This window comes from Winogradskyella sp., from assembly GCF_028282165.1.
In the GTDB taxonomy this organism is placed as follows: Bacteria; Bacteroidota; Bacteroidia; order Flavobacteriales; family Flavobacteriaceae; genus Winogradskyella.
In genome coordinates, this window is the sequence record NZ_JANQIM010000033.1 from 115,343 (window position 1) to 230,685 (window position 115,343).

Genomic DNA, 115,343 nt, shown 5'->3' on the forward strand with positions numbered 1-115,343 from the left:
CTTTGCAATACCAAAATGTTAGTCTATCTATTTTTAAGACTTTGAATGATAGTACTGGTTTAGCAAGGACCAATGAGAGTATTGGTAGTATATACGAGGACTTAGAGCAATATGATTTGGCTTATAGTTATTTCCTAATGGCATCTCAATATGCGGTAAACAGTGATAGTGATTTGCAAATAAACATTATAAATAATCTTGGTGATATCTACCGAAAAACAAAAGCCTATGACCAAGCCATTGAGAAGACTCAAAAAGCACTTCAATTGGCAAAAGATAATAACAATCAAACGCAACAGGTCAGTGCTTTAAAAGACTTATCAAAAATCTATGCTGAACTAGGTGATTTTGAGAAAGCATTTCATTATTTGAATAATCAAAGTATTGTCAATGAGAATGAACTTGTGAAGAATAATACGCAATTAATTAGTGCTATGGAGGTATTATATGACGTAAAAGAAAAAGAGGCTGAGGTTGAGCTGCTTAATAAGCAAAATCAAATAAACAAAGTACAGCAACAAGTCACTTTGGTATTAGCAAGTGCTGCCTTTTTGGCTTTTGTAATTGGTCTATTATACTGGAACAAGAGAAGAAAGCACGAAAAACATATTTTCGAATACAAACAACAACTTTTACAAGCCGATCTAGATAAAAAAATAGTAGAGGAAGAGGCATTAAATCGCGAAATTGATATCAAAATATCATCCCTTACCAATTATAGTCTTCATCTTGCACATAAGAACAAGATGTTATCGGATATTTCTAAAACACTGACAAAACTAAGAGGAAGAAACAACGAGTTAATAGATAAAAAACTCAAGGACTTGGTAAAGGACATTGAGAGCGATCTCGACAATAAGAGTGAATGGACAGAACTAATGGGATATTTTGGTCAAATTCATCCTGGATATTTTGAAACGCTCAAAAAAGCGGCTTCCCAGAAATTGTCCTCATCAGAAATGCGCTTGTGCATGTTACTTAGATTAAATTTATCATCTAAAGAAATTGCCGAGATACTTCATATAACTTCCGATAGCGTTAGAATAGCGCGATATAGACTCAGAAAGAAACTCCCGCTAGATTCAAAAGAAGACCTACAGGAATACTTGCTCAACCTGCAATAGATGTTTTCTAAACATTAATTTAAAGTTACACAAACGTAAATGTTGCTATGTTTTATATGGGTTTATTAAAGCTTTTTGCTTTTTGTTAACACATACAAAAAGTGTTAATGAAGGCTTCAAATTAGATTTGTATCAAACTAAAATCAACAAAAAAATGAGACATTATTTTTATCTTTTTTTACTGCTTTTTCCGGTCTTAGGATTTTCCCAAACCGGTAATTTAAAAGGTGTTATTGCAGATGAGCAAGGTATTCTTGTACCTTATGCTACAATTTCTATTACGGATTCAAAGAAAGGAACAGTATCTGATATTGATGGTGAGTTTCTTCTACAGAATGTTCCTGTTGGAAAACAAATACTTATTATTAAGTATTTAGGATATGCAGATCAGGAAATTGAAGTCGATGTTATTGAAAATGAAACTGTAGAGATAAGTATCACTCTTAAGACTGAGGAAGAACAGCTCGATAGCGTCATTCTTACAGGTTTTAGTGGTGGACAGGCAAAAGCCTTGAATATTCAAAAAAACAAACAAAATATTACCAATATTGTTTCTGCGGATCAAGTAGGGAAATTTCCAGATGCCAATATTGGAGATGCCGTGAAACGTATTCCTGGTATTACAATGCAAGTAGATCAAGGTGAGGCAAGGAATATCATTGTAAGAGGTCTTGCGCCACAGCTAAATTCAGTGACTTTAAATGGCTCTCGTATTCCCTCGGCTGAAGGTGACAATAGAAACATACAAATGGACTTAATTCCAGCAGATATGATCCAAACCATTGAGGTAAATAAAGCCGTAACACCAGATATGGATGGCGATGCCTTAGGAGGCTCCATTAATTTGGTAACACGTAGTGCACCAGAAGGGTTTAGATTATCGGGAACTTTGGGCTCTGGAGTTAACTTCATTACTGACAAGAGAATATTAAATGGAACATTTATAGTTGGTGACCGCTCAAAGGATAATAAGTTTGGATGGATGGTTTCTGCTGCAATCTTTGATACGGACTTTGGCTCGGATAATTTTGAAGCAGAGTGGAATGACGAATTTGAGTATACCGATGAAAATGATGAGGATGTCGAAGTAGGCGTAAATCCGTATACAGATGTTGTGGAGCAACGTACTTATATCATACAACGTGTGAGACGTAGTTTTTCCGCAAATTTTGATTACAGATTCAATGCTAACAACAAAATAGAGTTACGTACAATGTATAATTGGCGAGATGATCGTGAAAACCGCTATGTGTTTGCTCAGGAAGTTGACGGTAATGGTCCAGATGATTTTGTTATCGATGATAATGGCACATTAACTAGATTCCGAGTTGAAGCTGCGCGCGAAACCAAAGCGGGTATAGACAATGACAGAAATAAAAATACGCGTCTTGAAGACCAGCGTATGCAAAATTACACATTGCAAGGTGAGCACCTTCTAGGAAATGTGAAATTAGATTGGTTGGCATCTTACGCTCAGGCCTCTGAAGAACGTCTTAACGAAAGATATGCGCAGTTTGTATCAGATTATAATGTTAATGTTTTAAATTCTGATCCTGAGTTTCCGCAGTTTGTCGCAGTTGATGCAGGTGATGATAACGATTTAGCAAGCTTTGAATTCGACGAACTTACCGAAGAAAACCAATACACCGAAGAAGAAGATATTAATCTATTTTTAAATGTCGAACTTCCAGCAGACTTCTTTGATCAAGGTGATGGTTTTGTAAAGTTTGGGTTACGTGGACGATTTAAAAATAAGTTTAGGGATAATGACTTTTTTGAGTTCGATTCAGAAAGTGATTTCCCTAACATGGCATCCATTCCCACAAGAGACTTTTCAGATCCCGATTTCTTAGCAGGTAGCCAATATCAAGCAGGATTTTTTGCTACTCCAGAATGGCTAGGAGGTATAAACTTAACAGGTGGAAGTGAGGTTTTAGACGAGTTTTTGCCTGTAAATTATGATGTTGAGGAAAATGTATATGCAGCTTATGCTATGGCAAGCCAAAAGCTATCGGATAAATTTACCGTATTGGCTGGATTACGTGTTGAAAACACTCATGTAAGTTCTTCAGGCTTCTTAGTCAATGAAGATATTGAGGATGCTGATGATGCCGAACAAGTAACTTCCGAGAGTTCTTATACCAATATTTTACCGAGCGTCCATTTAAAATATGATATAACGGATAACACTATTCTTCGTTTAGCCTGGACGAATACTTTGGCCAGACCTAATTACGAAGATTTAGTACCTACTGTCGATACAGTTGATTCTGATGAAGAGATTTTTCTAGGTAATCCAGAGCTTGAAGCTACAACCTCTATGGCTTTTGACTTAATGGCTGAGCACTATTTTAAAAGTGTTGGTATTTTATCAGGAGGTATATTCTACAAAGACATAAATGATTTTATATATGTGCTGCAATCTGAAGATGAAGCTACAGGTTTTGATATTTTTCAGCCTCAAAATGCAGAAAATGCTACCGTTTTTGGCGCTGAGGTGTCATTCCAAAGACAATTGGATTTCTTACCTGGATTTGCTAAAAACTTCAGTGTATATTTAAATTATACTTATTTAACATCATCAACAGATGGTGTGTTTACAGAAGATGGCGACGAACGTAATGACTTAGACTTACCTGGTACTGCACCAAACATGTTCAACGGTTCTTTAGCGTATAACGACAAAAAGTTTAATATCCGATTATCAGCTAATTATTCAGATGCTTATATTGACGAAATTGGGGGTAGAGCTTTTGATGACCGTTACTACGATGAGCAGTTTTTGTTAGATTTTAATGCCAACTATGCCATTACTCCAAACTTAAGAATCTATGTAGATTTCTTAAATATAACGGATCAGCCGTTAAGATATTTTCAAGGCATTAGCAACAGAACTATGCAAGCTGAATACTACGGAAGACGCTTAACTTTTGGATTGAAATATGATTTGTTTAAGAAGAGATAGCTATTTTTTAGTTATCATTTTAATTACGGTTGTCTTTTATTCTTGTGGTCACAGACTGCCAGAAATTAAGGCAACTGTAATAACTGAAAAGACACCTCACGATACAGATGATCCTGCCATTTGGATTAACAAATCAAATCCTGAAAAGAGTATCATTTTTGGTACGGATAAAGATGACGTCAATGGTGGAGTTTATGCTTTTGATTTAGAAGGGAAAATTATAAATGAAAAATCATTAAATGGATTGAGTTATCCTAACAATGTGGATGTTTCTTATGGGTTTAAATTGAATGATACTACCTCAATAGATATCATGACATTTACAGAAAGAGCAAAGAATCAAATACGATTGTTTTCTGTTCCTGATATGAAAATGCTAGATAATGGTGGTTTTAAAGTTTTTGAAGACGATTCTGAAATAGTTAATCGTAGACCTATGGGTATTGCTTTCTATAAAAATGTAAAGGACAAAATCACTTATATTATAGTGGGTAGAAAACAAGGGCCTCTCAAAAATTACTTATACCAATACCAATTGATTTCCGATAGCTTGGGCATTAGAATCGATTTGGTAAGAAAATTTGGCAACTTTAGTGGTAAAAAAGAAATAGAGGCCGTAGTTGTCGATCAAGAGCTTGGTTATGTGTATTATTCAGATGAGGATCATTGTATAAGAAAATACCATGCTGACCCAAAAAAGGGAAATGAAGAATTAGATTGTTTTGGTGCGGATTACTTTAGTCGCGATATTGAAGGCTTGGCCATAGCAAAGTATCAAAATAATTCAGGATTCTTAATTGTTTCAAATCAGCAGTCGCACAGCTTTTGCGTATTTGATAGACAGACAAATAATTTTATAAAAGAAATAAATCTAGGAACTGTAGAAACAGATGGTTGTGATGTAACGACACAGCCATTGGGAAATACATTCCCGAATGGCCTGTTTGTCTCAATGACAGATTCACAAGAATTTTTATTTCACGATCTAGGAAGTCTTAATCTAAATGAAGATTAACCTTCATAATTCTTTAAGTTAATTGAGCCCCTTTCTAGGAATAGAAGGGGTTCGTTTTTACAATTAAAATAGAGTTTTAGCGTTCTCTATGTCAATGAAAAGAAGACTACTTGTCATAGGATCGGTTTTAATATTTGGATGCAAACCCGAATTAAAAAAAGATATTTTTGTGACTGATAACACAGGTGTTCATCTTAATCATAAACCATTAGAATATTCTTTAGACTCCTCAAAACTTGGTATTAGTTTTATTCCAAAAGGGAATTACATTTCAGTTTTAGATAAGATTAAAAACCATAGAAGCTTTTTTTTGAATTTGTATAACTCCAACTCAGCCAAAGCATCGGATTCAGTATCAAAATATCTATATTCAAAATTGTTAAATGATATTGTACCGCATTGGTATGGTACGGCATGGGATTTTAATGGTCACACAAACATTCCAAATAATGGTGAGATAGCCTGTGGTTATTTTGTATCTACAACTCTAAAGCATTTAGGGTTTAATCTCAATCGCTATAAAATGGCACAGGCAGCAGGTTTGGATGAAGCAAGACTTTTACAGTCTAGAGCAAACCTAAAAATATATTCTAACCTGTCTTTTAAGCAATTAAAGGATAAAGTTGTTAATATATATTCCGATGGAATTTACTTTGTAGGGTTGGATAATCATGTCGGTTACCTCATTCTAAAAGATAAAGAACTCTACTTTCTACATTCAAGTTATTGCGATGACAGAGTGGTTATAGAACTTGCCAAAACGTCTCCTTGTTTTCAATCAAATATTTATGTTTTTGCCGAGATAACCACCAACAAGGATCTTATTAAAAAGTGGATTCATAATGAGGAGCTTAAACTATCAGGCAATTAACAAGATATTGCCTGTCTTTCCTATCTTTGCAGTCACACTAAATTAAATACCATGAGAGTCTTAAAAATCATCATCTTTTTTATCGTATTACAAGTTTCTGCACAACAAGGTGGTATGTGGATACCATCGCTTTTGAAAGGGATGAACGAAGATGAAATGCGTAGTTTGGGAAGCAAGCTAACAGCTAAAGATATTTATGATGTAAATAAATCTAGTCTTAAGGATGCTATTGGTCATTTTAATGGTGGTTGTACGAGTGAGGTGATTTCGCGCAAAGGTTTGTTATTGACCAATCACCACTGTGGGTTTAGTCAAATACAGTCGCATTCATCTTTAGAAAATGATTATTTAAAAAATGGGTTTTGGGCTATGTCCTTAGAAGAAGAAATACCCAATGAAGGCTTATTTGTAGAATTTATAGTTAGAATTGTAGATGTCACTAGTGTTATGTTAAAGGATGTCACCGATACCATGACACCTCGCGAAAAACAATCGCAGATAGACAAGAACAGAAATAACGTTGAAAAGAATGTAAAAAAAGAATCGTGGCAAGGGGTTAAAATACGACCTTTTTATAAGGGCAATCAATATTTTTTATTTGTAACAGAGCGCTTTGAAGATGTGCGTTTGGTAGGTGCACCACCTAGTAGTATTGGTAAGTTTGGTAGTGATACCGATAATTGGGTGTGGCCAAGGCATACAGGAGATTTTTCTATTTTTAGAATTTATGCCGATAAAAACAATAGACCTGCAAAGTATAGCAAAGATAATGTGCCGTACAAGCCAAAACACTTTTTGCCAGTCTCTTTAGATGGTATAGAAGAAGGGGATTTTACAATGGTATTTGGCTTTCCGGGACGTACAAATGAATACCTCCCTGCTGTAGCTGTTGAGCAAATAACACAAAAAGTAAATCCTTCTAATATTGCAATAAGAGAAGCGGCATTAAAAGTCATTGATGCTAATATGAAAGCTAACGATCAAGTTAGGATTCAGTATGCTTCTAAGCAAGCTCGGATTGCAAATGCGTGGAAAAAGTGGATAGGCGAAAATCAAGGCATTGAAAAAAGCGGAGCCATTGCAATTAAACGCCAATTTGAAGCAGAATTTACTGATGCACTAAAGGCACAAGGAAAAGAGGGCGATTATGGAATGCTATTGCCCGAATTTGATAGACTTTATAACGAGTTTGAAAGCATTAATGTAAAGCGAGGAAAATTTATTGAAGTCTTTCTAAGAACCAATGAACTCATGCAAATGATGTTGCGTATGGCTCAGCTCGAAATGTCTGTGAGTCGAGGAGAAGAAACCTTCAATGAAACACGCGAAAGCATGATAAACCTATTAAAAAGGATTCATAAGAATTACAATGTTGATGTGGATAAAGGAGTTTTTAAAGCTGTAATGCCTTTGTTTATGCCAGATAAAGTTGATGCTTTTATATATGAGGGTACAGCTTTTACAGAATTAGATAAGGCATTAAACGTTTTGGATGGTGATTCTGAAAGCGTCATTACAAAGTTAAACGCCGATATCGCGTACCAATTTGCCAAGCCCATAATTATGGAGTTTTATTCGTCTTTTGAGCCAGAATTTCAACGATTAAATACAGAGATTAATGCGCTTCAAACGAAGTACATGAAAGCACTGATGGAAGTTATGCCAGAGGAACGCTATTTTCCAGATGCTAACAGTACCTTGCGTGTTACTTATGGTAAAGTAAATGGTTATTCGCCTAGGGATGCTGTCTATTATAATCCAGTTACGTATTTAGATGGTGTTATAGAAAAGTATGTGCCAGGGGATTATGAGTTTGATGTACCGCAAAAACTAAGAGATTTGTACAAAGCCAAAGATTATGGTGAATATGCTGATAAAAATGGAAAATTACCCATATGTTTTTTAGGAACAAATCATACAACGGGCGGAAATTCTGGAAGCCCTGCTATTGATGCAAAAGGTAATTTAGTTGGGTTGAATTTTGACCGTGTTTGGGAAGGAACTATGAGCGATATTTATTACGACCCTGAAATATGCAGAAACATTATGGTCGATTTGCGCTATGTACTTTTTATTATTGATAAGTATGCAGGTGCAAAGCATCTTATTAAAGAGATGAAATTGGTGCATCCAAAGCGATAAGTTATGTTAATACTCTAAAAGCTTATAATACTTTTAATATTTAATATTGGAAAAGATAATTGATATTCTTTTTAATGGCTTTAGTATTGCAGGTATTATTCTTGGTCTTTATTTACTGTTATCGGGATTACGGTTAAAATATGTAAAAACCTATTTCCTTAAGGCATGGCTAATTGTAATTGTTGTACAGATTACTTTCTACCTATTAAACATCAATACTGTTTTACCCAATAACCTCATTATAAACTACTTTGCTTTTCCGCTATGTATGCTACACATGCCATTATTTTATTTGGCAATTGTTGATTTAACCAGAATAAGGCGAATTACGAGCTTTGAAATAGTACTGCATATTTCTATTTATTTAGTTTATGTGGGCTGTTTAATTTGGATAAATAATACAACAACGCAAGATATTTTAATTATCGATGGTTTTATAAATCTACCTTTTGGGTTGTCATCCTTTACTTATGCATTTATCGGAATACCTTTAGCTATTTCGGGTTTCATTTACAGTGTGTTATGCCTAGTTACAATGATACAGTATAAGAAGGTTTTAAAGGAAAACCTCTCTAATACGGATAGGTATCAATTAAACTGGATTAATTATATGGTATGGGCGATAGTTTTGCTTTTTATTGTTATTTACTTGGTTATAGTGGCACGTACAGATTTTCACCTTACCAGAGCGAGCTTCACCTTTAAGTTTGTAAATATATTTCTCTTTTTCTTTTTGCTAGCTTTTGGTGTGAAATATCAAAAGCAGCTTATCTACTTCATAAAAAACGAAGTGGAGCCATTAAAGATTCTAACCAAGACAAAATACCTAAATTCTGCTTTAACAAAAGAGCATATGTCGCTCATATCTGAAAAGCTCAATTTACTCGTAGTAAATGAAAAACTTTATCTAGACGAATATTTATCACTGCAAAAAGTAGCTGATTTACTTAAAGAATCACCACAAAATATTTCACAGACCCTCAACAATCACCTCAATACGAATTTTTATAACTACATAAATGCTTTGCGTTTAAGTCTTGCTGAAAAAAAACTCCGTGATCCTCAATTTTCTAAGTTGAGTATTATAGGAATTGCTATGGATTCTGGATTTAAGTCTAAGTCTACCTTCTACAAATTGTTTAAACAAAAAACAGGCAAAACACCTACGGAGTATAGAAAAATAAGGTGAAGGTTTCCCTCCCGATTTAAATAGACTTCTCATAAAACCAAGCGTTGTAAACTTGGAAAAACAAAAATCATGAGAACTTTATTAATTATTTTATTAGGTAGTTTAACACTACTCTTTCCTCAAAAAGATGGCATTTCCAATACACAAAACGCCACATTAGAGATTAGAATTACAAACATTAAAAAAATGAAAGGCCATCTAATGGTCGCGGTGTTCGATACGGAGTCTAAGTTTTTGAAGGATTTTAGTATTGCAAAACGAGAAAAAGTTAGCGATGAAGTACATGTATTAGCATTCGAAGATTTACCAAAAGGCACTTATGCTATAAGCATATTCCATGACATCAATGATAACAAAAAGCTGGATGGTAATTTTATTGGTATTCCCAAAGAACCTTATGGTTTTTCTAATAACCCAAGTACATTTTTCGGACCACCTTCTTTTAAAAAGGCTTCGTTTAAGATAGAAAATGAGACAAAAACTATTACTGTTAAATTATGAAGCTGCGCATTTTTTTCAACTTTTTTTTGTGGTCTGGTACCTTTACGATGCTTGTAATGTCCATGCATTATTTTCAAAACTATGTTACTGGTATTATTCAAGGGAAGTCTTTATCCAATCAGCTTTGGTACCATATTGTTTTTAGGATACATATTGTTTTTGGTATATTGGCTATGCTTGCAGCTCCGACACAGTTTTCAAAAAAATTGAGACAAAGACACATCCTATTGCACAAGACATTGGGTTATGTTTATGTGCTAGCAGTATTCTTAAGTGGATTAAGTGGATTGATCATAGCACAATTTGCAATGGGTGGATTAATGTCAAGGCTTGGTTTTTCATTCTTAGCCATACTATGGCTTTTGTTTACTTATAAAGCCATTACTACAATATTGAAAAAGGAAGTCAAAAACCATCAAAAATGGATGATTCGAAGTTTTGCTTTAACATTTTCGGCAATCACATTAAGACTCATGTTGTTGTTGCCATTATTTTTTGATATTGAATTTATAACAATTTACAAATTAGCTTCTTGGTCATGTTGGATAATAAACCTTGGCATTGCAGAGCTAATAATAAGTCGAAATAGGATTTAGATATCGTTTTTGGAATTGTTTTTATTCTTCTAGAATATCACTCACAATCTTCAAATGGTGCATGGTGTGCACTTCCATAAACCTGATGGCTTGAGCTTTATTGAGTTGACCAAAGTAGGGATGGTTAAAATGAGACTTTTTATCGAAGAGTTTTAATTTTTCAACATTAGCTTTAGCCATATTAATTTGAAGAATAAGACTTTCCGTTAAAATGCTATCAGGCGGTCTTACAACACTAGGAGATTGAGCTCTTCCTCTTGGGATATGTCCTGAGGATAATGATAATATGCGGCTAAAATTAAAGTAGCTTTTGCTATAATCATCTGGATTCGAAATTTCTAAGGTGTCTGTAATCTTATTTATTGTTTTGAGCATATGGTCTAGATGCCATGCCACGTCAACAGTAGATATACTAGAATCTATACTGTCCCGAAATTGAACTTTTGTGTCAATTTCATTGATTAAGGGTAACAGAACTTCTGGATTACTTTGACTCATTTTACATCTCAAAAACAGTACAGCTATAAAGGTAAGTAGTATTATAATTAATAGTCTTTTTTTCATCTTAGTATGTTTTTTGAAAGGAATTTTGGCTCCTAATTCATGCTTGTTGTTTTGTAAACCCTTTCATCACTCGCCCCATAATACGGATTTTACCCCATCGCGGTGTCATTCTCAAATTGTAAACCAAAAATTTGGTTAAGAAACCCGGTAGTACAGTTGTTTTTTCTCCTATAGCATTTATTATGGGCAAAGCAACATCTTTGGGTTTGAGTGCTTTTGACATTTTCATATCTGCTCTTGCTGAAAATCCAGTTTCGACAGGTCCTGGTGCTGCACATAGCACATCGATGCCTTCAGGTTTTAATTCTATGGAAAGCGCTTCTCCTAAAGATTGTACGTAAGCTTTTGTCGCCGCATAATTAGCAGCATTAGGAACTCCTTGAAAAGCCACCATAGAACTTAAAAGTACGATAGCACCTTTTTTTGATTGACCCTTCATTTTTTTAGCAAAGTGGTGGGTTAAAATCAATAAGGATCTACAGTTAAGATCCAACATGTTTGTCTCTTTTTCTATGCTAGAGTTGATGAACTTACCTGATGTCCCATAACCGGCATTTAGAATAACGATACCTAAATTCAAATGTTCCGTTTCTTCTATTAAATGTATCACATCAATTTCTACCGATAAATCACCAGCTATCACTACGACATCAATGTTGTATGCTTCAATAAGTTGTTGCTTTAAAACGTCTAATAAATTCTTTCGTCGTCCAGTAACCACTAAATTAAAACCAGCTTCACCTAGCTTAATAGCCATTTCTTTACCAATGCCAGAAGTGGCGCCAGTGATGAGTATCCATTGGCCGTAATTGCCTTTTAGTCTTTTAATTGTTCTATCTTTAAGTTTCATTTTTATTTGTTTTAATTGTTTCGAGGCTGTCTAAAAAGTCGTCATCCCGAACAAAGTGATGGAATCTTTTCAAATTCAAGTTATTGATTATGAGATCGCCACCGCCGACAGCAGGCGTCGGCATGGCAATGACATTGGGTTTATGCCATTTAGGCAATCTTTTGATTTCAGCTATTAATCAATCTTAAAACTCAGAACTGAAATCTGTAACCAAAGTCAGGAAAAAACCCAATCTGGTCTACTTGATTTATTTCATTAGTCAATCGGTTAAATCGTCTTACAAATACATTTTCATTGTTGGTAAGATTTTGAAAATCAAAATAAAACTGGTGTGATATTTTTTTAGAACTACTATTAATTTTCAAACCAAATTTTAAGTCCCAACGAAAATAATCGTCGTACTGCTCGCTAAAAGCAATGTCCTCTTGTAAAACTTCAAAACCAGCCTCCTGTGAAGCTTCCAAATCAATCGGTGTAAAATAGCGTCCACCAGCAAAGCTCACCCTAGTATCAAAAAACAACATGTTTTTCCTGGCTTTACCAATAGGAAACTCGCGACCCGCTAGGAAGTTAATGACGTAGCCGTTATTAAATGGCGAGTTGCGTTCTATGCCATCACTACCTTCATACTTACTTTCAAAAATGGAAGTGGTCAACAATCCATAATACCCTTTACTGAAAAACTTTTCTATGGTTAATTCTATACCTTGGTTAAAACCTGTGCCTTCGTTAATTAAGGACACACGATCATTGTCAAATTCAAAATCTGCCCCTTCGGTTAATGAGGAATAACTCGACGGAAAGGCTTCTACAGCGGCATCACTAATATCTTGACGATACACTTCTATCTTTGCTCTCCAATCCGAACCGAGTTTAGTGTCATATCCTATGACATAATGATTACTACGAACAAAATCCAGGTCTCGGTTAGTTTGTATGATCTCACCATTAACATTTTCATTAAGAAATAACAGTGGAAATACGACGGATTGATGATGTAGGCCGTATCCAAAATTTAAACTGTTATTTGAGTTTATCTTATAGCTAAGACTTGCTCTAGGTTCTAACACAAATTGCTCATTAAGGGTGCCATATTGCGCATGTATACCAGCATTTAAAGTTATAGACTTAGTGAGTCTAAATTGACCTTGAATGTAAGGTTGAATAAGTGTGAGATTATCATCAATATCTATAAAGCTTGTTAAATCTGGGTCTCCATCACCATTTATATCGGGCTGTTCTTCTCGATCTCTTAATACGGCCTCTACACCAAAGTTCTCTATCAATATACCAGTTCTTAGCGTTGTTTTATTGCTTAGTTTTGAATTAAATAATGTTGAAAATGTCAACCGAGCTTCATTATTTGTGGCTTCAGTGTATAAAATAGAACGCTCTTGGGGTGTATCTTTATCTATAAATCGATTAGCAGTAATATCACTTTCCGAAACAGATCCCGAAATTACTGTTTTTAAGTACGAACTATTTCCAATGGTAATTCTATGTTTTAAGCCTACAACTCCAAAATTCGATCTCACAAATAGATCTTCATCCTCGGCAGCAAAAAGGTCATCTTCATCAATTTCATCACCTAAAAAATCAATATTGGAGTCTCCTAAAATTCCAAAAAGTGAAAAATTCCCCCATTTGGTGTCACCAAAGTCAAGATTGAAGGATACATCAAAGTAGTTTGGGGTTGCCACAGATCCTCCAGCTGCACCCGCTCCAATAATGCCTACCAAGGAATAGCGGCCAGCCACTAAAAAGGAACCATTATTTTTGCCAAAAGGTCCTTCTGCTGTGGCTTCTACTCCAGTAAATGCTCCTGCTTGTAGGGTGTACTCATACTCATCTTTATTTCCTTTTCTAAACCCTAGATCAAAGACACCGCCAAGGGCATTTCCGTATTCTGCTGGAAATGCTGAGGTTAAGAAATCTGAGTTTTTTAAGACATTTGGATTAATTGCTGAAACGGGGCCTCCTGTAGTTCCAAATGCCGAAAAGTGATTAGGATTAGGAATGGGAACACCTTCTAGCCGCCACAATAATCCTACAGGCGAATTACCACGTACTACAATATCATTTCTGCTGTCATCAGGCGAAGACACTCCGGCAAAGTTGGCAGCCAATCGACCAACATCACTTCGACCTCCCGAAAAACGGTTGACCTCTTCTAAACTAAATTGTCGGGCAGAAACGGCAGCTAACTTGTTTATGGACCGATCTTTGTTGGTTTCTGGTGTAATGATTACTGCATCTAGTTGATCAAAAGATTCGATAAGACTAACATCTATCACAGCATCTTTACCTGTGGTAACTACAATATTAGGGATGGTTATCGTTTCAAAACCAATGTAACTGATTCTTATGCTTTGTCTTCCGATGGGTACGTTCTCTAAAACGTAGTAGCCATCATCATCGGTTACGGTTCCCATTGGCTTTTCAGTGTCTAGTAGCTCTACCGTGGCACCAAGAAGTGGGATTTCAGATTGTTTGTCTATAATTTTACCCTTAATGATTCCCGTTTGGGCATAACTCAACGTACTCGATAGTACAAAGAGAAGAAATAACTTTTTCATAGTTTTTTTGATTTGTTTACTCAAAGCTCAATAGATATAATTGAAACGGAAATGCAATAGTTTTTAATTGTTGATTTTTGTCCTGAAGTGTTATTATCTATGATTGAAGAACTCATTTAATGTTAAATCATAGTATTTTACAATTGAACATTAAATCCTAACAACTGAAAAGGGTTTTTAACAATCCAATTATTCAATATACCATCTGTCGATTGAGTATAGTATATTTGATTACCATTAAGAAGTGTATTAGGAGTAAATGCGATGATAAGTAAAAGCTTTTTGAAGAAAATAGGATTGAGGTTCCTGGTCATTAATATTGTTTTTTTGGCCATTAAACTCTTTGTCGAAAAAGATCCTAATGAAAGTTACCTTAACAACACTACGATATTCTACTACTTTTCGACCTTCGTTCTTTTTATGACTACTTGGGAAGTCAATGATTGGTTGATAAAGAAAAGCAAGAACACACCCCAAAAAAATGAACTTGTAACAAATATTGCCATTTTCATCATCACGATTTTATTTGTTTTATCACTAGCTGCGATTATTTATTATCTAGGGATTTTTGAATTAAAGTCTATTTGTCAAATAGTAACTGATGATCCTTGGAAAGTATTCAAAATAGATATGTTTAGAGCCTTAGGTTTAGCAGCAGTATTTTCGGTATTTAATCAGTTTTATTGGGTATATAAGGACAAAAGAAGCCTCGAATTATCCTTACTCGAACTGAAAAAGGAAATGATGACATCTAAGTACAGTTCGCTTAAAAGCCAAATAAGTCCGCACTTTTTATTTAATAGTTTAAATACGCTAACCTCACTCATGTACGAGGATAGGGATTTGGCATCTGACTTCGTAACACGTTTGGCATCATGCTATCGTTATATTTTGGATAATAGAGAAGAAGATCTGGCTAGTTTGGATAAAGAACTACAATTTTTGGATTCCTTTATTTTTATGATGAAGGTAAGGCACGACGGCGCTATTTATATCAATACAAATATTAATATTAAAACCAATACAGTACTTATTCCTACACTCGCATTACAGATGTTGGTAGAAAATGCTTTGAAGCATAATTACTATTCTAAAGAGCAGCCTATTTCCATTGATATTAATGTTAAGGATGGCCGATTGATCGTTAAGAATAATATTAGAAAACGCGTAGACTCTGAAACATCCACAAAGTTAGGCTTGGCTAATATTAAAAAACGCTTAGCATTTTATACTAATAAAGACGTGATAATAGATGATGATAACGGCATGTTTAAAGTGAGTATACCATTATTGAGTAGAGATAAAATTATTGTGAAAGACTTAACTGTTGCCTAGTACAATGAAAGCCGTAATTGTCGAAGACGAAGACATAGCCTCTAGAAGACTAAGACACTTAGTCGAAGAGCTTGCGCCAGAATGTGAGATACTTGCACAAATTTCTTCGGTTGAAAGTGGTTTGAAGTGGTTTTCTGAAAACCAACTACCAGACCTTATTTTTTTAGACATCCAATTGAATGATGGATATGGTTTTGATATTATAGATCAGTTGCCAAAACATCCACCAATCATCTTTACGACAGCTTATAATGAATATGCCATACGAGGTTTTAAGTACAATGGGTTAGACTATTTATTAAAGCCAATTGATAAAAATGAACTTAAAAAAGCACTAGAAAAGTACACTAGCATTATTGATAGCAGACAAAATAATGCAGCAGATATTGATGCCATAAGACAGTTATTTACAAAAGCATACAAAAAGCGATTTATTGTAAAGATTGGTAACCAATTCAGTACCTATAAGGTAGAGGATATCGCTTATTTTATGGCCGATGAGGGACTTATTTTTTTATGTACTCACAAAGGACAAAAGTGCCCAATTGAATATACCATTGATCAACTTGAAGAAATTTTAGATCCTATTCAATTTTTTAGAATTAATAGAAAATATATGGTGTCTGTAAATGCGGTTGAAGAAATTCACAGCTACTTTAATTCTAGATTGTTACTAAAACTAAATCCACTACAAGAGGAACAGATTATTGTTTCTAGAGAACGCACCACCAACTTTAAGAAGTGGTTGGATATGTAGATTGGTGTTGGGTTGTTACGTCAGTTCGAGTGATTTACGATAGTGAATCGTATCGAGAACTTTATTACGTCAATGACTTTGTAGTTTTTGTACACAATTTCTTGAGACATTCCGACTGTGTTCACTGAGCGTAGTTGAAGTGACGTTCTAAGTTAATTATGACAGAAAACAATATCAAGTACCATATCATTTAAGCACTAATAAGTTCTCCCTGCATTAATATACATCATCACATCATTGATACAGGTTTTTAGATTGTCTTTAACCTCGTGTGCCCAAAACCGAAATACCGTATAACCCATTTCTCGCAATTGCTGATTTACTTCCTTGTCGCGCTGCATGTTGCGCTCAATCTTTGGAATCCAAAAATCTCTGTTGGTTTTTAGATGGTCTTTTCGCTCGTCCCAATTATAACCGTGCCAATATTCGCCATCGATAAACACGGCAAGCTTATATTTCTTAATGCTTACGTCTGGCCGTCCAGGCAATTGCTTGCTGTCTACACGATAGCGAACATTTTTCCCCCAAAGTGCTTTACGAAATAATAATTCGGGTTTGGTATTCTTACCACGAATTTTGCTCATTATCTTTGAGCGCTTCTTTGTGGTATAGAAACCCGCTTCTTCATTAAAGCGTGGGACTTTTATTTTTTCTTCTGAATACAGCATAGACCTAGAAGATACGAATTATTTAGACCATAGATGTGTCAGTTCGAGTGAAATTCCTCAAGAATTTTGCTAGCCTACCGAACAGACGGGCTCAAAGTGAGATAGTGATTGGTTGTTAAGTCAGTTCGAGTGATTCACGGTAGTGAATCGTATCGAGAACTCATTTAAAGATAATGACTTCTCGATAGTTCTGCTGAGCGTAGTCGAAGTGTATTCTGACAGTAAACGTCTGAATACTCGAAGTGATAATGAATTAACTTAAAACAAAAATCCCAAACATTTCTGCTTGGGATTTGATATTTGTTCATTGGAATTTTAATATCTATAATATTCAGGTTTAAAAGGACCTTCAACCGTTACGCCAATATAATCCGCTTGGTCTTTGCTTAGCTCTGTCAACTCCACACCGATTTTCTCCAAGTGTAGTTTAGCTACTTTTTCATCCAAGTGCTTTGGTAACATATATACTTTGTTTTCATACTTGTCAGAATGATTCCAAAGTTCTATTTGTGCCAAAGTTTGGTTAGTAAATGAGTTGCTCATTACAAAACTTGGGTGCCCTGTTGCCAAACCTAAGTTGACCAAACGACCTTCGGCTAATACGATGATGTCTTTTCCGTCGATAGTGTATTTATCGACTTGTGGTTTAATGGTATCTTTAGTATCACCATGATTTTCATTTAACCATGCCATTTGTATTTCGTTATCGAAGTGGCCAATGTTACAAACTATGGTTTTATCTTTCATCGCTTTAAAGTGCTCGGCTCTTACAATGTCTTTATTTCCGGTAGTGGTAATCACAATATCAGAATTACCAACTACAGTTTCTAAACGTTTTACTTCAAAACCATCCATAGCAGCTTGTAACGCGCAGATAGGATCAATTTCGGTAACCGTTACTATACTACCAGCACCTTTAAAAGATGCAGCCGTTCCTTTGCCAACATCACCATAACCACAAACGGTAACACGCTTACCAGCTAGCATAATATCGGTCGCTCTTCTTATAGCATCAACGGCAGATTCTCTACAGCCATATTTGTTATCGAATTTAGACTTGGTCACAGAATCGTTAACATTAATAGCAGGCAAAGGTAAAGTGCCATTTTCCATACGTTCGTATAATCTGTGAACACCTGTTGTAGTTTCTTCAGAAAGGCCTTTAATACCTTCGACCAATTCAGGATATTTATCTAAGACCATATTGGTTAAATCACCTCCATCATCTAAAATCATGTTCAAAGGTTGTCTGTCTTCACCAAAAAAGAGAGTTTGCTCAATACACCAATCAAACTCTTCTTCAGTCATATCTTTCCATGCATAAACAGCTGTCCCAGCATCGGCAATAGCAGCAGCAGCCTGATCTTGAGTTGAAAAAATATTACAAGAACTCCAAGTCACTTCTGCACCTAAGGCTTGTAAGGTTTCTATCAATACAGCAGTCTGAATCGTCATGTGCAAACATCCAGCAATACGAGCACCTTTTAATGGTTGCTCATTTTTGTATTCTTCGCGTAAGCTCATTAAGCCAGGCATTTCAGCTTCAGCCAATTCAATCTCTTTTCTTCCCCAAGCCGCAAGCGACATATCTTTTACCTTGTAAGGTACGTAGGCAATTGTTTTTGTACTCATAGTATTTTTTTTAATGTACTTTTAGTTTAATACTTATTTGGTTAATTTCGCCTTGTTAATTAATCTTTTGTAAAAAGCGTTGCAAAGATAGTTATTACCTTTTACTTTATTAAATGCCACTGTATAAATCCGTTAAAATAAACCATAATACGGCTGTAAAGATTTGGAAGATTGAAGAGTCTTATGATGATTTAATAAAAGTACTCGATTTAAAGCCTCAGAGTTTAGAACGGGTTCTAGGCATGAAAAGCGAACTACATCAGCGAGGTTTCCTTAGTATAAGACATCTACTTAGGGAGTTCGGTTATACAGATCAGGATTTGTTTTATGATGAATATGGCAAGCCACACTTAAAGGATGGAAATTACATTTCTATAACACATTCCTTCACATTTTCTGGCGTTATTATAAGCGATAAAGAAGTAGGAATTGATATTGAAAAACAGCGTGATAAAATTGGTGTTATTGCAAAAAAATTTGTGGATTATGAATTCAATTATTTAAATGAGTCTTCTGATGATTATGTAAGGAAGTTGACTGTCATTTGGGGAATTAAAGAGTCTTTGTATAAACTATTTGCGACCCCTGGAATGCTATTTAAAGAACATTTTTTGGTTATTCCCTTTATGCTTCAAGATGGTGAAACGGTAGCTTGGATAGATTACAAAGAGAAGAAATATAGATATAATTCAGCCTTTTTAGAGTTCGAAGGCTTTACGTGCGCTTATATCGTTCCTAATGAATAGCATTTATCAAGATATATTAGATTCAATTTCTAAATCTGAACATCTTTTAGCCGTTTTAATAGATCCAGATAAAATGCATGTTGAGAAAGTTCCAGCATTTATGTCCAAGTTAAACCGATCTATGACGACTCACGTTTTTGTAGGTGGCAGTGAAGTGCCAGAAGGGCTAACAGAAGCTTTGGTTGTAGAGATTAAAAAGCATACTAAGCTTCCGGTTATATTATTTCCAGGAGATATCATTCAGATTACTGACAAAGCTGATGGTGTTTTGTTTTTATCCTTAATTTCTGGAAGAAATCCCGAGTACTTAATCGGTAAGCATGTAGAGTCGGTTTCAAAGCTAAAAACCACAAAATTGGATGTATTGCCAACGGGTTATATACTCATTGAAAATGGGAAAAAAACATCTGTAGAACGTATAAGCCAGACTAAGCCCATTAAGCGCGAAGCAGTTGATACTATAATAAATACGGCAATAGCAGGCGAACTTCTGGGAATGAAATTGATATATCTCGAAGCGGGAAGTGGTGCAACCCATCCCATAAAAGGAGAAATTATTCAAAAGGTGAAGAAAGCGCTAAATGTTCCTTTGATCGTTGGGGGAGGCATCAGATCCGAAGTAGAGATGTATTCGGCATTTGATGCAGGTGCAGATTTGGTGGTCATTGGCACAGCTTTAGAAAACAACGAAGATTTCTTTAACGAATTAAATAAATAACATGAGAATATCCGTAGAACTAACATTATCGCCTTTGCAAAATGACTATGAAACACCTATAGTAAATTTCATTAAAGGGCTGAGGGATTCTGAGTTTACAATTTTGGAGAATCCATTGAGTACACAGATTTATGGAGATTATGATCAGCTTATGCCATTTCTAACTCAGGAAATAAAACGTTCATTTAATGAGGTTGATATTTCAGTATTGCAGATGAAGATTGTAAAGACAGATAGAAGCAATTATGAACCAGATTTTTGATTTCTTTTTAGAAGCCTATCGAACCGCACCAACAAGTCAAATTGTTTTAGAAGCTATTGCCTTTGTATTTGGTATTGCAAGCGTTTGGTATGCCAAAAAAGCAAATATTTTAGTCTATCCCACAGGGATTATTTGTACAGCTATTACGGTTTATTTGTTATATATCAACAAGTATCTAGGAGACATGATGATGAATATTTATTATTCTATTATGAGCATTTATGGCTGGTGGAATTGGTCTCGAAAGAAAGATGATGAATACGTGGTGCCAATTTCGAGAACCAACAATAAAGAAAAAGCTGTTGGTATAAGCATGTTTTTGATTACCATCCTAATTACCTATTTGGTTTATAAAGGCTTCAACTATAAACTGGAGATTCCGAATTATATAGATATAATTACATCAGGTGTTTTCTTTACGGCTATGTGGTATATGGCCACCAAGAAATTAGAAAATTGGACACTCTGGATTATAGGAGACCTTATTACAATCCCACTATACGCATACAGAGGTTTAGGGATGTTGTCATTGCAATATCTTATCTTTACCATATTGGCAATACAAGGTTATATCGCATGGAAGAAGCACTTAGACAACAACCTTCAAACTGCATAAAAGTTGTTTTGTTCGGACCAGAATCCACGGGTAAAACAACATTGTCCAGGGAGTTGGCCAAACACTATAATACAGTTTGGGTGCCAGAGTACGCTCGAGAGTATCTTCAAGATAAATGGAATAATGAGGGCAAAATCTGTGAGCCAGAAGATTTATTGCCTATTGCTTATGGACAGATGAAGTTAGAAAATGAATTAGCCCAAAAGACAAATTCAGTTTTAATTTGTGATACGGATTTGTTGGAAACCAAGGTTTACAGCGAAGCGTATTATTTAGGTACCTGTGACCCGATTTTAGAAGCATATGCTCTAGAAAATTATTATGACCTCTATTTTTTAACCTATATTGACACACCATGGGAAAAAGACGATTTAAGAGATAAACCCAACGAAAGAGAACATATGTTTAAGGCTTTTGAAAATGCTTTAATTACCAATAATAGACCTTATGTTTTGTTAAAAGGGAGCAAAGAAGAGCGTTTTAAAATAGCTATTAAGTATATAGATAACCTACTTAACAAAAAGACATGAGCTTTACAGCAAACGACCTCAAACAAATTGAAGGAAAGGGATTGACTTTACAGCAAGTTGAGTCCCAAATAGAATTATTTAAATCAGGAATTCCTTATACAAATATCTCAAAAGCAGCAACAAAGGGTAATGGTATTGTGGGGCTTAATAGTGAACTTATAGAGACAGCAATAGATTATTTTGAGGTTCATAAGAATGACTTATCACTCTTAAAATTTGTCCCTGCATCTGGTGCAGCTACTAGAATGTTCAAATTTTTGTTTAAGTTTTTAAAAGAATATAATCCTCAAAAAGAATCTTTAAATGCATTTATAAATAAAAATAATTTTAGAGACCTTGCTTTGTTTTTAGTTGGTTTGGAGAAGTTTCCGTTCTACGATATGGTCATTAAAGATTTAGCAGAAAGACATATAGATTTTAACAGTTTATCAGAAAAGGATAAAGCTTTTCACTTTGTCAAAACAATGCTAGATCAAGAGTTGTTCAATTTTGGTAACTCACCAAAAGGATTATTACCATTTCATAAGTATAAAACCAATCATATTTCAACAGCTTTCGAAGAACATCTTTATGAAGCCGCTTTATACACTTCGGATGAAAATACAGCAGATCTTCATTTTACGATTTCTGAACGTTACAAGGATAAATTTGATGAGGAATTTAAGCGTATTGAAGAGTATGTGGAAGAAAATACAGGAGTGGCTTTTAATATTTCATTTTCGTACCAACACGAATCTACAGATACTATTGCAGTCACACTAAAAGACGAGCCGTTTAGAAATGACGATGGTACACTTTTATTCCGTCCATCAGGTCATGGCGCCTTATTAAAAAATCTAAATGCACTCGAAGCTGATATCATTTTCATTAAAAATATAGACAATGTTGTAGTGAAGCAGTACAAGCAGGAAATGGTAAAATACAAAAAAGTGTTAGCTGGAATTTTGCTCAAACTTCAGAATAAAGCTTTCGCGTACATGCATGTTTTAGATCAAACTACTATTTCTGAGGATGAGTTTGGCAATATTGAAAGATTTCTTGTAGACGAGATGGATATCAAGATTTCTAGAGAGTATCATAAATACTTAGACAAGTATAAAATTGAGTATTTACGAGAAAAACTAAATAGACCTATCCGTGTTTGTGGTATGGTGAAGAACGAAGGCGAACCAGGCGGAGGTCCGTTTTGGGTAAGGGATTTATATGGTAACCAATCGTTACAAATCGTAGAATCTGCCCAAATCAACTTAAAGAATAAAAAGCAAAAAGACATTTTGACCAACGCCACACACTTTAATCCAGTAGACTTAGTTTGTGGCGTTAAAAATTATAAAGGCGAGAAGTTTGATCTCGAAGACTTTGTAGATCATGATGCTGCATTTATAACGATGAAAACCAAAGTTGGCAAGGATCTTAAAGCATTGGAATTACCTGGGCTTTGGAACGGTAGTATGGCCAATTGGAATACTATTTTTGTAGAAGTACCCATTATTACCTTCAATCCTGTAAAGACGGTAAACGACTTACTTAAAGCGCCCCATCAAATTCATTAGCTGTGGACGTTGAAGCCTTAAAATCTGAGTTGATCTATAAAGCGGTCCGTAGTTCTGGAAGCGGTGGGCAAAATGTTAACAAAGTAGCCACTAAAGTGGTTCTGTATTTTAACTTGGAAAGTACAGAGGTTTTTAACCATGAGGAAAAGGAACGCTTAAGAGTATTTTTCAAAAACAGATTGAACAAACTAGGAATACTGAAATTAGACTCAGACGAAAGTCGGAGTCAGTTGAGGAATAAAACTTTGGTCACACAACGGTTTCTAAGGCTTGTTGAAGAAGGCTTAAAGGAGGATAAAGAACGAAAACCGACCAAAGTCCCAAAGGCAGTTAAGCAAAAGCGATTAGAGACTAAGCGAAAGGTTTCAGAAAAGAAAGCTAATAGGAAACCTCCACGTTTAGATTGATTGTATTGGTCACTTCGAGTGTTCCGACGTTCACCGTCGGAATGCACTTCGACTGCGCTCAGCAGAACTATCGAGAAGTATTAAAGCAATGAATTCTAAAAGTTCTCGAGTTATTCTATCACTAATCATAGAAACGCTCAAACCGACATTGAGCGTTCAATAAAAAGAATTCATCAATAATCATTTGTCGTTAATAATTTGTAACTTATCTTTGCGCCGTTCTCAAAAAGGGGTGCTTTATCGATTTATGAATGACGATTTAAGAGTGACGATTTAAGAATTACTAATATTCAGAGATTCGTCAATCAAAAATCAAAAATCGTAAATCCATTCGGCTGAGATCATACCCATTGAACCTAGAACAGGTAATGCTGTTTAGGAACCGAGCGTAAAAAATATCCTATAAATCTCTAGCTTGTAGAAGGATGGATATTTTTAGCGAGTGTGATTAGGTTATCAATGTTGGTTTTTACTTCTGAATCCGATATGACTTAATTGTTACTCATCACGAAGATTCAAAGATAGCAACCAACTTTCCAAGTCACATTCACTAAAAGCTCAATTAATATTTATTAACCAAGAATAATAACCTCTTTTTATTCGATTATAATTTATTTAATCGTAATGAAAAATTTATTCAACAATCTCTCAAAAAAGAGTAGGCAGAGATTATCACTATTCATTTTTTTATTAAGTGTTTATTCCATTAGTGGACAAGAAAAGCAACAGGATTCTGTTAAGTTAGAAAAATTAGACGAAGTCTTGGTAAAAGCCGTTCGTGTAGATGCGAAATCACCAATTACACATACTAATGTGTCTAAAAAAGAAATTGCTAAACGTAACTTAGGGCAAGATATTCCTGTTTTGCTTAATTTTTTACCATCGGTTGTTACAACTAGTGATGCTGGTGCAGGTGTTGGTTATACTGGCATAAGAGTTAGAGGCGTAAGCCCGCAATCTACCAATATCACCATCAACGGAATCCCTTATAACGATGCAGAGTCCTTAGGGACGTTTTGGGTAAATCTAGGTGATTTTGCTTCGTCTGTTGAAAGTTTGCAGTTGCAGCGTGGTGTAGGGACATCGACCAATGGATCGGGTGCGTTTGGAGCGAGCATCAATATTTTAACTGACGCTGCTTCAAAAGAGGCTAATGGTGAAATTTCTAATTCCTTTGGAAGTTTCAATACCAGAAAACATACCGTTAAGTTTAGCACAGGACAGATTTATGCGGACACTGAGCGCAGTCGAAGTGTCGAAATTGCGGGAAGATTATCCAATATTTCATCGGATGGTTATATCGACAGAGCCACTGCAGATTTAAAATCATATTTCTTACAAGGTGCTTATTTAGATGATAATACCTTAATAAAAGCCATTGTTTTTGGGGGTAATGAAGTCACATACCAAGCATGGAATGGTATCACTGCCGAACAACTTGAAGAAGATCGTACGTTTAATCCATCTGGTCAGTTTACAGATGAAGACGGTAATATACAGTTCTACGACAATGAAGTAGATAATTACAGTCAAGACCATTATCAATTACACTGGAATCAGAGCTACAACAATAATTGGTCTACAACAATAGGTTTAAACTACACGTATGGACGTGGCTATTTTGAACAATATGAGGATGACACTGATGAAATAGATTCATACGGGGGTATTGTTTTAGCTACAGATGTTCGCATTGAGGAGGATGAGGATGGAAATCCTGTTGAAATACCTATTACAGATTTAATTCGTCGTCGTTGGTTAGATAACGATTTTTATGTGATTAATGCCAGTGCCAATTATAAAAACAATGAAATAGACCTGATTTTTGGAGGTTCATTTAGCCACTATAATGGGGATCACTTTGGGGAAGTGATTTGGGCAAGAGCATTTTCAGAAAATGGAAGCATAAGAGATCGTTATTATGATGGTAATGCGAAAAAGAATGATTTATCCACATTTGCAAAAGCAAACTATAAATTAAACGATCGTATTCAGCTATATGGTGATTTACAGGTGCGTAATGTCAACTATGAAACTTCGGGTATCAACTCAAATCTTACTAGTTTTAATATTGACGAAAATTACACATTCTTTAATCCAAAAGCTGGTATTACGTATGCTTTAAACGATAATAACGATTTCTATTTCTCATATGCAAGGGCGAATAGAGAACCTAGTCGAGACGAATTTGAAAATAATCCAGAGATTGAGCCAGAACAGCTCAATGATTTTGAATTGGGTTGGAGACATAGAAAAGGAAATTTCAGTTTCAGTGCCAATGGATATTTAATGCTATACAACGAACAGTTAGTACTTACTGGCGAGATTAATGATGTTGGTGCTCAATTAAGAGATAATAGTGGTGAAAGTTATCGACTTGGTTTAGAGTTAGAAGCTATTCTGCCTGTGACTTCCAAGTTAACTTTGCAGCCTAATTTAACACTAAGCACTAATAAAAATAGAGAGACTATAGTTTCGATCGATGGAGAATTCCAAAATCTAGGTCGAACAGATATTGCCTTTTCTCCAGACATAATTGCAGCGAATGCGATTGTGTTTCAACCCATTCAGAATCTTCAAATGTCATTATTAAGTAAGTATGTTGGGGAACAATTTATGGGGAATACCGAAAATCCCTTATCGAAATTGGATAGTTTCTTTGTTAACGATTTTAATGTGACTTACACCTTAGAGACCAATTCAATTTTTAAATCCATCGTTTTTACAGGTTTAGTCAATAATATATTTAACGAAAAGCTCGTATCCAACGGGTTTTTCGGCTCTTTCGATTTTAACGACCCAGACAGTCCAACAGGGACTTCAACAGGGTTTTTCTCTGGGTTTTACCCACAAGCAACCACTAATTTCTTATTAGGATTGACATTAAACTTTTAACAAATCGAAAATTAAGAAAAAACATTACCAAGAGTTTCAATATGAAACTCTTGGTTTGTGATCTAATTTGTCACAAGAAATTGACCATTGCCTAGATCGTCTACCCTATAGGGTTTTAATGTACAAATACTTGAGTTTCCATCAAAACCTTGACCAGTGAATAAACTGTATTGATTAGCATCTTCGCAACCAGATTCTACAATACCTCCTCCAATATCTACTAAAGTGGAGCATGCAGATGGTGGACGACTTGGATCTGCAGCATCCCAGGCTAATATAGTTACAGAAGAACTCCACAACCAAATACCACTGTTACCTTGATTTGCTACATAAACCCCATTTCCTGGTGATTGTAATTGATTAAACTGTGGTAAATTGGTGTTTACAGTAAGGTTGACTCCAGCGTCAAATAAAAAGTTGCAATTGGTTGCATTATTGTCATCTCCACTGCATGAAACTAAAATCAGGGAGAGTATGATTAAGAGCTTTTTCATAGTAATTTTTGCAGTTCAATTTACGATTATTTCAGCTATGCTGTAAATATTTTGTATATTTGTATCGTAATCTCGTTGACGCGAGATTTTTTCTTTAGCCCCGAACTTGTTTCGGGTTCTTTTTTAGATATCACGCAACAGATTACAAGTATTAAACGAATGAATTATGAGTAAAGTATCTTATTACACAGCGGAAGGACTAAAAAAATTAAGAGAAGAATTAAACCACCTTAAGGACGTAGAACGTCCTAAAGCCTCTCAAGCAATAGCAGAAGCAAGGGATAAAGGAGACTTAAGTGAAAATGCAGAATATGATGCAGCCAAGGAGGCGCAGGGCATGTTAGAAATGAAAATATCTAAAATGGAAGAAATTTTAGCAAATGCTAGAGTAATTGATGAGTCTCAGTTAGATACATCTAAAGTTTTAGCATTATCTACGGTTAAAATAAAAAACCAGACTAATGGCATGGAAATGACCTATACTTTAGTCGCTGAGAGCGAAGCCGATTTAGCTTCGGGAAAGATTTCTGTAAACTCACCTATTGGTAAAGGGCTATTGGGAAAATCTGTCGGAGATACTGCCGAGATAAAAGTGCCGAATGGTATTATGAAGTTTGATATTTTGGAGATTTCTAGATAGTCGCTATCTCGTACCATAAAAGTTTTGGTGTTCACAATAATAAAGATTCCTTTTAAGGAATCTTTTTATCTTTATAGGGTATTCTATAAACCTCATTTCAATGGCTACATTATTTACAAAAATTATCAATGGTGATATTCCATCGTATAAGGTTGCAGAAACCGAGAACTTTTATGCGTTTTTAGATATAAACCCTAACTCAAAAGGCCATACATTGTGTATCCCGAAAAAAGAAGTCGATAAGATATTTGATTTGGATGAACCTACGTATATGGGTTTAATGAAGTTTTCTAGAGATGTCGCAATTGCCATAGAGAAAACAGTGCCTTGCGAACGTGTAGGGATGTCTGTCATCGGGCTCGAAGTACCGCACGTGCATGTGCATTTGATACCTCTGCATACCATGGAAAACGCGCGCTTTACCCACAAAGTGAAATTAGAACCCGAAGAATTTAAAGCTTTGGCATCAAAAATTGCCGAAAATTTTAAATAAAAGCTCAGGCCGTTTTTAATGAGATTTGTATAGTGGTCCCTTTTCCGATTTCAGAATGAAGAACTTTTATTTTGCCCTTGTGATAATCTTCAATAATACGTTTGGCTAGAGATAGACCAAGTCCCCAACCACGTTTTTTAGTAGTAAATCCAGGTTCAAAAATCTTAGTAAATTGATGCTTAGCAATACCTTTTCCAGTATCTGATATGTTTATATACACTTGTTTGTCATTCTGAGTAATTAGGAGCTTTAGATGTCCTTTGCCTTTCATGGCATCAATAGCATTTTTAACCAGGTTCTCAATAGTCCAACTATAAAGCTGTGAGTTTAGTTTAACAGGTATTTTAGTCTCTGGACTTTCTATTTCAAAAGCTACAAGTTTTGAGGATCGCGATTTTAAATAACTATAAGACGATTTAGTGACTTCAACAATATCCATTGCCTCTAGCGTAGGTGCTGACCCAATTTTACTAAAGCGGTCGGTAATAGTTTGTAAGCGATCAATATCTTTTTCGATCTCAGCTATATAATCTGGGTTAACGTTCTCAGTTTTTAATATCTCTGTCCAGCCCACAAGTGATGATAAGGGGGTTCCTATTTGATGTGCTGTTTCTTTTGCCATTCCTGTCCAGAGCTTATTCTGCTCCGCAATTTTAGAACTTCTGTAAAAAAAGTAAACAACAGCTGCGAAAAGAAGTATAATTAATAATAATGCCAATGGATAGTATTTTAGCTTATTGAGCAATGGCGAATTACCGTAATAAATCGTTTGAAAGACCCGGTCATTTAAAATGACCTTTATAGGTTCGTTTTCCTTTGTGAACTTACTGATTAATTTTTGTGTAAAAATGGAATCCTTTAGTTTTTCTTCATCAATATTAATAGAATTATTAACCTCCCCGGTTTTATCTATAACCAGCATTGGTGTACTTGTAGTCGTTTCGGTCAAAACATGGAAGGTTACTTCATTAACATCTTCATCAAGATTATCGATATTCTTTAAGAAATCAATTTGGGCAACAGACCAAGTTTTAATTTTCACACGTTCCTCAGCCTTAAATTTTTGGAAAAAAGAATAGGTGTTCCAAAGGATAAGTAAAATGATTATAAAAGAAGATAGTATAATAATCCAACGGATTATATTCCGGTTAGAGCTAAAGGTCATTAGTTAATGCAATTTCTTTTTTAAATATAATGTAAAACTGTTAATAATATTGTCTTAATAGCGGCGCAAAACACTTTCATCAGCCAGCCAATATAATTATATTTGTTCAATATCAGTTGACTAGATGATTTCATTAAACCCAAAAGATCTTTCTACAGGTAGATTGCATGGTTATTTACTTAGTGCAGTCGCACCAAGACCTATTGCTTTTGCAAGTACGATTGACGCAAATGGCAATCCCAACTTATCGCCCTTTAGTTTTTTTAATGTGTTTAGTGCAAGGCCGCCAATTATGATATTTTCACCAGCAAGACGTGTAAGAGATAATACTACTAAACATACGTTGCAAAACGTGGAAGCCGTTAAGGAAGTGGTGATCAATGTAGTTAATCATGATATCGTTCACCAGATGTCGTTGAGCAGTACGGAATACCCAGAAGAAGTGAATGAATTTGAAAAAGCAGGATTAACCATGCTACCATCAGAAGAGGTGAAACCATTTAGGGTAGCAGAGTCTCCAGTTCAGTTTGAATGTAAGGTTAATGATATCATTAAATTGGGGACAGAAGGTGGAGCAGGAAATTTGGTGATTTGCGAAGTGGTAAGGCTCCATATTTCGGATGAGGTTATGAATACTGATGAAACTATTAATCAAGAAGCTTTAGATTTGGTGGCTAGAGCAGGAGGGAGTTATTACAGCAGGGCTAGAAAAGGGTTTTTTGAAATACCTAAACCTTTGAGAACTATGGGTATTGGTGTTGATGCACTACCAGACCATGTTAAGAACAGTATGATATTAACAGGTAATAATTTGGGAATGCTAGCCAATGTAGATACTTTACCTTCTAAAGAAGAAGTAGATCAGTTTGTAAAGGATATTAGCAAGCGCTATCCTGAAATTAAAACTGCTTCGCATAGAAAAAAACATAAATTAGCTCAAAATTATTTGAGCTATGGAGACGTAGAAAGTGCTTGGAAGTTATTACTTTCGTGAGCTGAAATTTTAGATTAAAAAGGGTTTTCGTAACATTTAACTATGGTTTCTACGACAACAATAAAACATAAAAATCTCTATTCTCGAGAAAAAGCAACATAAAACTAAATAATAGATTAAGCAAAAATGGAAGTACAAGGACGTATTAAGGTGATTGGCGAGACACAAACTTTTGGAAATAACGGATTCAGAAAAAGAGAGGTAGTGGTAACTACAGAAGAGCAATATCCACAGCACCTTATGATAGAGTTTATTCAAGATAAAACAGATTTATTGAATAGCTATAGCATAGGGCAACAGGTTAAAATAAGTATCAACCTTAGAGGACGCGAGTGGGTAAATCCACAAGGAGAGACAAAATATTTCAACTCTATTCAGGGCTGGAGAATTGAAGCTTTGCAACCTGAGGCACAAAATGGCGATATGCCTCCTGTACCACCTGCCGAGGCTTTTGAACCTGTAAGTGATCTAAACGAAGACGATCATGATGATCTGCCTTTTTAGTTCATAGAATTTTAACGATATATTAAAGAGACTTGTTTTAATTTAAAACAGGTCTTTTTTATATTTAAATGAAAAAGTCCTGATGGTTAGTCAGGACTTAGTATTGTGGTTTTAGGTTTTGATCTTTACAAACAAACTTAAAAAAAAGCAATGATGAACAAAAAATTTATTTAATAAAGATCATTTCAAATATCAATAAAAATATTATACTATCAAAACTAAGTGTGTTATTTAACAGTAAAATTCGCTAAAAACTTGATTTTATGCACTTTTTAACCCAAAAAATAGAGTTTCCTGATGTTTCAGAAGCTACCGCTGAAGGACTTTTGGCAGTTGGTGGAGACTTATCTACAGAACGTTTATTACATGCTTATGCTTATGGAATTTTTCCTTGGTTTGAAGATGAAGAACCTTTATTGTGGTGGTCACCAGACCCAAGGTTCGTATTGTTTCCCAAAGACTTAAAAGTGTCCAAAAGCATGTTGCAAATACTTAAGAAAGACCTTTTTAAGGTGACAATAAATAAGAATTTTGAATCTGTAATAGAGCAATGCTCAATTACCAAGCGAGAGGGACAACGAGGGACTTGGATCACTGACGATATGAAAGCGGCTTACATTAGACTTCACCGATTGGGATATGCAAAGTCTATTGAGGTATGGCAAGATAATGAATTGGTTGGTGGCCTATATGGTGTCGATCTAGAGAATAATGTATTTTGCGGTGAAAGTATGTTTGCTAAGGTTAGTAACGCCAGTAAGGTCGGATTTATTCATTTTGTTCAGAATTCTAACTATAATCTAATCGATTGTCAGATTTATACTAAACATTTAGAGAGTCTTGGAGCCAGGCATATTCCAAGGCAAGATTTTTTAAAATACCTTTAAACTTTAAAGATTACTGAAGTTAAAAAAAATAGTTTTTCTTCGGTATCAATATTAAATACCTCAAAACGATATTCTAGACCTAATTGAAGTTTTAATGTTTCAGAAATTAACCAACCGATCTGAGTCGTTGTTCTATAGTCAAGTTCGGGATTTAACTTTTCAGCTAAGCTCAATAACCCTTCAATAGATGTTACTAAATAACCCTCACCAACATTGAGTTTTTCACCATTTAAGGGAAAATCAACAGCCAAGCGATAACGACTTCTAAGAATCGTGAGCTCATCTAAAATGCGTTGTTCCAAACGCACTCGGTGCCCAAAGCGTAAAGCATGATTCTTTTTAGTATAATTAAACTGTTGGGTTAAACGCAATTCATTGCTACCGCCGTCAATAGATTCCCTTAAACGATATTGAACACCTAGACTAATAGCGTTATTGTAGTCTAGGTTAAAGGTAGAAAAATGAACTAAGTCCAGTTGTCTGTTTTCAAAACTGATGGCATCGTCTCTATACATATAGTAACGAGAACGCAAGGCAAAGTTGAATTTGTAATGACTAGAAAACCTTTTGTTCAATGCAAAAGTACTTTCGCCTAAACTTTCAAAATTAGATTGGGAAAATAGGTGAAATCCAATAAAACATGCTAAGAAGCATAACAGGTATTTAGTATAAGACATGCTCGTAAGACGTCGGATTTATGGTTTTAAAGCTTAAAAGTGCCCCATCTTTATTAAACGTAAATTCTCTTAAATGACGTTGCTTATTGGCTTTTACTTCTGCAATGATTTCAAAATTGGGCACTATTCCAGAATCTTGGGACAACACTTGAGTAATAAATTGAGAAGGTTCAAACTGAGAGTCAAAAACATATTGTTCTTGGACTTTGATCACCTTATGTTTTGTATAAGAAGATTTAAAGTAATCTTTAATTCTCGTCTTTATCGAAGTTTCAACTGCTTTGAATTTTGTCAGGACTTCAAGGTCTTCAATAAGACCTTGGTCCGAAAATTCTAGGCTGTAACGTTTGCCTTTGTATTTAAATTTAGCTTCAAAACTCAGCTTTTCCCCATCCGTTTCTTTGTAAAAATTGATGCGCTTACAATGCTTTGGAAGTGTTTCGATGATGTTTTGAGCAGTAATAGGAAACGCTGATAACTTAATACGCTTTTCTTTTTCGTTTTTGGTTTGGCCTAAAACGAGTTGTCCAAAACATAATAAAACAAATAATAACTTGAGTTGCATTTTTTTAATAAAATATCATTAGACTTCATTATATCTAAAGCAAGATACTTCATGATCGTTGACCATTCCGGTAGCTTGCATATGTGCATAAACCACAGTAGTGCCAACAAATTTAAAACCACGCTTTTTTAGGTCTTTGCTTATGATATCGCTTAGAGGTGTATTAGCTGGTGCATCTCTATGGTCTTTTAGGGTATTTTTTATGGGTTTGCCATCTACAAAATCCCAAATGTATTTTGAAAAGCTTCCAAATTCTTCTTGAATTTTCATAAATGCTTGAGCATTAGTTATTGTTGCTTTTATTTTAAGCTTGTTTCTAATTATTCCTGAATTTTGAAGGAGTTCTTTATATTTGTTTTCGTCATAATGTGCAATCTTATTGTAGTCGAAATTATCAAAAGCCTTTCTAAAGTTTTCACGTTTTCTCAAAACAGTGATCCAGCTTAATCCAGCCTGAAAAGTCTCGAGGGTTAAGAATTCAAATAAGGTGTCGTCATCATAAACAGGGACACCCCATTCTTCATCATGATATTTTACATAAAGTGGGTCATCCTTGGGCCAAGCGCATCTATGAACGTCTTCGTTTTTCATTAAGTGAAAGGTTTTTTATCTTAATTCTACTAAGGTAACATATGTCACATAATTTATGACAAAACAAACCTAATTTTGTAGTATGGAAGTATTAGAAAACACAATGATAAAGAACATCATCTCTCAAAGCTTGGAGGATTCAATGACTTATGAGGAATATAGAACCTTGGTCTCAAATTTAGTTGAAGAACAATCAACAACAGGTAATGAAAAAACCGAGGCTTTAATCAATTTTACCATGTTGAATGACAGACGCATGAAGCGTTGGGACAAAACCGTAAAACTGTCTGAGGATACTGTAGAAAGAATAAAATCGTTTAATAAAAAGGTCACTTGGTTGGTACTAACAGAGAGTTGGTGTGGTGATGCGGCCCATATTGTCCCAGTAATAGACAAAGTCGCTAAACTCAATAATAAGATAGACTATAGGATAGTCTTAAGGGATGACAACGACAAGTTAATGGATCAATTTTTAACCAATGGCGGAAGAGCCATCCCTAAGTTAATTATGATTGATAACGAAACAAATGAAGTTGTCAATACCTTTGGGCCTAGACCAACTGTAGCAACAGAAATGGTAAAAGCCTATAAAGCTGAACATGGTCAACTAACATCAGAATTTAAGGAAGATTTACAACGTTGGTACAATAAAGATAAAGGACAGTCTACAGTTGACGATTTGGTGAATCTTTTAGGCTAACATCAGAATTTTCGTCAGTTTGTTTGAGTGCCAAATCTTTGATTTGGTGTATCGAAAACAAGAAAATATTGTAATATTCCAACAGACAACAATCTTTCAAATTGTCACTTCGAGTGTTCCGACGTTTACTGTCGGAACGTATCGAGAAGTCATTTCAACTGATCATCTTAAATAGGTTCTTGATATATTTCGATTCACTTCGACTAAGCTTGACAACCCGAAACAACAGAATGGGACTAAACTTTACTAATTTTTCCCTCTGAACGAGAAAGTAATTGTACCGATTTGCTCTCTTTTGCTCGAAGCATCAAACTGAACTTCTTTAGCATATTCTAAAGCATGATCTATTAGGCATGCATTTTTGGAGCTTGAAGCTCCGTTAATAAATGCATCTATAACATTACCATTGCCATTCACAGTAATGCTCACTACAATTTTCCCGCCCTTTTCACAAAGGTACCTTGGGATATCATAATCTTGCATAATTCTTCCTGTAAGGGAATAGGTTAGAGTACTTCTGGCTTTAGCATGCTCGTCTGCGATCTTTTTGTTCTCTAATCGCTTATTAAGTTCTTCTTGAAGTTTCTTATAAGATTGGGTTTCTTCAGAATTTAGGGCATAGGCATTGCCATTGGCATAAGATTTATCGATACTTGTTTCTTCTTGTACGTCATTTGCTTTAGCTTCTTCCAAGGCTTTGGTAGTGCGCTCAAAATCGTTTGGGCTTACGGTTTTAAAGTTGCGCATCAATTCTTTAAATTCTTGGTCTTCATTAAAAGCTTTGTTCGTAGAGGCGCCATCTAAAGCCTCAAGTAGTTTTTGTTCCTCTTTGGTAAGTTCGGGTTCGGGCTCAATCTCGTAATAGCTTTCCGTAATCAGCTTTCCTTTTAATTTCAATTGAATACTGAACATTGCAAGAACCACAGTTCCTGTAAGAAGAAATGTGATGATAGCTGCTTTATGTTGTTCAATTAGTTTCAAAATGTATCGCTATTTCTGACATAAAGATATACGAATATAACAACGAAAAAGTTTAAATGTGTGCTTTAAACACTTGTTAAATTAGTGATTTAGCGGAAGTGTAGCTATAAAATCTTCAGGACTTAAAGCATCTTCTACTTTAAAATCGCCTATACGTGTACGGCGTAATTCAGATAAATGCGCTCCAGAATCTAGAGCCTTACCAAATTCGTGCGCCAAAGATCTAATATAAGTACCTTTACTACAGACTACTCTAAATTTTAACTCTAGACCTTTGATCTCAGTGATTTCAAATTCAGAAATTTTAACCTTGCGCGATTTTACTTCCACATTTTCTCCAGCTCTGGCAAACTCATACAAACGCTTGCCATCTTTTTTAATAGCAGAAAACACGGGAGGAAACTGTTCTATGCTGCCAATGAACTTTTTTGTAGTTCTATGAATAAAATCGTCGGTGATATGGTCTGTCGGATACGTAGCATCGATTTCGGTTTCCAAATCATAAGAAGGCGTGGTATTGCCTAACACAAAAGTGCCAGTATATTCCTTTTCCTGACCTTGAAAGGTATTGATCTGTTTGGTCATTTTACCAGTGCAAATCACTAACAAGCCTGTTGCTAAAGGATCTAGAGTGCCCGCATGACCTACTTTTATTTTTTTGATGGCAAATGTTTTTCGGATAGCCCATCGTAATTTATTTACAGCTTGAAAAGATGTCCAATGTAATGGTTTGTCGATAAGTAAAATCTCACCATTTTTAAAATCCTCTAGGGTTTTCATGACGCAAACGACCAAATAATAGCTATAAGACCAACAATAATACAGTAGATGGCAAAATAAGTCAGTTTACTCTGCTTTACAAGTGCTATCATCCATTTACAAGCAAATAGGCCAGCAATAAACGCAGCAATAAATCCAATGCTTAAGGTGGTGAAATTTGTGCTTTCATAGGTGATTTCCCCACTAAAAATATCTTTGGCAATTTTTCCAAAGATGAGTGGAACAACCATTAAAAAAGAAAATCTAGCAGCTTTGGTTTTGTCATTTCCTAAAAGCACAGAAGTAGAAATCGTAGCGCCAGAGCGAGAAATTCCTGGAAGCATAGCTATAGCCTGCGAAATCCCAATAACAAAAGCATTACTGTAAGATACACTTTTGTTGGTGTCTTTTGCTCTATCAGCTAAGAACAAAAGGATAGCCGTAATAATGAGCATAAAACCAACTAGCATAATATTACCTCCAAAGAGTTGCTCTAATTGTTCTTCAAAAAAGAGCCCAATAACTGTGGCTGGTATCATGGATATGGCAATTTTAACTAAAAATTGCAGGTCCTCATTCCATTCAAATTTCAAAATACCTTTAATGATTAGAAGAATGTCTTTTCTAAAAATAACGATGGTACTCAGGGCTGTAGCAAAATGAAGCACAACGGTAAACAACAGACTTTCTTTAGGTACTGAATTGTCGCCTAGAATAGCTTTACCAAGTTCTAAATGGCCGCTCGACGATACAGGTAGAAATTCGGTAAGTCCTTGTACAATTCCTAAAATGATAGCATCAATAATATCCATGAGGGCAAATATCAGGCTTCAAATACCAAATTCCAAGTAGAATGATTTAGTCTTTGGAGTTTTTATCTTTATTGGGATTTAGAAGAATAGCATAAACTTGTATGCCAAAGCCAATTAAAACCAGAGTAGGGGCTAAACGGATCCGTCTCCAGCTAAAAACATCAGGATTCCAAACATTCGGATCATCACTTCCGCCACCTGTCATTAAAATGAAGCCAATAACAATACATGCCAAACCGATAAGCATAAACTTATAGTTTTTCTTTCCGAAGATAAACTCAGCTTTTGACTGCTCTTTGCGTTTTTTTTCTCCCATTGATTTTTAAATTCAGTAAAGATAATGTCATCATCTAATGCTATCCATTACTTTTGCGAATTGCAAAGTAACGGTTTTATTTAAAACTATTGTCTTAAGGGAATCTAAAATCGATCAAGACGAAATTGAAATCGAAGTCGAAGTCAAAAAATCGAAATAATAAAAGATTAACTTTTTAATTAATAGCTCTTACTTTCCACTACTTAATATCAAAACCGTGACTCGAAACTAATCCCCTATACTTATCCCAAAGGACCTAATAATACAACTGATCCGTTTTTAAGTTCAAGAAACGCTGTGTCGCAATAAAGGTACTGATCCAAGTAATGACAATACCCAACACAAAAATACCAACAAATAAGCCAATAATCATTAAGGTGTTTCTAAGGAGTTCCAATTCAGGAAAGGTCAGGTCTAAGTAGTATAGCACAAAAGCCATACCTACTAAAGCTACTACAGCACCAATGATACCGAGTTGTATACTCTTCCAGACAAAAGGTTTTCTAATAAAGCTTTTAGTCGCACCAACCATTTGCATGGTCTTAATAATAAACCGCTTAGAATATACGGCTAATCGAATAGAACTATTAATCAGCAATACCGCAATTAAAGTAAATAGTGCGCTAATAATCAATACCCAAAAGCTTATTTTCTTTACGTTATCGTTCATTAATTCAACCAAATCGTTGTCGTATCGTATTTCTTCAATAAAGGATTTATTGGCTAGGTTGTCTGATATTTCACTAAGCTTTTCGGTAGTGACATAATCGGCTTTTAAATACACATCAATGGAATTTTGAAGCGGATTATAGCCCACAAAATCCATAAAATCTTCACCTGTTTCGGCTTTCATCATTTCGGCAGCTTCTTCTTTAGAGACATAGACGGCATCTTTAGAGTAGTCTGCCATAGCCAAGGTCTTTTTAAGCTGATTGACTTCAACCTCTTTTGCGGTATCATTTAAGTAAATGGTCATTACCACCTGTTCCTTAAAATGATCAGCCACTTTTTTAGAATTGATGACTAACAAACCTAAACAGCCTAAGAGAAATAATACCAAAGCGATACTGATAACAACAGAAACATAAGAGGAAATGAGTTTGCGTTTTTGGTATTTTTCAAAAGATGAAGCCATATAGAACGGATTAATGCTGTAAAAATAAAAAACAATTTAGTTATCTAGAGTATTACAACGTTTAGTTTTTAATTGTGTTGCAATACCACTAAATTTGCCGTCGTTATCGTCATTGCGAGCGAGGAACGAGCGAAGCAATCTACATAGTGGAAAAGATTGCCACATCAAGCCTTGGGCTTGATTCGCAATGACAAATACATCATATTGTAAATTATGAAATACAACTTCAACGCGATAGAAAAAAAGTGGCAAAAGATTTGGTCAGAGCGCCAAACTTTTAAAGCAGAGAATAATTCAGAAAAGTCTAAATACTATGTTTTGGATATGTTTCCTTATCCAAGTGGTGCAGGCTTACATGTAGGTCATCCGCTAGGATATATTGCCAGTGATATTTATGCACGCTACAAACGCCATAAAGGCTTTAATGTATTGCATCCCATGGGATATGATAGTTTTGGCTTGCCTGCAGAACAGTATGCCATACAAACAGGACAACATCCTGCATTAACCACTGAAGCCAATATTAAAACCTATCGCAGACAGTTAGATCAAATTGGTTTTTCGTTTGATTGGTCTCGTGAAGTACGTACTTCAAATCCAGAATATTATAAATGGACGCAGTGGATTTTCATTCAGCTGTTTGAATCTTGGTATAATTATGAAAGTAATAAAGCCGAGCACGTTGATACACTCGTCAAAGTTTTTGAAGCTGACGGTAATCAAAATATCAATGCCGCTTGCGATGATGATACCGAAGTATTCTCTGCAGACCAATGGAAGGCCTATTCTAAAGTTGAAAAACAACATATACTTCTAAAATATAGATTGACCTATTTAGCAGAAACCGAAGTGAATTGGTGTCCAGCATTAGGAACCGTTTTAGCTAATGATGAAATTGTTAATGGTGTGTCAGAACGTGGTGGTCATCCTGTGATTCGCAAAAAGATGACCCAATGGAGCATGCGTATTTCTGCCTATGCCGAACGTTTGCTTCAAGGTTTGGATACGATTGATTGGACAGATGCTTTAAAAGACATCCAAAGAAACTGGATCGGTAAATCCGTTGGTGCTTCCGTCACCTTCAACGTCACTGCGAGCGAAGCGAAGCAATCTCACCAAATCGAAGTTTTTACCACAAGACCAGATACCATTTTTGGAACCTCCTTTATGACTTTGGCTCCAGAGCATGAGTTGGTGTCTCAAATCACTACTGAAGCTCAAAAAGCTGAGGTTGAAGCCTATATTGAGGCCACGGCTAAACGTAGTGAACGTGATCGCATGGCAGATGTGAAGACCATTTCGGGCGTATTTACAGGAGCGTATGCAGAACATCCCTTTACCAAGGAACCGATTCCGATTTGGATAGGTGATTACGTACTGGCAAGTTATGGCACAGGAGCTGTGATGGCTGTACCGTGTGGTGACCAGCGCGATTATGATTTTGCTAAACATTTTGACATTCCGATTCCAAATATATTTGAAGGTGTTGATATTTCTGAAGAAGCTTTTGCAGATAAGGACAAAACCATTATTGCCAATAGTGATTTCATCAACGGCATGAATTATAAAAAAGCCACCAAACGTGTCATTTACGAATTGGAGCAAATCGGGCAAGGTAAAGGTAAAACTAATTACCGACTACGAGATGCAGTTTTCTCAAGACAACGTTATTGGGGCGAGCCTTTTCCAGCGTATTATGTGGATGGTATGCCTCAAATGATAGCTACTGAGCATTTGCCATTAACGCTTCCTGAAGTTGAAAAATATCTTCCGACCGAAGAAGGCGAACCGCCATTAGGTAGAGCAACACATTGGGCTTGGGATACTGATCAGTGTGCTGTAGTCAGTAATCAGTTGATTGATCACGAAACAGTTTATCCATTGGAATTGAATACCATGCCAGGTTGGGCAGGAAGTTCGTGGTATTTCTTTAGATATATGGAAGATGCCAAGCGCAACGAGGTCTTTGCTAGTGAAGCCGCTTTAAACTATTGGGATAGCGTAGACTTGTACATTGGTGGAAGCGAGCATGCGACTGGTCACCTGCTATACTCACGTTTTTGGGTAAAGTTTCTATACGATAGAGGTTATGTAAGTGTCAATGAGCCCTTTAAAAAACTGATTAACCAAGGAATGATATTGGGAACGAGTGCCTTTGTGTATAGATATAATTGGTCTCTTGGTATCGATGGGGCAATAAGTAAGCCACCAATTTTTATATCAAAAACATTTTTAGATAAAATAAAGAGCAAAGATTATGCATTAAGTGATAATTGCGAAGCTATTGATTCTATAATTGGAGAGTTGTCATCTAAACATCAAGCAGTTTTTATGGAAGCACAAATAAGAAGCTTTCCGTTTACAGCGATTCATGCTGATGTTAGTTTTATTAATGCTGCAAATGAATTAGATATCAGAAAATTTAGAGATTGGAGAGAGGAATTTGCTGAAGCCTATTTTATTGATAGTGAAGGCAAATTAATTAATGAAGACAATGGTGTATTCCATGTTGAACGAGACGTCGAAAAAATGTCCAAATCCAAATTTAATGTCGTTAATCCTGATGAGATTTGTGAGCAATATGGCGCGGACAGTTTAAGACTCTACGAAATGTTTTTGGGACCATTAGAGCAATACAAGCCTTGGAATACGGCTGGTATTACAGGTGTGCATGGGTTTCTTAAAAAATTATGGAAGTTATTCCACCAAGGCGAAAATAACACGTTCTATGTGGACGCTTCCCCTTTGGGGAAGTCGGAAGGGGCTGAGAGTTTTAAAACCCTTCATAAAACCATAAAGAAAGTCGAGGAGGATATTGAGAATTTTTCGTTCAACACTTCAGTTTCGACCTTTATGATTGCCGTGAATGAATTAACCGCTCAAAAGTGTGCAAGCAAAGCGATACTAGAACCCTTATTAATTTTAGTGTCTCCTTATGCACCTCATATCGCTGAAGAACTCTGGGAGCAGTTAGGGCATATGGAATCCATCGCCACAGCACCATTCCCAAAGTTTGAGGAAAAGCATTTGGTGGAAAGTTCTAAAAACTACCCTATTTCATTTAATGGTAAAATGCGTTTTACGTTGGAGTTACCATTAGATATGAGTAAGGAGGATATTGAAAAAACGGTGTTAGCTTACGAAAAAACCCAAGAACAGTTACAAGGACGTACGCCTAAAAAAGTGATTGTAGTACCAGGTAAGATTGTAAATATTGTGGGCTAGGCCTATAATGGGCATTTAAAATGTCAGTTCGAGTATTCCGACCAAAAGCGTCGGAATGTATCGAGAACTAATTTTTAATAAAATGATACTAAAACCAGAAAGAATACTTAAGATTGGGATATTCTTTTTATTGGTGTTTCTCATTAGTCACGGACTTTTATGGCTCTTCGAAGAACGTTTCGATAAAACCCGTTGGGCGAGTGACCCATTGCATCGATATGAAATGGTGGATGATCTTATAGAATCACAACTTTTAATGCAAAAGCCGAAACCCGAAGTCATAGCCATTTTGGGTGAGCCAAGTTCAAGCTCAAATACGGAGAAAGATATGTTCATTTACAAGATTGGTGATCCACCGAGTTTTTTTAATTCAAGGAAAGAACATCTCCTTATCATTTTTGTCAATCAAAAAGTAGATGAAGTCACTTTAGCTTTTGAGTGAAAAATAGGTAACGTCATTGCGAGGACAAAGAACGAAGCAATCTTTCTAATTGAAGTATTTTCAAAATAATAGATTGCAGTACCCCCGTATCTTCAATCAAAGTATATTTTGATTTCTATAATCGCAAATCAGTCGAAGTAATGCTTGAAAAAACTTTGTCAGTTCGAGTGTCACGCTATTAGCGTAACGTATCGAGAATTTATCAATAAAAAAACGTGTTTTTCCACTTTATCGAAACTATAGTACGTACGTCTATTGTCGTATTTTTTTGAAAATGAATGATTTGTTGAAATATTCATAAAATAAAAACATCAAAATCAGAATTTCATAAAAATGACTTCAAATAGGTAGTCAAATTTGGATAGCTAATTATTTTAATAGTATTTCATAGTGCTATTAATCTCAATAATCTACTAAATCTGAAATGGGCTTAATTAGTTTTAGCCTGTTTCATTTAGTAGATTTATAAATTTAAAATCTATCAAATGAAAATCGGAGTCCCAAAGGAAATCAAGAACAATGAAAACAGAGTTGGTATGACACCAGCTGGAGCTTTTGAACTTATTAAAAACAATCACACCGTTTATGTACAGAAGAGTGCTGGTTTAGGCAGTGGCTTTTTTGACGAAGACTACGAAGCGGTCGGAGCTATTTTATTAGACCGTATAGAAGAGGTCTATGCTTCTGCCGATATGATTGTAAAAGTAAAAGAACCTATTGCAGAAGAATATGACTTAATTGAACCACATCATGTGGTATTTACCTATTTTCATTTTGCCTCTAGTGAACCATTAACTAGAGCGATGCTTAACAGTGAAGCCGTTTGTATTGCTTACGAAACCGTTGAGGATGAGGATGGATCACTACCGCTGTTAACACCAATGTCTGAAGTTGCCGGACGTATGGCCATTCAACAAGGTGCTAAGTATTTAGAGAAGCCAATTAAAGGACGAGGTGTATTATTGGGAGGTGTGCCAGGAGTACCGCCAGGAAAGGTTTTAGTACTTGGCGCTGGGACAGTTGGTATCCAAGCCGCAAAAATGGCAGCAGGCCTAGGTGCGCATGTCACTATTATGGATATCAACATGAAGCAATTACGTTATGTTAACGATGTGATGCCCAATCACGTTGTAACCGAGTTTTCGAGTGAGTTCAATATAAGAAATAGAATAAAGGATCATGATTTAATCGTTGGGGGCGTCTTAATAAAAGGTGCAAAAGCGCCAAAATTAATTACTAAAGATATGTTGAAAGAGATGCGACCAGGAACCGTTATCGTAGATGTAGCTGTAGATCAAGGCGGTTGTATAGAAACGACCAAGGCCACAACACATGAAGATCCTACTTACATTGTCGATGACGTAGTGCACTATTGTGTAGCAAATATGCCAGGCGCAGTACCTTACACATCAACTTTGGCCTTAACCAACGTCACATTACCTTATGTTCTTCGATTAGCCAATCAAGGATGGGAAGTAGCTTGTGCCAAAGATAAATCACTTAGAAAAGGATTGAACATTGTAAAAGGTAAAATCGTATACGAAGAAATTGCAGAGGCCTTTAACTGGTCTATTGATGCGATGTAAAGCTTAACATACTGACAATATTTCCTGTCAAATTTTTGGCGTATTATTTGCTATCTTTAAATTAGTAATAGTTAAATTTTTATTGATATGATGGGATATTATATACTTGCAGGAGCTATTTTTCTTGTAAGTTCGTATGTAAGTAATAAGTTGAAAAGTAAGTTTCAGCATTATTCGAAGATTCATCTCAGAAATGGAATGAGTGGTCGGGAAATCGCTGAGAAGATGTTGGCTGATAATGGAATTTATGATGTTGAGGTCATATCTACCCCTGGTCAGTTGACGGATCATTATAACCCTAAGAATAAAACGGTCAATTTAAGTGAAGTGGTTTATAATCAGCGCAACGCGGCCGCTGCTGCTGTAGCAGCTCACGAAGTGGGCCATGCAGTACAACATGCAAAAGCTTATAGCTGGTTACAGATGCGATCTGCTATAGTTCCTGCTGTAGGTATTAGTAGTAAATTATCTAATATCATAATAATGGTAGGCCTTGTACTTTCGGTTGGAGGATCGGTTCTTGGCAATAGTATATTCTTAATAGGGATTCTACTTTTTGCTGTTACTACTGCTTTTACATTTATAACGCTTCCTGTAGAGTATGATGCGAGTAATAGAGCTCTAGCATGGTTGGAAAATAAGAATATGGTTTCTCAAGAAGAGCATGCAGGAGCGCAAGATGCACTTAAGTGGGCGGCAAGAACATATTTAGTGGCAGCATTAGGTTCTTTAGCGACCCTACTTTATTTTATAAGTATATTTTTAAATAGAAGGTAAGTTGCAAAAATTTGAAAACTAAGAGCTCTGAATTTCAGGGCTTTTTTTATAGTTTATATTCTGAAAATACTTACATTTATACGACTAAATTTAATTAATATTATGGAAAATCAATTGCCCAATCAATTCCCTGAACAGCAACAAAGTAAAGTACTGGTAAGTAGTTTATCTGATATTGAACGTGTTGCATTTTATAAAAAGACCTACAGTCACGTAGCAGGCGGTGTACTTGTGTTTATTCTTTTTGAATATTTATTACTCCAAAGTGACACAATTGTAGAGTTTATGTTATCTATGACGGAAGGTTATAAATGGTTATTAATGCTTGGTGGCTTTATGTTGGCTACTAATTATGCAGAAGGCATGGCATTACGAACGACAGATAAAAACAAACAGTATCTGGCTTATGGCATCTATATATTTTTCGAGGCTTTAATATTTGTACCATTAATTTATATTGCTGCATATTATATGGAGTCTGGCCCTGAAATCCTTAATCAGGCTGCTATAGTAACCTTGGCTTTATTTACTGGATTATCTGCTGTAGTATTGGTAACAAAAAAGGATTTTTCTTATTTAAAGACAGGATTGACCATTGGTTTTTTCATCGTCATCGGTCTAATTATCGCAGGAACACTATTTGGTTTTAATTTAGGTCTGTGGTTCTCAGTTGGAATGTGCTTATTAGCTGGCGGTTCCATTTTGTATCAAACATCAAATATGGTCAACAAGTATAGTGTTGAAGATTATATTCCTGCAGCACTTGGACTATTTGCCTCCTTAATGCTACTATTTTGGTATATATTGAGAATATTTATGTCTAGAGATTAAACAGAATAAATTCTTCAAACATATTTTTAAAGGTTATCAGTTTTGGTAACCTTTTATATTTTAATCTGCCTATTAATCTGTTGTTGCAAAGAGATAAATGTTTCAGTTCTTGAGACGCCTTTGATGCCTTGAATTTGTGTATTTAGCAAGTGCATTAAATGCTCATTATCCTTTGAAAGGATTTTAATAAATATACTCCATTCACCAGTGGTATAGTGACACTCAATAACTTCTGGTACGCGCTGCAATTGTTTTACGGCTTCAGGATTACTAACGGCTTTATCTAAATAAACACCTACAAAAGCCATTGTGGTGTAGCCCAATACTTTTGGATTAATAATGAATTTTGAACCCGATAACAAACCCGACTTTTCTAATTTCTTGAGCCGTTGATGGATAGCGGCACCAGAAATACCAACATTTCGGGCAATTTCTAAAATAGGTGTTCTGGCATCTTCCATTAAAGCCCTAAGAATCTTTTTATCAATACCATCAATATAGATGCCCTTATCACTAACTTTCATAAAATAAACTTTAAAATTGAAAGCTAAAAATAAGAAAAGGATTATAAATCTTAAAGATTAAGTGGATTATAGCCCAAATATGGTACTTCCTTTTCCGTGAATTTAACACCGTAGGTTTCCAATTCCTCCAAAATGGGCGTGTACACTTCTTTAGTAATAGGAATCTGAACACCTGGTGTTGTTATTTTGCCATTTAAAATATCTAAAGTTGCCATGGCAACTGGTAAACCCACCGTCTTTGCCATTGCTGTGTAGGTCTGGTCCTCACCAACGACCACCATGGTCGCATCAATTTGATGTTTTTTTCCATCAAGTTCGTAACCAAACTTATGATACATCACAATCATGTCCTTGTCATCTGCATCCAGTGTCCAACTATCCATTAAAATTCTCTGAAGAATTTGTGCAGGAGTCGCTTTATCAAGACCAACCATTTTGTTAGGGTTAAAAATATCGAGCTCTAAAAATTTGTCCCAAATAATATCATCCTGATCTATATTTAGGGCATGTCTAAATTTTAACTCTACAGAATCCGTTGGGCTATATGGTAAAAAGGCATTAACGAAATCGCGATAACTCATATTGACACTATCGTCAATAGTGTAGCTATCATCCGTCATTCCTAATTGTACAAAGACATTCCATGCACGACTAAAACCCACACGTCTCATAGTCCCTCGATACAAAGTCTTGGCGTGGCCCAAACCATAAGCATGCTGATAGGTTAGAGAATCTCTATTGGCATAGCCTTCAAAGCGTCCATAACCATCAATATCTAAAAATTCGGTACGTCTGAATAGTCGACCATAGGGAATGTATTTGAATTGATTTTCCTGTAAAAACTTAGCAGCACCACCTTGACCTGCAAGTACCACATTTCTTGGGTTCCAGGTAAACTTATAATTCCAGAGATTATCATCGCTTTCTGGAGCAACAAGTCCGCCTGTAAAGGATTCAAACAAAATCATTTTGCCGCCATTATCCCTTATGCGATCAATGACTTGCATCGCACTCATATGGTCTATACCAGGGTCGACGCCAATTTCGTTCATAAAGACCACATTATTGGCCTTGGCATCAGTATCTAGGGCTTGCATTTCTTTACTTACATAAGAAGCCGTTACCATATGCTTTTTGTAAGTAATGCAATCTTTAGCTACCTCAATATGAAAGCGTGCTGGCAACATAGAAACAATGATATCGGCATTTTGGATGGCTACAACCCTTGATTCTGGCTTAAAAACATCCAAATGAATAATATCTACATTAGTGTGCTCTCCAACAAGTTTTTTTGCATTTTCTACATTAATATCACCAATGGTAATTTGAAGCTGTTCACTTTCCGATTTATCTAATAAGTACTTAATAAGGTAAGATGATGATTTTCCTGCACCAATAATTAAAATCTTTCGCATAGTGGCTTTATATGACTAATTTTGTAGGCACGAATGTAATAAATACAAAAAGCAAAAGAAACATAAATTCGGTTTTACTTATGAACAAAAAGTTGCTTATCATAGGCTCAATTTTAGGAATTTTAGGAATAGTTTTAGGAGCCTTTGCTGCTCATGGTCTCAAAGAATTGGTAGATGCGAACGCCGTAAAATCTTTTGAAACCGGCGTGCGTTATCAAATGTATCATGCTTTTTTATTATTGATTTTGGGAGGCACGTCTTTTGTAAATACTAAAATCAAAAGAATAATACTTTACATAGTCATCATTGGTATAGTTTTCTTTTCAGGTTCTATTTATGGACTGGCCACAAATGAGCTCACAAGCTTTGATTTTAAGAGCATAGCCATGATAACACCAATAGGTGGTTTGCTTCTAATTATAGCTTGGGTAGTGATGTTAATCGGGATTATAAGAAATAAGGTCGATTAATGCTATTTCGCCATGTAATTATAAAATAAAATTATAATTTTGTGCCCTAAAACAATACGAAAATTATGGCCAACCATACGTCTTCAACGAAAACGATTTCGTTAGAAAAATACGGCATAAAAAATGCCAAAATCCACTATCAACTACAGCCCAAAGAACTTCAAGCCATTACCGTAGAAAAGGGTATTGGGAAAGAGACACTAAACGGAACTTTAGCCATCAATACAGGCAAGTTTACAGGACGTTCGCCAGAAGATCGCTTTTTGGTTAAGGACGATTATACCGAAGACCGTATTTGGTGGGGAAAATCCAATAAGGCGATTTCACCAGATAATTTCGATTTTTTACAATCCGAAATAGAAAATTATCTAAGCGGTAAAGAAGTATTTGTTAGGGATGGCTATGTTTGTGCAGACCCTAAATACAAAATGAACGTAAGGACAATAACCGAGTACCCTTGGTCTAATATGTTCATTTACAATATGTTTTTAAGACCTGAAGAAGATGAGCTAAACGGTTTTGAAGAGGAATGGTTGGTACTATGCGCTCCAGGTTACGAATGTCCAAATCATGAAGCTCACGGTCTAAGACAAGGTAATTTTTCTATTTTAAATTTCACTAAGAAGATTGCCTTAGTGGCAGGTTCTGCCTATACAGGTGAAATGAAGAAAGGTATTTTTACAGCTTTAAATTTTATTTTACCAGTAGAGAGAAGCGTATTGCCAATGCACTGTTCCGCCAATGTAGGTGAGGACGGAGAAACGGCTATATTCTTTGGTCTATCTGGAACAGGAAAAACAACCTTATCCACAGATCCAGACCGTCAATTAATAGGTGATGATGAGCATGGATGGACTGCAGAAAATACCATCTTTAATTTTGAGGGTGGTTGCTATGCAAAAGTTATTGACTTATCTGAAGAAAAAGAACCAGATATTTACAGAGCCATTAGACCAGGAGCCATTTTAGAAAATGTTGTTTTTAAGGACAACGGCGAAGTCGATTATTTAGATAGTACCATTACACAGAATACACGTGTAAGTTATCCCATCTATCATATCGATAATATTAAGACACCATCTTATGCTGCCAATCCGAAGAATATTTTCTTCTTAACGGCAGATGCTTTTGGTGTTTTACCTCCAATATCCAAACTAACACCAGCACAGGCGGCTTATCATTTTATTTCGGGATATACAGCAAAGGTTGCAGGTACTGAGGCCGGAGTTGTAGAGCCACAGCCATCGTTTTCTGCTTGTTTTGGGGCGCCATTTATGCCTTTACATCCAGCAAAATATGCCGATATGTTGAGCAAAAAAATGAAAGAAGCAGGAGTTAATGTATGGCTCGTAAATACAGGCTGGACAGGTGGTCCTTATGGTGTTGGTACACGCATGAAGCTAAAATATACTAGAGCGATGATTACAGCTGCGTTAAGCGGACAGTTAAGTAATTATACCTACGAAGATTATCATATCCATTCTGTGTTTGGTGTGGCTCAGCCAAGAACTTGCCCTGGTGTACCCACGGAAGTATTGAGTCCAAGAGCTACATGGAATGATGATAAGGCCTATTACGATATGGCATTTAAACTATCCAATGCCTTTAGGGAAAACTTTAAACAATTTGAATCTGGTGCTTCTGAAGAAGTTAGACGTGGAGGACCACAACGATACAATTATTAAACCTTAGATTTTATATAAACAAAAAGCGATTCTAAATTTAGAATCGCTTTTTGTTTATAATGTATTGTTCGTCTGATTACTTTCCTTTATTTACCGCATCTATATACTTTTGTAAGGCCATGGTCATCGATGGTGTTTCTGGCGTTGGTGCAGCAATATCAACACGTAAGCCTTTTTCCTTAACCGCTTTAACAGTAGTATTGCCAAATACAGCAATGCGTGTATCGTTTTGTTTAAAGTCTGGGAAATTATGGAATAAGGATTCAATACCAGATGGGCTAAAGAATACTAAAATGTCGTAATAAACGTCTGCCAGATCAGATAAATCACTAATCACGGTTTTATAGAACGTAGCTTGTTTCCAGTTAACGCCCAAATTATCTAAAGTTTCTGGGATTATTGGCTTTACCTTATCTGTAGTAGGTAACAAAAAGGCTTCGTCTTTATATTTTTTAATTAAAGGTATGAGATCGCCAAATGTGCGTTTACCTACATAAATTTTACGCTTTCTGTACACAACGTATTTCTGTAAGTAATAGGCAACCGCTTCAGATTGGCAGAAATACTTCATGGTATCTGGCACTTTAAAACGCATTTCGTCTGCAATTCTAAAGAAATGGTCTACAGAATTTCTACTGGTTAAGATAATCGCAGTAAACTTACTGAGATCTATTTTTTGTTGTCTGATTTCTTTGGCTGAAACACCTTCTACATGAATAAAAGGTCTAAAGTCAACTTTGACTTTTTGCTTTTCCTGTAAGTCAAAATATGGAGAGTTCTCTATCTTAGGCTCTGGCTGTGATACTAAAATCGTTTTCACTTTCATAGGTAAACCTCTTTGTTTTAAGCGTTATACTCCCTAATTACCTTATATAAAAGCACATAAGGTGCAATTTCGAGAGCGCAAAGATACAACAAAAAATAGAAATAATTGGGATTTATTATTTTTTGATAGTTTTTAAATGAAGTTGCAAAGCCAATGAGATTTATTAAGCAAATCAAAGAAAAAGATACAATTATGATAATCTTTGAATAATTCGAAGTATATAATAGCAATAGGTTGGCTGGTAACAAGATAAAACCCGAGTAGTTAAGGAAGGTGATTTTTTGAAACAGATACCCATCTACGATACTATCTATCTCAAAGAGACTACCAATAAGCCGCTCTAACAGTGTTTTGATAATAACGACGACCGCAACTGCAAAGAAAAGTTTCAAAAAAAAGATCAATTCAAACTGTAATGGAACAATAAAAACAGAATAGCTAAAATACAGGAATATACTTCCCGAAAATGCCAGATTAAGAAAAAGAAAACCATCAAAAGGATCTATGAACTTTTGATCTTTACTGTAGATTTTCAAGTATTTTGAATTGCTTACAACCGATAAAAAATCACTAAAGCGCAATGTGTTTAGATATTTTGCCACAGCAATGGCGATCAACCCTAAGATCGTGAATATCGTAAACCACTCGTGAGTAATGAAATTCCGCATAATTGCTAAATTATAAAGAAAATAAAGGGTAACATAATTAAAATCTTAATAATCCTATAACAGGTTATAATCCATTAAAAACTTTACATTTGCTGGAAATTCTATCAGCAACGTAGTCGTTTGCTATAAAAATATATAAATGTCTGACGCACTTGTCATCATCCCTACATATAATGAAATTGAAAATATTGAGGCCATTATTAGGTCCGTGTTTTCACAAGAAAAAGCATTTCATATTTTGGTAGTAGATGACAATTCTCCTGATGAAACTGCCAAAAGAGTTAAGACTTTACAAAATAAATTCCCAGATCAGTTGTTTTTATTGGAGCGCAACAAAAAAGAGGGGTTAGGTGGAGCTTATATCGCCGGTTTTAAGTGGGCATTAGAAAAATCGTATACCTATGTTTTTGAAATGGATGCCGATTTTTCGCACAATCCAGATGATTTAGTTAAGTTGTATAGGGCTTGTGCCGAAGAAGGAGCAGATGTTTCGGTAGGATCGAGATATGTAAAAGGCATTACAGTGGTTAATTGGCCACTATCTAGAATTTTACTGTCTTATGGGGCTTCTAGATATGTGCGTTTTATCACAGGAATGAAGGTTAAAGACTCTACCGCAGGATTCATATGCTATAGAAGAGCAGTACTAGAAGCCATAGATCTAAATAAAGTTAGATTTATAGGCTATGCGTTTCAAATAGAAATGAAATTTAAAGCATATAAAAAAGGGTTTCAAATTGTAGAAATTCCTGTTATTTTTAAGGATAGAATTAAAGGTAAATCAAAAATGAGCGGCAGTATTATTTCTGAAGCCGTTTTTGGTGTTATCAGTTTAAAATTAAAAAGCTTATTTATCAAGTCATAAAGATATGAAAGGACATACCCTCATTAAAAATGCTAAAATCGTCAACGAAGGTAAAACTATTGAAGGCGATATTCTCATTGAGAATGATATTATAAAGGAAATAGATACATCAATCAGCGTAAAATCTGCCGATATGACGGTTATTGACGCAGAAGGCAACTATGTGTTACCCGGTATGATTGATGATCAGGTACATTTTAGAGAACCTGGACTAACGCATAAGGCAGATATAGAGACCGAATCTAAAGCTGCATTAGCAGGAGGTATTACCTCTTTTATAGAGATGCCCAACACCAATCCGCAAACTACAACGGTCGAAAAATTAGAAGAAAAGTTTACTATAGCTTCAAAATCGTCACACGCCAATTATTCGTTTATGTTTGGTGGCACTAATGATAACTTAGATGAAATTCTGAAGGTAGATTCCAAAACGGTTGCTGGGCTTAAAATATTCCTAGGATCTTCTACGGGTAATATGTTAGTTGATGATCCTAAAGTACTTGAAAAGATATTTTCAAATACAAACATGGTTATTTCGGTACATTGTGAGGATGAAGCAACTATTAAAGAAAATTTAGCAAAGTATAAAGCCCAGTATGGTGATGATATTCCTATGGAAATGCATCCCATCATTAGGAGTGAAGAAGCTTGCTATCTATCTTCATCAAAGGCCATTGAACTTGCTGAAAAAACAGGTGCCAGACTGCACGTCTTCCACTTATCTACAGGAAAGGAAACCAATCTGTTTACCAATAAGATTCCTCTAGAAGAGAAGAAGATTACTTCCGAAGTATGTATTCATCATTTATGGTTTTCAGATGAAGATTATGCCAAAAAGGGAAGCCATATTAAATGGAATCCGGCTGTAAAGACCTCAAAAGATAGGGCACAACTTCTTGAAGCACTGTTAGATGATAGAATAGATGTTATTGCAACAGACCATGCTCCCCATACTATTGAAGAGAAAAGTAATCCATACACAAGCGCTCCTTCTGGCGGACCGTTAGTGCAACATGCATTGGTAGCACTGTTAGAAATGCATCACCAGGGAAAAATTTCAATAGAAAAAATTGTTGAAAAAGCCTGTCATAACCCAGCAATACTATTTGATGTAGAAAAAAGAGGATATATAAAAGAAGGCTATTTTGCTGATCTGGTTGTAGTAGATTTAAATAACCCGTGGACAGTAAACAAAAGTAATATTTTATATAAATGTGGTTGGTCTCCTTTTGAAGGGAGTACCTTTAGAAGTAGAATAACACACACATTTATTAATGGTCAGCTAGCCTATAACAATTTTAAGGTATTAGACGTTAAAGCAGCACGACGTTTAACTTTTAATAGGTAATGAGGAACATCAGTTTTATTTTGTTGGGATTGCTTTTACTTTTTTTTGCTTGTGATAATGAAAGCAAGCCAAAAAAACCTAGCAATCTCATTCCTAGGGATAAAATGGAAAACATTCTTTATGATCTTTACATCGTTAATGCAGCAAAGGGGACAAACAAAAAAGTACTAGAAAAAAATAATGTCATACCAGAGACTTATATATTAACTAAGTATGGTATAGATAGTTTGCAATTTGCAGAGAGCAATAGCTATTATGCATTCGATTCTGAGGAGTATAGAAAAATGGTCGATAATGTTAAGACAAGACTTCAAGACGACAAGGAATATTTTGAAGACTTGCAAAAAAAAGAAGGTGAGGCCGCAAAGAAAAGGCGCGATTCCCTTGGTAGAGCTAGGCGCCAAAGTAGAGACTCGATTCAAAAAACAATGAAAATACAGGATGATAATTAATGATCGCCTTTTAAATCCTTAAGATATAATTGGCAAACCTCGTTAATAGATTGGTCAATAGGTTTGAACTCAAAACCAAGAGTTTTTTTAAGTTTTGAATTATCATATTTGGCAATACTTATAGCTGATTTTGCTGTCTGTTTTGAAAGACTGCGTCGCGTTCCGAATAATTTATGTTTTAACCAGTCTAACCGCCATGCTACATTGAGTAGCCACGGCTTAGCTTCCTTTTTTGGAGGTGCCACATTTAATGCTTTCGCTACCTTATATTGAAAATCCTTGAAACTGAGATTTTCAGATACCAAAATAAAGTTCTCATTTTTGATGTCTTTTTCCATGAGTTCAATCATAGCATTGACAACATCAAAGACATCTACATAGCCTACAATACCATTTACATAATAACGCATTCCGTTATGGATTTGCCTAAACAAGTTGCCACTACTTCCACCTTTCCAATAACCAGCACCGAGAATTATCCCTGGATTAACGACAATAGCATCGACCTTTTCTTGTGTGCCTCGCCAAACTTCGAGCTCAGCCCCATATTTTGTAATGGCGTATACGCTGTTGTCTTCTTCACGGTTCCAAGCTGTTTGTTCGTTAATGAGCTTCTCGGGATTTTCATGATGTCCAAGGGCGGCAATTGAACTTACGTAGCACAATTTTTTTATTGCGTTGCTAATGCACAAATTAACAATATTGGCTGTGCCTTCGATATTTATTTTGCGCAATTGATAATATTCGTTCGGTTCAAAAGAAACAAATGCAGCACAATGATAAACGTAAGTAACCCCTTTAAAGGCGTTTTGCAGTTTTGGAATATCATTAATATCTGCTTCCACCCATTCTATAGATTTAAATAAAGATTCAGCATCATCAGAAAAATACGAAAAAACATGTGCAACACGTTTTAAGGTCTTTTCTCTTCTGTAAGTCGCACGGATATTTTCGCCATTGTTCGCTAGCTTAAAAAGCAAATGAGCACCTACTAATCCTGTTCCCCCTGTAACTAATATCATATTTTAATCCTCATTAAATAAAAACGCGGTTACTGTGCCTGCCCTTGTCTGCTCGCCTCACGAAGTCTCGTACGGAGGATAGGCAGATAGGCGTAGCCGAAGTAAAATTACGTTAAAATTGTCTTTTGTCTTTTAAAGTGGAAACATATCTTTGCTGACATCTAATCACACATATTATAATGAACAAGAATTTTGTCGAAGAATTACAATGGCGAGGAATGCTACATCAAAGTATGCCAGGAGTTGAGGAACATTTATCTGAAGCAATGCGGAGTGCTTATGTTGGTTTTGATCCAACGGCAGATTCTTTACATATAGGTAACTTAGTACCTATAATGTTACTCGCCCATTATCAACGTTGTGGTCATAAACCTGTGGCACTAGTTGGTGGTGCTACTGGTATGATTGGTGATCCATCAGGTAAATCGAACGAAAGGAATCTTTTGGATGAAAATACGTTGCGCCATAATCAAGAAGCTATAAAAAAACAATTATCCCATTTCTTGGATTTTGAAAGCAATGGACCTAACGCTGCTGTTTTGGTGAATAACTACGATTGGATGAAAGAATTCTCATTTTTAGGATTCATAAGGGATGTTGGGAAGCATATAACAGTAAATTATATGATGGCCAAAGATTCTGTAAAGAATAGAATTTCTGGGGAATCGTCTAATGAGGGTATGAGTTTTACGGAGTTCACCTATCAGTTGGTACAAGGCTATGACTTTTTACATTTATATAGAGCAAATGATTGTACTATTCAAATGGGCGGAAGTGACCAGTGGGGAAATATTACTACTGGCACAGAATTGATAAGACGTATAGGAAATGGAAAAGGTTTTGCGATTACCTGTCCTTTAATCACAAAAAGTGATGGTTCAAAATTTGGAAAGTCAGAAGGAGGTAATGTTTGGTTGGATGCTAAAAGAACATCGCCTTACAAGTTTTATCAGTACTGGTTAAACTCAAGTGATGAAGATGCAGAAAAGTATATTAAGATTTTTACGTTTTTGGATGAGGTTGAAATCAATGAAATCATCTCCCAGCATGACGAAGCACCACATTTAAGAGCGCTTCAAAAACAATTGGCTAAAGAGATTACCACAATGGTGCATTCTAAAGAAGATTTTGAAAATGCGAAAAAAGCCTCAAATATTTTATTTAGTAAGTCATTCAAGGAAGATATACAAACTTTAGATGAGGCTACATTTTTAGATGTTTTTGAAGGGGTTCCTCAAGCGCATATTCCACAATCAGAGTTTGACGAAGGTCTCGATATGATTGGTGCGCTAGCGGCTAAGACTAGTTTTTTAAAATCTAACGGTGAAGCACGCCGCGCTTTAAAAGAAAATTCTATTTCCGTAAATAAAGAGAAGGTAAAAGAAGACTACAAATTATCGACCGAAGATTTAATAAACGATAGGTATATCATTTTGAATAAAGGTAGAAAGAATACTTATATCATTAAGGTGGTATAAAAAAAGTGCCCAAAATCTCTTTTGGGCACATCTAACCAATCAATCATAAGGCTAAAATTAATTCTTCTTTTTCATAGAATTAACCAAACTTTATAGCCTCCCAATTTTTGTCGGCTTGTTTCTGCAAACCTTTCACATCTTTTTTCAGCCATTTTTTTAAAGTGTTATTTCCCCAAGAATTATAAAATAGATAAAGTTTGCCATCCCTGATTTCAAAAGTTTTGGGGTTAATGTCAACTTTCTTGGAACTCAAGGCTATGGCATAAGCGCAATAGCCTCCATATTGAGGAACATACTTAGTCGGATTGTCTAAAAACGTATTTAAATTTTCTTGAGAACTGAACTTAAATTTTACACCATCATAGGTGGTAGAAAATTGTTTTAAACCTTCCTTGGCTTCGTTGTTAAAGTAGGCAACAACATCGTAACCTTTGGCTATAAAATCTCCTTTGGTGTTATAATCTTGGGTTTGAGAAAAAATAGATGTGGTAGCAATTAGCCAGATTAGAAAAATAGATTTCATAAAAGTTGTTTCTAATCTAAGTCGAAGAATTTACAAGGACTTACAGCGCCATTAAATTACAACCGCGTATGTCTGAATGATCGAATCTGCCAATCACCTCAAATTGACCATTTTGGTAAATTCTTCCTAAATCTTGAGTAGCAATAAATGCACACGAATTTATGTTAGCCAGGTCAATGACATTGATGCCCCCTGTTTTATTAGGTTGTTGTAATGATAGCGGATCTTCAGGATCTCTAGTAATAATTTTCATCCATGGAGGGCATTCAAAAATACCGTCACCTTTAGAATACGCTTGACTCAAAAGTTCAGTCATACCATATTCACTATGAATTTTAGTTACACCAAAACTAGATTTAAGGATGTTATGAAGTTCTTGTCTAATGATTTCCTTCCGTCTACCTTTCATACCGCCAGTTTCCATAACTACAGTATGATTTAAATTAAATTGATACTGTTCGGTCAAATCCAATAATGCGAAGGAAACACCGATCAACAGTGTTTTTTGTTTTTTAGCTTCAAGTCGTTGAATGGTTTTCGCTAAATCGTCAAGATTTTTAAGATAAAAACCACTTTCTGAATGCTTAGATTTGAGTATTAAATCATTCACCATGTAAATGAGCGAAGAACCTTCACGTTCTAAATAAGAGGGTAGCAATGCCAAAACCACATAATCTTCTATGTTACCATAAAAATGACGGAAACCATTTAAATAACTTTTTTCATAAAGTTGGATATCCGTTATGAGATGCTTACTTGTTTTGCTTCCTGTTGTCCCCGAACTGGTAAACAATTTTTCAATAGGCTTATTTTCACTTAAAATTTGATGGCTCTTAAAAAATTGGATGGGTAAGAATGGAATATCAGCGATGGATTTCACATCAGCAGGATGTTTGTACAATAAGTCACAGAACGAACGATATACAGGATTGTTTTCAAACTGAAATCTAAAAATGTCCAGTGACAAAGCTTCAAATTCGGCATCGGATTTAATATGAAAAATGGCATCCTTGGAAATCATTTGGTAAAAGTATAGAAAATAAAAAAGCGCAACTAAATTTTAGTTGCGCTTTAAATATGTTATAAAACAATGTTTACTTAATTACTAACTTTCTAGTTGTTGAAGCATTGTTTTGAGTAATTCTTAGGATATAAAGACCTGTACTTAAACCAGAAACATCTAATGTGTTGTTAGTTAAACTTTCACGCTTTATTTGTTTGCCAAGTAAGTCAAATACCTCAACGTTCATTGCGTCACTACTAGGTGAAGCGATGGTTACATATCCGGCATTAGCAGGGTTAGGGAAAATAGAAAGTTTATCTAAATTAAAATTGTTTCTATCAGATAACACCTGAGGAGTAACTTCGGCATAAGTGCTACCTATTCTAAGTTCATCAAATAAAACGAATGGTGTCTCACCAGGAGAATCTTGTCTTAGTACAAAGCGATCTATTTCAGAAACCGGATTAGCATCGGTCTCTGAGAAATCAGGAGTTGGTTCAGCACCACCTAAGGTACCTGGATTTACCCAACCTTTAATATTACCAGTGCCAGGCTCGTAGCTTAACACAATAAGAACTGTATCACCAGCGCTATAGCTTCCTATAAATGGTGCTCCATTAGTGCTAGAAGTAAGACTTGTAATTGAAACTTCATAAGATGCTCCACCCCTAGTGATTACCTCTGGTCGTACCCATACTCTAACGTCGTAACCCGAATCAGATGCCGCTAAAGCTGCAATGTACCCACCATCATCAGTGTCATTGATTGCAGACAAATCGGTTACATTTACTAAGAAAGAGGCATAGACCGAGCCAGTATCTACCTCGTCGAACTCAATTTTAGATTCAGCACCGCCTCCATCAAATGCGACGTGATTACCAGTCTGAGAATTACCTGCTAAACCTGGATAAGTAAGGCCACCTGGTCCTCCAATAGTAATATCATCTCCTGAATTGAAACCTTCCCAGTTAACCTGATCACTCAAATTTTGCCCAACGGTATAATCGAACCCTTCGTAAAGAGGTAATGGTAAGGATGGGTCACAGAAACCAGATGGGACAGTGCCAGAGACTGTAGTTCCATCACAGTCACCACCATTAAGCGTTAAGTCCCATGCGTCGCCTTCCGATAGACCACTAATAGTTATAGTGCCGTCCGCAGTCATTATTGGGTCGTCACCACCTATGGTTCCACCAGATGTGGTAGAAACTGATGTTATAGTATTGTCCATTCCTGTGTAAGGAATTTCAATAGTAACAGCATCAGTGCCAGTGGTGTTTGCTAAACATACGTAGTTTTCAGTTTGTAAGCCTAAGCCGCAACCAGCACATGCAGATACAGGTCTTATTCCTAAAGTAGGACAAGTGCCTGTAGACACTAACTCCATATTAGATAAATCCCAATCTGAATAACCATCTACACCGTCATCTAAATATTGAATGCCGATAAATACATCGGTACCCATAGCAGCAGATAAATCTACACTAACGGCACCTTCATCAGCTTCAGTAACTGTGCCTGCTAGGGTCCAGGTTGTGCCGTCTGGACATCCACTGTAAGCACTTGTGTATTGCACAAGAAGATCGGTATTGCCAAAATTTTCAGCGGCATCGAATTCTAATGCCAAGTTAGACACTGCGGTCATATCTAATGGACCAAAGATTAACCAAGTATCGACATTTTCTTCACATCCACTACCACAAAAACCATTCATAGAATAGGTACCCATGTCTAGTGTCCAAACATCCATTTGAGAATTAGTTGTCACGGTAACAAGTTCAAATAGTTCAATGCCAGTACTTAAATCAAAGCATTGGTTAGTTACTGCGGTTACATCACCAGTAACAGCTACAGTTCTATCAGTAGCACCTGCTGATGATAATGTAATATCGCCAGAATAGTTCCCTATAGTCAATCCTGCTGATAATCTAACATATATAGTAGTAGAACTCACAGCTCCAGAAGGGTCTGGACTTATAGCCAAAGGATTTGTAAAGCCAGAACCTGAAGTTAGCGACAACTCAAATTCAGCAGGAGCAGTAATAGTAAGATCTCCACCTAAATCAGTAGCTGATGCAGTAAAAGAGTCTTCTGCAGATGGGCCATTTCCTAAATCATAACTAAAAGCGGCTAAAGTACCAGAAGCAGTTATATTTGGACCGCTAGGTGCTGTGTAAACAGGATTTACGGCTGCAAAGGTTGTAGCCGTAGGATCCAAGTCAAAATCTACAACTTGGACTTGTGTAGCATCCAATTGGTAAACAGTATTGTCTGCGTTTACTGCAAACCAATCATCAGTAGCCCCATCTCTGAACACGAGTTTTGGTTCGCCACCAGTATAGGAAAAATCTGCACCGCCCAATTGAACTCCATAAAGTGTGTCACCTGTCTCTTGATCAGGTATTCCAATAGCATCAAGTACATTCCCTAAAGATGTAGTTTCAAGTATGCCATCGTCATTGCTATCCAAATCATCACCTATAGATCCGGTAAAATTATCACATAATACAACGGTAAAGGCAGGATTTTCTAAATCAGGAATCATAACTTCCGCTAGGCCATTTGCATCGAAAGATCCAGTGACATTAGAAGCTCTATCCACTTCTGCTGTAGTGTTGTCACTTTCAATAGAAAGAATCCATAAGTCAAAACTGGCGCTTGGTGTTCCTTTTATTTCAAAGGAAACCATAGTAGGGTCTCCACCATCAGGGTTTGGTTCGAATTCATTGATTACTTGTCCATAAGACAAAGAAAACATTAAAAATGTAAGTAATAAGAAGTAAATTTTTTTCATAATTGATTTTAAAATTAGGGTATAAATATACTAACAAATAGTTAGTATCGATTAGTGCTAATACTAATAAAACTCTTCTTTACAATAAGTTAACATATCAGTTGCCCCTAACTTTAGGGAATTATTGCTTTATCTGCAATGTTAGAGAATTGTTATCAATTTTGATTAAATGTCTACATAAAAAGATATATTTTATCTTTACGCAAGCTTAAAATTATCTTAACAGTGAAAAAAAAGGATATTAAGATACTATTGGTTGATGATGAGCCAGATATCTTAGAAATTGTAGGTTATAATTTATCTTCAGAGGGATATCAGGTTATAACCGGCGAAAATGGTTTAGAGGCCATTGAGAAAGCAAAAAAACACAAACCACATTTAATAATTCTTGATGTAATGATGCCAGAGATGGATGGTATTGAAGCTTGTGAGCGCATACGTCAAGACTCTAAACTTAATAACACGATCGTTACCTTTTTAACAGCCAGAGGAGAGGATTATTCTCAAGTAGCAGGTTTTGAGGCTGGAGCCGATGATTATATTACCAAACCCATTAAGCCAAAGGTTCTTGTAAGTAAGGTTAAAGCACTACTTAGAAGACTCAAAGAAACTGAGAGTACTAACGAATCGATTAAAATAGGAGATTTAATAATTAATAGAGAAGAATACAAAATAACTAAAAAAGGAGAAGAGATTATATTACCTAGAAAAGAGTTTGAATTATTATCTTTGCTTGCAACAAAGCCTGGTAAAGTTTTTAAGAGAGAAGAGATATTAGACAAAGTCTGGGGTAATGAAGTAGTTGTAGGGGGTAGAACCATTGACGTACATATCAGAAAACTTCGCGAAAAGATAGGTGATAAATCCTTTAAAACTGTGAAAGGTGTTGGTTACAAGTTTGTTGACTAATGCAGAAAAAGAGTCTAAAGAAAACATATAGGTTCGCTATAAGAACATCCTTATATGTCACAATTTTTGCAACACTCCTTGTGAGTGTTTTTTTGTACTACTATCATACATTCAATTGGCAAGTGATACTCTTTCCATTGATATGCTTCCCATTATGTTTTGTTATTATTCAATATAGAGTAGAACGTTTTATCTATAGACGTGTAAAGAAAATATACGATGATTTAACTCTATTGGAATCCGCAAGTTTAAGGCGACAACCTATTACAACAGATATGGGTACACTTACCAAGGAGATTGATAAATATGCCAGGGATAGAAAAATTGAAATAGAGACATTAAAGATTAGGGAAGAGTACCGAAAGGAGTTTTTAGGAAATGTATCTCATGAATTAAAAACACCGCTTTTTACTGTGCAAGGCTACATTGACACCTTGCTTGATGGTGGAATAGACGATGAGAAAATCAGAAAAAAATACTTAAATAGAGCCAGCAAAGGTGTAGAGCGTCTAACATATATCATAAAAGATTTAGATATGATTACCAAGCTCGAAGTCGGTGATCTTAGGCTTGACAAAGAAAGTTTTGATATTGTTAAGCTGGTTGAAAATGTTTTTGAACTTTTTGAAATGAAAGCTGCAAAGAAACAGATAACACTTACTTTTGATATGGATTATCTAGAACCCATTATGGTTTATGCTGATAAAGAACGGATACAGCAGGTACTGACCAACTTAATCGTGAACTCTATTAAATATGGCAGAAAAAAAGGAACTACAGAGGTTAGTGTAGAAAACCTTATAAAAAATAAAGCAATAATTAGAGTGACAGATAACGGTGAAGGAATTAAGGAGGAGAATTTAACACGCTTGTTTGAACGTTTTTATAGAGTTGATAAAAGTGGTTCTCGGAAAGAAGGAGGTTCTGGATTAGGATTATCCATAGTAAAACACATCATTGAAGCTCATGATGAAAAAATGTATGTTGAGAGCGAATTAGGAGTAGGGAGTGAATTTTCCTTTACACTAGAAAAGACGGAATAGTCTTTTGAAGTTTATATCGTATTCCATTGCCGTAAAACCTTTATAATTATTTGCTCTCGATAACATTTCTATTTTAAAGTCCTTTTGTTTACAGCTGGGCGCCACTCCTTCTTTGTCTAGCTTTTCTGCTAAATATTCTTGTTCAAACTGCCCAGGGGTTGGAATGAAAAAAGCCTTTTTTTCGAGCTTTGCATAATCCATAATAGATGTATAACCTGATCGGCCTAATATAAGTTCACTTTCATTTATGGCAATTTCGAGCTCACTACTGGTCATGTAATTGTAGGTAGTGATTTTGCCTCCCTGCGATTTATTTTGATCTTCCTTAATCCTACCTTTTACAAAACAAACTGTACCTTGGTACGATTCTAATTCTTCAAGCAATTTTTCCTCTAAAAATGTCCGTTGAGGTTCGGGACCAGATAGCACCACTAAAAGATTATATTTAGTTGGGAGGTCTAACTTATTGAATCGGCTTAATGGTCCTAAATACTTTACAGAGGATTGAAATCCTTCGGGATGTCCTAAGTCACCACTTAAATTATTGGTGCCGACATTATCGGGAACCCAACATTCATCAAACTTCATGATTATTTTTTGATGCAGTTTGCTGCTCAACCAAGTTGTACTTCCGCTCAATACCCTTAACTGGTGAGTTATAAATACTGAAGGAACCGATTTGTGTCTTATGCCAAAACGGTTATCTGAAATAATACCTGAGATGTCTTCAGTTTTTATAAAAGCTTCAATAGCTTTCTTTTCTTTTTTTATGGTTTTTAATAAGTGAGGCGAATCTTTAATCAGCTTAAGTTTAAAACTACTAGCTTTTTTTGAATACGTAACATTGTATGATGGAAGGTTTATAGACCTAAGATTAGGAAATTCTTTTTTTAATAACTCTAAAGCTACACCATCACTTGCTATAATAGGTTCAAAACCATTTTCTATTAAGGCGTTAATAATTGGGATACATCTGGTTGCATGGCCCAAACCCCAATTTAATGGAGCTACTAAGATTTTCTTCTTTTCATCACCTAAATCAGACATCTATAAATTTTAGATAAAAAATAATGCCTGCAAAAATAAACCTAAAATGTTTCCTTAATTTTACCAAATCATTAATTATGTGCAGAAATATTAACATAAGTGGGGAGTAAAAATAAACTGAAGCGATTTAAGGAAAACGAAACCTTTGTAAATGTGTTTCAACCATCAAGAGGAGAATTGATGGATGGTAATTATGCATTAAAAGGTAAATGGAGAAAAACTGTTTTCAGAAATGAAAATCCTATAATATTGGAGTTAGGTTGTGGCAAGGGCGAATATACTGTTGGTTTGGCAAAACGCTATCCAGATAAAAACTTTATTGGAATAGATATAAAAGGCGCACGTTTTTGGCGTGGTGCAAAAACAGCCACAGATAATCAGATGTCTAATGTAATGTTTGTAAGAACTCAAATTGAACTCATTGAATATGTTTTTGAGGAAAATGAGGTTGATGAAATCTGGATAACTTTTCCGGATCCACAAATAAAATACAAAAGAACCAAACATCGACTTACTAACCTTCAATTTTTAGATCGGTATAAAAAAGTTCTAAAACCAAACGGGTTGGTGCATCTGAAAACTGATAGTGAATTTATGCATGGTTATACCCTTGGGTTACTTCATGGTTTAGGACATGATGTACTATATGCCAATCATGATATATATAAGTTAGAAGGAAGCCCAGAAGAAGTCACGGAGATTCAGACATTTTATGAGAACCAGTATTTAGAGAATGACAAAGCAATTACGTATATTAGATTCAAAATCAACTAAAACTTGAGTATTACAGTCGTCTTTTTCCTCGGACTTTTTGTCTCGCTAATTGGTGTTATCCCACCAGGACTGCTAAACATGACGGCAGCCAAGATAAGTTTAAAAGAAGGCCCAGGAAGAGGTATAACGTTCTCGTCAGGTGTGTGCCTGATCGTTTTTGTGCAGACGTATGTAGCGGCTATTTTCTCTAGATATTTATCCAATAGACCAGATATTGTGGAAATTCTGCAGCGTGTGGCTTTTGTCATTTTTGTACTCATAACTGTTTATTTTTTGGTGATTGCCAGAAACCAGAAAGAAGCCAAGGTCGAAACCGATATAAAAAGTAAACAAAGTCGCTTTTTCCACGGTATGTTTTTATCATCACTTAATGTGTTTCCTATCCCTTATCAGGCTTATATGACCATTACCTTAGCATCATTTGGTTGGATGGATTTTGAACGGATTAGTATTATAACCTACGTTACAGGTGCAGCGATGGGTACATTTGTAATGTTGTATTTTTATATTTTCTTTTTTGATAAAATTAAGGACAAGAGCTTTACTTCTCAGAAAAGCATGAATTATAGCATAGGTATTATTACTGGTGTTGTAGCATTAGTAACTTTTATTAATATTTTAAGAGAACTCTGATGAAACATCTTATATATGTGTTGATTCGAGTTTATAAGTATTCATAGATGTTACATTTAACAAAAGCATTAATAGAGATTAACAAATGAAACCAGAGACTTTAGGTTTTTTTGAAAAAGTCTATGAGGTGGCAAGACGCATTCCATATGGACGGGTTACAAGTTATGGCGCTATTGCTAAATATTTGGGAGCTACAAAGAGTGCTCGAATCGTGGGTTACGCTATGAATAATTCTGGAGGAAAAGATGTACCTGCGCATCGTGTTGTGAACAGAAAAGGGTTATTAACAGGTAAACATCATTTTGATGGGACAAATTTGATGCAACAACTTCTCGAAAATGAGGGTATTGAAGTTATTGATAATCAAATTCAGAATTTTAAAGCTGTCTTTTGGGATCCTTCGACAGAATTACAATAAAAGCCCTGACTATTACAAAAGCAAATCCACCTATTATTCAATTCAATTTAAGCCCTTCAAAATCTAAAGGTTTTGCAGTATCTTTGCGTTTAGAATAAATCTAGATAAGATTTTATGTCAGATTGAGCGTGGTCATTGAGCGAAGTCGAAATCTATTCGTTTTTTAAGCCCACGCCATTATCTAATAAATAGCTATGAAGTTAAACAAACAAGATATATTAAATGCGCTTAAAACCATTACAGTTCCTGGTGAAGGAGAGAATATGGTCGATAGTGGAGCGGTGACCAATGTCGTGACCTTTGCAGATGAGGTAATCGTCGATATTACCATTAAGAATCCAAGTTTACAGGCACGTAAAAAGACAGAAGTAGAAATCTTACAGACCATTCATAGAGATGTTTATGAAAAGGCTAAGATTAAAGTGAACATAAAGGTTGATGCACCAGTGGCTAAACCAAAAAATGAAATAAAAGGAAAACCAATTCCTGGAATTCAAAACATTATTGCCGTAGCTTCTGGAAAAGGTGGTGTGGGAAAATCTACTGTAACTGCTAATTTGGCGGTGACTTTAGCCAAAATGGGATTTAAAGTAGGTGTATTAGACGCAGATATTTACGGACCGTCTATTCCCATTATGTTCGATGTTGCCAATGAACGACCTTTATCCGTAAATATTGGAGGCAAATCTAAGATGAAGCCTATTGAGAATTATGGTGTTAAAGTGTTGTCCATTGGATTTTTTACAAAACCAGACCAAGCTGTGATCTGGAGAGGGCCAATGGCTTCTAAAGCCCTAAATCAAATGATTTTCGACGCCGCTTGGGGAGAGTTAGATTTCCTTTTGCTTGATTTACCACCTGGAACAGGCGATATTCATTTGAGTATTATGCAAGCTTTACCGATAACAGGAGCTGTTGTTGTAAGTACACCGCAAAATGTAGCTTTGGCAGATGCTAAAAAAGGAGTAGCGATGTTTCAGCAAGATAGCATCAATGTACCTGTATTAGGTATTATTGAGAATATGGCGTACTTTACACCAGCAGAGTTTCCAGAGAACAAATATTACATTTTCGGAAAAGAAGGCGCTAAACATTTGGCAGAAGATCTAGAGGTGCCATTTCTTGGAGAAGTACCGTTGGTACAAAGCGTCAGGGAAGCAGGAGATTTAGGGAGGCCAGCAGCGTTGCAAACTGCGACACCAATTGAAAACGCTTTTGAAGAACTGACCCGAAATGTTGTTCAACAAGTAGTGTACAGAAATGAGAATTTACCAGCTACCGAAGCAATAAAAATTACAACAATGGCAGGTTGCTCTGCCGTAAATAAAAAGTAAATGAGTCCAGAAGAACTTAAATTAAACGTAGAAAAAGCACTAGACGAAATTCGCCCATTTTTGCAAAGTGATGGAGGCGATATCAATTTACTATCAATTGATGATGATAAATTAGTTAAGGTACAGCTTGTTGGAGCTTGTACATCTTGTAGTGTTAATCAGATGACCTTAAAATCTGGAGTAGAGATGACAATTAAGAAGTACGCACCTCAGATAGAGCGTGTTATTAATGTAGAATAGTTATTGTGACTTTTGTCACATTCTACCTTAAATTACATTAATAGTTTTGTTTCCAATTCTTAATTCATGATTACTACCGACATACTTATTATAGGTGCAGGGCCCACTGGGCTTTTTACTGTTTTTGAAGCTGGACTTTTAAAACTAAAATGCCATTTAATAGATGCATTACCACAGCCTGGCGGACAGTGTTCAGAGATTTACCCTAAGAAACCTATATACGACATTCCTGCATATCCAGAAATTTTAGCTGGCGATTTAACTGACAAACTACTTGAGCAGTGCAAACAGTTTGAACCAGGTTTTACCTTAGGGGAACGTGCAGAGACCATCGAAAAGCAGGAAGATGGTACATTCATTGTCACCACAAATAAAGGAACAAAACACCAAGCACCTGTTGTAGCTATTGCCGGTGGGTTAGGAAGTTTTGAGCCGCGAAAACCCTTAATTGATAATATAGTTGATTACGAGGAAAAAGGTGTGGAGTACATGATTAAGGAACCCGAAATGTATCGCGATAAAAGAGTGGTTATTGCCGGAGGTGGTGATTCAGCATTAGACTGGACCATCTTTTTAGCTGATGTTGCATCTAATGTTACATTAGTACATAGGCGTAACGAGTTTAGAGGGCATTTGGATTCTGTAGAAAAAGTACAAGAACTTAAAAATGCGGGAAAAATTAATTTGGTAACTCCTGCTGAGATTACAGCTATTAATGGCAATGGTAAAGTGGAAAGTATAGAAGTGACCAAAAAAGATGAAGCCCCTTATCTTATAGAAACGGATCATTTTATTCCGTTATTCGGCTTGTCGCCTAAGCTTGGACCAATAGCCAATTGGGGATTGGAGATTGAAAAAAATGCAATTAAAGTAAATAATGCTTTAGACTATCAAACTAATATTCCTGGAATTTTTGCCATAGGCGATGTCAATACCTATCCTGGAAAACTAAAACTTATTCTTTGCGGTTTTCACGAAGCTACCTTAATGTGTCAGGCAGCCTATAAAATTATTCATCCAGGAAAGCGCTATGTTCTAAAGTATACCACAGTATCTGGTGTAGATGGTTTTGATGGTACACGAAAAGAAGCGCCGAAAGCAGTAGTTAAAGCAATTCAGTAAATAGTAGACAGTAAATAGTGATTAGTATATGGCAGTTCAGAAATTTGAAGATTTATTGGTATGGCAAAAGTCTCAAGACTTAGCTGTTTCAATTTATGACATTTTCAAAGACAACAAGGATTTTTCATTTAGAGATCAAATACGAAGAGCTACTATTTCAATTTCCAACAACATTGTTGAAGGATTCGACAGAAATTCAAATGCTGACTTTTCTAGGTTCTTGTACATTGCTTTATCTTCCAATAGCGAAGTTAGGTCAATGTTATGTTTATCAACAAAATTAGGATTCATAGATAAGGGTGACGTAAGTGGCCTGATTGAAAGAACCAATGAGATTTCAAAAATGTTACATGGACTTATTAAATCTATTAAAACTAATTACTATTTCCTGATTACTGTGTATGAATAATTCGGATATAAACATAACTATTATCGACCGCGAAGGCATATCACACAACGTTGAAGCACCCACTGATATGGCCATGAACCTTATGGAAGTAGTGCGTTCTTTCGAGCTCGCACCAGAGGGGACTATTGGTGTGTGCGGTGGTATGGCAATGTGTGCCTCCTGTCAATGCTACGTACTAAGTGATAATGAACTTCCAGAAATGCAAGATGATGAAGAAGCCATGCTTTCTGAAGCGTTTTATGTCAAGGATAATTCGCGTTTAGGTTGTCAAATCCCAATGACACCTGATATGGAAGGTCTAGAAGTAGAGTTAGCCCCAGAATCTTGAATAGGGGTTTATTAATAAGTTTTAGATTAACTTGAAATGTTCAAGACCAAAGACGTCACTTTGAGTAAAATTCTACAAGAATTTTGTATCGAGAAGTGTTTTTGTTTGTAGTTTTCTTGTTTTCGATACAAATTTCATTCATTTCAATCATGAAATTCACTCAAACTGACGAAAATTGCTTACAATTTATTCATTTCATATTGTTTTTTCCGAAACTCTTCAATTTGGGCTGGGTTGATACCCATATTAGAATTGTCTTTTATCAATCTTAATTTTACTCTATGTTATTTGATTTCAAAAAAGCCTTTAATTCAGCAATTGTCGGATTCTTTAAATGTTGATCACCATAAATCAATGTCGGAAATTTGAGTTTTCCGTCATAAAGATTTCGTACTTTTTCTTCAGCATCGCTATCTTCCTCAACATTAAAGTCATCAAATTCTATCCATTCGGATTGTAAAAAATTACGAATTACCGCCGACTTTGTACACCAACCTGTTCCGTATAATTCTATTTTCTTTTCCATAATTTCATAAGTTTAGGATGTATTTTCTCTGCATTACTTACAATAAAAGGCGTGACTGACATTAGTAAGATTGAAACTGCTAAGAATATCTGGTAGTTGTTAGCGGAAATCAATTCGTACTTAAGCCCACTTTGCGCCAATACAAAAGAAAATTCACCAATTTGTGCAATAGAAAAACCAACAGCAAGAGCTGTTTTCCATTCTAATTTCATCACCTTTACCGCAAGAATTCCCGCAATGGCTTTTACCAGCAATGCAAAGAAAAACCAGAATACAATCCAGCCAAAATCAGTCATAAAAATTTCGTAATTCAATAGCATACCCATAGAAATGAAAAAGAAACTCATAAATACATATCTAAAAGGTAAAAAGCACGAAATCGCCATGTGATTATAATCGGTTTCGGCGATGATTAAACCAGCTATGAAAGCACCTAGGGCTAGGGATAAACCTAGCTTTTCCGTAAGAAGCGCAATACCTGTTACTAAAAAAACCGTGGCAATTAAAAACACTTCTTGACTTTGCACTTTCATAACGGTTTTTAAAAAATAAGGAATAACATAGCGTGCCAATGCATAAGCTATAATACCCATTAAAATCAGTTTGCCAAACAACCAACCAAGGGCAGTGATAGGATCTTCCCCAGCACCTGCAAGTATTGGGGTAAAGAGCATAAGCGGTACAATCATTATATCTTGAAAAAGCAATACCGCTAGAATAAATTTTCCATGAGGTGTTGTAATTTTATTGGTGTCCTGAAGTACTTTTACAACAATTGCCGTACTACTTAGAGCATATAAAAAGCCCCAAAAAATGCTTTCTTGAATGGATGGACGCATTAGTAACCAAATAAGTCCAGCGGTAATAAATATAGTAAAGAATACCTGAGCTGCTCCACCACCCAATACATAATTTTTTATTTTCTTTAAGTTGGTAAATGAAAACTCTAAGCCAACAGTGAAGAGCAGAAGTATGATGCCAATTTCTGCATAGACCTCAACTTCTTTCATGTCAGCAAAATAACTTGATGTATTGGGGCTTAATAAAACACCTGTAATTAAATACCCTATGATGTATCTAATTTTTAAAAGCTTGCATATAATGATGACGGCTGTGGCGACACCAAAAATGGCACAGATGTTTATGAGAATGTGATGTTGCATGGGTTGGTGATTTTTCTAAATAGCATCAATAAATTTTAAATTTCAGCATGTCACTTCGAGTAAAATTCACTCAAACTGACGAAAATATTTTGTTTTTCTTAAATATATTGCAATAATATTAGTAGTTCTTTATTTTTTATTATAATTTATCGTAACCACGAAATCTTTTGCTTACCAATTCCTTCCACTCGGGATGCCTTTTTATGTAGGCAAAAACATATGGGCAATATGGCATCAGGCTTTTATTATTGTCTTTTATGTATTGAAGTGTTTTTTCAACCACTGCAGCCGCGGCACCTTTTCCTGCCAATTCAGGTTCGGTTTCGGTATGGACTAAAGCAATTTGATTTCCATATTCGCCAAAATTGATAAATGCATAATGTCCATCTATATTAATTTCAAAGCGCTTTTTCTCATCGTTTTTTACTAAAGGGATGTCGATATATTCTGGTTTCATTTCTAATGTTTTTTAAAGTTTAAGTTCTGTTGTAAATACAAAATGATAAAGTGTATCACCTAAACCACTTTCTTCTAAGAATGCGCCTGGAAATATAACATTCGATTCTAATTCGAAGTTTAAGTGACGGTTAAATTCATAACTGGCAATAACACCAATTTGATTGCCTATAAATCGTTCATTGTTAACCGAAGGATAGTCTAAAATAAGGGGTGGGCCATAAACACCATCATCTGTTGAAAATCTCCAAAAGGCTACATAATCTATTTCTAGAATAATTGCCCCAAGCTTTGTGTCGAAATAAGGATGAAAGTCGATGAGGTTAGAAGGTCCAAATCGAGCCACACGCCCAAAATAGGCACCACGAGGATATAAGCCATCGAAGGTGTTTAAGGATGATGTGCTATTATTATCTCCACTAATAGCTTCGGTTTTGAGACCAATTGTCCCAAAGGATAGAGGTTTTTCAATATTGAAAGATATGGTCCAAGCGTTGATGTTAGCATCACCAAAAGTCCCAAACTGATATACAAACTCGTTATTGTAATTTAGGCCCTTCCATTTACCAAAATGCCTAACACCAAAGGAAGCACGCTTATCGTCTGCAGTGCCTAAGTTCCAGGTTTTGTTGTCTTCGGTTTTATAGAGTAAATAGATATCTGTATTTGTTTTAGCGGTCCAATTTTGTGTCCAGTATAAAGCACTTAAGGTTTCGTTATCTTCTAAAGCATCATTATCAAAAATACCTTCTTGTTGCTGAACAGGAATGGCATGAAAGGCTGTAACAGTAGTATTTTCATCTGTATATTGCAGTTGCGCCATATCAAAGGATAAACGTACATTTGGTCCTTCGCGAACATCAACAAGTCTTCCGCTCCCTAGGCGCACGTTTTGCCTCCCTACTAGGAGATTCCAGTTTTGGTTAAATCTATATTTAGCAAACAGTTGATTAAAGCTTAATTCATCCCTATCTACAGGAACTAAATTAGTTTTACTGGTGATTAAGCTTGAGTTTAGTTCTGCAAAGAACTCAAATTTATTAGCCACTTTTAGATGTGAATGGAGTTGAAATCGATTTAAAAACCAGTAATCGGTTTGATCCATACTAGTATCGAACTGTTCGTTGATGAATGCTTCAGTTTGAAAACGATAACTACCTCCAAAGCTTAATATCGTGGTTTCAGAAAGTTGAATCTGTTTCAGTTTTTTATAGAATGAATCTGGACTATCCATTTTGATATTGTCATTCTGACGCAATAAACTAAAATCCAAAATATCTGATTCCTGAGAAAAACAGAATACCGAAAACACATAAATCATAAGTTTGATGAATCTACGCATCTTAAAACCTCCGAATCAATAAAACACCCGTGATTAGAAAAGCGACTCCTAGAAGACGTTGCCAGTTAATTTGTTTTACCGGAAGTCCTAAAAGACCATAATGATCAAAGATTAATGAAATTATCATTTGACCAGCTACAATTAAAGAAAAGGTCAGTGCAGTGCCTAACTTTGGAGCTAAAATAATCACTGCAGCTACATAAAAAGCTCCTAAAATTCCGGCTGTCCAAACTACAGGTGTAACCGTTTTTGTTTCAGTTATAGTAGAGAAATCAAATTTAAGCACAAAGAGATAAATCAGCAATCCGATTGTTCCTATTAAAAATGATGCAAAAGCAGCAAAAATAGGTTGGTGTACAGATTTTCCCAATTGCACATTAAGTCCTGCTTGAAGTGGTAAAACAGCACCTGCAATAATAGCCAAGAGGATAAATATTAATTGTGATTTCATGATTTATCAATTTTAAAAAATCTGCGGTCTAATGAGTACTTCCCAGTACCAAGAAAAAATAGAGCTAAGTAAGCTAGCGAATACATTAGCGGAATATCTCTTACTGGCCAAGGGTCATTGCCATGGACTATAAAGAATCCCATTAAGGTGACACTTAATATGGGCAGTATGGCCAATCGTGTAGCCAATCCTAAAATCACGAAAATCGGTGCAATGATATTGGCAATAATCGCTATTATAGCACTTACCTCACCACCAACCCCTATTGGATCTGGAATATGCGCAACTGTGCCTTCGAAATCCAAAAGTTTTTTCATGCCATGTGTATTGATCATGGATAGTGATACTAATACTCTAAACAAAAGGAGTGTAATGTCTTTCGATAAAAATGCAGATTGGTCAGAAAATAGTTTTTGGATTGTTTTTCCCATCTCTAAAAAAAGGTGTTTTAATGTGTAAAGAAGCGATGAAAACCAACATCGCTTCTAAATCAGTTGAAACTTCAGGTTTATTTTTTAATAAACTGAAGTTCTATAACAAGCTTAATGGTATCGCCTACAACAACGCTGCCAGCTTCTGTAACAGCATTCCATGTTAAGCCAAATTCTTTTCTGCTGATGCTACCCGAGATTTCAAATCCCGCTTTTGTCTGCCCATAAGGATCAACAGCTAAGCCATTAAAATCTGTATTCAGTGTTACTTCTTTGGTAACATCTTTAATGGTTAAATTTCCAATGATTTTTGAACCATCAAATGACTTAGAGGTAAAAGTCATTTCAGGAAAAGCACTGACATTGAAGAAATCTTCAGATCTTAAATGGTTGTCTCTATCGTTGTTTTTTGTGTTTATAGAGTTCACTTTAGCAGAGAAGCTAAACTGAGCATTGTTAAAATCTTCTGTTTCCGTTTCAACGGATGCAGTGAAATCTTCGAAGTGCCCACTTACTGTAGAAATCATCATGTGCTTTACTTTAAAGCCTATTTCTGAATGTGCATTGTCGACATTCCATGTTGTTTTTGTTATTGTTTCCATTTTTACTGTTTTTTGATTATTTATTTTATCCTAAATATAATTTTCTAAAGTCACCTGTACGGTAGAGTGGTGACCAATCGGGAGCAACATCTGGTAATGCAGGTGGAGCAAATTTTTGGAAATCATCATAAGCATGAACAATTTTTCCGCCAAGACCGGTTAGCTTAGAGTGTGTTCTAGGAATTAAAGCATCTGGAACTTCCATTACATCTTGATTTAAAATGGTGAAGTCTGCTAATTGCCCTTCTTTTATCTGTCCCTTTTTACCATCATCGCCCGTAAACCATGCCGAGCCTTTTGTCCATAAGCCAATAGCTTCCTCTCTTGTTAAGATGTTGTCATCACCATACATTTGACGTCCACCTCTAGATTGTCCAGTAGCCAACCAGTGGATAGAATACCAAGGATTGTAAGAACTTACTCGAGTTGCATCGGTTCCTCCACCAACTGGAATTCCCATTTTTAGCATCTTTTTGATTGGTGGTGTTTGTGCCAATGCAGCAGCTCCATAATTCTTTACAAAGTCTTCTGCTTGATAAGCAATTCTGTTTTGGATTGCAATGCCTAAATCGAGTTTGGCAATACGTTCTAGAGTTCTTTCGTTAAAAGTTTCACCATGGTCAATGAAGGTGCCTTTAGGAAGTTTCCCATCACCTGCTGCAGCCACTTCTTCGTACATATCCAATAAAATCTGAGCAGATTCATTATAGGTGACGTGCTGTCTCCATGGCCAATTATTTTCGGCTAATAACTTGTAAATTGGTAAGGCAACTTCTCTAACATTTGGCTCTAAATTAGGACGTTGTTGAGCAAAAATTTCATAATCATATGCCGCCCATGCAATGTTCTCACCACCACCAATGAATCGATACATATCATTACCATCACCAGGTTTAACCATACCTATCCATCGTTTGTAATCGTCGTATTCTCGGCCTCCAACTTGTGGAAATGTATGAATACCTACTCTAACTGTTGATAAACCTTGTTTGTTTACATCTTGAATAACATCGTAAGCATCTGGGTATTGCATACCGCCACCACCAGCATCAGACAATGAAGTTAATCCTAGAGCATTCATCTCATTCATAAAATGCTGAGTTCCTAAAACTTGCTGAGGTCTAGTCATTTTAGGCAACTTGGTTAGTGTTTTGTACATTATTAGACCAGATGGTGCCGCGGTAATAATTCCTGTAGCTCGACCATTTCGGTCTTTTTCTATGCGGCCTTTATGATATAAATCAATAGGTTCATTGTCATAATTTAAAACCTCAATAGCTTTTCTGTTGAGCATACCATAGGCATAGAGATAGAAGATGTAAACAGGATGGTTAGGTGCAACTTTGTTAATCTCTTCTAAAGTAGGCATCCGTTTCTCTTTGAATTGTTCCCATGAAAATCCACCAACTATACGTATCCACTGACCTTTAGGTGTGTGTTTTACTTCTTCAGCTAACATTGCCAAGGCTTCCTCAACAGAACTTACCCAATCCCATCGTAATTCTAAACCGTAATGTAAACCTTCTCGAACACCATGTGTGTGTGAGTCGTTAAGACCAGGTATAACCCGGTGTCCTTTAGCATCGATAACCTTTGTCTTTCTTCCAATTAGATCGGACACTTCGCTATTTGAGCCAACGCGGTAAAATTTACCATCTTTAATCGCAAAGGCTTCTGCATTGGGTGCTTTAGGGTCTATGGTTGTAACTTTAGCATTGCGCACAACTAGATCAGCCGAGCCTTGTATTTGAGAAAAGGCGCTTCCAAAAACGGATGGCATAATTAAAGTCGATGCGCCTACTGCCATAGTACCTTTGATGAAGTCTCTCCGACGCATATTGTTTGTTGTTTTATTTTCCATTGAATTAATAATTACAGGATTGGACTTAGATATTTTGGTTTTAGATTAAAAGAGGATTACAAAGCACCCCAAAATCTACCTATGGGGTGCTAATCATTACTCTAACTAGTTTTTCTTTTCGTCTTCTTTAGCCCATTTTTGCATGGTTTTGATGTAATCGATACCTAAACCATAAGCGCCGCCATATCTTTTAGCAAGCTCGTTGACCTCAATATATTGGTCAGAACGCGACCAGTCTCTGTATATTTCCAATAAGTATTGCATAGAGGTCATTGGGATAACACCAGCTTGGATCATTCTGGTCATAGCCATGTCGTGAGCTTCTTGGGATACAGCTCCTGATGCATCTGAAATTACATAGACTTCGTAACCATCTTCAAGAGCAGATAAAGCAGCTAAATTGATACATACTTCTGTCCAAAGTCCTGCCATAACTAACTTTTTCTTTCCAGTAGCTTCAACAGCTTTAATGAAATTTGTATCCTCCCATGAGTTCATAGTAGTTCTATCTATATAAGTAGATTCATCTGGATAGTACTCTCTAATTTCTGGAAATACAGGTCCTGAAAATTGTTTCTCTGCAACTGTGGTAATAATTGTTGGTACTTTGAACAGTTTAGACGCTCCAGTAATTAAACCAGTATTATTTCGCAATTCTTCAATGGGTTGCGATTCTACTGCAAATGCCATCTGACCCTCATGGTCAATTAAAATTAATGTATGATTCGTTGGGTTTAATACCTGCTCTGCTGCATTGGACGGTTCATTAACCGGGTTAGGGTTGTACTGTGTCCATTGTGCAAATGATACTGTTGATATTAAAAGTGCTACAATTGTTAATTTTAAGGTTTTCATTTCTCTTTTTTGTTTTATGCCCTTTTTTGAGCGGTTGATATTTGTTTGAGTTGTTTTTCTGTTATTATGAAGCCTTTCGCATTAGGCGATTAGTCATTCTTCGCTTTAAATGGTTGTATTGCGTTAGGTTTCTATTAGCAGCATGACAGTTGAAGTGACGGCATGCTTCTATAAATCGTACTTTTGCCATTTTTAATTCTCCTTTCTATGAGATTATAGAGTCATTGGTACTTCCATAAGTAATACTTCAGCATCACTATCTGACTCGATTGTTATTTCTTCAATATTTGATAGACCCATTCCGTCTCTTTTATTTAATGATTCTCCATTTATGGTGACATCACCTTTAATAATAAAAGCGTATACACCGTTGTTCTTTGGATCTTTAAGTTGATAGTTTACATATTTTCCTTTGTCTAGGCTTGTTATGTGAAACCATGCGTTTTGATGAATCCAAACGCCTTCGTCTTCTTCATTTGGAGACAATACTTGTTGTAATTTGTTTTTACGATCTTCAACGTTTAGGGTAATCTGATCGTAACGTGGCTGAACACTCTTTTTGTTCGGGAATATCCATATTTGAAGAAATTTTACTTTCTCATCTGCGTTGGCGTTGTACTCAGAATGCATTATGCCTGTACCTGCACTCATCACTTGGATATCACCTGACTTAATGATTGTCTTGTTGCCCATATTGTCTTCGTGCTTCAGATCACCTTCTAGTGGAATTGAAATAATTTCCATATCGCGATGCGGATGTGTGCCAAAGCCTTGGCTTTCAGCAACGATATCATCGTTTAACACTCTTAGTACACCAAAGTGCATACGCTCGGGGTTATGGTAATTGGCAAAGCTAAAAGTGTGTCTAGATTGTAACCAGCCATGGTTGGCACTTCCTCTAGTGTCTGCTTTGTGAATGATAGTATTCACATTTTCTACTGTTGTTTTCATAATGTTTTGATCTTTATTTGGTAAATGGTTGTAACCAACTTTTTTTAATTCAGCTTTAGCAGTTTTAGAATCTGCATTAACTAAGGCTGAAGCACCTAATGTTGAGGCGATTGTTCCAACTATAGATTTTTTTAAAAAGTCTTTACGTTTCATGTTACTCGATTTTGTTCGCTCTATTATAGGCTATTCTCGTGCCAAAAATATAATGGTTTGATTATCAATATTTTGTATTTGTATTTTTAAAAAATAGAATTCTATTTTTATAGAATTTTCTATTATATGAGAAATTTTAATTGTATTTTAACAGTGAAAAAATCACATTATGGATGTAAATATTCCTTTCGAGATATTTAGAGAAAAATTTTTTGAAAACCTTCCTTATAAGATTATGTGGATGGACGAATCTGGTAAAATAATTTATGCTAATACTAAGTTCTTAAAGCGTTTGGGTTATACCAGAAGTGAATTAAATAGACTAACCATTTTTGATATAAATCCGTCCGCTACTCCAGAAACTTGGAAAGACCATTGGGATAAAGTGAGTAACGAAAGACTCCATAGTTTTAAAGCTGTACACCAAACCAAGAAAGGAAATTACTACGATGTTGAAGTTTCTGCTCATTTTTTCTCAAATAATGGAAAAAAGATTATTGCGGCTATTGTCAATGATATTTCAGAATCAAGTTTTTATAAGAATTTATTAAATCATGCCGAGCGCATGAATCATATAGGTGGCTGGAAATTAAATTTGCAGGATGGCTCTATTATTGTAACCCAAGAGTCTTTAAAAATATTCGAAACCGATGATCCTCAAGAATTTTTACCGGGTACAGTCATTCATCGTTTCGAAGAATCAGAACTTTTAAAAGCATTAATGAGTAAGGCCATGAGAAATGGTGCAGACTATGACCAAATTCTCACCCTTAAAAGAAAATCGGGTGAACTACGATATTTAAGGTGCGTCACAGAACCTGTAGTTAAAAAAGATAAAATTTATAAGTTGATTGGGACATATCAAGATGTTACAGAAGAAGTTGAAAAGAAAAACAGACTCCAGTTTTTTAAAGAAATAATTGATAATGCTGAGGATCTATTTTATCTCTATAATAGAGAGGGAAAGTTGTTGCATTATAGTGAGTCTGTAGTTAAAGCTTTAGGATTTTCCAAAGCAGAGTTAGATGATTTTTGGATTTATGACTTAGACCCTAGGATTACCAAAGAATGGTGGTTTAATCACTTTGACGAGATAAAGGAAAAAGGAGCAGTGCACCTTGAGTGGATGGTTTCAAGAAAGGATGGTAGTGCTTTCCCAGCTGATATTATAGCTAATCATCTGGTGTATAATAATCAAGATATTAATTGTGCTGTAATCAGAGACGTTTCACGTTTAAAGGAAAATGAGCAACAACTAAAAGTTGCACTAGATGAGCTTTCAGAATTAAAGAATGAGCTCGAGATCGACAATCAATATTTGCGTGAGGAAATTAATAGCAAAATGAATCTCGATAACATCATTTGCCAAAGCGAATCTTACAGAAGGGTGCTAGAACATGTCACACAAGTCGCTGTAACTGACTCTACCGTATTGATTACCGGAGAATCAGGAACGGGAAAAGAGCTATTGGCGAGTGCTGTGCATCAAAACAGTTTAAGAAATGACAGACCTTTGATTAAGGTTAACTGTGCCACTTTACCTAAAGACCTTATAGAAAGTGAACTGTTTGGTCACAAGAAAGGAGCTTTTACGGGAGCTATTGAAGACAAGTTCGGTAAGTTTAGTCTAGCTGATGGTGGAACTATCTTTTTAGACGAAATAGGTGAGATTCCTATTGATCTTCAACCCAAATTACTACGAGTGCTTCAAGAGGGCGAATTTGATCAGCTTGGGAGTGTAAAAACTACCAAGGTAGACGTAAGGATTATTGCAGCAACAAATCGAAATCTTGAGGATATGGTCAAAGAAGGAAAGTTTAGAGAAGACCTTTATTATAGATTGAATGTATTTCCTATTCATAATATTCCATTAAGAGCAAGAAAAGATGATATACCACTATTGGCGCAGTTTTTTCTGGAAAAGTATTCAGCGAAAGCAGGAAAGTCATTTAAGCGCCTATCAAAAAAGACTATAGACCTTTTAATGAATTATAATTTTCCTGGTAATATTAGGGAGTTAGAGAACCTAATTGAACGTGCAGTTATTGTAGAAAATGGTACGACGCTTAAGCCTGGGTCTTGGATGCCAGTTCAAAATGTTATTCTAGCATCAGATGAGTTTAAGACTTTAGATGACACGCAAAGAGACTACATTATTAAAGTATTGAACTATACCAATTGGCGTGTTAGCGGTCCTAAGGGAGCAGCAACTATTTTAGGGATGAAGGATAAGACATTATTTGCCAGGATGAAAAAGTTAGGCATTGAAAAACAGGTTGGTTTAAAACGATAAATAAAAGAATCCTTAAAAAGTTCTTTTATTCCGTTTTATAATCAATGAGAGGCGTTGGTCCTTCGAGTAATACCCTTACAATTTTCAATGTACCATCATCAGTGGTAGCGATTTGCCACTTTATAAGTGAAATTTTGCCATGTTCAATTTCGAGACCTGTAATGCTTCGAGGATGTACACAACTTCCATCGTTAAAAAAGGCGATATCACCTGGTTCTGGAAAACGTGGCCTATGGGTGTGACCAGCGATCGTTAGGAGATTGTTATTCTCAACGATCCATTTTTTTGTTCTGCGTTCTACTTTAATGAGTTCCTTGTAGTTTTTTGCAGGGCTTGTAGGGTCGGCAATGCCCATAACATTAAGTGGTTTCCAGAGTATGCGCACCAAGAAACGGCTCCATTTCCAAAACAGATAGTTCCACCAATCTGCTTGATGGCCATGACACAAAAATAATTCTTGACCAGTTTCAGAATGTTGTAAAACAATGCCTTCGTGATATTTTATATCACAGAACAACTCTACATCCTCTCCAATTTTTGGGTCAAAATATGTAGACAAATATTTTTTAACGTAATTAGGGTTGCGATATACCATATCATGATTGCCCCAAATCATATGTAATCGACCTTCCTCATGAAATTGTTTCATGAGTAAATAGACATTTTTATGTGCATTAAGAAGAGATTCAAACGATAAATTCTCCCATAATTCGTCACCATCTCCAAGTTCGCAATAGCTAAAGCCTTCGTTATAATAGTGTTTTAAAGCGTGGAAATATATATTTCGATTGTTCGCAAAGTCATCAGCAAAACTATTATCACCGCGATGACAATCACTAAATAGAATGATCTTGGATGAATCATCAAAAGGAACTCGATGAGCTTGTTTGTAAGTTTTGTCTAATTGCTTTTTGGCAGAAAACATATTTAAAATTAATTAAAAAATGCCTTCCAAAACTAATGAAAGGCATTTCTTTTCTTTATATAGCTGTAAACTTTACTTAAAAGCGTTTAAGCCTGTAATATCGAGACCTGTAATTAAAAGATGAATATCGTGTGTGCCTTCATAGGTAATTACACTTTCTAGATTCATCATGTGACGCATGATGCTGTATTCTCCGGTAATGCCCATGCCACCTAATATTTGTCTAGCCTCTCTAGCAATATTAATAGCCATTTCAACATTATTGCGTTTTGCCATTGAAATTTGTGCAGATGAGGCTCTGTTTTCATTTTTTAATTGCCCTAATCGAAATGCCAAAAGCTGGGCTTTGGTAATTTCAGTAATCATTTCTGCCAATTTCTTTTGCTGCAACTGAAAAGCAGCAATTGGTTTGCCAAATTGAATACGTTCTTTGGCATAACGCAAGGCCGTGTCATAACAGTCCATAGCAGCTCCTATCGCGCCCCATGCAATGCCGTATCTTGCAGAATCTAAACATCCGAGAGGAGCGCCCAATCCAGATTTGTTTGGTAATAAATTGTCTTTTGGCACTTTTACATCCTGGAAGATTAGCTCTCCAGTGGCAGAAGCTCTTAATGACCATTTATTATGGGTTTCAGGTGTTGAAAAGCCTTCCATGCCACGTTCAACAATAAGTCCATGGATTCTACCTTCTTCATTTTTTGCCCAAACCACGGCGATATCACAGAAAGGCGAATTGCTTATCCATAGTTTAGCACCATTTAAAAGATAATGGTCGCCCATATCCTTGTAATTAGTGGTCATGCCTCCAGGATTACTGCCATGATCTGGCTCTGTTAATCCAAATGAACCCATCCACTCACCAGAAGCTAATTTGGGTAAATATTTTTGACGCTGTTCTTCTGAGCCATATTTCCAAATAGGGTACATGACCAAAGAGGACTGTACGGATGCTGTACTGCGAACACCAGAATCACCACGTTCTATTTCTTGCATAATTAGGCCATATGAAATCTGGTCTAAGCCTGCTCCACCATATTCTTCGGGAATGTAAGGGCCAAAGGCACCTATTTCGGCTAACCCATTTATAATTTGATTGGGGAATTCTGCTTTTTGGGCGAATTCCTCAATAATCGGTGACACATCACGCTTCACCCATTCTCTAGCCGCATCACGAACCAATTTGTGTTCTTCGGTGAGTAATTCGTCTAAATTATAATAATCTGGTGCTTCAAATAGATCTGGCTTCATTATAAAATGCTTTTAATATTTTGTAATTAGATATTGACGGGCAACTAGACTTTTATTAAAATACCCATTATGGGTCAAAAGTAACGAAAACGTTTTCATTGCCCAACGAATGATTACATTTTCAGATAAAAATCTTTGGTAAGATTAATGTAGGTATCTGTATATTGATGTCTTTCGGTTTCAATAGTCAATTCGGTAGTTTGAATTTTACGTTCTTGAAAAGAAAATTCAATGAAACTACGTTTAATTTCTGAATGTGGATTCCCTTTTACATGTAATATTCTATTAGCGAATAAACCTACTTTTGAAGCTAAGTCAATGAACTGCTCTTCCTCTTTTTTAGGAATTACAACAGAAAACAATCCGTTTTCCGAAAGCAAATTTGCCACAGCAAAAATTAAGTGTTCAAATGGCATGGCATCATTAAAACGGGCAAGGTCTCTTGCTTGATTATCTGTTTTGTAATTCTCAGAGTAGAATGGTGGATTGCAAACAATTAAATCGAATGTGTCATCAACTTCTTCAACAAACTCTAAGAGTGCTGCATGGTAACAGAACAAGCGATTATTCCATGGGGAGTTTTCAAAATTTTCTGAGCATTGCTCAAAAGCATCTTCATCAATTTCAATGGCCTCTATTTGTTGGGCATTACTTCTTTGAGCAAGCATTAATGATAAGATTCCGGTACCAGCACCTATATCTAGAATGGAAAAAGGGTTGTTATTAACGGATATCCAAGCGCCAAGCAGAACACCATCTGTTCCAATTTTCATGGCACAACGATCTTGGTTTACCGTAAATTGTTTGAATTTAAATGGTTTCATAAAAATTTCAATAAATAAACTCCAAATACCAATTCTAGGATTTATTGATTATAGATGAAAGAATTTTTCTTAACTGATCAGCTTCATCGATTAAACCTTCAAATTCAGAATCATTTGAATTTAAATCTCTAAGAAGTTTAACCGTAATATTGATTCTTTAGCTTCTTTTCTTGCGATTTTAAGTCTGAATTTAAAATCTTTATCACCTAATTTTTCATTCGCTTCAATATAATTTGCAGCTATTGAACCAGAAGGTCTTACCAGTTGTCTGCTATCTTCAATGTTTTGAATAGTTTTTTTGAGTGTTTGGATTATTAGCCTACATTTTTTGGCAAAAAAATAAGTTCTTTCTTCTAAATCGTAGACTTTATTTGCATTCATGGTCTAAATTTTTGGAACTTGGTATTTGTGTTTTTGGAATTTATCAAAGATATAAATCAATCAATCCTTCAGGTGTATTTACTTCGATGCTCTTGTTTTTTCGATCTACTTTAACAATAAATTCATCGTTCATTGGGATAAGAATTTCAATGCCATTTCTATCAACCTCAAACAGGGCTTGAGCGGTAGAGTCGTTAATAGCTTTTATAACACCAACATCGCCAAAGCTAGAATCTTTGATGGTGAAACCAATCACCTCATGATAATAAAATTTATTGCCATCTAATTTAGGCAGTAGCTCTAATGGCAAATACAGTTCAGATGTTATTAACGTTTCTGCATCAGCTTCAGTGTCTATGTCTTCGAACTTAATACGTAACAAATCCGATTTGTGCAATTGTGAGGATTCAATGAAGAAAGGGATGAGGTTTCCTCTTAAGTCAATAAAAATGGCATCTAAATTATCGTATAGTTCGGGCTCATCTGTATCTAGTTTAGCCAAAAGTTCGCCTTTAAAGCTGTACTTTTTTATAATCTTTCCTAAATAAAAGCAATCCTCTTTTTTCATGACAAACTATTTCACAAAAAAACCCTGACGATAACTGTCAGGGTTAAAAATATAAAAATAAATTTTTTATTCTTCTTCGTTAGAAGCAGTAGTTTCTTCTGCTACTTCTTCGGCAACTTCTTCAACTACTGGTGCAGCTGCTGCGATACGAGCTTCATTAACAGCTTTTTCAGCTTCTAGCGCTTTAGCTTTAGCTTCAGCATCAGCTTTAGATAAACCATCTGCTTTTGCTTGAATTTTAGAAGCTTTTTCTTCTAACCAAGCGTTGAATTTAGCTTCAGCTTGTTCTTCAGTAAGTGCGCCTTTTTTAACACCTCCAGCTAAATGCTTCTTCAATAAAGCACCTTTGTAAGACAAAATAGCTCTTGCTGTGTCTGTTGGTTGTGCACCATTTTGTAACCAGTTTACAGCACCATCAACATCTAAATCGATTGTTGCAGGATTTGTATTTGGATTATAAATACCTAATTTCTCTAAATATTTACCATCTCTTTTAGCGCGAGAATCCGCGGCTACGATCCAGTAATAAGGTTTTCCTTTTTTACCGTGTCTTTGTAATCTAATCTTTACAGGCATAATAATTAATTAGTGAGGTTCTCGACCTCGGTTATTAATAAGAACCTGTCTGACATTTTAGTCTTAATGTCATTCAGGCGGGCGCAAAGATAGTATATTTTTTTAATTTACAAGACTATAAGACATTTTAACTGAAAGATTTTCATTTTAACCAAAAGAAGAAAGGAACATAAGTCAAGTAAAAAAAATATTATACTTTTGGGATTCTTGTTTCGTTATATTTGAAACAATATAAATTTGTATGTAAGTAAGCCATGAAAAAACTAATCCTCTTAACCCTCATTTTTTTAACGGCATATGGTTGTGGAGATGAAGTAGAGTTCAATTCACCAGCTTTTCAAGGTGATCGCGCCAATCAACTTTGGAGGGCAAGGGCCTTTTCTGCAAGTATAGAAGTCAGTGGTGCACTGACAATTACTGGGACAAATAATGTAGAGACTATCAACTTGAGAGTACCTTCAGCAATTGAAGGGACCTACGTAGTTGGTAATGTTAATGCCATAGAAGCCGAGTATATTGACGCATTTGGAACCGTTTTTTCCACTAACAACAGGCCTGACCCTAGTGTTTCTGTTTATCCTGAATTGGGTGAAATCGTCATAGAGGAGATTGATTTAACGCAAGGTGCTTTTACAGGAACGTTTAGATTTTTGGCTTTTGATGCCTCTGGGTTAAATTCGGTCGGTTATTCTAGAGGTATTTTCTTTAGAGTTCCTTTGGTCTCTGGCGAAATTCCCGCTGACCCTATAACTTGTGCAGATAAGGAGATGGAGGCGGAAACTGCACGATTGGCTTATGAAGCAACTTTCGACTCAAGTTTAGACTTTATCGATAGTGCTACTTTTGAAGCAGCCTGTAATGCTTACATAGCTGCATTAACCGAGCAACGTGGATTTTGCGGCGATATTGATGGGGAAATTCAAGATGAGATTGATGCACTAGGAAATTGCCAAATTAGTTGTGAGATAGCCACTGCCAATAGGAATGAAGCAGAATTACAATACAATGCAGCTACCATAGGAAATTACGATGCACTCTGTGCGCAATACCAATTTTTCTTACAAGAACAAATTGATATTTGTGGTGATGAAGATGGGAGCAAGCAGACAGAACTAGATAATTTGGATTGTGGTGATGATGACGGTGATGGTGTGCCAAATGTTTTTGAGGATTTTAATGGTGATGGCGATTTTACCAATGATGATATAGATGGCGATGGTGTGCCAAATTATTTAGATAATGATGATGATGGTGATGGGGTTTTAACAGCAGATGAGGCTGTAGATATGGATGGGAATCCGGTTGATACTGATAGCGATGGCGACGTAGATTATTTAGATAATGATGATGATGGAGATGGTTTATTTTCAAATTTTGAAACAGGTGATACCGATGGTGATGGTATAGCCGATTACCTCGATAATGACGATGATAATGATACTATTCTCACTATTGATGAGAATGCAGATCCAAATGCAGATGGCGATCCTGCAGATGCTGTAGATTCGGATATGGATGGTGTTCCAGATTATTTGCAAGCATAGACATAATTGGCATAGTAAAACTAAAACGCCACCCAAAAACTGGGTGGCGCTTTGTTTACAACTGTTTATAACTTCACTTTAAAAAAGCGGAAATTCTACTTAATTTTAGAGGCTAGATTTCGACAAAGTTTTTCTTTATGTGCTTGAGCAAGAAAAACTTTGAACTTCAAACCTAAAACTTTGAACTTCATAGTATGTACTTAATATTTGATACTGAAACCACAGGTTTACCTAAGCGTTGGGATGCGCCAATTACAGATACAGATAACTGGCCAAGGGCTATCCAAATTGCATGGCAATTACACGATGCTATGGGCCATTGTGTTGAGCATGAAGATTATTTGATTCAGCCAGATGGCTTCAATATTCCCTATGATGCCGAAAAAGTTCATGGGATTTCTACCGAGCTGGCACAAGAGCAGGGCGTATCTTTATCCGAAGTTTTGAATAAATTTAATTTGGCACTTTCCAAAGCCAAATTTGTCGTTGGGCAGAACGTGAAGTTCGATCTAAATATAATGGGGGCTGAATTTATACGAGGAGATGTGGCGAATCCGCTTCAGGAATTACCAGTATTGGATACCTGTACTGAACACACGGCAAGTCTATGTAAGATTCCAGGAGGCCGAGGTGGCAAATTTAAGTTGCCAACTCTAACGGAATTACATGAATTTTTATTCTATCAGCCTTTTGCGGAAGCCCATAATGCTACTGCTGATGTAGAAGCAACGACACGTTGTTTTTTGGAATTAATCAGAAGAAAGGAGTACACTAAAGAAGAACTAGATGTACAGCCCGATTATTTCGAAAAGTTTTCTGAAGAAAACCCCAATGAAATTCAACTTATTGGGCTTAAACACATTAATCTAAAGCGAGAAAGTGCTAAGATAAATGAACGACTTCAAAAAGAGCAAGCGGAACATGTCCCGGTAGAAACTGATAAAGTCGCAGCTTCTCGATTGGCTGATGTGGATTTTGTGCACCTTCATAACCATTCGCAATTCTCAATCCTGCAATCCACTATAAGTATTAATGACTTGGTTACTGCTGCAGCAAAAGAAAATATGCCAGCAGTAGCACTAACGGATCATGGTAATATGATGGGAGCTTTCCATTTTGTACAAGCTGTTTCTAATCATAATAAAGCCATAAAAACGCAACATGCTGAAGCGGAAGCTAATGGAGAAGAGACAAAAGGGCAAGTCATTAAGCCAATTATTGGCTGTGAGTTTTTTGTGTGTGAAAACCACGTGGATAAAACTCGAAAGGATAATGGTTATCAAATTGTGCTCTTGGCCAAAAACAAGGATGGCTATCATAATCTGGCCAAGTTGTCTTCTGCAGCTTTTACAGATGGCTTTTACTATGTGCCAAGAATTGATAAAGGACTCATTGAGCAATATAAAAAAGACCTTATTTGTTTAACAGGTAATCTCTATGGTGAAGTTCCAAGCAAAGTCTTGAATATTGGAGAAAACCAAGCCGAAGAAGCTTTATTATGGTGGAAAGATACCTTTGGAGACGATTTGTATATTGAATTGATGCGTCATAATCAAGAAGATGAAAATCGTGTTAACCAAGTATTAATTCAATTTGCAAAGAAGCATAATATAAAACTAGTAGCTACTAATAACACATATTATGTAGAACAAGAAAATGCCAATGCCCATGATATTTTACTGTGTGTTAAGGATGGTGAAAAACAAGCCACTCCAATAGGTCGAGGTCGAGGCTATCGTTATGGTTTGCCTAACCAGGAATATTATTTTAAGTCTTCTGAGGAAATGAAAGCCTTATTTAGGGATATTCCGGAAGCTATTGTTAATGTTCAAGACATTGTTGATAAGATCGAACCTTTTGAGTTGGCACGCGATGTATTATTGCCAGCGTTTAATATACCTGACGAATTTAAGGATAAACAAGACGAATTGGATGAAGGCAAGCGAGGCGAAAATGCATATCTGAAGCATTTAACTTATGAGGGTGCAAAAAAACGTTATGGTGAGATTACACCAGAGATAAAAGAGCGTCTCGATTTTGAGCTAAGTGTCATTGAAAATACAGGCTATCCAGGTTATTTTTTAATTGTTGAAGATTTTATTCGCGAAGCAAGAAATATGAATGTCTCTGTTGGTCCTGGGCGAGGTTCAGCAGCTGGTTCAGTTGTTGCCTATTGCCTCTGGATTACTAATATAGACCCAATTAAGTACGATTTGCTTTTTGAGCGTTTTTTGAATCCAGATCGTGTCAGTATGCCAGATATTGATATTGATTTTGATGATGAAGGTCGTGGCCGTGTCATGCAATACGTCATTGATAAATATGGTGCTAACCAAGTAGCACAGATCATCACTTATGGTACTATGGCCGCTAAGTCTTCAATTAGGGATACTGCTCGTGTATTGGATTTACCGCTTAATGAGGCCGACCATATTGCAAAGTTGATTCCCAATATGTCCAAGCTTGGAAAAATATTCGGAAAGAGTGAGAAAGAACTCGCCCAGAAATTTAGACAAGAAGAACTTGAAAAAGTCAACCAGTTGCTTAACATTTCTGATGGTGAGGATCTACAGGCCGAAACCGTAAATCAGGCTAGGGTTTTGGAAGGTTCTGTGAGAAATACAGGAATTCATGCATGTGGTGTTATCATTACACCAGGCGATATCACTAATTATGTACCGATCGCTACAGCTAAAGATTCTGATTTGTACGTGACGCAATTTGATAACTCGGTTGTAGAAAGTGCTGGCTTATTGAAAATGGATTTCCTAGGATTAAAGACACTCACTTTAATAAAGGATACCGTTAAAATTGTAAAAGCTAAGCATGGTATAGAACTCGATCCAGAAAGCTTTCCTTTAGATGATGAAAAAACCTATGAACTTTTCCAGCGTGGTGAAACCGTTGGGATTTTTCAGTACGAATCGCCTGGAATGCAAAAGCATATGAAGCATTTAAAACCCACGGTTTTTGATGATTTAATAGCTATGAATGCACTCTATCGCCCAGGACCGATGGAATACATTCCGAGTTTTATAAATCGTAAACACGGTAAAGAGGAGATTATCTATGATTTACCTGAGATGGAAGAATACCTGAAGGAGACGTATGGTATTACAGTCTATCAAGAGCAGGTGATGTTATTGTCCCAAAAGCTAGCCGATTTTACTAAGGGTGAAGCAGATGTTTTACGTAAGGCTATGGGTAAAAAACAAAAGGCTGTTCTCGACAAAATGAAGCCCAAGTTTATAGATCAAGCAGCAGCTAAAGGTATGGACAAGGAAAAGCTTGAGAAAATCTGGAAAGACTGGGAGGCCTTTGCAAGTTATGCCTTTAACAAATCACATTCAACCTGCTATGCTTGGATTGCCTATCAAACGGCATATCTCAAAGCACACTATCCAGCAGAATACATGGCCGCAGTTTTATCGAACAACATGAACGACATAAAACAGGTCACCTTTTTTATGGAAGAATGTAAGCGTATGCGCCTACCAGTTTTAGGGCCAGATGTTAACGAAAGCTATTACAAGTTTTCGGTAAATAAAAATAATGCCGTACGTTTTGGAATGGGAGCTATAAAAGGTGTTGGTCATGGTGCGGTTAAAACTATTGTAGATAATAGAAAGAAAGACGGTAATTACAGATCTATTTTTGATTTGGCAAAACGTGTAGATTTAAGAGCAGCCAATAAAAAGTCGTTCGAAGGTTTAGCTAATGCAGGTGGATTTGATTGTTTTACAGAAACACACCGTGCTCAATATTTTGCACATGATGGCGATAATGTTACTTTTTTAGAAAAAGCGATGCGTTATGGCTCTAAATATCAAGAGAACGAAAACTCTGCTCAAGTAAGTTTATTTGGCAACACCAGTGAAGTGCAAATTCCAGAACCACAAGTACCACCATGCGAGGAATGGGGAACCATGGAAAAGCTGTCTAGGGAAAAAGAAGTGGTTGGTATATATATTTCGGGTCATCCGTTAGATGATTTTAAGATTGAGATGCAAACCTTTTGTAACGGAACGGTTTCGGTATTTAATGATTTGCAGTCCATAGTCAATAGGGAAGTCACATTTGGTGGGGTAGTGACAGATATACAGCATCGTGTCAGTAAGCAAGGAAAAGGTTGGGCCGCGTTTACCATAGAGGACTATACGGACAGTTATGAGTTTAGGATATTTGGCGAAGAATACCTAAAATTCAGGCATTTTTTGGTGCAAAATTCCTTTGTCTATGTACGGGTTTTTGTAAAAGAGGGTTGGATTAAGCGAGATACAGGGCAAAAAGGAGAACCGAGGATTCAGTTTAATAATTTTCAACTTTTGCATGATGTTATGGATACGTACGCCAAGAAGTTATCCATTCAATTGAATATAGAGGATTTGGAAAGAGACAAAATTTCCGAACTGCAAGATATGTTTAGGCTACACCAAGGCAATCATACACTTAATTTTGTGGTTTATGATAATGAAGATAAGTTAAAGCTAACCATGCCTAGCCGTAAACAAAAAGTAAAGATAACCCAAGAGTTACTTTACGAATTGCAAGAATTGGATGTGATGTATAAATTAAACTAACATAAAACTAGGTAATAGTACCATAACCAAATCGAATACAGCAAATGTAAGGTTTGGCATTTTTTTTGACTAATTTTGCATATTAAACTGAAGTAAAATATATTAAAATTAACATATTATGGCATTAGAAATAACAGATGCAACATTCGAAGAAACGGTATTAAAGAGCGATAAGCCAGTAATGGTAGATTTCTGGGCAGCTTGGTGTGGACCATGTCGTATGGTAGGACCTATCATTGACGAAATTAGCAATGAGTACGAAGGTAAAGCTGTAGTCGGCAAGGTAGATGTTGATGCCAATCAAGAATTTGCTGCAAAATACGGTGTGAGAAACATACCAACGGTATTGGTTTTTCAAAACGGAGAAGTCGTAGGGCGTCAAGTTGGTGTAGCACCAAAAACAGCTTATGCAGATGCAATAGATGCACTATTATAATAGATATTAGATTCTAAAAGAAATGATAAAAGGTTTGCCATTGCGGCAAACCTTTTTTAGTTTGTGCACGTTAATAACTTATAAACTTTTGTCATTCAGACAGAGCAGTCCCGATAGCTATCGGGGGAGAGCGACCAGAAACTATAAGATTCAGTGAAGTTAGATCTAAAGGGCGGGGTTTCTCACATTCGTTCGAAATGATTTAGAATGTAGTATAATTTTAATGGACTTACAGCTAGAATTAAATAAAGTAGGCGGCTTTAAAAACCTTGAGCTTTTGGCAAAACAAGTCGTAGAAGGATTTATTGCAGGGATGCACAAAAGTCCTTTTCATGGGTTTTCGGCCGAGTTTGCAGAGCATAAGATTTATAATCAAGGGGAAAGTACCAAACATATTGATTGGAAACTCTTTGCCAAAACAGATCGTTTGTATACCAAACGGTACGATGAGGAAACCAATCTACGATGCCATCTTATTTTGGATAATAGCACATCAATGCACTACCCCGAATCTGCAGGTACAACTATAAACAGTCTTAACAAGTCGGCCTTTTCTGCTTTAGCTTGTGCTTCGCTTATGCATATCTTAAAGAAACAGCGAGATGCGGTTGGACTAAGTATTTATAGTGATAAATATGATTTCTATGCTCCAGAAAAAGGCAGTGAACGGCATCATCAAATGTTACTGAGCAAGCTAAGTGAAGCTGTTGTGTCTAAACCAGACTCTAAGACAACCGAGACCTATAGGTATTTGCATCAGATAGCCGAAAAAATCCATAGACGCTCTTTGATTTTTGTGTTTACAGACATGTTTCAAACTTCTGAAGAGGATGAAAAGCTGTTTGAAGCACTCCGTCATTTAAAACATAATAAGCACGAAGTAGTGCTATTTCATGTGTTTGATAAATCGAAAGAACTAGCCTTTGATTTCGACAATAGGCCTAAGCGCTTTATTGATGTTGAAACAGGTGATTACATTAATTTATATCCAGATAATATTAAAGAAAACTATGAAAAAGCGGTTGAATCTTACTTTAATGACTTGCGATTAAAGTGCGGGCAATACCGTATAAAATATGTTGAGGCAGATATCACCCAAGGTTTTAATCATATCCTTACGACTTATATGATAGAGCGTCAAAAATTTGTCTAAGCCAACTAATATTTTTTTCTTTTTTGTTTGCGGAATTAAAAATGCAGTGTATATTTGCCCTCGCAATTATGCAACGGTCTGGTAGTTCAGCTGGTTAGAATATCTGCCTGTCACGCAGGGGGTCGCGGGTTCGAGTCCCGTCCAGACCGCAATCCCGATAGCTATCGGGAGTCTAAAGGCTCTGAGAAATTAGAGCTTTTTTAGTATAAAGATGTTGTGTTGTCCTGACTGTAAACGTCAGGATGTAGTTGTAAGATTTCCAATTAAGTTGGGGACTTACCAATGAAAGGCTTTCCTTTTTCCCTTGTTCTGCGAAGCTTCAGCGTAGTAGAACTATACAGGTAAATCGGGATGCTTTTTTATTTTGGTGAAGTATTGCGTAAACACAATGTTAAGTATCTGATCGCGAATAAAAAATACGTAGTTCTACGTATATTTTTATACTCCTCTACATTGTAACTTGGGGTTAAGTTAAATTTTAAAATATAATACTATGCCAAGAATAATTGCAATAGGGAATGTGAGATCAGATGGGACAATTTATAATTCTACTCCAGGGATAACTATAGATACCAGAGGTGGGTATCACGGTGAAATGTATAGAGTAGTACTGCCAGAAGGATTTACACATAATGATAATTACGTGATCCAGTTAAGCCATCAAATGGTTGACGATGGTGACCAAGATCATTTTTACACTTCTATAGCTTATTTATATCCTAACAAAAATGGTTTTCAAGTCGGAATATATAGAAATGATAGGGGAGAATATATTAGAGGGGATTGGAGTTTTGTACTGTTTGATTTATAGTTAGAGTCATAATTATACACTGCTTTGTTCTAGAATAGTAATATATTTTAAAATCAGTGTCAAATTTTTTGTGCTCTTTTAATCAAAAACTTAACTCTTATTTTTTCATTTCGTCCAATATTTTTCTGGCATTGTCATTTTTAGGATTTAGCTTAAGTGATTTTTCATAAGCTTTACGGCCTTGTTCTTTATTCCCATTTTTAAGAAGGAACTCACCATAACTGTCATAAAGATTAGCGTTGTTAGGATAAGCTCTAATAGCCATTTCAATGAGTTTTATAGCATCATTTGTTTCGCCAGACGACAAATACTTATAAGCAATTGTATTAATGTAACTGGCTCCAAATAGTTCTTTATTGGCATAGTCTGGATCTGATTTGAAAGCCTGTTCATATACAGATATGGCAGCATCTACACCGTTTACTTGAAGTGCATAACCAAAATCCTCATAATTTGGCGGTAATATTTTAGAGGCTTCTTTGGATGTATATCCATAAGACTCTGAAGAATCGATGTTAATCTTATCACTTTTACCGCAATAGAAGCTAATAAACTCCTCGATATGTTCTATGGCATTGATATAGCCTGTAATTAAATCGTCGGATGTTTTTGCATCAATCCCCTTGTTTAAAAGATAATGATAGATTAGAAAATAGCTTGAAAAAGCAGTGTGCCTCATTTCGTCATATTCAACCGTGTGGGCATCTGCATAAACGATATCTTCATAGTAGTTTTTGCGATCTATAGGAGTGGCATTTTCAGATCTTTTCTTACCCACGGCTAAAAAAATAGGTCTATAAACAAAACTTCCATCTGTATATGGAGAGTCTTTTAATAATTCAATTGCGTTGTAGCTTAGCGTCCCGTCTAGACTTGTAATTGAACGGGTTACTTCTTTATTTCTTATCGAAAAAACGAGTGCTGCGATTGAGCCCCAACTCCTTCCTATAACACTTATGTTGTTAACATCGACATTTTTCATTTTTGATGCTTCCGCCATAATAAATTCCATATCTCTCACTTGAGCTTCAACACCAGACCATCTTGCATTTGTTGTTGGGCTTCTAACGCCTCTCGACTTAGAAGACATAACCACGTATCCTTTACTGGCCAAATACTCAAATAATAGAAAATTTTCATGAAACGGTGCAGAGGAGGCAGGAGCATAAATAATTAGAGGGAACTTACCTTCTGCAGCATCAGAATTTTTCCTTGACATGAAGGAACTACTCAAAACCTTTTCAGAACGAGAATTATCTACATGAGCCGCATTTTTAAACTCTGCGATTACTTTTTGTTCTTTTTTTGATTCCTCAACTAAAGATTCGGATCTGGATGTTATTTTGATATAATCAGCTAGGGAAAGTTGATTGCCATTCAGGTTTTTAGCTGGATACCAAACTCCAATTTGCAAAGGTCTTTTGTTGCTTTGAGAAATCTGGTTTAATTGATATACTCTACTATTATCGTGTTTTTCAATTAAGGAAAACCCGACCGCATAATCTCCATAATTGATATTGTTTTTTAGTGGTTCAATGCTTTGACTTGACACAAAATTTAAGTGGAAAAGCAGAATTGGAAGGCATAACAATTGACGATGAAACTTTTTTGATAACATTTTTTGATTGAATTATAGTTTAACTTATTAATGCACCAATTGTCTTATATGATACATTTTGATAACGTAAATATACAAACTATCTTTATATAAAGATAAATTTTTAATCTCAAATTCTAAATAGTTATTTGTATCTGTATTTAGATCGATTAAGCCAAGCCTAATCATTTTGAAAACTCCTATGTGGGTAACAACTTTTGAAACAGATGCCATATGGAATGGAGTTTCAATCGAAATCATTTAGTTTTTCATCACATCTATATAGCCCTTATCACTAATATGAGTAAATTCAATAGACTCTATAATTTAAGCTGCCACTGAAGCGATTTCATTTTCGTTGAGTTTTTTTAACAGGTCATTTAAGTGCTCTAACGATTTGGTGTAAATTGAAAAAGTAGTCAGAATGAAAATAAGGGATATAGATTGTCTTAAATAAGATATTTTATTTAATTTTTCTACGATGTCATTTTTTATTCAGGTCGAATATTAATTATCTAAATGCGTTCTCATTTTAGTATAAAAGAATTTAGGATCATCCCACATAATAAAATGATTTCCAGTATCCGACATATCAATGGTTACATTCTTAATGTTTTTGTATTGTAGTTTGTAACTTTCAGTATTAGATTCCTTAGTTACCCCAAAATTTTTATACCCTATCCATGATCCTATAACTAAGGTAGGGGCTTTGATTTCAATAATTTGATCCCTTAAATCTGTCGAGTACATTTCAAATACAGCTTGTGCCATACTAACGGGATCACTTATAGCTCCCCACTTAGCAATGACCTTTGCTTTATCTCCATCTTTCACCATATATTTAGCAAATTTAAGTTGACTTTCAAAGCGTTCTTCTTCGGATTGGGAAACAGAGTTTAACATGTTGGTTTTAATGGTTTCAGCCATTTTGAGTGCATCTTGTTCATTTTGAATTTCTTTCATCTGAATTGCCGGTAAAAAAGGAAGTGCATCTAAAATTATTAGCTTTTTTGGTAAATCAGGATTTTCAGAAGCAAGTTTTAATGCTAAAAATCCACCATAACTATGTCCAATTATAATCGGTTTAGTGATTTTGTTTTCTCGAACATAAGCAACTATTAATTTTTGAATTGCATCCGTATAACCTAGCTCAGGGTTTTGGATGGGGTCAACACCAGCAAATCCAGGCAAGGTTAACTTATGAAACCTGTATTCATCTTTAAATTCCTCAATGGTTTCATTATAAACATCAGCAGAACAGGTTAAACCCGCCAGTAATATAATGTCATCACCTTCACCAACGGATTCAAATTTTAGGTTTTGACAAAAAGTTTGATGCGATAAGATTATGGCTAATATGTTAAGAGCTTTGAATAAATAGGAACAACGGAAAAGTTTCATAGTCAGTAGAATTTATTGTACGAGTATTGATTTTAATAATTTGTGCAAGGTTTAAGAGTGCAGCCTGTTGTCATTTAGACAGTTATAGCATCTCTAGATTTAATGGATGATTAAGTTAAGTGGGATTATCATTGTTGATCTCTTTGATCATAGCTACAATACTACCTAGAACTGGAGACTTAAAACAAAATGAAAAGAATGGATCAGTTTGGGTGTTTGTCATTTTTTTACCTGAGTCATTATATTTATTGTAGTTGGAAATTAGTAATAGGTTATAATCATAGTGAAAAATATTTAGGTCTTCTTTTCTATCATCATTTCTAAATTTTGGGTCAGAGTAAGTCAAAACATCAATTTCATTATCCATTGAGCAGTTTACAGCTTGTTCAATTGCTTTTACTTCAATTCCTCTACCTGTTGAAATAGTTTGTATTTTTTTATGTTGAATTATATGTGGGTCTAGTATTTGCATTAGATTGACTTATGAAGTGAATAGGATTATTGTCTGTTTCTGGATTATCTTTAAATTCTTTATTATTGCAACCATTAATAATAAATGTGGCAAGCAATGTAGTTATTAATAGTATCGACTTAATATAACTATTGGTTTTGATCATTTTACCTCACCTCCAAGCATGTTATTTTGAGTAGAATGGTTGAGTATTTTTAACAAACTGTATCACAAATATATACAATATATCTTTATGTAAAGATAAAATTCGATAACTTCATATGGATTTAGATTTAATAGATCATTTAATACAAGATTGGGGCGTAGAGAGACCTGATCTTGATGCCTCGTCGATGCATATCGTTGGGAGATTGTTATTTCTTGGAAAAAAACTTGAAAGGAGAGCTTCAGTCAATTTAAAAGAGATAGGTATTAATTATACGGATTTAGATGTATTGGCAACACTTAGAAGAAAGGGCGCGCCATATGGGTTATCTCCTAAAGAATTAATGCAGTCCGTTTTAATCACGTCTGGGGCACTTACAACTTTGATTGATAGACTTGAGCGTCTTGGGTTGATATATAGAGCTCCAGATATTAAAGATGGGCGAGTAAAGAAAGTTGTTTTAACAGATGCAGGAAAAGAGCTAATTGATAGAGCTATTGAAGTTAGATTTGCAGAAGCTTCAGACGCTATTAAATCTTTAAGTCAACAAGAGAAAGAAATTCTGATTCCAATTTTAAAGAAGTTACTGTCGCAAATAATAAAATAGACATAATCGTTTTTTAGATGTTTATAATTAGAGCTTTTCCTTTTTTCTTCATTCTGCGAAGCTTTAGCAAAGTAAAACTACAGAGGAGAATAGGGATACTTTTTTTAGTTTTCAACATGTTTTGAACAGAATAAATGCATTTAAACGATAATTAAGTGTATTTCATCGATGTTTCTTTTGCTTATGGTTTAAATACATTTATATTTGTGTCTCTTGTAAGCCCTCAAATCAAACTTTCAAGAATTTTTATTATCCATTAAACATTTTTAAAGCATCCCTCGCTTTATTTTAGTACAATTTAGGTTAAAACCTACAATATTAATTATCCATTTTCCTCCCTCACTATAGCGAAAGTCGCTATGCAATTTAATATTGACTATTTATTTAAACCCTAAATTGATACTTATGAAAACCCTAAAAATTACTCTAGCTTTAGTTGCCATTGCGATGTTGACAGTATCTGGTGTTCAATCTGAAAAAGTTGTTGCTGATAATGAGCCAACTTATAAGGAGAGCTCTACACACATTGATCTATTAGCGCACAGAAAATCAAAATTAAAAACACCTAGTCAGCAATAAGATTAGGCATTAATTAAAACTATAAAGTATTTGGCCCTTGTTTTTAAGCAAGGGCTTAGTTGGTTACAAAAAGACTATTTAGAGCAAAAGATTATATTTTATATTAAATTTGATTAAATATTCAGATTGTAGAAGTATTGAAGCCAATTTTTTTAAGAATAGTCATACTAAGTTTATTAACCCAGCTCAGTTATTCCCAAACGGTTAAAGAAAAAGCCTTAACGGATAGTATATCCAGACTTCTTAATGATGCACAAAACAAAGATTACTCTAGTCTTAAACAATTCGAATTATTAACCCAAGCTAACAATATAGCAAAGCAATTAAGAAACGATTCTATTCTTTTAATTACACAAAAAAATATTCGTAATTATTATTTTAATAATGGTGACTTTGCCAATAATATAATTAGTAATAGGAAAATAGAATCTTTGGCAAAGCGACTTAATGATTCGAGTTCCTTGGCACGTGCCTATGACGCCCTTGGTTATGCCTTTTTTTTAAGTGATGCATACGACAGTTCCTATTATTATTACTCTAAGGCAGTTAAGGCGTTTGATCAGATTAACGCAGACGTCGGTTTATCCTATGCTCTTGGAAATCTGTCTAAATTGCAATTGGATGGTAAAGATTATTTTGGAGCAGGAGAGAATGCCGTTAAAGCCTTGAGATTACTCGATGGGGTTGAAGAGACAAATGAGATTCAAGATCAAAAATGGATATTGTACAATTCATTAGCAAGCATATCTGATGCCCTAGACGACAATGAACAAGCTTTAGAGTACCATCAACAAGCCTACAACGTTGCAAGACGAATGAAGAATGACTTCAACAATGGTATCTTTACTCTAAATAACATGGCTTTTGTAAAACGGAAACAGAAAAAGTATAATGAGGCCATTAAAATATTAGCAGATATCTTAGATGTGGAAAACCTTTATCAGGAAGACCCATCATTTTATGCATTGATTCTAGAAAATTTAGCGTTTACCAAGTTTCTAAATGGATCTTATGACAAAGAAGAAATAGTAAGCACATTCGATAGGGCTTATAGAATTGCCGATAGTATTAATGATAACATTACAAAAATGGCTACTGCTATTAGTATGGCCAAGTTTTATAAAGGAATTAATGAAAAAGAAAATGCCTTAGAAAAAGTAGAAGACGCCTACAATTTAGCAAAGAATATAAAATCAAACGAAATTCTCCTAGAGTCACTATTGCTATTGTCGGAGATGAATGAGGGCGAAGCATCAGTTAAATATTTGAATGAGCATATTAAGATTACAGACAGTATTCTGAAAGTTGAACGAGGTGTTAGAAATAAATATGCTAGAATAGAACTAGAAACCGACCAGCTCGAAGCCGAAAACGAACAGATTTCTAAAGAAAATTTTTATTTAGCCATTCTATCGGCAGGGTTATTATTAACCGCAGTTCTGGTATATGTAGTGATTTCGCAACGTGCCAAAAATAGAAAATTAAAATTAATCCAAGTACAGCAAAAAGCCAATGAGGATATTTATAATTTAATGCTGAGCCAACAAGATAAAGTTGACGAGGCCAGAACACAGGAGAAAAAACGGATATCAGAAGAATTGCACGATGGTGTACTAGGACGTCTTTTTGGGACGCGTTTGAGTTTGGATAGTATTAACTTTAATGATGGCAAAGAAGCCATGATGACTAGGGCAAATTATATTGGTCAGCTTAAAACAATCGAAGAAGATATTCGTAAAATTTCCCACGAGTTAAACACAGATTTTGTATCTGGTTCTGGTTTTATGGATATCGTTTCAGAACTAATTGAAAATCAAACACAAGCTTACGGACTAGAATACGACTTCAAATATACCGACGATATTAGTTGGGATTCTGTATCCAATAAAACTAAAATCAACATTTACAGGATTATACAAGAATCGATGCAAAATATCTATAAACATGCCAAAGCAAAAGCCATAAAAATTAGTATTTCCCTAGAAAAAAACGTAATTTGCTTAGACATCATTGATGATGGAGAGGGATTTGACACATCGAAGAGCAAAAAAGGTATAGGTTTAAAAAACATGAGGTCTCGCGTTGAGAATATTAATGGAAAAATCACTTTCACCTCTCAATCTGGTAATGGTACAACTGTTAACGTTAAGATTCCCTACGCAAACTAATCGACATGAAACATATTAACATCTTAATGGTAGATGATCACCCAATAATTATTGAGGGCTACCAAAATGTGTTAATGGCAACTAAAGACGATGACCAAACCTTGCTTATTGACACTGCTAACAATTGTGATACCGCACAATTAATGATTAACAGGGCATCAAAAGGCACACCTTATGATGTGTGCTTTTTTGACATAAGCTTACCACCGTCTGAAGATGGTAGATATGCCTCAGGTGAAGATTTGGCGCTTTTGGCCAAAAAAGTATTACCAGATGCCAAAATTATTATACTTACCATGTTTAATGAATCGTTCAGAATTCACAATATCATTAAAGAAATAAACCCAGATGGGTTTCTTATAAAGAGTGATTTAACCTCTATGGAACTGGCAGATGCTTTTCAGCAAATTCTAAAATATCCTCCATATTACAGCAGTACGGTGAGCAACTATGTAAAAAAGACCATTACAAGTGAAATCTACGTCGATGATATTAATAGAAAAATTCTTCACTTATTATCCCAGGGGATCAAGACAAAAAGCTTAAGCGAGTATATTCCATTATCTACAAGTGCCATAGAAAAACGAAAAAAACAACTCAAATTATTATTTTCGGTTACCGATGGCAAGGACGAAACCTTATTGCAAGAGGCAAGGGAGAAAGGTTATTTGTAAATATAAAAGCTACATTTTTTTAGACTAAAAAGCGCTTGAATCTCCTATTATTTATGAAGATTACGGTTTTTCCGCATCAAGTTTGCGGTTTTACCGTAAGAAAAAAATAATGCATTAACTTACCTTTACACCAAGTCAACAAGAATTAATTAATCCCTCTTAAGTAATTGTTGAGTTAATAGCAAGAAAAATTAAACCTAGTTGTACTTTACGACTAGGTTTTTTTTGTTTTATTTTTTGATTTTAGAACCAATTGGCATTATGTTCAGAGAGTTTTACAATAAAAAAACCCAAGAATATAATGGCAACTATAAACTTCAAAAATGTAGAGGCAATAAAACCTAAAAACGATCCAAAAGCAGCCTTTAGCGCTTTTCCTGTGTCATTTCTGTGAATCATTTCACCCACTAATGCGCCAATAAAAGGGCCAATAATAATACCAAATGGAGGGAAGAACAATCCAACAAGAAGCCCTAAAGTTGTACCAATCATTCCAGCCTTACTACCTCCAAAGCGTTTGGTGCCTATAGCTGGGATTATATAGTCCAAAACATATATAAAAACTGCAACTATGAGGGTGACAATTAAAAAGGTATTGCTTAATTGTACACCTTTTGTTAAATGAAGTACTAAAAACCCTGCCCAACTGGTTAACGGTCCAGGTATCACAGGCAAGAAACTACCTAAAATTCCCAATAGCATTAAAAGAAACGCTACAATTACTAAAAACAATTCCATGTAGATAATTTAGATTCACTGATATGACGCAAGAAGTATGTCAAAGTTACATTAGGGGACAACAATTAAAATGATAAAAATATTGTACATTTCGCCTTTAGAAGTGTATTAATGAATCGATTAGTTTGTCTTTTTTTAATTGTTCTTTCTACGTCTTGCAATTATTTTGAAAAACAAAAAGTAAATGTCGAAGACTTACTAGAGGAAGAACTGCAAACTTTTAATTGGAATGATGTGGATACCTATCCAACGTTTAGCAGTTGTGACTCCATGACCACTAAGGAAGAAGGCAAAATGTGTTTTCAAAATACACTGTTGTCTTATGTGAATCAATATTTGGCAAATCAAAATATAATAGTAGCTGAAGACGTTAACGACACCATACGATTACAACTGATTATTGATAGAAAAGGGCTATTGAAGATAGATGATATGGTCATAAAGGCCGAAACCCAATTTCAAATCCCAAAAATAGATAGCTTACTTCACCAAAGCTTAAAAAACGTACCAAGGATATATCCGGCTATAAAAAGAGGGCAGCAAGTGACCACAGCTTTTGAGTTGCCAGTAATTGTAGAGATTGATTAGATTATAATTAAGACATCAGTTTGAGTGAAATTTAGAATCGTATCGCTAATTTTTGCATCAATCTTAGAACTTCAACATACAACCAAATAAGCGTTGCCAGTAGCCCCCAAGTTGCAATCCATTCCTTATATTTTGGAGCCTTATTTTTGTAGCGTTCTATATAATCAAAATCCAAAAGTAGTGCAAACGAAGCCACAATAGCAGCCAAAACGTTAAATATAATAGCCAGCCATGAGGTTCCCCAAATATATGGTTTAATGCCAAAAAAGCTCAATATCAAGGATATAAGATAAACAACCATAATACTAACTGTAGCTGTAATGATAACGCTTCGTAGTTTTTTGGTAACGACAATAATCCTTAGCTGATATAATAGTAGCATTACAAAAAACGTCACAATAGTAACACCTATCGCCTGATAAGGCAATTCAGGAAAATTTTGATGGGCGTATGATGAAAAACCTCCCAAAAAAACCCCTTTAGCTATAACATACAATGGAACCAAGATTGGAGACCAATGTTGTCTAACAGAGATTAAAACACTCACAACAATTGCTCCTAACATGCCTCCGAGTGTAAACCATCGCATAGGTGCACCAGTTTCATTAAGTTTCCACAGATAAGCAGTTATAGTGGCAATTACCAAAATCCCTAACATGGATTTCATAAATATGCCTGCAACAGACATTTTCTTGGTCGATGATTGGCCATCGTCCCAAAAATAACCGTTAAAAATGGGATTTGAGGTTTTAAAATTCCTTAAGCTCATTATTATAAATTGAATTTATAACCAATGGCAATATCCGTAGAAAAATTCCCTTGATTGTCTAAAAGCAAAGCAAACAGTTCACCATAAATAATAGTGATAAAACTGTTTTCCCCAACTTTTATATCCGATCCAACCCCAAAGATAAAAGGAATGTCGAAGGAGGTTTCGTTTGAATCGATTTCTATATTGTCTTCATTTGTAAACGTGATACTAGAGAAATTTAAGGTAGCAAATTTAACTTGGCCATAAATTGAAAATTTTTCTTTATTTATAAATCGATAACGATAACCTAAAGACAATTCGGAGGTACTATAGGGAAAATCGTCACTCTCAAATGCATGCCTTACCTGTAAAAAACCAGAATGTCTTGGAAGTACATTGGCTTCGAAAATTTCTAATTCAGCACCTACCATTGGTGTTTTTTCATTGTCAGGATTGCCTACAAAGGGATTGTTGGTAATGCCGCCAGAAAAACCTAGTCTAAATTGTACATTACTTTCAGTAGAAGTAGAGGTATAGCTAGAGTCCGCAGAAGCATTATAAGCATCTATGTAATTTCTTAAACTGTAAAGTGTTAATTTCAGTTTGTCTGTAGACATACCATCGGTGAGCCCACTCAAAGTAGATTTGTACTCTTCCTGAAATTTATTATCTGCATTCTTTGTGTTTTTTAATTCAGTAATAGTACCATCTTCACTACGTACAAAGTAGCGGTAATTTCCGTCTATAATATTCCATAGTAGATCTAATTTACCGTCAATCTCGGTTTTAAGTTCTAGAGTTTCTCCGTTTATGGTGTAGGTGTCTTGGCTAAAGCTAAGTTGAAAAGCAAAACATACAAAAAGTGATAAGATGATTTTTTTCATAATTATGCTAGGATTTGGTTTTAGTAAAACTACCAAAAATATCTGAAAGCGTAGTTATTTTTTAAATACCCTACCTTTCCAATGATAAGGTTTAAATAAGGATAATAGAGCAACATAAACACTAAAAAAAGGGTACAAAAGACTAGAGAAGATATATGACAATAGCACACTTTCTTGCCTAAAAAAACGAGCTATTTTGAATAATAGCAAAAAATCAATAGCAAATTTAATGACAAGCAACGCTAAGGCTGTTCTTAATTCTATGAAACTTAGCACAAACAAGAATGGTAAGGCAACACAAACGAGGTTCCCGAAAAAAACAATGAATCCAACTATTTTAGAAAACCAATTAGGATTGTGACTTGTTTTTGAAGCCCAGCGTAAGCGCTGTTGCACTAATTGACCAATACTTTTAACAGGATTTGTAATAACGATAGCTTGTGCAGATTTTAAATAAGCTACGCTCTCAACGTCTAGCCGTTTAAATTTTTCTAACAAAAAAATGTCATCACCACTCGCTATGTCTGAGTTACCGCTAAATCCATTTAAACTTTTGAAAACCGTTTTTCGATACGCAAAGTTGGCACCATTACACAAAAAAGGATGTTTAAGCCCAAAACCACCAATTGTGGCGGCTTGAAGACTTAAAAAATCAAGAGTTTGAAACCGATTGAAAAATGAATGATTTTGGGAGTAAGCTACAGGTGCAACAATACAATTTGGGGTTTCGTTCTGAATGTATTCATCAAATGTATCTAGCCAATATTTGGGCAAAACACAGTCGGCATCGGTCGTTATTATCCATTCATTTTTTGCTATATCTATAGCAGAATTAATAGCATCTTTTTTAGGTGAATTAGAAATTCTAATGTTCGGTATAACTATAATGTCACCTTGAGCGCAGTCGAAAGGTTTTTTGGTAATGAAATTGTTAATCACTTCCACTGAATTATCACTAGAGTCATCATCAACCAATATAACTTCAAACAAGTCTTTAGGATAATTCAAATTAAAGATAGAATTAAGGAGTTTGGGTAAATTATTAGCTTCATTCCTAAATGGAATTATAATTGAAAACTTCGTATTTGCTTTTAAATCCTGAAGTTTATACGTTTCAACATTATCAAAACCATAAGTGAGACTGCCCATGAGGATAAGGTAAATAATAATGATTATTATGGCTATAATAGATGTCATTCTTCGATTTTAGGAAGTTTAAAATTCAATACAAAATAACTTCCAAATAAACTGGGAATAGCAAAGTTTAACAACCACATTATTGTTATAATTGATAAAATGGTGAGTTCATTGACTTGTACATAACCAAATAAGAAAACAGCAACACTTCCTTTTATGAGGACATCAAAAATAGAAATAGATGGTATAATTGAAGCTAAAAAATACATGCTTGTAATAACAGTCATTGCGTTGGAGTAATTAACATCAACTCCAAAAATATGAAGCAGGTAATAAAATTGAAAAGAGAAAACTAAGTAACGGACGAGCGACAATAAGAGGTTGATAGTGTGTGTTTTAAAAGAGATAGTTTTAATGGATTCTATAATTCTATTAATGGAATAGCCTTTAATACTAATTTGACTATGTTTAATTCCAAAAGCGGCAAGTGTACCTATTGCTAGTATTATGAAAAGAAGCATTGCGATTTTATAATAATCAACTTCGATTTGATAGCGATTAACAAATATGATCAATCCAACAATACCAAAACAAGTGGTTATGGTCATTTGAGCGATATTTCCCAAAAGATTCATCAAAACAATGCGTTTTCTAAACGGTCTGGAGTAGTAGATGGCTTTTGCTCCGTAATCACCAATACGATTTGGAGTAATAAGTGAAGCAGTTAACCCACCTAAACTTTGCTCTAAGGCTTCCTTAAAAGAAATTTGCTTTACAGTTTTTACTAAATAGTTCCATTTTAAGATTTCAAAAAACCAATTAAGAACGCTCAAAACGATTAAAAAAAGAGCATTTTTGGTCGAAAATGTGTCATTTTCATTTAAAAATGCTAAAAATTCGCTGAATTCTAGATTTTCATTTTCCGTAAGCTTTTCATATATAAAATAAAAAGCACCAACAACAATACTTAACTTAATAAGCACAAACAAGAATTGCTTAGTTTTGTAGGGTACACTGTAAAGCATGCTGCAAATTAAACCAAAAACTCACATATGAAGCACTTTTTAAAACCATGTCTCTTTATTTTAATTGGTCTTTTTATGAACTTAAGAAGCTACGGGCAATTTAAGGATACCAGCAAATGGAAAGCACTTTTTGCAGTAGGTTTCAATTACCCTAATACAGATGGGTTTGTGGATGGAGCCTTTGCGCAATCAGTTAATTTCCCTACAGTAAATATAGGGATACAGCACATGTTTAAACGGGCATACGGTGTAAAATTAGATTATGGATTTAATCGTTTTAAGAATGACGATGGATCCCCAGAATTTAAAGTGAACTACGCTCGTGTAAATGCTCAGTTTGTCTTAGATCCGACAGAGTTTATTGGGTTTTTGCCGCAACGATTACGAACAATATTACATGCAGGGCCAGGATTCAGCTTTGTTACACCTTTAGGTAATTTAGGCGATAATGAACAATCGTATTTAAATATTTTAGGCGGGTTAGAGGTGCATTATGCCATAAACGAGAAAGTATCCATTTATACAGATATCGCTTATATTTATGGTTTAACCTCGTTGGATGACTATGATCCTGTCTTAAGTGGATTAGGTGCATTTAATGGGAATGTGTTTAATCTTACTTTTGGATTGGCAGTGTCCTTAAGTGGTTGCCAGTATTGTGATTAAAATAGTCTTAAAAATTCTAATGAGCCATGTAATATGATATGGGATAGAATTTGAGGCCAATAATAAATGATTCGTTATCTATTAATTAAAGAACGACTATGAAGCTATCAGGATTAAAGGTTAATTTAAAAATCAAGAATTTAATACTGTTTGGATGTTTTTCAATATTTATTTTTAGCTTAAGTCATGCTCAAGAAAAAGAAGTTAAAAAAGAGTTGAAGGAACAGGGTGCCAAGGAAGTTGAGATTACTGAAAAAATTGAAATAACTAACCAAGAAGAACTTGATTTTATCCCATTTGCAGTTGTAGATAATATCCCTTATCCATTAGATTGCAAGAGCGTAAAAGCAAAAGCAGAAAAGAAAAAATGTGTTGTTGAGTTTTTACAACAGCATACTATAAAAAATTTTAATACAGGTTTAGGAACTAAACTTGGACTTCCATCAGGCAAAAAGCGTATTCTTGTTCTTTTTAAGTTTGATAAATCGGGCAAGGTAATTGAAGTTAAAGCTCGTGGGCCACATCCTGAAATAGAAAAAGAAGCGGAACGCGTAGTAAAGTTGTTGCCAGATTTTATTCCAGGGGAACATCAAGGTGAAATAGTTGTTGTAGCATATTCATTGCCCATAATGTTTTCCGTTCCTGCAGAGGAGAAAGATATTAATAAGCAATAGTTTTTAACTTTTAAGTAGTTTAATGGGTAGAGAGAAAATTATATTAGGGATTGATCCGGGAACCACCATTATGGGTTTTGGGCTTATAAAAGTTGTTGGTAAAACGATGACGTTTATGCAACTTAATGAATTACAACTTAAAAAGTACAATGACCATTACCTAAAGCTAAAACTCATCTTTGAGCGTACTGTAGAACTTATTGATACCTATCATCCTGATGAAATAGCCATTGAAGCTCCTTTTTTTGGAAAAAATGTACAGAGCATGCTAAAGTTGGGAAGAGCCCAAGGTGTGGCTATGGCAGCAGGGTTGTCTCGGGAAGTGCCAATTACAGAGTATTCGCCCAAGAAAATTAAAATGGCCATTACTGGTAACGGTAATGCCAGTAAAGAGCAGGTGGCAAAGATGTTGCAAAGTCTCTTAAAGCTTAAAGAACTACCTGCAAACTTGGATTCAACCGATGGTCTAGCGGCAGCAGTTTGTCATTTTTATAATCAGGGTAAGGTTGAGGTTGGTAAAAGCTATACAGGTTGGGCGGCTTTTGTTAAGCAGAATGAGGATAGAGTGAAAAAGTAAACTGTATACAGTCTCATTATACATTTAAGGTGATTGTATCGAATTTTGTGAATTGTAAACTATAGCTAAAAACTGACCACTGAAAATGAGCGGCATCTACATCCATATTCCATTTTGCAAACAAGCTTGTTATTATTGTGATTTCCATTTTTCCACCTCATTAAAAAAGAAAGACGAACTCATTGAGGCTCTTGGAAAAGAACTGGAACTACGCAAAGCAGAATTTGAGAATACTTTAGTTGAAACTATATATTTTGGGGGAGGCACACCCTCGCTACTCGCAAATGACGAACTGCAATTTTTGATCGATACCGTTCATAACAATTATAATGTAATAGACCATCCAGAAACTACTTTAGAAGCCAATCCAGATGATTTATCTAAGGATCGAATCGTCAAATTGTCTAAAAGCCCAATTAACCGATTATCCATAGGCATACAATCTTTTTTCGAGACTGATTTAAAACTAATGAACCGTGCCCATAATGCTGAAGAAGCAAAAGCCTGTTTGGAAGAGGCCGTAAAATACTTTGAAAATATTTCACTCGATTTAATTTATGGTATTCCTGGCGCATCCGACACGCAGTGGCTAAAAAATATTGAAATAGCTTTGAGCTTTAATGTACCACATATTTCAAGTTATGCTTTAACTGTAGAACCTAAAACGGCTTTGGCGTCATTTATTAAAAAAGGAATTATAGCTGATGTAGATGACGAGCAGGCTCACGAACAATTTTACCTCTTAAAGGAGCGTCTAGAGGCTGAAGGCTATATGCATTATGAACTTTCCAATTTTGGTAAGGAAGGCTACTTTAGTAAAAATAATTCCGCTTATTGGCAAGGGAAACCCTATTTGGGAATTGGACCTTCCGCACATTCATTTAATGGAAAACAACGCGGTTGGAACGTGAGAAACAACACAAAGTACATCAAATCCATTCAACAAAATAAGTTGCCTATCGAGATAGAAACGCTCACTAAAACGGATCGGTATAACGAATATGTAATGACAGGCTTGCGTACCATTTGGGGTGTTTCATTAACTAAGGTTGAAAACGATTTTGGCACAGTTTTTAATAATTACCTATTGGAGCAAGCTAATGTTTTTATTAATCAACATTTGTTGTATATTGATGATGAGCATTTAAGAGTTACTAAAAAAGGACAGTTTTTAAGTGATGGAATTGCGAGTAAGCTCTTTATCCTCAACTAGCTTCAGGATTTTTAGAATGAACCTAGAATGCAGAAGGGATTCGCCTGAATCCTTTCAAATAAACTAAAACTGAAACAAGTTCAGCATAAATGATAACAACCATACAATACCACTCTAAAAAACTAAAAATAGATTTATCGCAGCCTTTAGATCTTTCAATAGCGATTAGAGCTGATAAACCTAATGTTAATGCATGGTATATTGGCCCTCCAAAAATTGAACCTGAGGTTTTTGAAAATGGAATCATCAGTGTCGAAGAAGGGGCTTCGGTCAATTTTAATACCATAACGTTTAACCCACATTCGCATGGCACGCATACCGAAACCGTTGGCCACATTACGAAAAAGAAATATTCTATAAATAAATATCTGAAGCAGTTCTTCTTTTTGGCAGAAGTGGTCACCGTTGCACCTGAGAAATTTGGGGAGGATTATATTATTTCTGCTAAACAACTGCAGTTTGCAATTGGAAATAAAAAACGTGATGCCTTGGTTATGCGAACACTCCCTAATACTAGGGAAAAGAAGTCAAAACAATATTCAAATACCAATTGGACTTATTTTCAGGAAGATGCCATAAAACTGCTCGTTAAAAAAGGTATAAAGCATTTATTAATAGACTTGCCAAGTGTAGACCGAGAAGAAGATGGAGGCGTACTAAAAGGCCATAATGCATTTTGGAATACTCAAGGAAAACTGAGAACAGATGCCACAATCACTGAGTTTATTTATGTTTCTAATAAGATAAAGGATGGCACTTACATGCTGAACCTACAAATAGCACCTTTCGAAAATGATGCTACGCCAAGTAAACCCATTTTATATCAGATATTAGATTAGTATGTAACATTTCTAAGGTTTAAGTGTCCAACGTATAGAGTTATGGAAACATTTTTTATAATCATCATTAGTATTCTTGTCACCTTAGGGTTGGTTACCATATTTAGACAATGGCAGACTAAAAAGAAAGCCAATGAACAATCCGTAGTGTTATTGGATAAAATTAAGCGCGTCTGTAAGTTTATTACCGTTGAAGGAGACTTTGCCGAAATCTACCATTATGAAGATGTCAAGGAAAAGTTCTTGAAAATGATTTCGAGCAAAAAGAAAGCTTTAGTCGTTATAAATGCCAAAGCACACGTTGGTTTTGATTTAAGCAAAGTGCAAATGACCTCCCATCCAAAATCCAAAACTGTAATACTCTCACACTTTCCGCAACCAGAAGTATTGTCTATAGAAAGTAATATTAATTATTACGATAAGCAAGATGGTATGTTTAATAAGTTTGAGGCATCAGACCTTACCGAGTTGCATTCAAAGGCCAAAGCACATATTAGGGATAAAATTCCGGAGAGTGGCTTATACAATGTGGCAAAACAAGAAGCCTTAGAAGCCATACAGTTGATTGAAAACTTGGTTGAAACTATCGGTTGGACTTTAGATTATTCAGCCTTAAAAATTGAAGACCATACACCAAAACAATTAAAATCATAGGAGAAATGTTATGAAGCTTTCAAGATTCTTCAAAGATAATTGGGTAATTACCCTATTTTCAACCATGTTTGGTGTCATCGCTGGCTTGTATTTGACGGATTATTATGAAGATAGGCGTTTAAATAAGTCAAAACTTAATGCCTTGGAAATGGTTAAGCAAGAGATAAAGAACAATAAAGAAGAACTGATTGCTTATGATTCCATTTGCAGATCAATGTACCATAGATCCTCTTATGTGCTTTCTAAAATAAATGCTGAAAACCAAATATTTATACATAAAGATTCTATAGAAATATTTAGAAGAAATGCTAATGGCATAATAGAAAATTTAGAATTTGAAACAAATGTAAGTCATAAAAACACTGTTCAGGTACGAGGTGATATGACCATGCTGGTAAGGTCTAAATTAGCATTGGTAGATCTTAATGATGTAATATGGCAGTCTTATAAGCAGACCAATTACATTAATGTCACTAGCTTTAATTGTATAACAAGTTTGGAAGAATTGTATCAGTTTCAAGCAAAGAATAATTTAGCTAATAAAGAGTGGTTGGATCTTTTGTTGAAAGGTTCTTTTTTACAAGGAAAAGATCAATTGGATGAATTTATACTTGCCTGGAATAATGCAATAGAAATGAACACAATTCTATTGGGCACCTACGATTCATTAGATGATATTTTTAAAAATTGTAATTAATTATGACCATTGAAGATTACAGAGATTATTGTATAGCTAAAAAAGAGGTCACAGAGCATTTTCCTTTTGATGATGATACTTTGGTGTTTAAGGTCTGTAACAAGATGTTTGCGTTGGCGTCATTAAAGCGTTGGGAAGAAGGTGATGCTTTTATTAATCTTAAATGCGACCCAGAATATGCACAAGAACTGCGAGCTGAGTTCGATAGTGTAAAACCAGGGTATCATATGCACAAACAACAATGGAATAGTGTCTATATTCACACAGGCGAGTTGCCTCCTAAATTAATCTTAGAGCTCATAGACCACTCTTACGATATGGTGGTAAAAGGATTACCTAAAAAAGTTAGGGAGCAATTGTTTAATTGATTCAATTATGATTCATCAGAATCTTTTTTTCTGAATAGACTAAACCCTATTGGAAACATCAGTACTAAAAATAGATAGCTGCCTGTCACCAATCCATAAATAGTAATTAATGCCAAGATTACCATAATCAAGACCTTAAGGTTATACTTCATATTACAAAAGTAGTGGACTATCGTTAAAATTGAAATAGAGTTGTCTATTCCGTAAATTAATCCTAATCGTAAAGACTTCAATAAATCCTAATTAATTTTTCTTACATTATATCTATTTAGAAATGTGTTGTTTATCGAAAAAATGAACAATCCATTTCAAATAAACTAGTCAAAATTGCCATTTATCGAATTTCTAGAAATGACTAGAGAATATGTCGGATATTGAGGTCATCCCTCTGAATTAATAGCACCAAATTTACAGATTAATAGCCCCAAAATTTAGTATTAATGATTTAACATTATGTATTATGGATTTACAAATTACTAGCTACAACAACCGTTTTCAGATTAAAGGGACCCTTAATAAGTTAAGTCTCAAAACCTTTAATGCACATTTCGCTAACATCTTTGATGAGTTGGATGATATACTTTTGGATATTGAAAGTGTTGAAAGTATAGATAGAGCAGGCGTTATGGCTTTGGCAAGATTGCACAACGAATCCATTACCAAATCAAAAAAGTTGTCTATAATTGGCCTTGGCTGTAAAGAATTATATGATCACTTTAAGAATCAAGAGAATTCTACTGTAGCTGCGTAGCAGCATATTGTTGGATATAAGATTTAAAATATAGTGTTTCCGACTTGTATTTTTCCTGACAGATTAATACTCTTGGAAACACTTTTGCTTTTTAGGTTTTAACAAGACATATCAGCGATGATTTTCCATTCGCTATTGATTTTTTTAAAAATGATGATAAACACACCCTCTGCATCACCAGTTTCACGTTTTAAGTGATACTCTCCCATAACCCAATAATTGTCTCTTTCTATCCTAGAAATATCATTAATAGTGAAATTCAACCTACCACTTTCAGCTTTTGTCGGATAAGCCTTCTTATATCTTGCGAGCGTATCATCCCAACCAAGAGTTAATCCATTTGAGCCATAAAACTTAAGATCTTTACTTTTCCAGTAGCCTTCCATAAAACCTTCCAGGTCATGATTATTCCAAGCAATTTCCTGTTTTTCCATAACGAGTCTTATTCCAGCTTCCGCTAGATTATCTTCAGTGGTATACGTATTGTTATCAGTAGTGATGTCTGCTTTTACAGAAATACAGCTTGTGCTACATAGGATGATGAACAGTAAGAATAAATATTTCATGAGCTCGAATTTAGATTCAAGCTTAAAAGTAATAAACTTAAAGGTTAAAGTACGCCTTTTTGCTTTTTTAAGAATGCATCAGCTTGATGTTGCATCAGTTCCCTTGCCTTTTTGCGTTTGTAATTCATTACCTCTTCTTCATCAGCAATTTCAGTATAAACCTTGTTGTTAATGTCATTGTCGGTTTTTACAAGGAGCTTACGTTCGGCAACCTGTTGCATGGTCCAACTTTGAACCACAGTTTCTTGGTCTTCGAGCTTAAAATCGTATTCGCCTTTTGGAGATAATAGTTTAGCTATGATTGGTGAGGTTTCAATGGCCAAAAACAATAAGAATATAAAAAATGAGGGCAACCAGGGTAACTTACCCAAGGCATTGACACGTGCCATTAAACCGTCAAAGTTGTCGATAACGGGTTGTGACTCGGCAACGTTGGTTTTATAATTATTCTGCAAAGTAGTGATTTCACTTTCAAGCACTGATATCTTAGCTCTGTTATCGGTCTTTAGTTGTTGTAGCTCAGCTAAGGCTGCATCATGTTTTTCTCGCTTTTCTTTATAAACAGGGCCTTTGCCTAATTTCATAGTGCCTGCAGTACCTTCGGCTTCTGTAATGTAAGTGTCATAAAGTGCGTTGACTTCGGCTTCTTTGGTGTCAATTTGTGACTGTAATCCCAATATTTGATTTTCTAGTTCTACAATTTTAGGATTAAACTGTTCTGCAATTTGATTTTGATTGGCCAAGGTTAAATCGTTTTTCTGTTCTAAAAGCACTTGGTTAATTTCCTTTTCGAAAATTTTGAGCTCTAAGGGCTTGGAAATTACAATAGCTATAATAACAGCTAGGAAAATTCTGGGAGTGGCTTGTAGAATCTCGTCCAAAACATTATCGCGTTTCTTTATGGTAGAAACGATATAGCGATCTAGATTAAAGATGAGCAAACCCCAAATTATTCCGAAGAAAATAGAAGTGTATAGGTTGTCAAAAACAGTATAAAGCGCATAGCTAGAAGCTATAGTAGCCATTAAAGCCGTAAAAAATACAGTGGCTCCAATACCAGCATATTTATTTTGTTCGCCAATGGAACAGTCGTTTAAGATATCGGTGTCAGCTCCAGAACATAAGATGAAGAATTGCTTTAGCATAGACTGTTGTTTTAATATCTGCCAAATCAAATTGATGAGATGATTAATGCAGATTGATTGATGATTAACGTTTTGATTGTTTATTAGAACGCCATTATTGTTAAAATGTTACAGTTTAATGGGTTAATTCTAATTTAAATGATGCCGTTTTATATCCTAATAAGTGTAACAATTGTTACTTAACCCAGTAAAATCAAGGGTTTCAAGCGGAAATATGATTTTTATCATACTTCCTGTTCACATATACTCATAATTTTGTAATAGATAATGAAAGAACATTATCTCATGGAATTTTAAAATATGGGCATCATGAAAACAGCAGTAGTAATAGGTGGAAATTTTGCGGGAATGACTGCCGCTTTAGAGCTAAAAAGAAAAGATCCTTCATACAAAGTAATAATGATCGATAAATCGCCATTATTTTTATTTATCCCTTCGTTAATATGGGTTCCCTTTGGAAGACGGGACATTAAGGATATTTCATTTAGAAAAGATAAAATATTAGAAAAAAAAGGTGTGGATTTTGTCCATGCAGAAGCACTTAAAGTAGATCCTGATAAACAGGTAGTTGCTACAACTAAAGGTGATTTTAGTTATGATCATTTGGTAATCGCCACAGGGCCTAAGGTGAAATTTGATGTGGCCAGAGGAGTTAAGCAACATGCATATTATATTGGTACACCAGATGGAGCTATGAAGACGAGAAAAGCACTTGAGGAATTCAAGAAAAATCCGGGTCCTATTGTGATTGGTGCGACTCAAAATGCTGGTTGTATGGGTGCAGCTTATGAGTTTTTGTTTAATATCGAAAAATGGTTAAGAGAACAGAACATAAGAAAGAAAGTTGATCTGTATTGGATTACACCAGAGACTTACTTAGGTCATTTTGGCATTGATGGTATGCCAATGGGAGAAACCATGCTGAAGACTTTTATGAAGATGTTTAATATTCACTACCGTATTGAAGTAGCGGTGGAAGAAGTTACTGAAAATTCAGTGAAACTTACTAATGGAGAAACCTTAGAAAGTCGATTTACCATGTTGATGCCTCCATTTGTAGGAGTTGACTTTGTAACCAATTCTGAAGGGCTCGAGGCGAACCCTTCAGGCTACATTCCTGTAAATGATACTTATCAACATGTTAAGTATAAGAATATCTGGGTGGCAGGTATTGCCGTAGATGTAAAGTTACCTTTCAAGCCTGGTAAGGTGCCATTTTCTGGACCAAAAACAGGATATCCTTCTGATGAGACAGGAAAGGTAGTTGCCATAAATATCCTTCGTTTTGAAAAAGGGAAGACCCTTAAAGAAAAGCCTTGGGGTAAAATTCCTGGACTATGTATCATGGATGCTGGTAAAAAAGAGGTTTGGATTATTAGTAACCACTTGTTTAAACCCAGAACGTTTGCCATAATGATTCCAAATGTACTTTACGATTTCGGTAAGGTGCTATTTGAAAAGTATTTTCTCTGGAAAACCCGAAAAGGATTATCGTATTTGCCTTAAATATTTCATTTTTTAAACTAATTAATGAATAGCTTTTCTTAGAGCAGGGTCTATTAAGAGCAGTTTTAATATCTAGGATTTGGCTCACCTTTACTTCCTTTAGGAGTCTTTTTTCTAACGTCAATGACCATTGGTTCTTTTGAAATATATATTAATGGTTTAGTATCTGTTTTTTTGGATCTCACATTCAATTCAGAATTCTTTTTTAGTAGCTCAATAGCCTTATCAGACGAAATCTGCTTAGATTCATAATAGAATATAGCGTCTCTTTTTGCCATCTTAATTACAAAATCTAAAGGCGATGGTGGCGGTGGTGGCGGTGGCGGTGTAATTTCTTTTAACTCCTTTGTAGGAGCTTCAATCGCTTCTACT

General features: G+C 35.4%; 119 protein-coding genes and 1 tRNA gene (2 of these 120 running past the window's edge). 67 read left to right on the forward strand and 53 right to left on the reverse strand.

What is annotated here, in order from left to right; translation table 11 throughout:
• From Q0972_RS12505 to Q0972_RS12540, 8 genes are all read left to right on the forward strand, one after another.
• Window positions 1–1,124: the 3' portion of a tetratricopeptide repeat protein gene (locus Q0972_RS12505; RefSeq protein ID WP_299366053.1), read on the forward strand. 367 nt of this gene lie to the left of the window's left edge; the window shows 1,124 of its 1,491 coding nt (coding positions 368–1,491); its start codon lies beyond the left edge, outside the window; it ends in the stop codon at window positions 1,122–1,124.
• Between the two features lie 154 nt (window positions 1,125–1,278).
• Entirely contained in the window at window positions 1,279–4,089 is a 2,811-nt protein-coding gene (locus Q0972_RS12510; protein ID WP_299366054.1) for a TonB-dependent receptor, read from the forward strand.
• Window positions 4,067–5,104, forward strand: a complete 1,038-nt coding sequence (locus Q0972_RS12515) for a phytase (protein ID WP_299366055.1) — start codon at window positions 4,067–4,069, stop codon at window positions 5,102–5,104. The genes Q0972_RS12510 and Q0972_RS12515 overlap by 23 nt, the downstream gene beginning before the upstream one ends.
• Before the next feature lie 94 nt (window positions 5,105–5,198).
• Window positions 5,199–5,975: a hypothetical protein gene (locus Q0972_RS12520; RefSeq protein WP_299366056.1), complete on the forward strand. Its 777-nt coding sequence runs from the start codon at window positions 5,199–5,201 to the stop codon at window positions 5,973–5,975.
• A 51-nt stretch (window positions 5,976–6,026) separates the two neighbouring features.
• Window positions 6,027–8,117, forward strand: a complete 2,091-nt coding sequence (locus Q0972_RS12525; protein WP_299366057.1) for a S46 family peptidase — start codon at window positions 6,027–6,029, stop codon at window positions 8,115–8,117.
• Between the two features lie 46 nt (window positions 8,118–8,163).
• A complete protein-coding gene (locus tag Q0972_RS12530; RefSeq protein WP_299366058.1) occupies window positions 8,164–9,306 on the forward strand; it encodes an AraC family transcriptional regulator in 1,143 nt (380 codons plus the stop codon).
• A gap of 69 nt (window positions 9,307–9,375) precedes the next feature.
• Window positions 9,376–9,807, forward strand: coding sequence for a DUF2141 domain-containing protein (locus Q0972_RS12535; RefSeq protein WP_299366059.1), 432 nt, complete (start codon window positions 9,376–9,378; stop codon window positions 9,805–9,807).
• On the forward strand, window positions 9,804–10,403 hold the full coding sequence (locus Q0972_RS12540) for a DUF2306 domain-containing protein (protein WP_299366060.1): 600 nt from the start codon (window positions 9,804–9,806) through the stop codon (window positions 10,401–10,403). Before Q0972_RS12535 ends, Q0972_RS12540 begins: the two co-directional genes overlap by 4 nt.
• A 21-nt stretch (window positions 10,404–10,424) precedes the next feature.
• Here Q0972_RS12540 and Q0972_RS12545 read toward each other — a convergent pair whose 3' ends face one another.
• The 4 genes from Q0972_RS12545 to Q0972_RS12560 form a co-directional block, all read right to left on the reverse strand.
• Window positions 10,425–10,967 carry a DUF1569 domain-containing protein gene (locus Q0972_RS12545; protein WP_299366061.1) on the reverse strand — a complete coding sequence of 181 codons (543 nt, stop codon included), beginning with the start codon at window positions 10,965–10,967 and terminating at the stop codon, window positions 10,425–10,427.
• A 37-nt stretch (window positions 10,968–11,004) separates the two neighbouring features.
• Window positions 11,005–11,817, reverse strand: a complete 813-nt coding sequence (locus tag Q0972_RS12550) for an SDR family oxidoreductase (protein WP_299366062.1) — start codon at window positions 11,815–11,817, stop codon at window positions 11,005–11,007.
• Between the two features lie 191 nt (window positions 11,818–12,008).
• A complete protein-coding gene (locus Q0972_RS12555; protein WP_299366063.1) occupies window positions 12,009–14,393 on the reverse strand; it encodes a TonB-dependent receptor in 2,385 nt (794 codons plus the stop codon).
• A gap of 137 nt (window positions 14,394–14,530) precedes the next feature.
• Window positions 14,531–14,707, reverse strand: coding sequence for a hypothetical protein (locus tag Q0972_RS12560; RefSeq protein ID WP_299366064.1), 177 nt, complete (start codon window positions 14,705–14,707; stop codon window positions 14,531–14,533).
• A gap of 13 nt (window positions 14,708–14,720) precedes the next feature.
• Here Q0972_RS12560 and Q0972_RS12565 point away from each other — a divergent pair, with 13 nt between their 5' ends.
• Both Q0972_RS12565 and Q0972_RS12570 read left to right on the forward strand, forming a co-directional pair.
• The gene (locus Q0972_RS12565; RefSeq protein WP_299366065.1) at window positions 14,721–15,728 is read left to right on the forward strand and encodes a sensor histidine kinase; all 1,008 of its coding nucleotides are present in this window, start codon (window positions 14,721–14,723) and stop codon (window positions 15,726–15,728) included.
• Window positions 15,729–15,732: 4 nt separating this feature from the next.
• Window positions 15,733–16,485, forward strand: coding sequence for a LytTR family DNA-binding domain-containing protein (locus Q0972_RS12570; protein ID WP_299366066.1), 753 nt, complete (start codon window positions 15,733–15,735; stop codon window positions 16,483–16,485).
• Between the two features lie 197 nt (window positions 16,486–16,682).
• Here the strand turns inward: Q0972_RS12570 and Q0972_RS12575 are convergent, their stop codons facing one another.
• Together Q0972_RS12575 and ahcY are read right to left on the reverse strand one after the other, a co-directional pair.
• Window positions 16,683–17,153, reverse strand: coding sequence for a very short patch repair endonuclease (locus Q0972_RS12575; RefSeq protein WP_299366067.1), 471 nt, complete (start codon window positions 17,151–17,153; stop codon window positions 16,683–16,685).
• 315 nt (window positions 17,154–17,468) lie between these two features.
• Window positions 17,469–18,785 carry an adenosylhomocysteinase gene (ahcY, locus tag Q0972_RS12580; protein ID WP_299366068.1) on the reverse strand — a complete coding sequence of 439 codons (1,317 nt, stop codon included), beginning with the start codon at window positions 18,783–18,785 and terminating at the stop codon, window positions 17,469–17,471.
• Window positions 18,786–18,898: 113 nt separating this feature from the next.
• Here ahcY and Q0972_RS12585 point away from each other — a divergent pair, with 113 nt between their 5' ends.
• From Q0972_RS12585 to Q0972_RS12620, 8 genes are all read left to right on the forward strand, one after another.
• Complete coding sequence (locus Q0972_RS12585; RefSeq protein ID WP_299366069.1) at window positions 18,899–19,531, forward strand: 4'-phosphopantetheinyl transferase superfamily protein; 633 nt, start codon at window positions 18,899–18,901, stop codon at window positions 19,529–19,531.
• On the forward strand, window positions 19,524–20,249 hold the full coding sequence (locus Q0972_RS12590; RefSeq protein WP_299366070.1) for a geranylgeranylglyceryl/heptaprenylglyceryl phosphate synthase: 726 nt from the start codon (window positions 19,524–19,526) through the stop codon (window positions 20,247–20,249). Before Q0972_RS12585 ends, Q0972_RS12590 begins: the two co-directional genes overlap by 8 nt.
• Before the next feature lies 1 nt (window position 20,250).
• Window positions 20,251–20,511: a hypothetical protein gene (locus tag Q0972_RS12595; protein ID WP_299366071.1), complete on the forward strand. Its 261-nt coding sequence runs from the start codon at window positions 20,251–20,253 to the stop codon at window positions 20,509–20,511.
• The gene (gene pnuC / locus Q0972_RS12600; protein ID WP_299366072.1) at window positions 20,495–21,127 is read left to right on the forward strand and encodes a nicotinamide riboside transporter PnuC; all 633 of its coding nucleotides are present in this window, start codon (window positions 20,495–20,497) and stop codon (window positions 21,125–21,127) included. The genes Q0972_RS12595 and pnuC overlap by 17 nt, the downstream gene beginning before the upstream one ends.
• Window positions 21,088–21,657, forward strand: a complete 570-nt coding sequence (locus Q0972_RS12605) for an ATP-binding protein (RefSeq protein WP_299366073.1) — start codon at window positions 21,088–21,090, stop codon at window positions 21,655–21,657. The genes pnuC and Q0972_RS12605 overlap by 40 nt, the downstream gene beginning before the upstream one ends.
• Window positions 21,654–23,210 carry a DUF4301 family protein gene (locus Q0972_RS12610; protein WP_299366074.1) on the forward strand — a complete coding sequence of 519 codons (1,557 nt, stop codon included), beginning with the start codon at window positions 21,654–21,656 and terminating at the stop codon, window positions 23,208–23,210. Before Q0972_RS12605 ends, Q0972_RS12610 begins: the two co-directional genes overlap by 4 nt.
• A gap of 2 nt (window positions 23,211–23,212) precedes the next feature.
• Complete coding sequence (gene arfB / locus Q0972_RS12615) at window positions 23,213–23,617, forward strand: alternative ribosome rescue aminoacyl-tRNA hydrolase ArfB (RefSeq protein WP_299366075.1); 405 nt, start codon at window positions 23,213–23,215, stop codon at window positions 23,615–23,617.
• 624 nt (window positions 23,618–24,241) lie between these two features.
• Complete coding sequence (locus Q0972_RS12620) at window positions 24,242–26,512, forward strand: TonB-dependent receptor (RefSeq protein WP_299366076.1); 2,271 nt, start codon at window positions 24,242–24,244, stop codon at window positions 26,510–26,512.
• Between the two features lie 62 nt (window positions 26,513–26,574).
• On the opposite strand, the gene Q0972_RS12625 is transcribed toward Q0972_RS12620, so the two are convergent.
• Window positions 26,575–27,006 (reverse strand): hypothetical protein, encoded by a 432-nt coding sequence (locus Q0972_RS12625; protein ID WP_299366077.1) that lies wholly within the window; start codon window positions 27,004–27,006, stop codon window positions 26,575–26,577.
• A gap of 166 nt (window positions 27,007–27,172) precedes the next feature.
• On the opposite strand from Q0972_RS12625, the gene greA reads away from it, so the two are divergent.
• Complete coding sequence (gene greA, locus Q0972_RS12630) at window positions 27,173–27,646, forward strand: transcription elongation factor GreA (RefSeq protein WP_299366078.1); 474 nt, start codon at window positions 27,173–27,175, stop codon at window positions 27,644–27,646.
• Window positions 27,647–27,746: 100 nt separating this feature from the next.
• Window positions 27,747–28,139, forward strand: a complete 393-nt coding sequence (locus tag Q0972_RS12635; RefSeq protein WP_299366079.1) for an HIT family protein — start codon at window positions 27,747–27,749, stop codon at window positions 28,137–28,139.
• A gap of 4 nt (window positions 28,140–28,143) precedes the next feature.
• Here Q0972_RS12635 and Q0972_RS12640 read toward each other — a convergent pair whose 3' ends face one another.
• Window positions 28,144–29,304, reverse strand: a complete 1,161-nt coding sequence (locus Q0972_RS12640; protein WP_299366080.1) for a HAMP domain-containing sensor histidine kinase — start codon at window positions 29,302–29,304, stop codon at window positions 28,144–28,146.
• A gap of 124 nt (window positions 29,305–29,428) precedes the next feature.
• Here Q0972_RS12640 and Q0972_RS12645 point away from each other — a divergent pair, with 124 nt between their 5' ends.
• The 3 genes from Q0972_RS12645 (at window position 29,429) to aat (ending at window position 31,689) form a co-directional block, all read left to right on the forward strand.
• Complete coding sequence (locus Q0972_RS12645; RefSeq protein ID WP_299366081.1) at window positions 29,429–30,298, forward strand: flavin reductase family protein; 870 nt, start codon at window positions 29,429–29,431, stop codon at window positions 30,296–30,298.
• 126 nt (window positions 30,299–30,424) lie between these two features.
• Window positions 30,425–30,802, forward strand: coding sequence for a DUF3127 domain-containing protein (locus Q0972_RS12650; RefSeq protein ID WP_299366082.1), 378 nt, complete (start codon window positions 30,425–30,427; stop codon window positions 30,800–30,802).
• Window positions 30,803–31,065: 263 nt separating this feature from the next.
• Window positions 31,066–31,689: a leucyl/phenylalanyl-tRNA--protein transferase gene (aat, locus tag Q0972_RS12655; protein WP_299366083.1), complete on the forward strand. Its 624-nt coding sequence runs from the start codon at window positions 31,066–31,068 to the stop codon at window positions 31,687–31,689.
• On the opposite strand, the gene Q0972_RS12660 is transcribed toward aat, so the two are convergent.
• The 3 genes from Q0972_RS12660 to Q0972_RS12670 are packed head-to-tail and all read right to left on the reverse strand — an operon-like array spanning window position 31,686 to window position 33,522.
• Window positions 31,686–32,366, reverse strand: a complete 681-nt coding sequence (locus Q0972_RS12660; protein WP_299366084.1) for a DUF2490 domain-containing protein — start codon at window positions 32,364–32,366, stop codon at window positions 31,686–31,688. The genes aat and Q0972_RS12660 overlap by 4 nt on opposite strands.
• The gene (locus Q0972_RS12665; RefSeq protein ID WP_299366086.1) at window positions 32,353–32,931 is read right to left on the reverse strand and encodes a hypothetical protein; all 579 of its coding nucleotides are present in this window, start codon (window positions 32,929–32,931) and stop codon (window positions 32,353–32,355) included. Before Q0972_RS12665 ends, Q0972_RS12660 begins: the two co-directional genes overlap by 14 nt.
• Window positions 32,932–32,949: 18 nt before the next feature.
• Window positions 32,950–33,522 (reverse strand): DNA-3-methyladenine glycosylase I, encoded by a 573-nt coding sequence (locus tag Q0972_RS12670; protein WP_299366088.1) that lies wholly within the window; start codon window positions 33,520–33,522, stop codon window positions 32,950–32,952.
• A gap of 82 nt (window positions 33,523–33,604) precedes the next feature.
• Between Q0972_RS12670 and Q0972_RS12675 the strand changes: the two genes are divergently transcribed.
• The gene (locus Q0972_RS12675) at window positions 33,605–34,222 is read left to right on the forward strand and encodes a thioredoxin family protein (RefSeq protein ID WP_299366090.1); all 618 of its coding nucleotides are present in this window, start codon (window positions 33,605–33,607) and stop codon (window positions 34,220–34,222) included.
• A gap of 246 nt (window positions 34,223–34,468) precedes the next feature.
• On the opposite strand, the gene Q0972_RS12680 is transcribed toward Q0972_RS12675, so the two are convergent.
• From Q0972_RS12680 to Q0972_RS12700, 5 genes are all read right to left on the reverse strand, one after another.
• Window positions 34,469–35,203 (reverse strand): energy transducer TonB, encoded by a 735-nt coding sequence (locus tag Q0972_RS12680; protein ID WP_299366092.1) that lies wholly within the window; start codon window positions 35,201–35,203, stop codon window positions 34,469–34,471.
• A gap of 81 nt (window positions 35,204–35,284) precedes the next feature.
• Window positions 35,285–35,983 (reverse strand): tRNA pseudouridine(55) synthase TruB, encoded by a 699-nt coding sequence (gene truB, locus Q0972_RS12685; RefSeq protein ID WP_299366094.1) that lies wholly within the window; start codon window positions 35,981–35,983, stop codon window positions 35,285–35,287.
• Entirely contained in the window at window positions 35,980–36,774 is a 795-nt protein-coding gene (locus Q0972_RS12690; protein WP_299366096.1) for an undecaprenyl-diphosphate phosphatase, read from the reverse strand. Before Q0972_RS12690 ends, truB begins: the two co-directional genes overlap by 4 nt.
• Before the next feature lie 46 nt (window positions 36,775–36,820).
• A complete protein-coding gene (locus Q0972_RS12695; RefSeq protein WP_299366098.1) occupies window positions 36,821–37,090 on the reverse strand; it encodes a DUF3098 domain-containing protein in 270 nt (89 codons plus the stop codon).
• 256 nt (window positions 37,091–37,346) lie between these two features.
• On the reverse strand, window positions 37,347–38,225 hold the full coding sequence (locus tag Q0972_RS12700) for a permease-like cell division protein FtsX (protein WP_299366100.1): 879 nt from the start codon (window positions 38,223–38,225) through the stop codon (window positions 37,347–37,349).
• A 213-nt stretch (window positions 38,226–38,438) separates the two neighbouring features.
• Here Q0972_RS12700 and Q0972_RS12705 point away from each other — a divergent pair, with 213 nt between their 5' ends.
• The 5 genes from Q0972_RS12705 (at window position 38,439) to Q0972_RS12725 (ending at window position 45,086) form a co-directional block, all read left to right on the forward strand.
• The gene (locus Q0972_RS12705; RefSeq protein ID WP_299366102.1) at window positions 38,439–41,450 is read left to right on the forward strand and encodes a leucine--tRNA ligase; all 3,012 of its coding nucleotides are present in this window, start codon (window positions 38,439–38,441) and stop codon (window positions 41,448–41,450) included.
• An 82-nt stretch (window positions 41,451–41,532) separates the two neighbouring features.
• The gene (locus Q0972_RS12710) at window positions 41,533–41,892 is read left to right on the forward strand and encodes a hypothetical protein (protein ID WP_299366104.1); all 360 of its coding nucleotides are present in this window, start codon (window positions 41,533–41,535) and stop codon (window positions 41,890–41,892) included.
• A gap of 485 nt (window positions 41,893–42,377) precedes the next feature.
• Entirely contained in the window at window positions 42,378–43,478 is a 1,101-nt protein-coding gene (gene ald / locus Q0972_RS12715) for an alanine dehydrogenase (RefSeq protein WP_299366106.1), read from the forward strand.
• 87 nt (window positions 43,479–43,565) lie between these two features.
• Window positions 43,566–44,255 (forward strand): zinc metallopeptidase, encoded by a 690-nt coding sequence (locus tag Q0972_RS12720; protein WP_299366107.1) that lies wholly within the window; start codon window positions 43,566–43,568, stop codon window positions 44,253–44,255.
• Between the two features lie 102 nt (window positions 44,256–44,357).
• Window positions 44,358–45,086, forward strand: coding sequence for a Bax inhibitor-1 family protein (locus tag Q0972_RS12725; protein WP_299366109.1), 729 nt, complete (start codon window positions 44,358–44,360; stop codon window positions 45,084–45,086).
• A 53-nt stretch (window positions 45,087–45,139) separates the two neighbouring features.
• On the opposite strand, the gene Q0972_RS12730 is transcribed toward Q0972_RS12725, so the two are convergent.
• Together Q0972_RS12730 and Q0972_RS12735 are read right to left on the reverse strand one after the other, a co-directional pair.
• Window positions 45,140–45,610 (reverse strand): Lrp/AsnC ligand binding domain-containing protein, encoded by a 471-nt coding sequence (locus tag Q0972_RS12730; protein ID WP_299366111.1) that lies wholly within the window; start codon window positions 45,608–45,610, stop codon window positions 45,140–45,142.
• 50 nt (window positions 45,611–45,660) lie between these two features.
• Window positions 45,661–47,025: a saccharopine dehydrogenase C-terminal domain-containing protein gene (locus tag Q0972_RS12735; protein WP_299366113.1), complete on the reverse strand. Its 1,365-nt coding sequence runs from the start codon at window positions 47,023–47,025 to the stop codon at window positions 45,661–45,663.
• Window positions 47,026–47,105: 80 nt separating this feature from the next.
• Between Q0972_RS12735 and Q0972_RS12740 the strand changes: the two genes are divergently transcribed.
• Entirely contained in the window at window positions 47,106–47,495 is a 390-nt protein-coding gene (locus Q0972_RS12740) for a DUF423 domain-containing protein (protein WP_299366115.1), read from the forward strand.
• A gap of 65 nt (window positions 47,496–47,560) precedes the next feature.
• On the forward strand, window positions 47,561–49,180 hold the full coding sequence (gene pckA, locus Q0972_RS12745; RefSeq protein ID WP_299366117.1) for a phosphoenolpyruvate carboxykinase (ATP): 1,620 nt from the start codon (window positions 47,561–47,563) through the stop codon (window positions 49,178–49,180).
• Window positions 49,181–49,256: 76 nt separating this feature from the next.
• Here pckA and Q0972_RS12750 read toward each other — a convergent pair whose 3' ends face one another.
• Both Q0972_RS12750 and Q0972_RS12755 read right to left on the reverse strand, forming a co-directional pair.
• The gene (locus Q0972_RS12750; RefSeq protein WP_299366119.1) at window positions 49,257–50,006 is read right to left on the reverse strand and encodes a uroporphyrinogen-III synthase; all 750 of its coding nucleotides are present in this window, start codon (window positions 50,004–50,006) and stop codon (window positions 49,257–49,259) included.
• A 17-nt stretch (window positions 50,007–50,023) separates the two neighbouring features.
• Complete coding sequence (locus tag Q0972_RS12755) at window positions 50,024–50,674, reverse strand: DUF4271 domain-containing protein (protein WP_299366120.1); 651 nt, start codon at window positions 50,672–50,674, stop codon at window positions 50,024–50,026.
• A 139-nt stretch (window positions 50,675–50,813) separates the two neighbouring features.
• On the opposite strand from Q0972_RS12755, the gene Q0972_RS12760 reads away from it, so the two are divergent.
• Genes Q0972_RS12760 through Q0972_RS12770 form a run of 3 tightly spaced genes read left to right on the forward strand, consistent with a single transcriptional unit; the run spans window position 50,814 to window position 53,339 of the window.
• Window positions 50,814–51,539 carry a polyprenol monophosphomannose synthase gene (locus Q0972_RS12760; protein ID WP_299366122.1) on the forward strand — a complete coding sequence of 242 codons (726 nt, stop codon included), beginning with the start codon at window positions 50,814–50,816 and terminating at the stop codon, window positions 51,537–51,539.
• 4 nt (window positions 51,540–51,543) lie between these two features.
• Entirely contained in the window at window positions 51,544–52,887 is a 1,344-nt protein-coding gene (locus Q0972_RS12765; protein ID WP_299366124.1) for a dihydroorotase, read from the forward strand.
• Complete coding sequence (locus tag Q0972_RS12770; RefSeq protein ID WP_299366126.1) at window positions 52,887–53,339, forward strand: DUF4296 domain-containing protein; 453 nt, start codon at window positions 52,887–52,889, stop codon at window positions 53,337–53,339. Before Q0972_RS12765 ends, Q0972_RS12770 begins: the two co-directional genes overlap by 1 nt.
• Here Q0972_RS12770 and Q0972_RS12775 read toward each other — a convergent pair.
• The gene (locus Q0972_RS12775) at window positions 53,336–54,361 is read right to left on the reverse strand and encodes an NAD-dependent epimerase/dehydratase family protein (protein ID WP_299366128.1); all 1,026 of its coding nucleotides are present in this window, start codon (window positions 54,359–54,361) and stop codon (window positions 53,336–53,338) included. The genes Q0972_RS12770 and Q0972_RS12775 overlap by 4 nt on opposite strands.
• 179 nt (window positions 54,362–54,540) lie before the next feature.
• Here Q0972_RS12775 and tyrS point away from each other — a divergent pair, with 179 nt between their 5' ends.
• Window positions 54,541–55,839, forward strand: a complete 1,299-nt coding sequence (tyrS, locus tag Q0972_RS12780; RefSeq protein ID WP_299366130.1) for a tyrosine--tRNA ligase — start codon at window positions 54,541–54,543, stop codon at window positions 55,837–55,839.
• Between the two features lie 79 nt (window positions 55,840–55,918).
• On the opposite strand, the gene Q0972_RS12785 is transcribed toward tyrS, so the two are convergent.
• From Q0972_RS12785 to Q0972_RS12795, 3 genes are all read right to left on the reverse strand, one after another.
• On the reverse strand, window positions 55,919–56,362 hold the full coding sequence (locus Q0972_RS12785) for a YHS domain-containing (seleno)protein (RefSeq protein ID WP_299366132.1): 444 nt from the start codon (window positions 56,360–56,362) through the stop codon (window positions 55,919–55,921).
• A gap of 40 nt (window positions 56,363–56,402) precedes the next feature.
• On the reverse strand, window positions 56,403–57,383 hold the full coding sequence (locus Q0972_RS12790; RefSeq protein ID WP_299366134.1) for an acyl transferase: 981 nt from the start codon (window positions 57,381–57,383) through the stop codon (window positions 56,403–56,405).
• A 73-nt stretch (window positions 57,384–57,456) separates the two neighbouring features.
• Window positions 57,457–60,159 (reverse strand): T9SS type A sorting domain-containing protein, encoded by a 2,703-nt coding sequence (locus tag Q0972_RS12795; protein WP_299366136.1) that lies wholly within the window; start codon window positions 60,157–60,159, stop codon window positions 57,457–57,459.
• A 225-nt stretch (window positions 60,160–60,384) separates the two neighbouring features.
• Here Q0972_RS12795 and Q0972_RS12800 point away from each other — a divergent pair, with 225 nt between their 5' ends.
• A complete protein-coding gene (locus tag Q0972_RS12800; protein ID WP_299366137.1) occupies window positions 60,385–61,068 on the forward strand; it encodes a response regulator transcription factor in 684 nt (227 codons plus the stop codon).
• Window positions 61,068–62,111: an ATP-binding protein gene (locus Q0972_RS12805; protein WP_299366139.1), complete on the forward strand. Its 1,044-nt coding sequence runs from the start codon at window positions 61,068–61,070 to the stop codon at window positions 62,109–62,111. The genes Q0972_RS12800 and Q0972_RS12805 overlap by 1 nt, the downstream gene beginning before the upstream one ends.
• Here the strand turns inward: Q0972_RS12805 and Q0972_RS12810 are convergent.
• Window positions 62,094–63,158, reverse strand: a complete 1,065-nt coding sequence (locus Q0972_RS12810) for a glycosyltransferase (RefSeq protein WP_299366141.1) — start codon at window positions 63,156–63,158, stop codon at window positions 62,094–62,096. The two genes, Q0972_RS12805 and Q0972_RS12810, sit on opposite strands and share 18 nt — an antisense overlap.
• A gap of 99 nt (window positions 63,159–63,257) precedes the next feature.
• Between Q0972_RS12810 and trmB the strand changes: the two genes are divergently transcribed.
• The 8 genes from trmB (at window position 63,258) to Q0972_RS12850 (ending at window position 68,416) form a co-directional block, all read left to right on the forward strand.
• Complete coding sequence (trmB, locus tag Q0972_RS12815) at window positions 63,258–63,932, forward strand: tRNA (guanosine(46)-N7)-methyltransferase TrmB (RefSeq protein ID WP_299366143.1); 675 nt, start codon at window positions 63,258–63,260, stop codon at window positions 63,930–63,932.
• Between the two features lie 3 nt (window positions 63,933–63,935).
• Window positions 63,936–64,565 carry a lysine transporter LysE gene (locus tag Q0972_RS12820; RefSeq protein WP_299366144.1) on the forward strand — a complete coding sequence of 210 codons (630 nt, stop codon included), beginning with the start codon at window positions 63,936–63,938 and terminating at the stop codon, window positions 64,563–64,565.
• An 85-nt stretch (window positions 64,566–64,650) separates the two neighbouring features.
• On the forward strand, window positions 64,651–64,983 hold the full coding sequence (locus Q0972_RS12825) for an MGMT family protein (protein ID WP_299366146.1): 333 nt from the start codon (window positions 64,651–64,653) through the stop codon (window positions 64,981–64,983).
• Window positions 64,984–65,177: 194 nt separating this feature from the next.
• A complete protein-coding gene (locus tag Q0972_RS12830; RefSeq protein WP_299366148.1) occupies window positions 65,178–66,317 on the forward strand; it encodes an Mrp/NBP35 family ATP-binding protein in 1,140 nt (379 codons plus the stop codon).
• Complete coding sequence (locus tag Q0972_RS12835; RefSeq protein WP_299366150.1) at window positions 66,318–66,557, forward strand: NifU family protein; 240 nt, start codon at window positions 66,318–66,320, stop codon at window positions 66,555–66,557.
• 66 nt (window positions 66,558–66,623) lie between these two features.
• Entirely contained in the window at window positions 66,624–67,679 is a 1,056-nt protein-coding gene (locus Q0972_RS12840; protein ID WP_299366152.1) for an NAD(P)/FAD-dependent oxidoreductase, read from the forward strand.
• 28 nt (window positions 67,680–67,707) lie between these two features.
• On the forward strand, window positions 67,708–68,088 hold the full coding sequence (locus tag Q0972_RS12845) for a four helix bundle protein (RefSeq protein WP_299366154.1): 381 nt from the start codon (window positions 67,708–67,710) through the stop codon (window positions 68,086–68,088).
• Entirely contained in the window at window positions 68,081–68,416 is a 336-nt protein-coding gene (locus Q0972_RS12850) for a 2Fe-2S iron-sulfur cluster-binding protein (RefSeq protein ID WP_299366156.1), read from the forward strand. The genes Q0972_RS12845 and Q0972_RS12850 overlap by 8 nt, the downstream gene beginning before the upstream one ends.
• Window positions 68,417–68,690: 274 nt before the next feature.
• Here the strand turns inward: Q0972_RS12850 and Q0972_RS12855 are convergent, their stop codons facing one another.
• From Q0972_RS12855 to Q0972_RS12900, 10 genes are all read right to left on the reverse strand, one after another.
• Window positions 68,691–68,942, reverse strand: coding sequence for a glutaredoxin family protein (locus Q0972_RS12855; protein WP_299366158.1), 252 nt, complete (start codon window positions 68,940–68,942; stop codon window positions 68,691–68,693).
• The gene (locus Q0972_RS12860; protein ID WP_299366160.1) at window positions 68,927–70,105 is read right to left on the reverse strand and encodes a cation:proton antiporter; all 1,179 of its coding nucleotides are present in this window, start codon (window positions 70,103–70,105) and stop codon (window positions 68,927–68,929) included. Before Q0972_RS12860 ends, Q0972_RS12855 begins: the two co-directional genes overlap by 16 nt.
• 139 nt (window positions 70,106–70,244) lie before the next feature.
• Window positions 70,245–70,562 (reverse strand): GNAT family N-acetyltransferase, encoded by a 318-nt coding sequence (locus Q0972_RS12865; RefSeq protein WP_299366162.1) that lies wholly within the window; start codon window positions 70,560–70,562, stop codon window positions 70,245–70,247.
• 12 nt (window positions 70,563–70,574) lie between these two features.
• Window positions 70,575–71,903 (reverse strand): porin, encoded by a 1,329-nt coding sequence (locus tag Q0972_RS12870; RefSeq protein ID WP_299366164.1) that lies wholly within the window; start codon window positions 71,901–71,903, stop codon window positions 70,575–70,577.
• Window position 71,904: 1 nt separating this feature from the next.
• Window positions 71,905–72,354 (reverse strand): DMT family transporter, encoded by a 450-nt coding sequence (locus tag Q0972_RS12875; protein ID WP_299366166.1) that lies wholly within the window; start codon window positions 72,352–72,354, stop codon window positions 71,905–71,907.
• Window positions 72,351–72,785: a DoxX family protein gene (locus Q0972_RS12880; protein WP_299366168.1), complete on the reverse strand. Its 435-nt coding sequence runs from the start codon at window positions 72,783–72,785 to the stop codon at window positions 72,351–72,353. The genes Q0972_RS12875 and Q0972_RS12880 overlap by 4 nt, the downstream gene beginning before the upstream one ends.
• Window positions 72,786–72,862: 77 nt before the next feature.
• The gene (locus Q0972_RS12885; protein WP_299366170.1) at window positions 72,863–73,387 is read right to left on the reverse strand and encodes a YceI family protein; all 525 of its coding nucleotides are present in this window, start codon (window positions 73,385–73,387) and stop codon (window positions 72,863–72,865) included.
• A 25-nt stretch (window positions 73,388–73,412) separates the two neighbouring features.
• Entirely contained in the window at window positions 73,413–75,248 is a 1,836-nt protein-coding gene (locus tag Q0972_RS12890; RefSeq protein WP_299366172.1) for an amidohydrolase, read from the reverse strand.
• A 105-nt stretch (window positions 75,249–75,353) separates the two neighbouring features.
• Entirely contained in the window at window positions 75,354–76,103 is a 750-nt protein-coding gene (locus Q0972_RS12895) for a hydrolase (protein WP_299366174.1), read from the reverse strand.
• 213 nt (window positions 76,104–76,316) lie between these two features.
• The gene (locus tag Q0972_RS12900; RefSeq protein WP_299366572.1) at window positions 76,317–77,054 is read right to left on the reverse strand and encodes a pirin family protein; all 738 of its coding nucleotides are present in this window, start codon (window positions 77,052–77,054) and stop codon (window positions 76,317–76,319) included.
• 322 nt (window positions 77,055–77,376) lie between these two features.
• Here Q0972_RS12900 and Q0972_RS12905 point away from each other — a divergent pair, with 322 nt between their 5' ends.
• The gene (locus Q0972_RS12905; protein ID WP_299366176.1) at window positions 77,377–79,500 is read left to right on the forward strand and encodes a sigma 54-interacting transcriptional regulator; all 2,124 of its coding nucleotides are present in this window, start codon (window positions 77,377–77,379) and stop codon (window positions 79,498–79,500) included.
• A 25-nt stretch (window positions 79,501–79,525) separates the two neighbouring features.
• Here Q0972_RS12905 and Q0972_RS12910 read toward each other — a convergent pair whose 3' ends face one another.
• The 6 genes from Q0972_RS12910 to Q0972_RS12935 form a co-directional block, all read right to left on the reverse strand.
• Window positions 79,526–80,425, reverse strand: coding sequence for a metallophosphoesterase (locus Q0972_RS12910; RefSeq protein ID WP_299366178.1), 900 nt, complete (start codon window positions 80,423–80,425; stop codon window positions 79,526–79,528).
• Between the two features lie 72 nt (window positions 80,426–80,497).
• The gene (locus Q0972_RS12915; protein ID WP_299366180.1) at window positions 80,498–81,676 is read right to left on the reverse strand and encodes an acyl-CoA dehydrogenase family protein; all 1,179 of its coding nucleotides are present in this window, start codon (window positions 81,674–81,676) and stop codon (window positions 80,498–80,500) included.
• Between the two features lie 113 nt (window positions 81,677–81,789).
• Window positions 81,790–82,500 (reverse strand): methyltransferase, encoded by a 711-nt coding sequence (locus Q0972_RS12920; RefSeq protein WP_299366182.1) that lies wholly within the window; start codon window positions 82,498–82,500, stop codon window positions 81,790–81,792.
• 120 nt (window positions 82,501–82,620) lie between these two features.
• Window positions 82,621–82,881, reverse strand: coding sequence for a four helix bundle protein (locus Q0972_RS12925; RefSeq protein WP_299366183.1), 261 nt, complete (start codon window positions 82,879–82,881; stop codon window positions 82,621–82,623).
• 43 nt (window positions 82,882–82,924) lie between these two features.
• Window positions 82,925–83,449 carry a ribosome maturation factor RimM gene (rimM, locus tag Q0972_RS12930; protein ID WP_299366185.1) on the reverse strand — a complete coding sequence of 175 codons (525 nt, stop codon included), beginning with the start codon at window positions 83,447–83,449 and terminating at the stop codon, window positions 82,925–82,927.
• 66 nt (window positions 83,450–83,515) lie between these two features.
• Window positions 83,516–84,025, reverse strand: coding sequence for a 30S ribosomal protein S16 (locus tag Q0972_RS12935; protein ID WP_299366186.1), 510 nt, complete (start codon window positions 84,023–84,025; stop codon window positions 83,516–83,518).
• 254 nt (window positions 84,026–84,279) lie between these two features.
• Here Q0972_RS12935 and Q0972_RS12940 point away from each other — a divergent pair, with 254 nt between their 5' ends.
• From Q0972_RS12940 to Q0972_RS12965, 6 genes are all read left to right on the forward strand, one after another.
• Entirely contained in the window at window positions 84,280–85,569 is a 1,290-nt protein-coding gene (locus tag Q0972_RS12940; RefSeq protein WP_299366188.1) for a DUF6252 family protein, read from the forward strand.
• A 194-nt stretch (window positions 85,570–85,763) separates the two neighbouring features.
• The gene (dnaE, locus tag Q0972_RS12945) at window positions 85,764–90,149 is read left to right on the forward strand and encodes a DNA polymerase III subunit alpha (RefSeq protein ID WP_299366190.1); all 4,386 of its coding nucleotides are present in this window, start codon (window positions 85,764–85,766) and stop codon (window positions 90,147–90,149) included.
• A 118-nt stretch (window positions 90,150–90,267) separates the two neighbouring features.
• Complete coding sequence (gene trxA, locus Q0972_RS12950) at window positions 90,268–90,585, forward strand: thioredoxin (RefSeq protein WP_299366192.1); 318 nt, start codon at window positions 90,268–90,270, stop codon at window positions 90,583–90,585.
• 223 nt (window positions 90,586–90,808) lie between these two features.
• Window positions 90,809–91,738 (forward strand): DUF58 domain-containing protein, encoded by a 930-nt coding sequence (locus Q0972_RS12955; protein ID WP_299366194.1) that lies wholly within the window; start codon window positions 90,809–90,811, stop codon window positions 91,736–91,738.
• A gap of 75 nt (window positions 91,739–91,813) precedes the next feature.
• Window positions 91,814–91,887 (forward strand) — tRNA-Asp (locus Q0972_RS12960).
• A 344-nt stretch (window positions 91,888–92,231) separates the two neighbouring features.
• Entirely contained in the window at window positions 92,232–92,549 is a 318-nt protein-coding gene (locus Q0972_RS12965) for a hypothetical protein (RefSeq protein ID WP_299366196.1), read from the forward strand.
• Between the two features lie 97 nt (window positions 92,550–92,646).
• Here Q0972_RS12965 and Q0972_RS12970 read toward each other — a convergent pair whose 3' ends face one another.
• The 3 genes from Q0972_RS12970 to Q0972_RS12980 all read right to left on the reverse strand — a co-directional run bounded on the left by Q0972_RS12970 (window position 92,647) and on the right by Q0972_RS12980 (window position 96,019).
• Entirely contained in the window at window positions 92,647–94,101 is a 1,455-nt protein-coding gene (locus Q0972_RS12970; protein ID WP_299366198.1) for a hypothetical protein, read from the reverse strand.
• 552 nt (window positions 94,102–94,653) lie between these two features.
• Window positions 94,654–95,547, reverse strand: a complete 894-nt coding sequence (locus Q0972_RS12975) for an alpha/beta hydrolase (RefSeq protein WP_299366200.1) — start codon at window positions 95,545–95,547, stop codon at window positions 94,654–94,656.
• Window positions 95,548–95,662: 115 nt separating this feature from the next.
• A complete protein-coding gene (locus Q0972_RS12980) occupies window positions 95,663–96,019 on the reverse strand; it encodes a hypothetical protein (protein WP_299366202.1) in 357 nt (118 codons plus the stop codon).
• 260 nt (window positions 96,020–96,279) lie between these two features.
• Between Q0972_RS12980 and Q0972_RS12985 the strand changes: the two genes are divergently transcribed.
• The 4 genes from Q0972_RS12985 to Q0972_RS13000 all read left to right on the forward strand — a co-directional run bounded on the left by Q0972_RS12985 (window position 96,280) and on the right by Q0972_RS13000 (window position 100,192).
• The gene (locus tag Q0972_RS12985) at window positions 96,280–96,771 is read left to right on the forward strand and encodes a MarR family winged helix-turn-helix transcriptional regulator (protein ID WP_299366204.1); all 492 of its coding nucleotides are present in this window, start codon (window positions 96,280–96,282) and stop codon (window positions 96,769–96,771) included.
• Between the two features lie 405 nt (window positions 96,772–97,176).
• Window positions 97,177–97,350 carry a hypothetical protein gene (locus Q0972_RS12990; protein ID WP_299366206.1) on the forward strand — a complete coding sequence of 58 codons (174 nt, stop codon included), beginning with the start codon at window positions 97,177–97,179 and terminating at the stop codon, window positions 97,348–97,350.
• 137 nt (window positions 97,351–97,487) lie between these two features.
• Entirely contained in the window at window positions 97,488–99,518 is a 2,031-nt protein-coding gene (locus tag Q0972_RS12995) for a tetratricopeptide repeat-containing sensor histidine kinase (RefSeq protein WP_299366208.1), read from the forward strand.
• Between the two features lie 5 nt (window positions 99,519–99,523).
• Window positions 99,524–100,192 (forward strand): response regulator, encoded by a 669-nt coding sequence (locus tag Q0972_RS13000; RefSeq protein ID WP_299366210.1) that lies wholly within the window; start codon window positions 99,524–99,526, stop codon window positions 100,190–100,192.
• Between the two features lie 243 nt (window positions 100,193–100,435).
• Here the strand turns inward: Q0972_RS13000 and Q0972_RS13005 are convergent, their stop codons facing one another.
• Window positions 100,436–100,930 carry a DUF456 domain-containing protein gene (locus Q0972_RS13005; RefSeq protein ID WP_299366211.1) on the reverse strand — a complete coding sequence of 165 codons (495 nt, stop codon included), beginning with the start codon at window positions 100,928–100,930 and terminating at the stop codon, window positions 100,436–100,438.
• Between the two features lie 111 nt (window positions 100,931–101,041).
• Here Q0972_RS13005 and Q0972_RS13010 point away from each other — a divergent pair, with 111 nt between their 5' ends.
• Window positions 101,042–101,518 (forward strand): hypothetical protein, encoded by a 477-nt coding sequence (locus tag Q0972_RS13010; RefSeq protein WP_299366213.1) that lies wholly within the window; start codon window positions 101,042–101,044, stop codon window positions 101,516–101,518.
• A gap of 31 nt (window positions 101,519–101,549) precedes the next feature.
• Here the strand turns inward: Q0972_RS13010 and Q0972_RS13015 are convergent, their stop codons facing one another.
• From Q0972_RS13015 to Q0972_RS13030, 4 genes are read right to left on the reverse strand one after another with little or no spacing between them, the layout of a single operon-like run.
• Window positions 101,550–102,287 carry a Bax inhibitor-1/YccA family protein gene (locus tag Q0972_RS13015; protein ID WP_299366215.1) on the reverse strand — a complete coding sequence of 246 codons (738 nt, stop codon included), beginning with the start codon at window positions 102,285–102,287 and terminating at the stop codon, window positions 101,550–101,552.
• Window positions 102,288–102,289: 2 nt separating this feature from the next.
• Window positions 102,290–103,153, reverse strand: a complete 864-nt coding sequence (locus Q0972_RS13020; protein ID WP_299366216.1) for a hypothetical protein — start codon at window positions 103,151–103,153, stop codon at window positions 102,290–102,292.
• A 54-nt stretch (window positions 103,154–103,207) separates the two neighbouring features.
• Entirely contained in the window at window positions 103,208–104,350 is a 1,143-nt protein-coding gene (locus Q0972_RS13025) for a glycosyltransferase (protein ID WP_299366218.1), read from the reverse strand.
• Window positions 104,347–105,315 carry a lysylphosphatidylglycerol synthase domain-containing protein gene (locus Q0972_RS13030; RefSeq protein WP_299366220.1) on the reverse strand — a complete coding sequence of 323 codons (969 nt, stop codon included), beginning with the start codon at window positions 105,313–105,315 and terminating at the stop codon, window positions 104,347–104,349. The genes Q0972_RS13025 and Q0972_RS13030 overlap by 4 nt, the downstream gene beginning before the upstream one ends.
• A 27-nt stretch (window positions 105,316–105,342) precedes the next feature.
• On the opposite strand from Q0972_RS13030, the gene Q0972_RS13035 reads away from it, so the two are divergent.
• From Q0972_RS13035 to Q0972_RS13070, 8 genes are all read left to right on the forward strand, one after another.
• Complete coding sequence (locus Q0972_RS13035) at window positions 105,343–105,981, forward strand: cell envelope biogenesis protein OmpA (protein ID WP_299366222.1); 639 nt, start codon at window positions 105,343–105,345, stop codon at window positions 105,979–105,981.
• 98 nt (window positions 105,982–106,079) lie between these two features.
• Window positions 106,080–106,655 (forward strand): hypothetical protein, encoded by a 576-nt coding sequence (locus tag Q0972_RS13040; protein ID WP_299366223.1) that lies wholly within the window; start codon window positions 106,080–106,082, stop codon window positions 106,653–106,655.
• Between the two features lie 22 nt (window positions 106,656–106,677).
• Window positions 106,678–107,232, forward strand: a complete 555-nt coding sequence (gene ruvC, locus Q0972_RS13045; RefSeq protein WP_299366225.1) for a crossover junction endodeoxyribonuclease RuvC — start codon at window positions 106,678–106,680, stop codon at window positions 107,230–107,232.
• Between the two features lie 85 nt (window positions 107,233–107,317).
• Window positions 107,318–108,445 carry a radical SAM family heme chaperone HemW gene (gene hemW / locus Q0972_RS13050; protein WP_299366227.1) on the forward strand — a complete coding sequence of 376 codons (1,128 nt, stop codon included), beginning with the start codon at window positions 107,318–107,320 and terminating at the stop codon, window positions 108,443–108,445.
• Between the two features lie 89 nt (window positions 108,446–108,534).
• Window positions 108,535–109,284, forward strand: a complete 750-nt coding sequence (locus Q0972_RS13055; RefSeq protein ID WP_299366229.1) for a cyclase family protein — start codon at window positions 108,535–108,537, stop codon at window positions 109,282–109,284.
• 42 nt (window positions 109,285–109,326) lie between these two features.
• Complete coding sequence (locus Q0972_RS13060; protein WP_299366231.1) at window positions 109,327–109,938, forward strand: DUF4230 domain-containing protein; 612 nt, start codon at window positions 109,327–109,329, stop codon at window positions 109,936–109,938.
• A gap of 10 nt (window positions 109,939–109,948) precedes the next feature.
• Window positions 109,949–110,635: a hypothetical protein gene (locus Q0972_RS13065; RefSeq protein ID WP_299366233.1), complete on the forward strand. Its 687-nt coding sequence runs from the start codon at window positions 109,949–109,951 to the stop codon at window positions 110,633–110,635.
• A 2-nt stretch (window positions 110,636–110,637) separates the two neighbouring features.
• The gene (locus Q0972_RS13070) at window positions 110,638–111,003 is read left to right on the forward strand and encodes an MmcQ/YjbR family DNA-binding protein (protein ID WP_299366235.1); all 366 of its coding nucleotides are present in this window, start codon (window positions 110,638–110,640) and stop codon (window positions 111,001–111,003) included.
• A gap of 5 nt (window positions 111,004–111,008) precedes the next feature.
• Here Q0972_RS13070 and Q0972_RS13075 read toward each other — a convergent pair whose 3' ends face one another.
• Window positions 111,009–111,155 carry a hypothetical protein gene (locus Q0972_RS13075; protein ID WP_299366237.1) on the reverse strand — a complete coding sequence of 49 codons (147 nt, stop codon included), beginning with the start codon at window positions 111,153–111,155 and terminating at the stop codon, window positions 111,009–111,011.
• A gap of 308 nt (window positions 111,156–111,463) precedes the next feature.
• Here Q0972_RS13075 and Q0972_RS13080 point away from each other — a divergent pair, with 308 nt between their 5' ends.
• A complete protein-coding gene (locus tag Q0972_RS13080; RefSeq protein WP_299366239.1) occupies window positions 111,464–111,754 on the forward strand; it encodes a hypothetical protein in 291 nt (96 codons plus the stop codon).
• 98 nt (window positions 111,755–111,852) lie between these two features.
• On the opposite strand, the gene Q0972_RS13085 is transcribed toward Q0972_RS13080, so the two are convergent.
• Both Q0972_RS13085 and Q0972_RS13090 read right to left on the reverse strand, forming a co-directional pair.
• The gene (locus Q0972_RS13085) at window positions 111,853–112,320 is read right to left on the reverse strand and encodes a nuclear transport factor 2 family protein (RefSeq protein WP_299366241.1); all 468 of its coding nucleotides are present in this window, start codon (window positions 112,318–112,320) and stop codon (window positions 111,853–111,855) included.
• Window positions 112,321–112,364: 44 nt separating this feature from the next.
• Complete coding sequence (locus Q0972_RS13090; RefSeq protein WP_299366243.1) at window positions 112,365–113,465, reverse strand: DUF4407 domain-containing protein; 1,101 nt, start codon at window positions 113,463–113,465, stop codon at window positions 112,365–112,367.
• Window positions 113,466–113,774: 309 nt separating this feature from the next.
• On the opposite strand from Q0972_RS13090, the gene Q0972_RS13095 reads away from it, so the two are divergent.
• A complete protein-coding gene (locus Q0972_RS13095) occupies window positions 113,775–114,971 on the forward strand; it encodes an FAD-dependent oxidoreductase (protein WP_299366245.1) in 1,197 nt (398 codons plus the stop codon).
• A gap of 65 nt (window positions 114,972–115,036) precedes the next feature.
• On the opposite strand, the gene Q0972_RS13100 is transcribed toward Q0972_RS13095, so the two are convergent.
• Window positions 115,037–115,343, reverse strand: partial view of a M56 family metallopeptidase gene (locus Q0972_RS13100; protein ID WP_299366247.1) — the 3' portion only. It continues 1,529 nt past the right edge of the window; 307 of the gene's 1,836 nt are visible here — the last part of the coding sequence; the start codon falls outside the window, past its right edge — the gene reads right to left on this strand; its stop codon occupies window positions 115,037–115,039.

Coding starts and splice junctions, on each gene's coding strand:
- Q0972_RS12670 (WP_299366088.1), bottom strand. CDS start 33,522: ATGAAAAACGAAGACGTTCATAGATGCGCTTGGCCCAAGGATGACCCA.
- Q0972_RS12885 (WP_299366170.1), bottom strand. CDS start 73,387: ATGGAAACAATAACAAAAACAACATGGAATGTCGACAATGCACATTCA.
- Q0972_RS12940 (WP_299366188.1), top strand. CDS start 84,280: ATGAAAAAACTAATCCTCTTAACCCTCATTTTTTTAACGGCATATGGT.
- Q0972_RS13030 (WP_299366220.1), bottom strand. CDS start 105,315: ATGCTTTACAGTGTACCCTACAAAACTAAGCAATTCTTGTTTGTGCTT.
- Q0972_RS12770 (WP_299366126.1), top strand. CDS start 52,887: ATGAGGAACATCAGTTTTATTTTGTTGGGATTGCTTTTACTTTTTTTT.
- Q0972_RS12845 (WP_299366154.1), top strand. CDS start 67,708: ATGGCAGTTCAGAAATTTGAAGATTTATTGGTATGGCAAAAGTCTCAA.
- Q0972_RS12915 (WP_299366180.1), bottom strand. CDS start 81,676: ATGAAGCCAGATCTATTTGAAGCACCAGATTATTATAATTTAGACGAA.
- Q0972_RS12965 (WP_299366196.1), top strand. CDS start 92,232: ATGCCAAGAATAATTGCAATAGGGAATGTGAGATCAGATGGGACAATT.
- Q0972_RS12755 (WP_299366120.1), bottom strand. CDS start 50,674: ATGCGGAATTTCATTACTCACGAGTGGTTTACGATATTCACGATCTTA.
- greA (WP_299366078.1), top strand. CDS start 27,173: ATGAGTAAAGTATCTTATTACACAGCGGAAGGACTAAAAAAATTAAGA.
- Q0972_RS12760 (WP_299366122.1), top strand. CDS start 50,814: ATGTCTGACGCACTTGTCATCATCCCTACATATAATGAAATTGAAAAT.
- trxA (WP_299366192.1), top strand. CDS start 90,268: ATGGCATTAGAAATAACAGATGCAACATTCGAAGAAACGGTATTAAAG.
- Q0972_RS13015 (WP_299366215.1), bottom strand. CDS start 102,287: ATGAGCTTAAGGAATTTTAAAACCTCAAATCCCATTTTTAACGGTTAT.
- Q0972_RS12510 (WP_299366054.1), top strand. CDS start 1,279: ATGAGACATTATTTTTATCTTTTTTTACTGCTTTTTCCGGTCTTAGGA.
- Q0972_RS12890 (WP_299366172.1), bottom strand. CDS start 75,248: ATGGAAAATAAAACAACAAACAATATGCGTCGGAGAGACTTCATCAAA.
- Q0972_RS13085 (WP_299366241.1), bottom strand. CDS start 112,320: ATGAAATATTTATTCTTACTGTTCATCATCCTATGTAGCACAAGCTGT.
- Q0972_RS12710 (WP_299366104.1), top strand. CDS start 41,533: ATGATACTAAAACCAGAAAGAATACTTAAGATTGGGATATTCTTTTTA.
- Q0972_RS13095 (WP_299366245.1), top strand. CDS start 113,775: ATGAAAACAGCAGTAGTAATAGGTGGAAATTTTGCGGGAATGACTGCC.
- Q0972_RS12535 (WP_299366059.1), top strand. CDS start 9,376: ATGAGAACTTTATTAATTATTTTATTAGGTAGTTTAACACTACTCTTT.
- Q0972_RS13070 (WP_299366235.1), top strand. CDS start 110,638: ATGACCATTGAAGATTACAGAGATTATTGTATAGCTAAAAAAGAGGTC.
- Q0972_RS12560 (WP_299366064.1), bottom strand. CDS start 14,707: ATGACCAGGAACCTCAATCCTATTTTCTTCAAAAAGCTTTTACTTATC.
- Q0972_RS12675 (WP_299366090.1), top strand. CDS start 33,605: ATGGAAGTATTAGAAAACACAATGATAAAGAACATCATCTCTCAAAGC.
- Q0972_RS12925 (WP_299366183.1), bottom strand. CDS start 82,881: ATGAATGCAAATAAAGTCTACGATTTAGAAGAAAGAACTTATTTTTTT.
- Q0972_RS12700 (WP_299366100.1), bottom strand. CDS start 38,225: ATGGCTTCATCTTTTGAAAAATACCAAAAACGCAAACTCATTTCCTCT.
- Q0972_RS12645 (WP_299366081.1), top strand. CDS start 29,429: ATGATTTCATTAAACCCAAAAGATCTTTCTACAGGTAGATTGCATGGT.
- Q0972_RS12955 (WP_299366194.1), top strand. CDS start 90,809: ATGGACTTACAGCTAGAATTAAATAAAGTAGGCGGCTTTAAAAACCTT.
- pnuC (WP_299366072.1), top strand. CDS start 20,495: ATGAACCAGATTTTTGATTTCTTTTTAGAAGCCTATCGAACCGCACCA.
- Q0972_RS12620 (WP_299366076.1), top strand. CDS start 24,242: ATGAAAAATTTATTCAACAATCTCTCAAAAAAGAGTAGGCAGAGATTA.
- Q0972_RS12660 (WP_299366084.1), bottom strand. CDS start 32,366: ATGTCTTATACTAAATACCTGTTATGCTTCTTAGCATGTTTTATTGGA.
- Q0972_RS12990 (WP_299366206.1), top strand. CDS start 97,177: ATGAAAACCCTAAAAATTACTCTAGCTTTAGTTGCCATTGCGATGTTG.
- Q0972_RS12865 (WP_299366162.1), bottom strand. CDS start 70,562: ATGAAACCAGAATATATCGACATCCCTTTAGTAAAAAACGATGAGAAA.
- Q0972_RS12650 (WP_299366082.1), top strand. CDS start 30,425: ATGGAAGTACAAGGACGTATTAAGGTGATTGGCGAGACACAAACTTTT.
- Q0972_RS12875 (WP_299366166.1), bottom strand. CDS start 72,354: ATGAAATCACAATTAATATTTATCCTCTTGGCTATTATTGCAGGTGCT.
- Q0972_RS13020 (WP_299366216.1), bottom strand. CDS start 103,153: ATGAAAAAAATCATCTTATCACTTTTTGTATGTTTTGCTTTTCAACTT.
- Q0972_RS12545 (WP_299366061.1), bottom strand. CDS start 10,967: ATGAAAAAAAGACTATTAATTATAATACTACTTACCTTTATAGCTGTA.
- Q0972_RS12540 (WP_299366060.1), top strand. CDS start 9,804: ATGAAGCTGCGCATTTTTTTCAACTTTTTTTTGTGGTCTGGTACCTTT.
- Q0972_RS12880 (WP_299366168.1), bottom strand. CDS start 72,785: ATGGGAAAAACAATCCAAAAACTATTTTCTGACCAATCTGCATTTTTA.
- Q0972_RS12935 (WP_299366186.1), bottom strand. CDS start 84,025: ATGCCTGTAAAGATTAGATTACAAAGACACGGTAAAAAAGGAAAACCT.
- Q0972_RS12665 (WP_299366086.1), bottom strand. CDS start 32,931: ATGCAACTCAAGTTATTATTTGTTTTATTATGTTTTGGACAACTCGTT.
- Q0972_RS13010 (WP_299366213.1), top strand. CDS start 101,042: ATGAATCGATTAGTTTGTCTTTTTTTAATTGTTCTTTCTACGTCTTGC.
- dnaE (WP_299366190.1), top strand. CDS start 85,764: ATGTACTTAATATTTGATACTGAAACCACAGGTTTACCTAAGCGTTGG.
- Q0972_RS12730 (WP_299366111.1), bottom strand. CDS start 45,610: ATGAAAGTTAGTGATAAGGGCATCTATATTGATGGTATTGATAAAAAG.
- Q0972_RS12910 (WP_299366178.1), bottom strand. CDS start 80,425: ATGTTTTCTGCCAAAAAGCAATTAGACAAAACTTACAAACAAGCTCAT.
- Q0972_RS12605 (WP_299366073.1), top strand. CDS start 21,088: ATGGAAGAAGCACTTAGACAACAACCTTCAAACTGCATAAAAGTTGTT.
- Q0972_RS12720 (WP_299366107.1), top strand. CDS start 43,566: ATGATGGGATATTATATACTTGCAGGAGCTATTTTTCTTGTAAGTTCG.
- Q0972_RS13035 (WP_299366222.1), top strand. CDS start 105,343: ATGAAGCACTTTTTAAAACCATGTCTCTTTATTTTAATTGGTCTTTTT.
- Q0972_RS12850 (WP_299366156.1), top strand. CDS start 68,081: ATGAATAATTCGGATATAAACATAACTATTATCGACCGCGAAGGCATA.
- Q0972_RS12985 (WP_299366204.1), top strand. CDS start 96,280: ATGGATTTAGATTTAATAGATCATTTAATACAAGATTGGGGCGTAGAG.
- Q0972_RS12575 (WP_299366067.1), bottom strand. CDS start 17,153: ATGCTGTATTCAGAAGAAAAAATAAAAGTCCCACGCTTTAATGAAGAA.
- Q0972_RS12590 (WP_299366070.1), top strand. CDS start 19,524: ATGAATAGCATTTATCAAGATATATTAGATTCAATTTCTAAATCTGAA.
- Q0972_RS12775 (WP_299366128.1), bottom strand. CDS start 54,361: ATGATATTAGTTACAGGGGGAACAGGATTAGTAGGTGCTCATTTGCTT.
- Q0972_RS12705 (WP_299366102.1), top strand. CDS start 38,439: ATGAAATACAACTTCAACGCGATAGAAAAAAAGTGGCAAAAGATTTGG.
- Q0972_RS12805 (WP_299366139.1), top strand. CDS start 61,068: ATGCAGAAAAAGAGTCTAAAGAAAACATATAGGTTCGCTATAAGAACA.
- Q0972_RS12525 (WP_299366057.1), top strand. CDS start 6,027: ATGAGAGTCTTAAAAATCATCATCTTTTTTATCGTATTACAAGTTTCT.
- Q0972_RS12900 (WP_299366572.1), bottom strand. CDS start 77,054: ATGAAAACAACAGTAGAAAATGTGAATACTATCATTCACAAAGCAGAC.
- Q0972_RS12810 (WP_299366141.1), bottom strand. CDS start 63,158: ATGTCTGATTTAGGTGATGAAAAGAAGAAAATCTTAGTAGCTCCATTA.
- Q0972_RS12795 (WP_299366136.1), bottom strand. CDS start 60,159: ATGAAAAAAATTTACTTCTTATTACTTACATTTTTAATGTTTTCTTTG.
- Q0972_RS12735 (WP_299366113.1), bottom strand. CDS start 47,025: ATGCGAAAGATTTTAATTATTGGTGCAGGAAAATCATCATCTTACCTT.
- tyrS (WP_299366130.1), top strand. CDS start 54,541: ATGAACAAGAATTTTGTCGAAGAATTACAATGGCGAGGAATGCTACAT.
- Q0972_RS12570 (WP_299366066.1), top strand. CDS start 15,733: ATGAAAGCCGTAATTGTCGAAGACGAAGACATAGCCTCTAGAAGACTA.
- ruvC (WP_299366225.1), top strand. CDS start 106,678: ATGGGTAGAGAGAAAATTATATTAGGGATTGATCCGGGAACCACCATT.
- Q0972_RS12860 (WP_299366160.1), bottom strand. CDS start 70,105: ATGCAACATCACATTCTCATAAACATCTGTGCCATTTTTGGTGTCGCC.
- Q0972_RS12975 (WP_299366200.1), bottom strand. CDS start 95,547: ATGAAACTTTTCCGTTGTTCCTATTTATTCAAAGCTCTTAACATATTA.
- ahcY (WP_299366068.1), bottom strand. CDS start 18,785: ATGAGTACAAAAACAATTGCCTACGTACCTTACAAGGTAAAAGATATG.
- pckA (WP_299366117.1), top strand. CDS start 47,561: ATGGCCAACCATACGTCTTCAACGAAAACGATTTCGTTAGAAAAATAC.
- Q0972_RS12840 (WP_299366152.1), top strand. CDS start 66,624: ATGATTACTACCGACATACTTATTATAGGTGCAGGGCCCACTGGGCTT.
- Q0972_RS12695 (WP_299366098.1), bottom strand. CDS start 37,090: ATGGGAGAAAAAAAACGCAAAGAGCAGTCAAAAGCTGAGTTTATCTTC.
- aat (WP_299366083.1), top strand. CDS start 31,066: ATGCACTTTTTAACCCAAAAAATAGAGTTTCCTGATGTTTCAGAAGCT.
- rimM (WP_299366185.1), bottom strand. CDS start 83,449: ATGAAAAAAGAGGATTGCTTTTATTTAGGAAAGATTATAAAAAAGTAC.
- Q0972_RS13080 (WP_299366239.1), top strand. CDS start 111,464: ATGGATTTACAAATTACTAGCTACAACAACCGTTTTCAGATTAAAGGG.
- Q0972_RS13055 (WP_299366229.1), top strand. CDS start 108,535: ATGATAACAACCATACAATACCACTCTAAAAAACTAAAAATAGATTTA.
- Q0972_RS13040 (WP_299366223.1), top strand. CDS start 106,080: ATGAAGCTATCAGGATTAAAGGTTAATTTAAAAATCAAGAATTTAATA.
- Q0972_RS12690 (WP_299366096.1), bottom strand. CDS start 36,774: ATGGATATTATTGATGCTATCATTTTAGGAATTGTACAAGGACTTACC.
- Q0972_RS13065 (WP_299366233.1), top strand. CDS start 109,949: ATGAAGCTTTCAAGATTCTTCAAAGATAATTGGGTAATTACCCTATTT.
- Q0972_RS12595 (WP_299366071.1), top strand. CDS start 20,251: ATGAGAATATCCGTAGAACTAACATTATCGCCTTTGCAAAATGACTAT.
- Q0972_RS13075 (WP_299366237.1), bottom strand. CDS start 111,155: ATGAAGTATAACCTTAAGGTCTTGATTATGGTAATCTTGGCATTAATT.
- Q0972_RS13090 (WP_299366243.1), bottom strand. CDS start 113,465: ATGCTAAAGCAATTCTTCATCTTATGTTCTGGAGCTGACACCGATATC.
- Q0972_RS12905 (WP_299366176.1), top strand. CDS start 77,377: ATGGATGTAAATATTCCTTTCGAGATATTTAGAGAAAAATTTTTTGAA.
- Q0972_RS13060 (WP_299366231.1), top strand. CDS start 109,327: ATGGAAACATTTTTTATAATCATCATTAGTATTCTTGTCACCTTAGGG.
- ald (WP_299366106.1), top strand. CDS start 42,378: ATGAAAATCGGAGTCCCAAAGGAAATCAAGAACAATGAAAACAGAGTT.
- Q0972_RS12640 (WP_299366080.1), bottom strand. CDS start 29,304: ATGACCTTTAGCTCTAACCGGAATATAATCCGTTGGATTATTATACTA.
- Q0972_RS13005 (WP_299366211.1), bottom strand. CDS start 100,930: ATGGAATTGTTTTTAGTAATTGTAGCGTTTCTTTTAATGCTATTGGGA.
- Q0972_RS12895 (WP_299366174.1), bottom strand. CDS start 76,103: ATGAAAACCTTAAAATTAACAATTGTAGCACTTTTAATATCAACAGTA.
- Q0972_RS12515 (WP_299366055.1), top strand. CDS start 4,067: ATGATTTGTTTAAGAAGAGATAGCTATTTTTTAGTTATCATTTTAATT.
- Q0972_RS12585 (WP_299366069.1), top strand. CDS start 18,899: ATGCCACTGTATAAATCCGTTAAAATAAACCATAATACGGCTGTAAAG.
- Q0972_RS12740 (WP_299366115.1), top strand. CDS start 47,106: ATGAACAAAAAGTTGCTTATCATAGGCTCAATTTTAGGAATTTTAGGA.
- Q0972_RS12920 (WP_299366182.1), bottom strand. CDS start 82,500: ATGAAACCATTTAAATTCAAACAATTTACGGTAAACCAAGATCGTTGT.
- Q0972_RS12555 (WP_299366063.1), bottom strand. CDS start 14,393: ATGAAAAAGTTATTTCTTCTCTTTGTACTATCGAGTACGTTGAGTTAT.
- Q0972_RS12520 (WP_299366056.1), top strand. CDS start 5,199: ATGAAAAGAAGACTACTTGTCATAGGATCGGTTTTAATATTTGGATGC.
- hemW (WP_299366227.1), top strand. CDS start 107,318: ATGAGCGGCATCTACATCCATATTCCATTTTGCAAACAAGCTTGTTAT.
- Q0972_RS12725 (WP_299366109.1), top strand. CDS start 44,358: ATGGAAAATCAATTGCCCAATCAATTCCCTGAACAGCAACAAAGTAAA.
- Q0972_RS12785 (WP_299366132.1), bottom strand. CDS start 56,362: ATGAAATCTATTTTTCTAATCTGGCTAATTGCTACCACATCTATTTTT.
- Q0972_RS12790 (WP_299366134.1), bottom strand. CDS start 57,383: ATGATTTCCAAGGATGCCATTTTTCATATTAAATCCGATGCCGAATTT.
- Q0972_RS12750 (WP_299366119.1), bottom strand. CDS start 50,006: ATGAAAGTGAAAACGATTTTAGTATCACAGCCAGAGCCTAAGATAGAG.
- Q0972_RS12610 (WP_299366074.1), top strand. CDS start 21,654: ATGAGCTTTACAGCAAACGACCTCAAACAAATTGAAGGAAAGGGATTG.
- Q0972_RS12625 (WP_299366077.1), bottom strand. CDS start 27,006: ATGAAAAAGCTCTTAATCATACTCTCCCTGATTTTAGTTTCATGCAGT.
- Q0972_RS12825 (WP_299366146.1), top strand. CDS start 64,651: ATGAAACCAGAGACTTTAGGTTTTTTTGAAAAAGTCTATGAGGTGGCA.
- Q0972_RS12870 (WP_299366164.1), bottom strand. CDS start 71,903: ATGCGTAGATTCATCAAACTTATGATTTATGTGTTTTCGGTATTCTGT.
- Q0972_RS12830 (WP_299366148.1), top strand. CDS start 65,178: ATGAAGTTAAACAAACAAGATATATTAAATGCGCTTAAAACCATTACA.
- Q0972_RS13025 (WP_299366218.1), bottom strand. CDS start 104,350: ATGACATCTATTATAGCCATAATAATCATTATTATTTACCTTATCCTC.
- Q0972_RS12550 (WP_299366062.1), bottom strand. CDS start 11,817: ATGAAACTTAAAGATAGAACAATTAAAAGACTAAAAGGCAATTACGGC.
- Q0972_RS12635 (WP_299366079.1), top strand. CDS start 27,747: ATGGCTACATTATTTACAAAAATTATCAATGGTGATATTCCATCGTAT.
- Q0972_RS13000 (WP_299366210.1), top strand. CDS start 99,524: ATGAAACATATTAACATCTTAATGGTAGATGATCACCCAATAATTATT.
- Q0972_RS12855 (WP_299366158.1), bottom strand. CDS start 68,942: ATGGAAAAGAAAATAGAATTATACGGAACAGGTTGGTGTACAAAGTCG.
- truB (WP_299366094.1), bottom strand. CDS start 35,983: ATGAAAACCCTAGAGGATTTTAAAAATGGTGAGATTTTACTTATCGAC.
- Q0972_RS12980 (WP_299366202.1), bottom strand. CDS start 96,019: ATGCAAATACTAGACCCACATATAATTCAACATAAAAAAATACAAACT.
- Q0972_RS12765 (WP_299366124.1), top strand. CDS start 51,544: ATGAAAGGACATACCCTCATTAAAAATGCTAAAATCGTCAACGAAGGT.
- Q0972_RS12835 (WP_299366150.1), top strand. CDS start 66,318: ATGAGTCCAGAAGAACTTAAATTAAACGTAGAAAAAGCACTAGACGAA.